Genomic DNA, 113211 nt, shown 5'->3' on the forward strand with positions numbered 1-113211 from the left:
TGCTGCGGCTTGGGCTGCATTTGCTGCTGCGGCTTGGGCTGCATTTGCTGCTGCGGCTTGGGCTGCATTTGCTGCTGCGGCTTGGGCTGCATTTGCTGCTGTTGTTGCGGCCGCTGCTGCTGCGGTTTCATCTGGTTCGGTCGATAGAAACCCGGCGGCGTGGTGTTCGGCATCTCCCCGGCGCGGGGCGGGTTCTGCACCCCAGGCTGCATCGGGGCCTGAGGGTGGTTCATCTGCGGCTTGGGCCCCAGCGCCTGCGGCGGCAGCGGGCGCAGGATGATCGGCGGCTGCATCACGACGACCCGCGGGGCGCGGTCGATCAGATAGGGCGCAAATACCCAGAGGATCGCGCCTTCGGGGGTGCGGATCTGGGCCCAGTTGCCCATCCGGGTTATCACCGACAAACGGGTTCCCGGGTGCAACCGCTGATAGGCGGTATAATGGGAGCCCGGACCGCTGCGCGCGTTCAGGAATATGCCGTCCTGAACATAGAGGAAACTGTCGGCCCGCACCGCACCGGCGCCGAGGGTGAGGGAGGCGGCAACCAGAAGGGGGGTAAGGATTTTGCGAACCATTTCGGATCTCCTGAAATCTGGCGACAGGTTATATCGGCCCTGCGGTCGAGTACATTCAAACTCTTTCACAAGAGGAAGTTAAGCGGCGCCTCTCTGTCGCAGCGACGGATCGGCCAGGCTTCGCCTATGGGCCGGGAGCCAAGCCGATTATCCCGCCCGATGCGCGGGCGGGACGCCGGGGAAAACTCGGTTCACCGGCTTGTGCGGCGGCGGCCGTCCTGCGGGGCTTGTCCTTGGGGCCGGCCCTGCTGCTGCGGTTTCTCTTGGTGCTGGGCGGCGACGGGCTGGGCCTTGGGGGCCTGCTCCATCAGATAGCTGCTGAACACAGGAGCAGCCCCTCGGTCGTCCTGATCTGCGCCCAGCTGCCTTCGCGTTTCACCACGGTGATCTTGGTGCCGGGCTTCAGCACCTGCATGGCCGCGTCATTCGATCCGGGACCGGATCGGGCATACAGGTTCACCCCTCTTTCACATAGCGAAAACTGTCGGCGCTGCGGCCAGGGTCAGCGGGGCGACAAAGGCACGGAACATCCGGACCTCCTTCGGGAGTGTTTCTTGCTCGATACATTTGATCGAAAGCCCCGGGGGGGGGGCGGTCCGTCGCGACTTTTTCCAACCTGAAGGCATGCCCGGGCGATCCCCGCCGGGGGCAAGATGCATTGTCCTGTCCCGTCGCGCGGTCTACATGGGATCAGACGCAAGCAAGACAGCAAGATTGGGCGAAGAGATGGCGACCAAACGCTCTATTTTCCAAGACGTGGGCGAGGGCAGCAGCCCGGCGACCCCGGCCGAGACCGGGGTGATCGATCGCGGCCGGCGCGGTGCGCGCAAGGGGAGCCGGGCCTGGCTGGCGGTGATCTTCGTCCTGGTGGTGGCGATGATCGCGGTGGGCGGGCTGACCCGTCTGACCGACAGCGGGCTCAGCATCACCGAATGGCGTCCGGTCACCGGGGCGATCCCGCCAATGACCGAGGTCGACTGGCAGGCCGAATTCGACAAGTACAAGCAGATCGACCAGTGGCGCATCGCCAACCAGTGGATGCAGCTGAGCGATTTCAAGGAAATCTATTGGTGGGAATGGAGCCACCGGCAATTGGGCCGGCTGATCGGGCTGGTCTGGGCGCTGGGGTTCTTCGGCTTTCTGATCGCCCGGCAGATCCCCCGGGGCTGGGCCGGCAAGCTGATCATCCCGGGCGCGCTTGGCGGGCTGCAGGGAGCGATCGGCTGGTGGATGGTCTCGTCCGGGGTGACCCAGGGCGAGGGGATGACGGCGGTGGCCTCCTATCGGCTCGCCACCCATCTGGGGCTCGCCTTCATCATCCTGGGCGTTCTGGCCTGGGATATCTTCCAGCTCGGGCGGGAGGAGCGTGACCTGATGCAGGCGCGGCGGCTGCGCGAGGCGAAGCTCTTCAGCCTGTCGACCGGCTGGCTGCATATCGCCTTCGTGCAGATCCTGCTGGGCGCGCTGGTCGCCGGGATCGACGCCGGGCGCTCCTATACCGACTGGCCGCTGATGGGTGGGCAGGTGCTGCCGCCCAAGCCCTTCATGATCGAGCCGCTGTGGCGCAACTTCTTCGAGAACCCGGCGCTGGTGCAGTTCATTCACCGCTGCTGGGGCTATTTCCTGTTCGTCTTCGGCATCGCGGTCTGGCTGAAAGGCCGTCGCTCCGCCCATGGCGCGACGCGCTTTGCCTTCAACGCGGCGATGGCGGCGTTGCTGGTTCAGGTCGGCCTTGGCATCATGACGGTGATCTATGCCGCGCCGCTGCATGCCGCGATCACCCACCAGCTTGTCGCGGTGCTGGTCTGGGTGCTGATCCTGCGGGCGCGGTTCCTGTCCGCCTATCCGCGTGTCCAATCCGTTCGGGGAGATGTGAAATGACCGCCTATGATGATCTGATGGCCTTCACCCGCGACACCGTCGCGCTGGGAGAGATCGCCGGCCGGCTCGGCTGGGATCAGGAGACGGTGATGCCGCGCGGCTCCGCCGATCAGCGGGGCGAGGAGATGGCGGCGATCGAATCCGTCCTCCATGCCCGCCGCACCGATCCGCGGGTGGGGGACTGGCTGGAGACGGCCGAGGCACCCGATGAGGTGGGCGCCGCGCAATTGCGCGAGATCCGCCGGGTCTATGACCGCACCATGAAGATCCCCGCCGCCCTCGCCACCAAGCTGGCGCAGGTCACCTCGGTCGCCCAGGGCAAATGGGCGGCGGCGCGGGCGGCCGAGGATATCGCCGCCTTCCTGCCGGTTCTGCAAGAGGTCGTCGCGCTGAAACGCGAGGAGGGCGCGGCGCTGGCCGCCGGCGGCTCTCTCTATGACGCCATGCTGGAGGATTATGAACCCGGCACCAGCGCGGCCGAGATCGCGGCGACGTTCGACGCCATGCGCCCGCGCCTGGTGGCGCTGCGGTCGGCCATCCTCGAGCAGCCGGCGCCGGCGGCGCTGAGCGGATATTACCCGGCCGAAACCCAGATGCGGATGACCCGCGAGCTGGCTGAGGTCTTCGGCTATGACATGACGCGGGGACGGATCGACAAGGCGGTGCACCCGTTCAGCTCCGGCTCGGGCAACGACGTGCGGATCACCACCCGCACCAACGAGGACGAGCCGTTCAACTGCATTTATTCCACCATCCACGAGACCGGGCACGCCTGTTACGAACAGAACGTCGATCAGGCCTATCTGCTGACGCCCCTGGGGCGCGGTGTGTCGATGGGGGTGCACGAAAGCCAGAGCCGGATTTTCGAGAACCAGCTCGGCCGGTCGCGCGCCTTCACTGGCTGGCTGTTCGGCCGGATGGTCGAGGCCTATGGCGATATCGGCGTCCCGGATGCCGCGGCCTTCTATGCCGCCGCCAACCGGGTGCATCCGGGCTTTATCCGCACCGAGGCGGATGAGGTGCAATATAACCTCCACATCATGCTGCGCTTCGATCTGGAACGCGCGCTGATGGCGAATGATCTCCAGGTCGGCGATCTTGAGGCGGCGTGGAACGATCGCTTCCTGGCCGATTTCGGCACCGCGGTCGACAAGCCCTCGAACGGGGTGCTGCAGGATGTGCATTGGTCGGTCGGGCTCTTCGGTTATTTCCCGACCTATGCGCTGGGGAACGTCTATGCCGGCTGCCTGCACGCGGCGCTGCGCCAGGCGCTGCCCGACCTCGACGCGCAACTGGCGGCGGGCGACACCTCCGGCGCCTCCGGCTGGCTCAAGGCCAACCTGCAACGCCACGGCGCCCGATACGCCCCGCGCGAGGTGATCACCCGCGCCACCGGCGCCGCACCGACCGAGGCGCCGCTGATGGAGTATCTCGAGACCAAATTCGGCGCGCTCTACGGGTTGTGAGCGGAGGCTGTGAGAGACGGGAAGGGCGGGTCAGTGACCCGCCTTTTTTGTTTGGGGAGAATGATGCGTAGTAAGCGAAAGTTGCAAAGCCACGAGAGAGGCTTTAGCCCTTTGAGACAGGATTGACAAAATTCTAAGCGCAGGTAGCCATGTTTGGAGACTTTGAGGAATGGTTCGCAATTCGCAACCAACATAAAGACGATGAGATTTGGCCAGGGAAGCTGAGTTTCAGTGAAACAGAGGGAATAACGCTAGAGGCGATCTGTTTCCGAGACCATCTATATGAATCTCCAAATTGCGAAACAGGAACGATTACCGGTTACTTAGACTATCAGCGTCCAACGACCATTGTTAACCCTTGGGTGCAGTCACAAGGCGGCGGCAGCATAGGTGTGGACACGCCTGTAATGCGAGCCAAATCACGCATAATGGCCGCCGCTGTACTCAAAAACATTCATCTGGAGGACATAAGCGAGAAGTGCTTTACTGCACTGCACATGAACATGCCTGCTTTCAGCGCGTGGTATGCGCCTCAACTTGTGAAGACAGACTTTGAGGTTGTCGAAGAAAAAGCACCGCCTAAAGTGTCGATCGATATTGACCGCTCCTCTTGCGAATACTTCACGCTTTACAACAAAATTAACGTAAAAATTCAAAGCTATGCGGGGACTAGCGAGGACGAATACACGACAAAGATTACGCAGCGAACGTCCCTGATCTTTGAGTTTCCGGATCCTATCGACTTTTCCGATGCTCAGCAGTGGATTTGGAAGGTAAACACGATGTTTTCATTCCTCCTCGGTCACAGAATGGCACAGAATCCGTATGGGCTTAAAACTACGCATACGAGGAAATGGAACGGTAGAGACGAGAACATCACAGCCGAGTTGGTGTTCCGTCCTGTTTTCAAGAGTACGACACATTACGTTAGTTGGTATGACGCGCTTTTCATGAGACAAAACTGTGTGCTCACTCCAGAAGAACTACTGAATGCAACATTCGAACAATCTGATGCTCTGTTCTACTTGATGAATATGGTGCTTCTGATGGAAAGGCCGGAGAAACTCTCTGCAAACGACTTCGGCGAGCTTCTTGGATGCGTTGAAGACTTCGACATCAAGGCCTTCGGTAATGGGTCATCAAGAGCGCTGAGGTCCGCAAGGGAATCATTGAAGAAGGTCATAAAACAACATGGAACTGATGATGATTTGCAAACGTTGCATGATCTAATATCAAAATCTCCAAACCGTCTTACGTTGGCGGAGCGCCTTGATCGCTTGCAGAAGATGTGGGAAGGATATGGTTTTGGAGGAGGGCCAAAGTCGGTTGAAATTACCAAGATCAGAAATAGCATCTCTCACGGAAGAGGCGTAGACTTATCCTCTGATGATTATAAAAAGATTTCTCGTTTTGGAAATTACCTTTGTGCGTTATCGCGCTTCCATATCTTTAGAATGCTTGGAATCCCTGGACAGGATATTGGTTCGGCTTTCCAACGAGTCTGGAACGTGTATGGAAAATATGCTCCTGAGAACAAAGGCAATCTGTAGCCATACCAAACCACAAAGGTAAGCAAGTCAAAGAAAATTGACATGCTGAACAAAATTCTTAGAGGCGTTGATGTCTATAAAATGCAACTCTTCTGGCCGTTCGCTTTAGGCTGGGAGTTGCCACCGCCTATGGCGAAAGATGCGGGAGTTCCATCCACTCCCTAACCCTCTCCCCAAACAAAAAAAGGCGGACCCAAAGGCCCGCCTCTTCCAATTCCCAAACCCCCGAACGGCTCAGCTTTCCGCCTCGCCCTCGTCCTCGTCGCCCTGATCGGCGATGCGGGCGACGCTGACGACTTCCTCGCCGCCGCCGGTATTGAACACCTTGACGCCGCCGGCGCTGCGCGAGCGGAAGGAGATGCCCTGGACCGGCACCCGGATCGACTGGCCGGTCGAGGTGGCCAGCATGATCTGGTCGTCCATCTCCACCGGGAAGGAGGCGACGATGGGGCCGCCGCGCATGGTCTTCTCCCAGGCGGTGACGCCCTGGCCGCCACGGCCGCGCACCGGATAGTCATGCGAGGCGCTGATCTTGCCGAGGCCGCCGGCGGTGATGGTCAGCAGTAGTTCCTGCGCCGCCAGCATCTCCTGATAACGGGCATCGCTCAGCACGCCTTCGCCCTCGGGGGCATCCTCGACCTCGGTCACCTCTTCCTCGGTGCTGTCGCTGCCCATCTCGGCGCGATAGCGTTTGAGGAAGTCGGTGCGTTCCCAGGACTCCGCCTCGAAATGGCGCAGCACCGACATCGACACCACCCGGTCATCGCCGTTCAGCCGGATGCCGCGCACCCCGGTGGAATCGCGGCCCTTGAAGATCCGCACATCGGTGGCCGAGAAGCGGATGGCACGGCCGGAATCGGTGACCAGCATCACGTCCTGATCCTCGTCACAGATGCGGGCGTCGACCAGCTGCACCGAATTGTCCTCGGGCAGCTTCATGGCGATCTTGCCGTTGCGCTTGACGTTGGTGAAGTCGGAAAGCGCGTTGCGCCGCACGTCGCCGGCAGAGGTGGCGAAGACCACCTGCAGATCGGCCCATTCCTCTTCCGGGCGATCGACCGGCATGATCGCGGCGATCGACACGCCCTGCGGGATCGGCAGGATGTTGATGATCGCCTTGCCCTTCGAGGTGCGCCCGCCGGCGGGCAGGCGCCAGCATTTCAGCTGATAGACCATGCCGTCGGTGGTGAAGAACAGGAGCGCGGTATGGGTATTGGCGACGAAGAGGGTGGTCACCACATCCTCGTCCTTGGTCGACATGCCGGACAGTCCTTTGCCGCCGCGCTTCTGGGCGCGGAAATCGGCCAGCGGCGTGCGCTTGATGTAACCGCCCGAAGTGACGGTGACGACCATATCCTCGCGCTCGATCAGATCCTCGTCTTCCATGTCGCCGGACCAGTCGACGATCTCGGTGCGACGCGGCACGGCGAAGAGATCCTTGATCTCCTTCAGCTCGTTGGCGATGATCTCGAGGATGCGATCCCGGCTGCCGAGGATTTCGAGGTAATCCTTGATCTTGGCGGCGAGGTCTTCGAGTTCATCGGTGACCTCCTTGACGCCAAGCTGGGTCAGCCGCTGCAGACGCAGGTCGAGAATGGCGCGAGCCTGGAGTTCCGACAGGTTATAGGTGCCGTCCTCGTTCATCGTATGGGTCGGATCGTCGATCAGCCGGATATAGCCGGCGATCTCATGCGCCGGCCAGCGCCGTTCCATCAGCCGTTGCCGCGCCTCGGCCGCATCGGCCGAGCTGCGGATGGTCGCGACCACCTCGTCGACGTTCGACACGGCGACGGCCAGACCGCACAGGATATGGCTGCGGTCGCGCGCCTTCCTCAGATCGAAGGCGGTGCGGCGCACCACGACCTCTTCCCGGAAGTCGAGGAAGGAGGTGAGGAAGCGGCGCAGGGTCAAGGTTTCCGGCCGGCCACCGTTCAGCGCCAGCATGTTGCAGCCAAAGGAGGTCTGCATCGGCGTGAAGCGATAGAGCTGGTTCAGCACCACGTCGGCGGTGGCGTCGCGCTTCAACTCGATCACCACGCGCACGCCGTTGCGGTCGGATTCATCCTGCACATGGGCCACGCCTTCGATCCGCTTCTCGCGGACCTGCTCGGCGATCTTCTCGATCATCGTGGCCTTGTTGACCTGATAGGGGATCTCTTCGACGATGATGGCGTAGCGGTCCTTGCGCAGTTCCTCGACCCGGGTCTTGGCGCGGATGACGACGCTGCCACGACCTTCAAGATAGGCCTTGCGCGCGCCGGAGCGGCCCAGCATCAGCGCGCCGGTGGGAAAGTCGGGGCCGGGGATATAGTTGATCAGTTGTTCGCTGGTCAGATCCGGTTCCTCGATCAGCGCGAGCGTCGCATCGACGACTTCGCCCAGGTTGTGCGGCGGGATATTGGTGGCCATGCCGACGGCGATACCGCCGGCGCCGTTGACCAGCATGTTCGGGAACCGCGCCGGCAGCACCGTGGGTTCGCGGTCCTTGCCGTCATAGTTGTCCTGGAAATCGACCGTCTCTTTTTCGATGTCGGCCAGCATGAAGGCGGCCGGCTTGTCCATCCGGACCTCGGTGTATCGCATGGCGGCGGGGCTGTCGCCGTCCATCGAACCGAAGTTGCCCTGACCATCGAGCAGCGGTAGCGACATCGAGAAGTCCTGCGCCATCCGCACCAGGGCGTCATAGATCGAGGCGTCGCCATGCGGGTGGTATTTCCCCATGGTGTCGCCCACGGGACGCGCCGACTTGCGATAGGGCCGGTCGTGGGTGTTGTTGGTCTCATGCATCGCAAAGAGGATGCGGCGGTGCACCGGCTTCAGCCCGTCGCGCAGATCGGGGATCGCGCGGCTGACGATGACCGACATGGCATAGTCCAGATAGGACGTGCGCATCTCGGACTCGATGGTAACGGTCGGCCCGACGTAGGTGGGACGTTCGGGCGGTATTTCGTCCGTGTTTTCAGGGGATTCCGGCGTATCGCTCAAAGCTCGTGCCCGTTTCTTGTGCAGGTTCTATATCTTGTGGGGACACCTTATCAGACCCGGCATATAGGGTGCAATGGCCCATTCTTAACGACTGTGGTCTCTGCCGGTTCTGTTTGCAATCCTTTATTTGTATTGGGAAATTTTGTTTTCTCGCCGCCCTGCGGCAACCGGCTGCGTCGTGAGGGGGCGAAAAAAACGCCGCCCATGGCGCCAGACTTGCCACATGTGTCGAAAGCTGGGCCGAGGGGCTTGGCGTGGGGCCGTCGCCTATGGTCTTCTCCTGCGGGTCGACGGCCGTCGTCCGATCCTCTGCGCCTGTGTCCCCCGGCGCGTTCCGGCCTCGGCTCCGGCTTGTGCGAGGATCGGGCAGCGCCTAGGCTCGGGCTCGGCAATCCCAGAACGGGCAGGAGATCATGCGAGACACCTATTTCGGCACCGACCGCGACAACGTGATGTCGGCGAGCGCCACCTTGAGGGAAAGCTTTTACGGGCTGGAGGGGAACGACACCTTCTATTTCTACGGTGTCGATGGTGTCGATCCGGATTACGACATGTCGGACCGGTTCTACGGCGGCGACGGGCGCGATGTGCTGCAGAACATCAAGCTTTATTTCGATGGCACCTCCGGGTTGAGCCAGCTTGCACAGCTCAGTTTTGACGGCGGCAAGGGGTATGACACGCTGGCGGTCACGATCTCTGCCCAAATGGCCGACTATACCGCCAGCAGCAGCGTGATGGATCTGACGACGATCGCGCCGCTGCTGCGCTCGGTTGAGCATCGGCAATACGATGTCGACCTCGCCGTGATGAGTGGCTCGGTCAATTCGCTGACCATCAAGGGCGGTGCCTTGGACGAGACGCTGCGCCTTCATCAGGAAGATCTGGGCACGATGGGCCCTGGGGGCGAGATCATCGTCAGCCTCGGCGGCGGCGCGGACCGGTTCGAATTTTCGGCCGAGATCGCTGTGATCTCCTCGCTGCAACTGGATACCGGCACCGGGGCCGATGTGGTGATCATGAACGCCTCGCCCACAACCTATCCCGATGACTTCCACGCGGTGATCCGGACCGGCGGCGGCGCCGATACCATCGTGTTGGAGGGGATGTATTCCGAAACCCTGAACGCGGGCGCCGGAGATGACGAGATCTTTGTGCTGACGGGCAGTTTCGCCGAGGCCCCGGATGTCATCCGCACCGGCGCCGGGCGGGACCGGGTCTATATCGAACTCGACAGCTATTCCACCGTCGCCCGGATCCGGGATTTCGCTGCCGGCCAGGACAAGATCGTCTTCGATGCCGATGAGTTCCGCGACACGACCGTCACCTTCGACCGCAAGGTCTGGAAGGCGGCCGAGACCGATATGCTCTACATGGATAACGCGGCCGGAAAGCTCTATTTCGGTGACAATCTCCTGGTGAATTTCGGCGCCGGGACCGAGCTTTCGGCCAAGAACTTCACCACCGACACCTGGGATGTCCTGGCGGATCTCTGAGGGCGATCAGGCCGAACAGCTCGCCCCGCCGAGAACACAGAATTTCGCGCAATGGGGGTGGTTCAGCGCCACCGGGCGTTCGGCCGCCTCCAGCGTTTCGCCCAGATCGAACTGCGGATCATAGGGCAGCAGCGTGCAGGCCACCACCGAGGGGCGCGCGGCGCCGCGGCGTTTGACCACCATGCGGGACGAGGCGCACATCATCGCATCGGGGGATTTCTTCAGGATGCCCCAGCAGGCTGTGGTGATCTCGGGCACCTCGACGTTCAGGTCCATTTCGGGGAAAAGCACGGTTTCGCCGGGATTGCGCGCGTCGATCGCATAGCCCCGCGCGGCAAAGAGCGCACCATAGCCGGCGCGCGCCTGGGCCTCGTCCTCGTGCCACAGGCTGCGGCCGGCCACCGTCATCCGGATACCCCGGGCGCTCAGCCAGTCCATGCCCTGCAGCGTGCGGCCGAAACTGCCAGCGCCGCGTTCGGCGTCGTGCTGCGCGGCGGTATAGTGATCAAGCGAGACGCGCAGCGTCAGCCGGTCGCCAAAGCGCGCCGCCAGATCGGCAAGCCCCGCCTTCACCTTCGGTCGCATCATCGGCTGCATGGCGTTGGTCAGGATCAGCACCTGGTGCCCATGCAGCAGCGCCGCCTCGGCCAGGGCGTTCATCTGCGGGTTCATGAAGGGCTCGCCGCCGGTAAAGCCGATCTCGCGCACCGGCCAGCCCCGGCCTTCGATCTGGTCGAGAAACCCCTCGACCTCCGCCCGGGTCAGATAGACCAGCGCGTCATTGCTGGGGCTGCTTTCGATATAGCAGTTGGCGCAGGTGATGTTGCACAGCGTGCCGGTGTTGAACCACAGCGTTTCGGGATGGCTCAGCGCGACGGTGGCGCGCGGCTCGCCCTTGGCGGTCAGCAGCGGATCGCGGAACTTTCCCTGATTGGCGGCGGCACTGTCTTTCATGGCGGTCTTTTCCATCACAACCGGCAAGTTTGTTCTAGCCTGCGAACCGAAGAAAGGTAAAGTCGCGCCGAAAAAAGGCCAGATCGGCGAAGCGCCTGTCACCTTGCTTGGCGAATATGCTAGGACGGGTCGACAGCGGGACCGAACGGCAGGAGGTATGGAATGATTGCGCGCGCGATACCGGTCGATCCCTTCGACCTGGTGATCTTCGGGGCCACCGGTGATCTGGCGCGGCGCAAGATCCTGCCGGCGCTGTTCAAACGGTTTTGCGCCGGGCAGATGCCTGCCGGTGCCCGGGTGATCGGATCGGCGCGCAGCGACCTGAGCCTGCAGGAATTCCGCAATCTGCTGACCGCAAGCGTCACCGAACATACTCCGCAGCATGTGCGCGAACCCGGCATGCTGAGCGGTTTTCTCGACTGTCTGGCCTATCAGCGGATCGACGCGCGCGGGCCCGAGGGCTGGACCGATCTGGCGGCGATGCTGGATCAGGACCGGGTTCGGGCATTTTACTTCTCGGTCGGACCCAGCTTGTTCGGCGAACTGGCCCAGCGGATTCGCGAATATGACATGGTCACCGACCAGACCCGGATCGTGGTGGAGAAGCCCTTCGGCCAGGATCTCGCCAGCGCCAGGGCGCTGAACGCCACGCTTGCCAGTCATTTCGACGAAAGTGTGATCTATCGGATCGACCATTATCTGGGCAAGGAGACGGTGCAGAACCTGATGGTGGTCCGCTTCGGCAATATGCTGTTCGAACCGCTGTGGAACAGCCAATATGTCGACCACATCCAGATCACCGTGGCCGAATCCGTCGGTGTCGGGGGCAGGGCGGAATATTATGACCGCGCCGGCGCGATGCGGGACATGGTGCAGAACCACCTGATGCAGCTTCTCTGTCTGATCGCGATGGAGCCGCCGGCGAAATACGATCCCGACGCGGTGCGCGACGAAAAGCTCAAGGTGATCCGGGCGCTCGATCCGGTGAAGCCGCATCATATCGTGCGTGGCCAGTATGTCGCCGATCCCGATCACCCGGAGCTTGGCCGCGGCTATCGCGATGAGGTCGGCAATCCGCGCAGCACCACCGAAAGCTATATCGCGCTCAGGACCCATATCAGCAATTGGCGGTGGGCCGGCACGCCGTTCTATCTGCGCACCGGCAAGCGGCTGGTGGCGCGGTCCTCGGTGATCAACGTGCGGTTCAAGGATGCGCCGCATTCGATCTTCGGGGCGGAGCCCGGACAGCATTCCAACGTGCTGTCGATCCGGCTGCAGCCGAACGAGGGGATCACCCTGCAGGTGACCATCAAGGAACCGGGGCCAGGGGGCATCCGGCTGACCGACGTGCCGCTGGACATGACCTTTGCCAAGGCGTTGGGGCCTGACGGGCGCGATCCGGCCGATGCCTATGAGCGGCTGATCATGGATGTCATCCGCGGCAACCAGACGCTGTTCATGCGCGGCGACGAGGTCGAGGCCGCCTGGGCCTGGACCGATCCGGTGATCGCCGGCTGGCAATCGCGTGGCGATGTGCCCAAACCCTATGTCATCGGCAGCACCGGGCCGGCCGATGCCGATCTGTTGATGAAACGCGACGAACGCAGGTGGCGGGGGATCAATCCATGAACTTCCTCGAATACCCCGATCGGGAGATGCTGGCGATCGACCTCGCCAACCAGTTGGCCGGGGCGCTGAAAGCGCATCTGATGACACATGAGACCGCCTCCTTCGCGGTCTGCGGCGGCACCTCTCCGGGGCTGATCTTCGACGCGCTTTGCGCCGCCGATCTGGAGTGGGAGCGGGTGCATGTCCTGCCCACCGACGAACGTTGGGTGGCGCCCGATCATCCCCGCTCGAATGCTCGGCTGATCCGCGAACGTCTGCTCACCGCGCGGGCCGGTGCCGCCAGCTTCCTGCCGCTGTGGGAGCCGGAGGAAAGCCCCGAGGCGGCCTTGCCGGCGATCGCCGCGCGGGTCTCGCCCGAGCTGCCGCTGTCGGTCATGCTGCTCGGGATGGGTGAGGATATGCATACCGCCTCGCTCTTTCCCGGCGCCGCCGGGCTGCGGGAGGCGCTTGCCGATGATGCGCCGCCGGTGGCGGTGCTGCGTCCCGAGACGGTGCCGGAGGCACGCATAAGCTTGACGGCGCCGGTTTTGGACGGGGCGCTGTCGAAACACATGGTCCTCTATGGCGAAGCCAAACGCGCCGCGCTAGAGAGGGCTCTGTCGCTGCCGCCGGAGGAAGCTCCGGTTCAGGCGGTTCTAAAGAACACCTCCGTCCACTGGTCGGTTTAAAAGTTGAAGATGAGGTATTAGAATGTGGGGGGACCTCAAGGCCCTTCGGCAGGCCACGCTGGATCGCAGCCTGGTCGAGCTTTTCGACGCTGAAACCGCGCGAGCTGAACGGTTTACCGCTCTGGGGTGCGATTTGCGGTTCGACTTTTCGAAAACGCATATTGATGACGAGATCTTGCGAGCGCTCACCGCGCTTTGCGATCAGGTCGCCTTGGCCGAGCGTCGCGAGGCGATGTTCGCCGGGGCCAGGATCAACGAAACCGAGGGCCGGGCGGTGCTGCATACGGCGCTGCGCAATTTCAGCGGCACGCCGGTGCCGGTCGGTGGCGCCGATGTGATGCCCGGGGTGCGCGACACGCTGGCCCGCATGGCGGCCTTCTCGCGCGAGGTGCGTGACGGGCGGTTGACCGGGGTCGGGGGGCACTTCACCGATGTGGTCAGCATTGGCATCGGTGGCTCGGATCTCGGCCCGGTGATGGCGACGCTGGCGCTGGCGCCCTATCATGACGGGCCGCGGCTGCATTACGTGTCGAACGTCGATGGGGCGCATATCGCCGATACGCTGAAGCATCTCGACCCGAAGCGGACGCTGATCAACGTCGCTTCAAAGACCTTCACCACGGTCGAGACGATGACCAATGCCCGCACCGCGCGGGATTGGATGCTGGCCGGCGGCGGTGATCCGGCGCGGCAGTTTTTCGCGATTTCGACCGAACCGGGGCGGGCGGCCGAATTCGGCATTCCGGCCGAGCGTGTCTTCGGCTTCTGCGATTGGGTCGGCGGGCGGTTCTCGCTCTGGGGGCCGATCGGCCTGCCGGTGATGCTGGCGGTGGGGCCGGATAATTTCCAGGCCTTCCTGCATGGCGGATACGAGATGGACTGCCATTTCCGCACCGCCCCCTGGGCCGAGAACCTGCCGGTGCTGTTGGCGCTGGTCGGGCTTTGGCACAGCCATGTCTGCGGTTATCCGAGCCGTGCGGTGCTGCCCTATGATCAGCGGCTGGCGCGGCTTCCGGCCTATCTGCAGCAGCTCGAAATGGAATCGAACGGCAAGTCGGTGGCGATGGACGGGACGCCGGCCGAAGGCCCCACCGGCGCCATCGTCTGGGGCGAGCCCGGAACCAATGGGCAACATGCCTTCTTCCAGCTTCTGCATCAGGGCACCCAGGTGGTGCCTTGCGAATTCATGGTCGCCGCGCGCGGTCACGAACCGCATCTGACGCAGCACCATCGGCTGTTGGTGGCCAATTGCCTGGCGCAATCGCAGGCGTTGATGGTCGGGCGCAGCCTGGATCAGGCGCGCGACAAGGCGGCGGCGGCGGGGTTCGTCGGCGAGGAGCTGGAGCGTCAGGCGCGTCACCGGGTGTTCCCGGGCAACCGCCCCTCGGTGACGCTGGCCTATCCGCAGCTCACCCCCGGGGTGCTGGGGCAGATCGTGGCGCTTTACGAACACCGGATCTTTGCCGAGGGGGTGATCCTTGGGATCAATTCCTTCGACCAGTTCGGGGTCGAGCTTGGCAAGGAAATCGCCACCTCGCTCGGCCCGGTGCTGGAGGGCGCATGCGGCGGCGCCGATCTGGACGGATCGACCGCCGCGTTGATCGCTTATCTGCGAGGCGAGGGGGGCTGATCGCCAGGGGCGGCCGGTTCGTCCGGCCGCTCGTTGCGCCGCTGGCGGCGCTCGTTGCAGAGCGCGGCCGTGCTCATGCGTCTGGGCGGGCGCCTTCGACCTTGACCAGATAGTCGCGCAGGGTCTCCGGCAGCACGTAGCGGTCGTGGCTTTCCGGCATCTGCAGCACGGCGATCACCTTCAGCGTGGCGCGCAGATCGCCCGACCAGATTTGCTGTTCCAGCACGATGGAGCTTTGCCGAAAGCTCTCGGCGCGGGAGGTGACGATATAGGATTCGTTCTCCAGCATTTCCTTGAGATAGCGGATGGTGGCGCTGTGCACCGCCACCCGCGGCCGGGGCAGACCCGCGAAGAGCGGGCGCCAGACCGTGAACATATGTTCCACCCGGGCCCGTTCGAACCAGTCCATATAGGCCTTGTTGTTGACGTGGTTCTGCTTGTCGAGTTCAGAGAACCGCACGCGGTCGGCGATCGCCAGCGGCTGCGGCGCGGTGAGGCCGTGGGCGATCTGCTCTTCGGCCGTCAGCGGGGTGAGATATCTGAGTTCCATGCGCCGCTGCCTACGCTGCGGCCGCGCCCTGGGCAAGCATCCGAAGCGGCTGGCATCGGCACGAGGCGCCGAACCTTTGGAAAAAACGCCGGCCGAGACCCGGAAAGCCCTCTGGGCTGCGACGAAAATGAGCAGATTTAGGTCTTCCGGAACGTCACTTATTGCCAAGGCATGGGTCAGTTTGGCAGGACTGCGATATGGGAGGAGACAGACAGATCGCGCAGGAGAGCCGCGATGGGTCGATTTCCTCGACATGACACACATCCGGGCGCTTTCGCCCGAAGGCATTAGGAGGAGTCTGCCATGCTGGGTCAGATGATGACCAAACCCCTGCTGATTTCGTCGCTGATCGAGCACGCGGCGCGCTATCACGGGGACACACCGATCGTTTCGGTGAACACCACGGGTGGCGGCGTCGAACATACCACCTGGGCCACGGTGGCGATGAATGCGCGCAAGATCGGCTCGGTGCTCAGCAATCTGGGGCTCGACCCGCAGGACCGGGTTGCCACCATCGCCTGGAACAACCGGCGGCACCTGGAAATCTATTACGGCGTGTCGGGGGCGGGCTTTGTCTGCCATACCATCAACCCGCGCCTCTTCCCCGAGCAGCTGGTCTATATCGTCAACCATGCCGAGGATAAGGTTCTTTTCATCGAAGAGACCTTCCTGCCGCTGGCGGTGAACCTGCGCGACCAGATGCCGACGCTGGAGCACATCGTGATGATGGGCCCGCGCAAGGAGGAACTGGCGGCGCAATACGACTGGCTGGAATTCTATGACGATTTCATCGCGCCGGGCGACATGCATTTCACCTGGCCCGAGTTCGACGAGCTGACCGCGTCGAGCCTGTGCTATACCTCGGGCACCACGGGCAACCCCAAGGGCGTGCTCTATTCGCACCGCTCGACCGTGCTGCACAGCTTCGCCTCGAACACCCGCGACGTCATCGGCTATTCCGCCGCCGATGTGGTGATGCCGGTGGTGCCGATGTTCCATGTCAACGCCTGGGGCGCGCCCTATGGCTGTGCGATGTCGGGCAGCGCCATGGTGATGCCGGGGCCGGATCTGCATGGTGAGGCGCTGGTGAATCTGATCGACAACCACAGCGTGACCTGCGCCATGGGCGTGCCGACGATCTGGCTGGGGCTCTTGGCCTATGCCAAGAAATCCGGTTCCCGCCTGGAAAGCCTGGAGCGGACGGTGATCGGCGGTTCCGCTTGCCCGCCCTCGATGATCACCGAGTTCCGTGAGCGCTATGGCGTCGACACCATCCACGCCTGGGGGATGACCGAGCTCAGCCCGCTGGGGTCGGCCAACCAGCCGCTGGCCAAGCACAAGTCGCTGCCGCCGGAAGAACAGCAGCGCCTGCGCCAAAACCAGGGTCGTCCGCCTTTCGGCATCGACCTGAAGGTCGTCGACGAGGACTATCACGATCTGCCGATGGATGGCGTGCTGCAGGGCGATCTGCTGGTGCAGGGGCACTGGGTGCTGAACAGCTATTTCCGCATGGACGACGCCCAGGTCCTGCACGATGGCTGGTTCGCCACCGGCGACGTCTCGACCCTCGATCCGAATGGCTACATGACCATCCGCGACCGGTCGAAGGACATCATCAAGTCGGGCGGCGAATGGATCAGCTCGGTCGAGCTGGAGAATATCGCCATCGGCCATCCCAAGCTTGCCAATGCCGCGGTGATCGGGGTGGAGCATCCGAAATGGGACGAACGCCCGGTGCTGATCGCGGTGCCGGCAGAGGGGGAAACCCCGACGGCCGAGGAGCTGCTGGCCTTCTATGAGGACAAGATCGCCAAATGGCAGATCCCCGATATGGTGATCTTCGCCGATGCGCTGCCGCTGAACGCCACCGGCAAGGTGCTCAAGCGGACGCTGCGCGATCAATACAAGAACGTGCTGATGGAAGCCGCTGAATAAGGCACCCTCTCAGGTGAATGTGCGGACGGCCCGGGGGAAACCCCGGCCCGTTTCGCGCCTCGGTCCTCGCCATCGGGGCCGGTCCGGCCGCCCCCTGCGGGGCTCAGGCGGTGACCGCCAGTTCTGTCATCATGCCGCTCGCCAGATGCCCCATCTGGTGACAATGCAGCATCCAGGGCGCGGGCTCGCCGGCGTCGAAGGCGATGGTGACACTGCCCATTGCCGGCACATGCACCGTGTCGCGCATCGCGCCCGCAAACCGGGTGCCGTTGACCTCGATCACCTGGAAGACATGGCCGTGCAGGTGCATCGGATGCGCCATCATCGACATGTTGTGGAACATCAGCTCGACCCGCTCGCCGCTTTTCGCCGCAACGGGCACGCGGGTGTCCCAGGTCTGACCGTCGATCGTCCAGACATAGGGCTGCATCGAGCCCGCCAGCATCACCATCTGCCCGTTCTGCACCGGGCGGTCGGGCAGGGGCGCCATGGCGCACAGTGCCAGCTCCTGCCGCATGTCACCGGAAACCGGCGGGTGGTCGGCCTCTGACAGCCCGGCGATGCGCGGCACCGCGGCGCCCTTCGGTGCCAATATGATCCCGGTGCGCTCCCGCGCGCCCTCGCGCAGGGCAAGGACCGGCAGCGCCGCGCCATCCGCCGGCAGGTCGATCTCGATATCAAGCCGTTGCGCCGGCGCTGCCGAAAAGCGCGCGCCCGCCAGCGGCGCCACCGGTTCGCCATCGACCGCGACAAGCCGCCCGGTGCCCGCGCCGAGGTCGATCCAGAAGGCCGTCATCGAGGCGCCGTTGATGACCCGCAGCCGCACCCGGCCGCCACGCTCGACCGCGATCACATCCGGGTCGTCGAGGGTGCGATCGTTGGCCAGATAGGCGTCGAAATCGAAATCGTTCAGGTCCATCGCCATGCCCGACATGTCGTGGGCGCCGCCCATCATCATGCCCGCCATGCCGCCGGACTTGCCGCCTGTCATCGGCGCGGCGTTCATCGGCATCGCGGAATGATCCATCTTGCTGTGATCCATCGCCGTGCCGCCGGTCACCTCGGCCAGAACCTCCGCGGGAGCGCGGAAGGCGAAGTCGTGCAGGAACATCACCACCTCCTGCCGGTCGGCGGTGATCTCCTCGGGCCGGCGCACGATCAGCGGCGCCGCCAGGAGGCCGATCTCCTGCTCGGGGATGTGGCTGTGCATCCAGAAGGTGCCGGGGCGCGCGGCGAAGTCATAGGCGCGCGTCTCGCCCGGTTTCAGCATCGGGTTGGTGTTCGGCACGCCGTCCTGGGCATTGGGCGGGATCTGGCCGTGCCAGTGCACGATGGTCTCGATGTCGAGCGCGTTGGTCAGATCGGTGCGGAAGCGCTGGCCGGGATCAAGCGTCAGGCCAAGGCCGCCTTGGGCGTTCAACAGTCCCATCACGGTGGCGGCGCGGCCGTTGACCTCGATCACCCGGGTGGTGGCGGTGAGGGCGAAGCCGTCGGTCGTGGCACGGGCGCGTGCGGGTAGCAGGAGAGAGGCGGCAGAGGCCGCCGAAGCGGCGAGAAAGCCGCGGCGCGAAAGTCGGGTCATGATGATCTCCGGAAAAAGGTGTCGACGTGGGGTCGGGGCGGAGATCAGGCGCGGGGCGGGTGCCCCTCTGGATGCGGCCAGAGCGAGGGGGCGTCGCTGTCGATGAGAACCACCGCGATCACCTGCATCCTGCCGAGACCCGTGGCGGCAATGGCGGGCGCGGTGAGCAGGCTCGCGCCCAGGCAATGCTGCCGGCAGCTCTCATCCTGCGGCATCGGTGTGGTGCCGTGCAGCGCATCGGGGCAGGGGTGGATCGCTGGGGCGGGGTCTTGCGCTGCGGGCATCGCGGCCGCCGGCAGGCCTATGCCTGCCGCGAAGACGGCGACAAGGAGACAGCGAAGAAGCGCGGCAAACCAGGACATGGGTGCACTCTAGTCCGATGATCCCTCCTTGTCAGATGACTTTCCCGGCATCGAATTGCAGCGTGACCCAGGCCAGCACGGCATAACGCCCGCCCTTGGCGAGCGTCACGATGGCGAGAAACCGCCAGAAGGGTTCCCGCAGCACTCCGGCCGCAAAGGTGAGCGGATCACCGATCAGCGGCAGCCAGGAGCCGAGCAGGCTCCAGTGCCCCCAGCGGCCATACCAGCCGGTCGCGCGATCGAGCTTGGCGCGAGAGATCGGAAACCAGCGCCGGTCGGCGTATTGGATCAGGAACCGCCCCAGCCCCCAGTTTATCGTGGCCCCAAGCACATTGCCCGCGGTGGCCACCGCCAGCAGCACCCAGACCGGATGGCCGGCGGCCAGGATCAACCCGACCAGCACCGCCTCGGACTGCGCCGGGATCAGCGTCGCCGCGACCAGCGCGGCGAGAAACAGGCCCAGAAGCGCCGTCACCTCAGCCGATCCCGAGCCAGGGCCGGAAGGTCAGGACGCAGCCAGCCGAGATCGCAGGGCTTGGCAAGAACAGGGATCATGCAGCCTCGAAAGATTTACCCGACCCCCGGAACCGCGGGGGCGCCTTGGGGCGTAGGGGCGCACAGGCTTGCGCCGGTCGCGGTCTATCCGGCACGAGCGCTGTGGCGCAACCCGGAAACGGGCGAACGGGTTGGAGGTTCGACGCCTGGCGTCTTGGCCGGCGATCATCACAAGGGCGCTCCCTCACCTCCGGGGGATATGCCGAGACACCTGCGCCCGCTGGGGCAGTCCCGCCGATGTCCGAATTTCGGACACCCCGGTATCGGCGTCTTTGCTATGAAGAAGGCCAGCAGCCAGCCAGGGTTGATTCGCACCGCGCTTTCGGGAGGACGGAGGCATCGGGACTGCGAAGCGCCTCTAGGTTTGCTCAGATGACCTGTCTTTTCGGGGAGGAGAAGATGGAGCACATGGTCCGCAAGGGGGACTGGGAGGATTTCATGGCCGTCGGTCGTGTGCCGGCCAATATCCGTCGTGAGGTCTTTGAAAGCTGGAAACGCTCGGCTCGGCGCCCGATCTCGAAACTGAAATGCGCGCCAACCCTCGATGCCGAGGCCTTGGCGACACAGCAGGCGATGGCACGCCGCCTGCGCCGCGGCGCGCAGACGGCGCTGCACCAGGCCGGGCGATTGCTGAACCGGAGCGGCGATATCTTCCTGCTCTGCGATGCCAGCGGCGTGGTGCTGGATGCGGTGGGCGACACCGGCACGCTGCTGCGGGCGCGCGAAAACCACCTGCATCTCGGCGGAAGATGGAGCGAGGAGGCGATCGGAACCAACGCCATCGGCACGGCGATCCAATTGGGCGTTCCGGTGGTGATCCGGCAGACCGAACATTTCTGCGAGGCGATCCAGCGCTGGAACTGCGCGGCGACGCCGATCAAGGAGCCGGGAACGGGGCGGCTGTTGGGGGTGGTCGACATCTCCTGGCCCGAAGACATTGCCCAGGCCAATGCCGCGGCGCTTTCCGCCGCGCTGGCGCTGCAGGTCGAGGCCGAGCTGACCCAGATGGTGGCGCGCGAACGCGAGGCGGTGATGGAGCAGCTGCATCTGCGCCGCTTGCGCCGCGGCAACGAGCCGATGCTGATCATGGACCGCAGCGGGACGGATATCTTCGCGACCGAGGATTTCGCCCGCTTCTGCGAGGATGACGAGACGCTGAGCTGGCTGCGCGGCCAGGTGCCCGAGTTGATCGACCAGACCCCTGACCGGATTGCCGAGGCGTTGTCGGATTGCCTGCAGGGCACCGACCTGGAGGTGATCGAGAAACAGGGGGAGGCGATCGGCGTCATGATCTCGTTGCGGCGAGGGTCGAGGGGGCCCGTCGATGCCACGGCTGAACTGGCGCAGATCGGCCGCGTCGGCGAGGTGACGGCGCGCCTTTGCGCCCAGGCGCAGAAGCTTGCCGGCACCATGATCCCGATCCTGATCGAGGGGGAGACCGGAACCGGCAAGACCTATCTGGCAGAGGCGATCCATCGTGCCAGCGGCCAATCCGAGGGGCCGTTCGAGCTGATCGACTGCGCCCGGCTGAGCGAGGCCGGGCTGCGCGAGGAGCTTGCCGATCCCCATCTGCGGGGAGCCGGCGGGGTTCTCTGCCTCAACAGCCCGGGCGCCGCCGTGCCGCCGGTGCAGAAGCTTTTGCTGACGGTGATCGAACAGGCGGCGATGCGGGGAACTCGGATCATCTCCCTGTCGATGCGGTCGCTCTATGACGAGATGCGCAAGGGCGCCTTCCGCAGCGATCTCTATTACCGTATCGCCGGGGTGCGCTTGCAGATACCGCCGCTGCGCGAACGCCCCGAGGAAATCCGCCCGCTGCTGCGGCAGCTGGTGCAGCGGCAGGCGGCCAAGGAAGAGGGGCGCGAGTTGCGCTTCACCTCGGGCGCGATGACGGCGCTCGAAGGCTATGCCTGGCCCGGCAACCTGCGCGAGATGTGCAATCTGATCACCGCGCTCGATGCGCTTTCCCCCACCGGGCTGATCGACGACCGCACCCTGCCGCCCGAATTCCGCCAGCGCCGCCGCAGCGGCGAGCCTGACACCCTGCGCGACATCGAACGGGCCGAGATTCTGGGTGCGATCGCGGTCGAGGAGGGCAACCTCTCCCGCGTGGCGCGGCGGCTGGGCATCGCGCGGTCGACGCTTTACCTCAAGCTTGACAGCTATGGCATCGCGCGGCCGCAAAAGGCCTGATCGCCAGCTGACGATCGAAACCGACCGCATCGGGCGCGAGACAGCTCTTGCGCCCGATGTCTTTTGTCGGTCGCCCATCGCGCGCCGGCCCGGCGATTTCGCGTCCGCAGCATGTCCGTCGGTCCGGACGGAAATCGGACATCTGCCCGGGTGATCCCCGGTCCATCCTGAACATCAGTCGCTCCGCGCTTTGGGGCGACCGGAACGAAGGGAGGAGTTTTTCGTGCCACTGGACAAGAGAAACAACCGATCCGTGCAGGTGCTTGGCATCGACGCGGGCGGCACCATGACCGACACGTTCTTTGTCGATGCTGACGGGGATTTCGTGGTCGGCAAGGCGCAATCGACGCCGGACAACGAGGCGCGCGGGCTGATCGAATCGAGCCGCGAGGGGCTGGATCATTGGGGCCTGTCGCTTGAGGAGGCGCTGGGGTCGATCCAGACCGGGGTCTATTCCGGCACCGCGATGCTCAACCGCGTGGTGCAGCGCAAGGGTCTGAAGACCGGGCTGATCGTCAACGCGGGGATGGAGGATTTCCACCGCATGGGCCGCGCCTGCCAGGCCTATCTGGGCATGGCCTATGAGGATCGCATCCACCTCAACACCCATTATTACGACGACCCGCTGGTACCGCGTCACCTGACCCGTGGCGTGATGGAACGGATCGACATGTTCGGCACCGTGGTCATCCCGCTGCGCGAGGAAACCGCGCGCACCGCCGCGCAGGAGCTGATCGCCCAGGATGTCGAGGGCATCGTGATCTCGCTGCTGCACAGCTACAAGAACCCCGGGCACGAACGCCGGGTGCGCGACATCGTGATCGAAGAGGTCGAGAAATCGGGCAAGCAGATCCCGGTCTTCGCCTCGACCGATTACTATCCGGTGCGCAAGGAAACCCACCGCACCAATACCACCGTGCTCGAGGCCTTCGCGGCCGAGCCGTCGCGCCAGACGCTCAAGAAGATCTCGACCGCCTTCAAGGACAACGGGTCGAAATTCGACTTCCGGGTGATGGCGACCCATGGCGGCACGATCTCGTGGAAGGCCAAGGAACTGGCGCGCACCATCGTGTCGGGTCCGATCGGCGGCGTGATCGGCGCCAAATATCTGGGCGAGGTGCTGGGATACAAGAACATCGCCTGTTCCGACATCGGCGGGACGTCGTTCGACGTGGCGCTGATCACCCAAGGGGAGCTGACCATCCAGAACGACCCGGACATGGCGCGCCTGGTGCTGTCGCTGCCGCTTGTTGGGCTCGACTCGGTCGGCGCCGGTGCCGGCAGCTTCATCCGCCTCGATCCCTATACCAAGGCGATCAAGCTGGGGCCGGATTCGGCGGGCTATCGGGTCGGCGTCTGCTGGGCCGAGAGCGGCATCGACACGGTGACGATCTCCGACTGCCACGTCATCCTGGGCTATCTGAACCCCGACAATTTCCTCGGCGGTCAGGTCAAGCTCGACCGTCAGCGCGCCTATGACGCGATGAAGGACCAGATCGCCGATCCGCTCGGCCTGACGGTGGAAGAGGCCGCCGCCGGGGTGATCGAACTCCTCGACAGCGACCTGCGCGACTATCTGCGCTCGATGATCTCGGGCAAGGGCTATTCGCCGTCCTCCTTCACCTGCTTCAGCTACGGCGGGGCCGGTCCGGTCCATACCTATGGCTATACCGAGGGGTTGGGCTTCGAGGATGTGATCGTACCGGCCTGGGCGGCGGGTTTCTCGGCCTTCGGCTGTGCGGCGGCGGATTTTGAATACCGCTATGACAAGTCGCTGGACGTGAACATTTCCGAGAAGGCCTCGGACGACGCCAAGGAGATCGAGGCGAAGACCCTGAATGAGGCCTGGCACGAACTGGCCGAGCGGGTGTTGGAAGAGTTCGAACTGAACGGCTATTCGCGCGACAAGGTGCGGCTGCAACCCGGCTATCGGATGCAATATCGCGGCCAGCTCAACGATCTGGAGATCGAAAGCCCGATCGCCTCGGCCAAGACCGCCGAAGACTGGGACAAGCTGGTCGAAGCCTTCAACGACACCTATGGCCGGGTCTACGCCGCCTCGGCGCGCTCGCCGGAACTCGGCTATTCGATCACCGGCGCGATCATGCGCGGCACGGTGCCGATCCCGAAACCCAAGATCCCCAAGGAAGAAGAAGGCAGCCCGGTGCCGCCGGAAGAGGCCAAGCTTGGCACCCGCAAGTTCTATCGCAAGGGCAAATGGGTCGACGCGCAGCTTTACCAGATGGAGCGGCTGAAGCCCGGCAACCGGGTGACCGGCCCCGCCGTCATCGAATCCGATGCCACCACCTTTGTCGTGCCGGGCGGGTTCGAAACCTGGCTCGACGGTCACCGGCTGTTCCACCTGAAAGAAGTGTAACGGCCCAGGGAGGAGAAAACCCATGAATATGCAAACCGAAATCCGCGGTATCGTCCGCGGTGGCCAGACGCTCAAGCAGCACCGCGACGAGATCATGGCCAAGACCAAGCGGACCGGCCATTATGCCGGTCTGACCGAGCGGGCGCTGCACAAGGAAAGCCCGATCCTTTACAACAAGCTGTTCTCGCGTCTGCGGGCCGGGGTGGTGGACGCGCGGGAGACCGCCAAGAAGATCGCCGCCAGCCCGATCGTGGAGCAGGAGGGCGAGCTGTGCTTCACCCTCTATAACGCCGCCGGTGACGCCATCCTGACCTCGACCGGGATCATCATCCACGTCGGCACCATGGGCGCGGCGATCAAATACATGATCGAGAACGACTGGGAGAGTAACCCGGGCATCAACGACCGGGATATCTTCTGCAACAATGACAGCCTGATCGGCAACGTGCACCCCTGTGACATCCACACCATCGTGCCGATCTTCCACAAGGGCGAGCTGATCGGCTGGGTCGGTGGCGTCACCCATGTGATCGACACCGGCGCGGTCGGCCCGGGCTCGATGACCACCGGGCAGGTGCAGCGCTTCGGCGACGGCTATTCGATCACCTGCCGCAAGATCGGCGAGAACGACGAGCTGAAGCGCGACTGGCTGCATGAAAGCCAGCGGGCGGTGCGCACCACGCGCTATTGGATGCTGGATGAACGCACCCGCGTCGCCGGCTGCCACATGATCCGCAAGCTGGTCGAAGAGGTGATCGCCGAGGAGGGGATCGAGGCCTATTGGAAATTCGCCTATGAATCGGTGGAACATGGCCGCATCGGCCTGCAGAACCGCATCAAGGCGATGACCATCCCGGGCAAGTACCGTCAGGTGGGATTCGTTGATGTGCCCTATGCCCACGAAGACGTGCGGGTGCCGTCGGACTTCGCCAAGGTCGACACCATCATGCACACGCCGTCCGAGATGACGATCCGCCCCGACGGCACCTGGCGGCTCGACTTCGAAGGGTCGAGCCGGTGGGGCTGGCATACCTACAACGCCCATTCGGTCAGCTTCACCTCAGGCATCTGGGTGATGATGACCCAGACGCTGATCCCGTCCGAGATGATCAACGACGGCGCCGCCTATGGGACCGAGTTCCGCCTGCCGAAGGGCACCTGGATGAACCCGGACGACCGGCGCGTGGCCTTCGCCTATAGCTGGCACTTCCTGGTCAGCTCCTGGACGGCGCTGTGGCGGGGTCTGTCGCGCAGCTACTTCGGCCGTGGCTATCTCGAAGAGGTCAACGCCGGCAATGCCAATACCTCGAACTGGCTGCAGGGCGGCGGGTTCAACCAGTATGACGAAATCCATGCGGTGAACTCGTTTGAATGCGCGGCCAACGGGGTCGGGGCCTCGGCCATCGCCGATGGCATCAGCCACGCGGCGGCGATCTGGAACCCCGAAGGCGACATGGGCGACATGGAAATCTGGGAGCTGGCGGAACCGCTGGTCTATCTCGGTCGTCAGATCAAGGCCAGCTCGGGCGGCGCCGGCAAGTATCGCGGCGGCTGCGGCTTCGAGAGCCTGCGGATGGTCTGGAACGCCAAGGACTGGACGATGTTCTTCATGGGCAACGGCCACATCAGCTCGGACTGGGGTCTGATGGGCGGCTATCCGGCGGCCTCGGGGTATCGCTTCGCGGCGCATGATACCGGGCTGAAGGAGAAGATCGCCAATGGCGACCCGATCCCCTTCGGCGGTGACACCGATCCGCAGAACCCGACCTTCGACGCCATGGTCAACGCCGCGGGGATCAAGCGCGACAAGCAGGCGATCACCACCGAGGAGATGTTCAAGGACTACGACCTCTACCTCAACTACATGCGGGGTGGTCCGGGCTTCGGCGATCCGCTGGATCGCGAGCCGCAGAGCGTGGCGAGCGATGTGAACGGCGGCTATCTGCTCGAACGCTTCGCCGAGACGGTCTATGGCGTCGCGCTGAGCAAGGGGGCCAACGGCCTCTTCTCCGCCGACGAGGCCGGGACCGAGGCGCTGCGCGCGAAGATCCGCAAGGATCGGCTCGCCAAGGCGCAGCCGACCCGCACCTGGATGGCGAAGGAGCGCGAGCGCATCCTCGCCAAGGACGCCGGGGTTCACGTCCAGCAGATGTTCGCCGCCAGCTTCAAGCTGGGGCCGGACTGGGCGAAGGGCTTCCGCGAGTTCTGGGAGCTGCCCGAGGACTGGCAGCTGATGGAGGCGGATCTGCCGATCCCGTCCTATGGCCGCGAATACTCGATGGACCTCTCCGATTTGCCCGACGTGAAAACCGTCAAATTCGTCGAAGAGTGATCCCGGGGGGCGCCGTGCCAGCCTCTCCCCCCAGGCGCGGCGCCCATAAATTTCAGGAGAAAACCAATGGCTTATACCAAAGCAAAGATCAAAGATCTAGTTGATGGCAAGATCGACCGCGACACGCTGCAAACGATGCTCTCGACGCCGAAGGACGCCGATCGTTTCGTCAAATACCTGGAAATCCTGCAAGAGCAGGTGCCGTGGGACGACAAGATCATCCTGCCGCTGGGGCCGAAGCTCTATATCGTGCAACGCCCCTCGGACAAGAAATGGGTGGTCAAATCCCAGGCCGGTCACGAGTTCTGCGACTGGCGGGAGAACTGGAAGCTCTACGCGGTGATGCGGGTGCGCGAGACGGCCGAGGAGATGGAAGAGCTTTATCCCCGGCTGATGGCGCCCAGTTCCGACTGGCAGGTGATCCGGGAATATTACTGCCCGCTCTCCGGCGACCTGCTGGATGTCGAGGCGCCGACGCCCTGGTATCCGGTGATCCATGACTTCGAACCGGATATCGACGCCTTCTATACCGAATGGCTGGGTCTGGCGATCCCCGAGCGCGCCGCCTGATCGCCCGCAACACCGCCGACGCCGCGCACCAGCCAGTGCGCGGCGTCTTTTATTGCCCGGGCAAGGGATCGGAGGCGGCGGATTTGGCAAGGCCATATTCCACGGCACGGTCCTGATTGGCAGGCCACGGCAGGCGATCTTGCGGAACACCGGGCGAACCCGAGTGGTGCGGTGGGGACGGCGGCGCATCTACGGCCCGGAGCGGGACGCGCCAGGGCCAGGACAGGTTATGGATGGGGGGCGGGGCTAACCACGGGGGTGACGCAGGGAAATGCAGCCATTGGCGCAGTTGCCGGCAGGGCTTGATTTGAAGGTAAAGCGATAGTTAAATGGTTCGAATGCACGCTTTTTTTGGAATATATGGAAAGTATTTTTTCTGAAATTGAAAGGAAATTAAGATGGCCAAGTCTGTCATCAAGTCGATGCGACCCGAATCTTTGTACTATGCCGACGTCTTTTCTTTTGCGACGAAGGGCCTCTTCTTCTTCGATGCCGATGACTGGGCCGCTGCCTTGCCGAGCAGGAAGTCGGCCAATGCGATCACGCTGACCACCGATTTTGTCTATAAGGTTCACGGTCTGCCGGACTATGAGGCCGAGTTCGGCTACAAGTTCCTCGGTGATTTCTCCAAATCCGGCGGCAACTGGACCGGCACCATCGACCGGGTGCAATTCCTGCGCGACGGTGAGGTCATGGGGGTGATCGCTCTCAACTCGGAGGTCGACATCTCGCGCGTGGTGAACGTTGGCGGGGCCGGGCTGATCTGGAATGAACTGACCGTGACCGGTCTGCGCGGCAAGCTGACCAATACGGACGACTATCTCAACGGATCGGTCGGCGACGACATCATCAACCTCGGGGCCGGCAACGATCAGATCAACGCCTCGCGCGGCAATGACATCGTGCGCGGCGGCGGCGGCCACGACCAGATCGACGGCTACGACGGGAATGACAGGCTTTTCGGTGGCGCCGGCAATGACAGGCTTTACGGCAAGGGCGGCGACGACCGTCTGTTCGGGCAGGCGGGCAACGACACCTTTGTGGCCGACGGTCAGGGCACCAATATCTGGACCGGCGGCAAGGGGGCCGACATGTTCCAGGTCTCCGGCCTCACCTGGGACAAGACCAGCCCGACAACCGTGACCGATTTCAACGCCCGGCAGGGAGACAAGCTTGACCTGATCGAGTTCTCGCCGCTGCTCTACAACGAGGCCGATGAGCTACGCTATATCGGCAAGAAGGAGTTCTCGGGCACCGAGGGTCTCGTGGAAATCCGCATGCAGGATGGCCTGGTCTCGATTGACAGCAATGGCGATGGCATCGCCGACTGGGGGCTGAGGCTCGACGGGCTAGGCAGTTTCAAGGCCTCCCAGACCCATTGGATCGCGGTGCCCGATTGGTGGGATTTCAGCTGACATCGCCTCGTCGCGACCAGGGCGGTCATGACCGGCTTGCCGCGACCTGGTGGAGATCGGAAGCAGGCGGGCCGGTCGTCTGGGCAGGCGGCCGGTCGGTTCAGTTCACCACAAGCTGGGAAGCCTGACGCAGGACGATCTGCGGCTTGCCCCGGTAGAGCTCCACCACGCCGGCGATCGAAACCCTTTGGCCCTCGATGGACCGCACATCAGGGAACAGGTTGGCGTGCTCGCGGAAAATCACCGCATAGAAGCTGTGCTTCGGGTAGCGGCCGCCCATGTTGATGAAGGTATTGCCCGACTTCTTGTCGTAATGCACCTGGCTTACGACACCCTCGATAAGGACGGCCTCGCCGATATGCTGGCTGGCCTCCGCGGGCGGGAGGGGATCGGCAGAGCCGGCTGCCGGCGCAAAGGCCGACAGGAGAAGGGCGAGGAGGAGGGTGGCGAGATGTTTCATCGGATGCTTGCTCCTTGACAAGCCTATCGGCCGGCGCATCGGCCGGCAAGCCGCGAGCGGTAGTCAACCGTGACCTCCCCGACGGGAGGAGCCTGCAACGATGCCCGTCGCGGCGACTGGAAGAACCGGTCGGCTTCTTGGCAGAGGCCCGGCTGCTGGCGGCGAGGAAGTCTGCGCGAACCACAAGCAGTCGCGCCGCACCCGGGAGGTTCGCGCAGCCAGATTTCAACGTCAATCCAAGGTCTTGCCGCGCTCTCTGCCATGCTCCACCCGACCAACAGGGTCGCGAAGCAACAGGATCGCGGCCGCGTGACGAATTGCCTATGGGCGAGAAGGGGTTAAACTGAGGCCGTCGCCCCCCTCGCGGGGGCGTGGATTGAAACCTCGCCGAGGTGCAGGCTGTTGATCAGCTCCGCGCGTCGCCCCCCTCGCGGGGGCGTGGATTGAAACTTCGACAGCGGGATGACATTGCGCCAGTGGTGATCCGTCGCCCCCCTCGCGGGGGCGTGGATTGAAACGATCTGCACAAGGCAGGACGAACGCAAGCTGATGTGTCGCCCCCCTCGCGGGGGCGTGGATTGAAACCAACCGCAGGGCAGAAGTGAATTCAGCATTGGCTGGTCGCCCCCCTCGCGGGGGCGTGGATTGAAACAGGGACAGTGCCATCATGGCGAGCGGCGCGTTGACGTCGCCCCCCTCGCGGGGGCGTGGATTGAAACCGCTATGACGCCGAGTACGTCCCGGCGGACGCATCTGTCGCCCCCCTCGCGGGGGCGTGGATTGAAACCAGCTCGGCAAGACGCCGGCGGCTGATGTCTGGCGCGTCGCCCCCCTCGCGGGGGCGTGGATTGAAACGGGGCAAGGAGGCGATGACGTTTCTGGAAGCGATGTCGCCCCCCTCGCGGGGGCGTGGATTGAAACCTCATTCGCCTTGATGTGCTTGGCCGCCTGCTCGGCGTCGCCCCCCTCGCGGGGGCGTGGATTGAAACCAACCTTGACCTCATGCGTCGCGATCATGATCAGGGTCGCCCCCCTCGCGGGAGCGTGGATTGAGGCGCCTGTGTTCATCGCCACTGATGATCCGTCACGGCCACGGTCGCGTCGCTGGAATGGGTCAGCGTCGGGGGCATCGTGGAGACAGTGGAAATTCCGGCCGGAGGCCCCGGGGGCGGGCTGCCCTGTGTTGTCTCGGCTCGCACGCCCGAGGCAGCCGATGCCGGCGTCCTGCAAGACGAGCGATCAGGCGATCGCGATCAGTGCGAATACCAGCCTGGGCGCCCTTCGGCGCGAGGGCCTGCCAGACATCTGGCACAGTCTTCGTTGCCGCAAGAGAGGGAGCTTTGCCAGAGATCCCTCATGCAAAGTGTCGCATGACATGATCCTGCGCCAGGCGCATCTCGGCGTAAGCGCATGACTTTCAAGTCGGAATTTTCGGAAGATGGAGCGGGTAACGGGAATCGAACCCGTAACTTAAGCTTGGGAAGCTCGCGTGATACCTTTTCACCATACCCGCGCTCTGGAGCGACTGGATAATCGCGGGCCGGAGGCGCGTCAAGGGGCGAAGCGGCGGTTTCGGGGCGAAAATTCGCGCGCTCCTCGGCCCCTCGCGGGGGCGCTTCACACGGGGCGATGCGCGTGGCGCGCCCCGCAGCGTCTTCTGCGCGAAAATACTCTGGCCGCAGGCGCGCTCAGTCGCGTCGGCGCCGTCTGCGCCCGCCCGCATTGGGGCTGGCGTTGAAGGTGACCTCGGGCAGGGCGACCAGCTTGGCCAGTTCTGGAAACGGATCGCTGAAATGCGGGATCGCATTGGCCGCCACGAAATGCTCCTGGAATTTCGGCGCGATGGCGGTTTCGACCTTGGTGATCTGGCGGACCAGCCGCTCGACCTCGGCCCGTGCGGCGATATTGCAAAGCGCGATGCGCGCCCCGGTGCCGGCGGCATTGCCGGCGCTGATCACCTTTTCCAGCGCCACGTCGGGGATCATCCCCAGCACCATGGCGTGTCTGGGCGAGATATGGGCGCCGAAGGCCCCGGCCAGAACCACCCGGTCGACCCGGTCGACCCGCATCTCGTCCATCAACAGTCGGGCGCCGGCGTAAAGCGCGGATTTCGCCAGCTGGATCGCCCGGATATCGCCCTGGGTCACGGTGATCCGCGGACCGCCGGCGGCACTGGCGTCATGGATGACATAGCTGTGCGTGCGCCCTTCGGGCAGGCAGCGCGCGCTGCCGGTCTGCTCGGCCGAGCCGATCAGGCCGGAGGCATCGAGGAGCCCCGCCATCCGCATCTCGGCCACCGCCTCGATGATGCCAGAGCCGCAGATGCCGGTGATCCCGGTGTCCGCCGTGGCGACGTCAAAGCCCGGCTCGTCCGACCACAGATCGCAGCCGATCACCCGGAACCGCGGCTCCTTCGTCACCGGGTCGATCTCCAGCCGTTCGATCGCGCCGGGGGCGGCCCGCTGGCCCGAGCTGATCTGGGCGCCTTCAAAGGCCGGACCGGTGGGAGAGGAACAGGCCAGCACCCGGGTGGTATTGCCCAGCAGCAGTTCCGCATTGGTTCCAACATCGACGATCAGTGCCAGATCCTCGGACTTCTGCGGCTCTTCCGCCAGCGCCACCGCGGCGCAATCGGCGCCGACATGGCCGGCGATGCAGGGCAGCACATAGACGCGGGCGCGGGCGTTCATCACATCAAGGTCAAGCTCCGCCGCCCCCAGTCTCAGGGCCTCGGCCGTGGCCAGGGCAAAGGGCGCCTGACCCAGTTCCACCGGGTCGATGCCAAGCAGCAGGTGGTGCATCACCGGGTTGCAGACAAAGACCGCCTCGACGATCAGCGCCGGGTCGATCCCGGCGTGATCGGCGATCTCGCGCGCCAGATCGTTCAGCGCGGCGCGCACCGCCGCGGTCATCTCCTCGGTGCCGCCGGGGTTCATCATCGCATAGGAGACCCGGCTCATCAGATCCTCGCCAAAGCGGATCTGCGGGTTCATGATCCCGGCCGAGCCCACTACGGCGCCGCTTTCCAGATCGGTCAGATGCGCGGCGATGGTGGTCGATCCCAGGTCCACCGCCAATCCGTAAAGCCCGCCCTCGTGCAGCCCGGGCCAGATCTCGATCAGCCGCGCCGGTCCGCCGCGATGGTCGCGCAAGAGCGCGACGCTGACCTGCCAATTTCCCTTGCGCAGGGCCGGTTGCAGCTTGCCCAGCAGGCTGAGGTCGGCCTCGACCGCCTCGATCCCCCATTGCTCACGCAGGGCGCGTTCCAATCGCTCCAGATCGCCGGTGGGGGAGTGCATGTCGGGCTGTTCCACCTCGACCAGAAACAGGCGGGTTGCCGGATCCATGGAGACCTGCCGCGCCGAGGCCTCCTTGCGCACCACCTGGCGGTGCACCTGGCTTTCGGGCGGCACGTCGATCACCACGTCGGCCTGGATGCAGGCCTGGCAGCCCAGCCGCCGTCCGGGCGCCAGTCCGCGCTTGTCCTGATACCGCTGCTCGACCGCGTTCCAGGGGCTGAGCGCGTCGGCGCCCACATGCACGCCATGCTTGGAAAATTCGCCGTAGGAGGGGGTGATCTGGCATTTGGAACAGATGCCGCGCCCGCCGCAGACGGACTCGAGATCGACGCCAAGCCGGCGCGCTGCGGTCAGAACCGGGGTGCCCGCCGGAAACCGTCCGCGCTTGCCGGCCGGGGTGAAGATAACAAGCGGATCCTCGGTCATGCGCCCTCTCTTTCCGGGCTCAGACTAGGGCGGGCGGGCCGGCGCGACTGTCGGGTTTGCGTCCCTTTTGCGCCGGCCTGCGACCTGTCAGCGTGCGCCGAGCCAGCCGCGCAGCACCAGCGTTGCCAGACAGAGCGCCGCCACCGGCCAGAGCGCGACGCCCGCCACCGCGCCCCAGAGCGCCAGTGCGGTCGCCGGCAGCAGCACCCAGCCGCCGGGCATGACACGGTCGCGCACCAGCCAGAGCCCGGCGAAATAAAGCGCAATTGCGGCGGCGACATATTGGCCGGCCTGATCGGCGGTGATCTCGGAATGATGGCTGATCACGTCGAATGCGGCGCCAAACCCCGCCGCGAGCAGGGCGCCGGCGAAGAAGACGATGACATGGCCATAGCCCCAGATCAGCGCGGTGGAGAGCCGGTTCGACACCAGATGCTCGGCCTCGAGGAAATAGAGCCACCAGAGGCTGAAGACGATGAGCAGGCTGGCGCCGGCGGCCGAGATCAGTGCCCAGTCGAACCCGTGGGAATAGAGCGGCTCCATCATGAAGGAGATCGACAGCAGGATCTCGCCCAGGATGATGATGTTCAGCAGGCCATAGCGTTCGATGATGTGGTGACGGTGCCAGGAGGTGGCCTTGTGCCGCTCGGCCAATGCCGGAACGGCGAGTTCGACCAGAAAGATCGCGATGCCGCCAGCGAAGAAGGCGGCGCCGCCCGGCGGGGTCGAGAAATAGAGCAGACACCAGAGCGCCTGGGCGAAGAGGATGCCCACCGCATAGCGCAGCGCGGTGCCGCGATAGTCGGGCGCGCTTTTCGCCACCCGCAGCCAGAGCCCGGCCATGCCCAGACGCATGATCACCCAGCCCCAGAGCCCATAGCCGAAATCCATCGTCTCGAAGATCCGTTCCGCCCCGGCGGCGAACAGCAGGAAACCCGCCATGATCACGAAGGTCAGCACCCGGCTGAGCGCATCATCGTTGTCGAAGGCCGAGGAATACCAGGTGTGGTTCAGCCAGACCCACCAGGTGGCGAAGAACAGGAACAGGAAGTTCGGCAGCATCTCGGCGCCGTGGTGGGCGCTGATCGCATGATGGAAGGCGGCGGTGATCGCGGCGATGGCGATGACGCTGATCAGGTCGAAGAACAGCTCCAACTGGGTGGCGGCACGGTGATGCTCATGCGGGTCGCGGGGCCGCAGCGGTCGGATCATCAGAAACAGGGACAAGGAAATACTCCATTCGCGTGGTCCCTTTGGTTTAGGGCGAATGACCGGGCGCGACAATCTGTCCGGTGACAGAGCGTCACATGCAGAGCAGGGTTGCAAGACGCGCGCGGATTGCCCGGGCAGGGCGGGCAGGGGGCGAATTGGCCTTTTCTCTCCCCCCCATCCATGCAATAGGGAAGCGCCAAACGATCCACCCCCTGGAGATGTCCGATGGAGATTCGTGAGGCCCTGACCTTCGATGACGTATTGCTTGTTCCGGCGGCTTCGTCGGTGTTGCCCTCGACGGCACACACGACGACGCGCGTAACAAGCCGTATCAGCATGAATATTCCGCTTCTGTCCAGTGCCATGGACACTGTGACCGAGGCGCGCATGGCGATCGCCATGGCGCAGGCCGGCGGCATCGGCGTGATCCACAAGAACCTCGACGCCCAGGCCCAGGCTGAAGAAGTCCGCCGCGTCAAGCGGTTTGAGAGCGGCATCGTCTATAACCCGATCACCCTGACCCCGAACCAGACCCTGGCCGATGCCAAGGCGCTGTGCGACCGCTACGGCTTCACCGGCTTCCCGGTGGTCGACGAGATGGGCCGCGTCGTCGGCATCGTCACCAACCGCGACATGCGCTTCGCCCGCGAGGATGCCACCCCCGTCCATGCGATGATGACGAGCGATAACCTTGCCATCCTGCGGGAACCGGCCGATCGCGCCGAGGCGATCAACCTGATGAAGGAGCGCCGGATCGAAAAGCTGCTGGTCACCAATGCCGAGGGCAGGCTGACCGGGCTTCTGACCTTGAAGGATACCGAGAAGGCGGTGCTGAACCCCACCGCCTGCAAGGACGATCTGGGCCGGCTGCGGGTGGCGGCAGCGACTTCGGTGGGCGATTCCGGCTATGAACGTTCGGGCGAGCTGATCGACGCCGGCGTCGACATTCTGGTGATCGACACCGCGCACGGCCATTCCGCCGGCGTGCTCGACGCGGTGACCCGCGCCAAGACGCTGTCGAACGACGTGCAGATCATCGCCGGCAACGTCGCCACCGCCGAGGCGACGCGGGCGCTGATCGACGCGGGCGCCGATGCGGTCAAGGTGGGCATCGGCCCGGGCTCGATCTGCACCACGCGGATGGTGGCGGGCGTCGGCGTGCCGCAGCTCACCGCGATCATGGATTGCGCCCGGGCCGCCGGTGACGTGCCGGTGATCGCCGATGGCGGCATCAAGTTCTCGGGCGATTTCGCCAAGGCGATCGCCGCCGGGGCCTCCTGCGCCATGATCGGCTCGATGATCGCCGGCACCGACGAGGCGCCGGGCGAGGTGGTGCTCTATCAGGGCCGCTCGTTCAAATCCTATCGCGGCATGGGCAGCCTCGGCGCCATGGCACGCGGCTCGGCCGATCGCTATTTCCAGAAGGATGCGGCCAGCGACAAGCTGGTGCCGGAAGGCATCGAAGGCCAGGTGCCCTATAAGGGCCCGGCGGCGACGGTGATCCACCAGCTGGTCGGCGGCCTGCGCGCCGCCATGGGCTATACCGGCAACGCCACCATCGAAGAGATGCGCAAGAACTGCAATTTCGTGCGGATCACCGGCGCGGGCCTGAGCGAAAGCCATGTCCACGACGTGCAGATCACCCGCGAAAGCCCGAACTACCGGATCGGGTGAGCGCAATGACACCGCCGATCGCCCGTTTCCGTGCCGGCCTGACCGAGATCCTCTGCCTGACCGACGGGCAGCTTGATCTCGGCACCGGGGTCTTTCCCGAGGCCGATCCGGAGCGGGTGGCGGCGGTGCTGCCCGAGGGGTTGAAGCCCGAGGTCAACGTGCACCTGCTGCGCCATGCCGACGGTACGCTCGATCTGGTCGATACCGGCTGCGGGCCGACCATCTATGCCGGTGCCGGCGGCCGGCTGCCGGGGCTGCTCGACGGTCTCGGCATTGCGCCGGCTGAGATCGACCGGGTGATCTTCACCCACCTGCATGGCGATCACGCCGCCGGCGCGCTGCACCCCGACGGCAGCCCGGTGTTCCCGGCGGCGCGGCTGGTGATGCATGCGGCCGAACAGGCCTTCTGGCAGGGCCGCGAGGATACCGCGGGGGGCCGTCTGCTGGCGGCCTGCAGCGATCAGGTGGAGGTGGTCGGAGACGGCGACACCCTGGGGCAGGGGATGACCACCTGGCATCTGCCGGGGCATACGCCCGGCCACATGGGGCTGCGGTTCGACGGTGGCCTGGTGCTTTTGGGCGATGTGATCCATTGTCCCGAGTTGCAATTCCCCGATCCCGACATCCACACCCGCTATGACATCGACCCGGCGCAGGGCGATGCCTCGCGCCGCATGGCGCTTGCCACCATCGCCGCCGAGGGGTTGGTGTTCAGTGCCAGCCATCTGACCGGGGCGCAGAAGTTCCTGCGGCTCGAGGTCGCGGGCGATGGATACCGGAGCGTTGCACCGTGACGCCTGCCGCCCGCCTCGCCGCGGCCATCGACATTCTTGACCAGATCACCGCCGGCACCCCGGCCGAACAGGCGCTGACCGGCTGGGCGCGGCACAGCCGCTTTGCCGGCTCGAAGGACCGCGCCGCGGTGCGCGATCACGTCTTCGACGTGTTGCGCGCGCGTCGCTCGCTCGCCGCCCTTGGCGGGGCCGCCACCGGGCGCGGGCTGGTGCTGGGGCTCTGCCGTCGCGACGGCATCGACCCCGCGACGATGTTCACCGGCGAGGGCCACGCGCCGGCGCCGCTTGCGGCCGAGGAGCTTGCCGCCGGTCATCCCCCGGCGCCGGGGGCGGAGGCGATGGATATCCCGGACTGGCTCTGGCCCGAGTTCACGGCCAGCCTGGGGGATCGGGCCGAGGCCGCCGCGCAGGTGCTGCAATCCCGCGCGCCGGTACATCTCAGGGTCAATCTGGCCAAGGTGTCGCGGCAGGAGGCCCTTGCGGCCCTGGCAGCGGACGGGGTGATCACCCAGCCCCATCCGGCCGCCGAGACCGCGCTCGAGGTCACCGAGGGCGCGCGGGCCATCCGCAATGCCGCCGCCTATCTCGACGGTCGGGTCGAATTGCAGGATGCCGCCAGCCAGGCGGTGGTCGAGGCCCTGCCGCTGCAAGAGGGCATGCGGGTGCTGGATTATTGCGCCGGCGGCGGCGGCAAGACGCTGGCGCTTGGCGCCCGGGCGCGGCTCGCCCTCTTTGCCCATGACGCCGCGCCGCGCCGGATGCGCGATCTGCCCGCCCGGGCCGAGCGCGCCGGGCTCAAAGTGAGCCTGCTGGAGGGCGACGAGGTCGACCGCAAGGCGCCCTATGATCTGGTGCTCTGCGACGTGCCCTGTTCCGGCAGCGGCTCCTGGCGGCGGGCGCCCGAGGGCAAATGGCTGCTGACGCCCGAAGGGCTCGATCAGCTCAATGTCACGCAGGATCAGATCCTCGACCGCGCTGCCGGCCTGGTGGCGCCGGGCGGCATGCTGGCCTATGCCACCTGTTCCCAGCTTGACCGCGAGAACGGCCAGCGGATCGACGCCTTTCTGGCGCGCCATCCCGGCTGGCGCTGCGCCTGGCGCCGCTCCTGGCCGGTCGAGGGCGGTACTGACGGGTTCTTCTCCGCCCACTTGACCCGCGAGTAATCTGTCTCATAATCGCCTTCAGGTGGAAAAGATCAGCGTTAAGACGGGTTTAACCCTTCTGCCGCGACAAAGAGGCCTCAATACCACCCGACTCCTGTCGCGCGATATCCGGGCGCGGGGTCTCAACCCCAGGGACGGAGCCTGCCGTGACCAGCCGCCCGATCAAGGTCAAGAACCTGTTTCATATTCCCGCGCCCGATGCGTCGCGCGTGGTCGGGGTGATGCTGCTGGCGCTCTGCCTGATCATCGGCGGGTTGACCTTGGCGCAACCGGGGCTGCCGCGGCTGGGGTCGCTGGCGGCAGGGGCGACGCTGATGGCGGTCAGCCTGGTGCTCTGGGCGCAACGGCGGGTGGCGCGCAATGCGCTCGATCTGGCCCATGAGCTGCTTGAGGGGTTCATCGAAAAGGACGCGGTGCCAAGTTTCGTCGCCGACGCCGAAGGCCGGGTCCGGGCGCGCAATCTCGCCGCCGAAACGCAATTTCCCGAGACCGATAGCGAGACATTGGCCGGCACCCTGCGGTCGATCTTCGCCAACCCCTCGGCGGTGCTCTACCGGCTGCAGACCCGGGCCGCCCAGGGTGGCGCCGCCAGCGAGGATCTGGTGACCCGGCGCGGTCATGTCCGCCTTGCCGTGCATCAGATGGGCGATCAGGGGTTCCTGTGGCGGGTCGATGACATGTCCGAGCGGCCGCATTCCGCCCGCGGGGCCGAGGCGATGCCGGTGCCGGTGATCACCCTGGGTCGGGCAGGTGCGGTGCTGTTCATGAACGAGGCCGCGCGCCTCCTGGTCGGCCAGAGGGTGAAGTCTCTCGACCGGCTGTTCCCGGCGCTGCCGGTGCGCAAGGGGCAGGTCAATGTGATCTCGACCACCGAGGGGCTGCGCGACGTTCTGGTGCTGGAATTCGACGGCGCCGCCGGGCGGGCGGAGCTGTTCCTGATGCCGACCGAGGGCAAGATCGGCGCCTCCCAGGCCTCGGGGTTCGACACGCTGCCGGTGCCGATGCTCAGGTTGGCACCCTCGGGGCGCATATTGGCTGCCAACCGCCAGGCGGTGGAACTTTTGGGCGCGCCGGTGGGGCCCGAGGCGATGATCGGCAGTTTCATGCAGGGGCTCGGCCGACCGATCGCCGACTGGCTGCGCGACACCGCCCGTGGCGCCGGCGCCCATCCCAGCGAATTCCTGCGGCTGTCTCGCAAGGATCGCGAGACCTTCGTCCAGGTCAGCCTGAGCCGCGTGGTCGAGGAGGGGGCGCCGGTGCTGATCGCGGTGATGAATGACGCGACCGAGCTGAAATCGCTCGAGGCGCAATTCGTCCAGAGCCAGAAGATGCAGGCGATCGGCCAGCTCGCCGGCGGTATCGCGCATGATTTCAACAACCTTCTCACCGCGATCTCCGGCCATTGCGACCTGCTGTTGCTGCGCCACGATCAGGGCGATCAGGACTTTGGCGATCTGATGCAGATCCGGCAGAACGCCAACCGCGCCGCATCGCTCGTCGGCCAGTTGCTGGCTTTTTCGCGCAAGCAGACCTTGCGCCCGCAGGTGGTGGATCTGCGCGACACGCTGTCCGACCTGACCCATCTGCTCAACCGCCTGGTGGGGGAAAAGGTCACGCTGACGCTGAGCCATGATCCGGTGTTGCGACCGATCCGGGCGGACAAGCGGCAGCTGGAGCAGGTGCTGATGAACCTTGTGGTCAACGCCCGTGATGCGATGCCCCAGGGCGGCGAGATCCGGATCGAGACCGAGGTGCTGAGCCTGGACGCGCCGCTGGAGCGCGATCGCGCCACCGTGCCGGCGGGCGATTATGTCACCGTCAAGGTGCGCGACGAAGGTGTCGGCATCCCGCGCGACAAGCTGCAGAAGATTTTCGAACCCTTCTATACCACCAAGCGCACCGGCGAGGGCACCGGGCTGGGGCTGTCGACCGCCTATGGCATCATCAAGCAGACCGGCGGCTATATCTTCGTCGATTCCGTCGAAGGGGCGGGCACCGAATTCACCCTCTATTTCCCGGCCTACGAACCCAACGACGAGGATCAGCCGGCCCCCGTCGCCGCCATCGCGGCAGAGCCCGCGCATCAGGGCGAGGGCGTTGTCCTGCTGGTCGAGGACGAGGCGCCGGTGCGTGCCTTCGCCTCGCGCGCGCTGAGATTGCGCGGCTATACCGTGCTGGAGGCCGAATCGGCCGAGGATGCGCTGAAGATGCTGGAAGACCCCGATCTGGCGGTGGATGTCTTCGTCACCGATGTGGTGATGCCTGGCCTCGATGGGCCCACCTGGGTGCGCCAGGCCCAGATCCAGCGCCCCGACGTGCGGGTGGTCTTCGTCTCGGGCTATGCCGAGGGCGCCTTCGAGGCGGACGCGCCGGAGGTGCCGAATTCGGTCTTCCTGCCCAAGCCCTTCTCGCTGACGCAACTGGCCGAGACGGTCTATCAGCAGATGCGCCAGCCGCCGGCGGGCCGATCAGCTCAGCCGATCGAGTCGTAAAGGTCGAATTCCTCGGCGCATTTGCGGCGCAGCTTGGCCTCTATCCCCTTGGAAAGGCTGAGCGGCATCTCGGGAGAGACGTTTTCGCGCGCGGTGTCGATCTTCATCGCCAGCCGGTCCTCGAGAAAGGCGTGCAGCCGGTCGGGCTCCTCATAGCGGAAGAGATGGGTCACCCGGGTGCCGTTGGGCCGGGGTTCGAGGAATTTGGCCTGGCTGCCGACGCGGGCAAAGCCGGGCGGTTCGCCCTTCACATAGGCCTCGACGAAATCGTCGAAGCTGAGATCGTGGGTGGAATTCTCCTTGCCCTGCATGAAGGGGCGGCGGCGGTATCGGTACCAGCTTCCCAACCAGCTGACCGGCTCGCGCATGACGGCGAGGGTGTCCATGTCGGCGTGGCAGACTTTTTCGAACATCGGCCGGAAGAAACGGTTATAGCGATAGACCGGCGCATGCTTCAATTCGGGCGGATCCGAGATGACGATATCGGCGCGGTCCCTCAGAGCGGTCTGATAGGCCGTGGTGCCCGTTTTCGGCACCGAGAGGAAAACCAGTCGTTCTTTATAGAAAACAAGCATTTAGACTTATACCTCCGGCGCCGATCGCGGCCAAGTCCGCCGTAAACGCAAATTTAACTAAAATCGTAAAATGCTGGGGGTGCAAGTTTATGATTGAAATGTTCTCCTTTTACCCCCATAAGGAACAAGAGGTGAACAAACACGCGATTGCCGCCCGGTGACGGGTGTGCCAAACATAGGGCGAATGGGACAATGGCGGATCTTTTGACGATGAGCAGCAAGAACGATAAATCCAGCGCCGACAAGCAGAAAGCTCTGGAAAGCGCGCTGGCCCAGATTGAACGGCAGTTCGGCAAGGGCTCGATCATGAAGCTGGGCGGCGACAACGCCCTGCCGGAGATCGAGGCGAGTTCGACCGGCTCTCTGGGGTTGGATATCGCGCTGGGGATCGGCGGGCTGCCGATGGGCCGGATCGTCGAGATCTACGGGCCGGAAAGCTCGGGCAAGACCACGTTGACGCTGCATTGCATCGCCGAGCAGCAAAAGCGTGGCGGCATCTGTGCCTTTGTCGATGCCGAACATGCGCTGGATCCGCTCTATGCCCGCAAGCTGGGCGTCAATCTGGACGAGCTGTTGATCTCGCAGCCCGATACCGGCGAACAGGGGCTGGAGATCACCGATACGCTGGTGCGCTCCGGGGCGGTCAATATGGTGGTGGTCGATTCGGTCGCCGCCTTGACCCCGAAGTCCGAGCTTGAGGGCGACATGGGCGATTCCAGCGTCGGCGTGCAGGCCCGGTTGATGAGCCAGGCGATGCGCAAGCTGACCGGGTCGATCTCGCGGTCCAACTGCATGGTGATCTTCATCAACCAGATCCGGATGAAGATCGGCGTGATGTTCGGCAGCCCGGAAACCACCACCGGCGGCAACGCCCTGAAATTCTACTCCTCGGTACGTCTCGATATCCGCCGCATCGGCTCGATCAAGGATCGCGACGAGGTGGTCGGCAACGCCACCCGGGTCAAGGTGGTCAAGAACAAGGTGGCGCCGCCCTTCAAGCAGGTGGAATTCGACATCATGTATGGCGAAGGCATCTCGAAGATGGGGGAATTGCTGGACCTGGGGGTGAAGGCCGGGGTCGTCAACAAATCCGGCGCCTGGTTCAGCTATGGCGACGAACGCATCGGCCAGGGGCGGGAGAACGCCAAGCAGTTCCTGCGCGAGCACGAGCCGATCGCGCTGGAGATCGAGGATAAGATCCGTGCCTCGCACGGGCTCGAATTCGATATGGTCGACCATTCGGAAGCCGGCGACGATATCCTCGAGGCGTGAGCGAGGCTCACCGCGCAAGGGATTGGGGCAGGGCCATCAGGCGCTGCCCTTTTTCTTTGGCCCGATCTTTGTGCCCCGCTGCCGCAGTTTCGGGCAAGCGGCAGTGGACAGGGCGGAACCAGGGGGATAAACCTGCGCGGAACCGCATAACTGACCGCCGAGAGCCCCCAAAATGTTCACCCTCAACGACATCCGGTCGACCTTTCTGGACTATTTCGCCAAACAGGGACATCAGATCGTCCCCTCCAGCCCGCTGGTGCCGCGCAACGACCCGACGCTGATGTTCACCAACGCGGGGATGGTTCAGTTCAAGAACCTGTTCACCGGGGTCGAACACCGCGACTACAAGCGTGCGACCTCGGCGCAGAAATGCGTGCGCGCCGGTGGCAAGCACAATGACCTCGACAACGTCGGCTATACCGCGCGTCACCATACCTTCTTTGAAATGATGGGGAATTTCTCCTTTGGCGACTATTTCAAGGAAGATGCCATTCCCTTCGCCTGGGAGCTGATCACCAAGGAATTGGGGATCGACAAGAACCGATTGCTGGTCACGGTCTATCATACCGATGACGAGGCCGCCGCGATCTGGAAGAAGGTTGCCGGCTTCTCCGATGACCGGATCATCCGGATCCCCACCAACGACAACTTCTGGATGATGGGGCCGACCGGCCCCTGCGGTCCCTGCACCGAGATCTTCTATGATCACGGCGATCACATCTGGGGTGGCCCTCCGGGCAGCCCGGAGGAGGATGGCGACCGTTTCGTCGAGATCTGGAACCTCGTCTTCATGCAATACGAGCAGTTCGAGGACGGCACCCGGCGCGAGCTGGCGGCGCAGTCGATCGACACCGGCATGGGGATCGAACGGGTCGCGGCGCTGCTCCAGGGCACCAACGACAACTATGCCACCGACCTGATGCGCAGCCTGATCCTGGCCAGCGCCGATGCCACCAGCACCGATCCCGACGGGGCGGGCCGCATCCATCACCGGGTGATCGCCGATCACCTGCGGTCGACCTCCTTCCTGATCGCCGACGGGGTGATGCCCAGCAATGACGGGCGCGGCTATGTGCTGCGGCGGATCATGCGCCGGGCGATGCGTCATGCGCACCTGCTGGGCGCCAAGGATCCGCTGATGTACCGCCTGGTGCCGGCGCTGGTCCGCCAGATGGGCGAGGCCTATCCGGAACTCGGCCGGGCGCAGGCGCTGATCGAAGAGACGCTGAAGCTGGAGGAAACCCGCTTCAAGCAGACCCTCGATCGCGGTCTGAAACTGCTCGACGACGAACTGGCGGGCCTGCCCGAGGATGCGGCGCTGCCGGGCGAGGCGGCGTTCAAGCTTTACGACACCTACGGCTTCCCGCTCGACCTGACGCAGGACGCGCTGCGCGAAAAGGGCCGCTCCGTCGATACCAGCGGCTTCGACAGCGCCATGGCGGAACAGAAGGCCAAGGCGCGTGCCGCCTGGGCCGGTTCCGGCGAGGCGGCGGATGCCACCATCTGGTACGATATCGCCGAGAACAAGGGCACGACCGAATTCCTCGGCTATGACACCGAGACCGCCGAGGGGCAGATCCTGGCGCTGATCAAGGATGGGGCCGAGGTGGCCGAGGCCAAGGCTGGCGACACCGTGCAGATCGCGCTGAACCAGACGCCCTTCTATGGCGAATCCGGTGGCCAGATCGGCGACACCGGCACCCTGCGCGCCGACAGCGGCGTGGCCAGGATCATCGACACCCGCAAGGCCGCCGGCGTCTTTATCCATTTCGCCGAGGTGGTCGAGGGCAAGCTGACCGTGGGCGAGGGCGCGTTGCTGGAGGTCGATCACGACCGCCGCGCCGCGATCCGCGCCAACCACTCCGCCACCCACCTGCTGCACGAGGCGCTGCGCCGCGCGCTTGGCGATCACGTGGCACAGCGCGGCTCGCTCAACGCGGCCGACCGGCTGCGCTTCGACTTCAGCCATGCCAAGGCGCTCAGCTCCGAGGAGATCGCCCAGGTCGAGGCGGAGGTGAACGACTACATCCGGCAGAACACCGCGGTGGAAACCCGGATCATGACGCCGGACGATGCCCGCGCGCTTGGGGCCCAGGCGCTGTTCGGCGAGAAATACGGCGACGAGGTCCGCGTGGTGTCGATGGGCGTGCAACCCGGCTCCGGCAAGGGGGCGGATCATGAGACCTATTCGCTGGAACTCTGCGGCGGCACCCATGTGAAACGGACCGGCGATATCGGCGAATTCATCTTGCTGGGGGACAGCGCCAGCAGCGCCGGCGTGCGCCGGATCGAGGCGCTGACCGGCCCGGGGGCCGAGGCCTATGTGGTGAAGATGCGTACCATCCTCGCCGATCTGCAGGCCGAGCTTAAGGCCACCCCCGACGAGATGGTCGAACGGGTACGCGCCGAGCAGCAACGGCTTAAGGAGCTGAGCAACGAGGTGGCGCAACTGCGTCGCGATCTGGCGATGGCCGGCAGTGGCAAGGCGGCGCCCGAGGTCAAGGAGATCGGCGGCGTCAAATTCGTCGCCCAGGCGCTGACCGGTGTCACCGGCAAGGATCTGCCGCCGCTGGTCGACGAACACAAGGCGCGGCTGGGCTCAGGCGTGGTGCTGCTGATCGCCGACACCGGCGGCAAGGTCGCCGTGGCGGTGGGGGTGACCCCGGATCTGACCGAAAGGGTGAAGGCTCCGGATCTGCTGCGCCCGGCGGTCGAAGCGCTTGGCGGCAAGGGTGGCGGTGGCCGGCCCGACATGGCGCAGGGCGGCGGCAGCGATTTCAGCAAGGCCGACGAGGCGATCGCCGCGGCGGAGAAAGCGTTGGAGGGATAACGCGATGGGCGCACTCTGGATCGCGCATGTGACGGTCACCGATGAGGAGGCCTATGGCAAATACGCCAAGCTCGCCGGGCCGGCGATTGCCAAGCATGGTGGTGAGTTCATCGCCCGGGGCGGCCGTTACGTGCAGCTCGAAGGTAAGGAACGGCCGCGCAACGTGGTCGCCAAATTCCCCAGCGTCGAGGCGGCGGTGGAGTGCTATCACTCCCCCGAGTATCAGGAGGCGCTGAGCCATGCGCGCGGCGCCTCGGAGCGCGAGCTGATGGTGGTCGAGACCAGCGAATAACGCTGTTTCCCTTCTTCCTTGCTGCGGCAGGGAAGCGGGCAATCGGTTCACCGATCTTTGACGAAAGAGAAAAGCGCGCGGGCCAGGGCCTGCGCGCTTTTTCGTGTCGGCTCAGATTTCTGCCGGGGCCTGGCCGGGCCTGCCGGGGTCAGCCAGCGCCAGTCGGGGCCAAGAAAAAGGCCGCCCCGGAGGGCGGCCTTTCGGATCAACCGATGGTCTTGGACATCCGCTTGCGTTCATGCGGATCGAGATAGCGCTTGCGCAGACGGATCGATTCCGGCGTGACCTCGACCAGTTCGTCGTCGTTGATATAGGCGATGGCCTCTTCCAGCGACAGCGTGATCGGGGTGGTCAGCTTGACCGCTTCGTCGGTGCCCGAAGCGCGGACGTTGGTCAGCTTCTTGCCCTTCAGCGGGTTCACTTCCAGATCGTTGTCGCGGCTGTGCTCGCCGATGATCATGCCCTGATAGACCTTGGCCTGGGCGCCCAGGAACAGCTTGCCGCGCTCTTCCAGGTTCCACAGCGCATAGGCCACCGCCTCGCCGTCTTCCATCGAGATCAGCACGCCCTGACGCCGGCCCGGGATCGGACCCTTGTAGGGGGCCCAGGAGTGGAACACGCGGTTCAGCACGCCGGTGCCGCGGGTATCGGTGAGGAATTCGCCGTGATAGCCGATCAGGCCGCGCGACGGAACATGGGCGATGATCCGGGTCTTGCCGGCGTTCTGCCGCATCTCGACCAGCTCGCCCTTGCGCGTGCCGGTCAGCTTTTCGATCACCGCGCCGGAATATTCGTCATCGACGTCGACGGTGACTTCTTCGATCGGCTCCAGCTTCTTGCCGTTCTCATCGTCGCGCATGATGACCTGCGGCCGGGAGATCGACAACTCGAACCCCTCGCGGCGCATGTTCTCGATCAGAACGCCCATCTGCAGTTCGCCACGGCCCGAAACCTCGAAGGCCTCACCACCCGGGGTGTCGGCGATCTTGATGGCGACGTTCGATTCCGCCTCTTTCATCAGCCGTTCGCGGATGACGCGGGATTGCACCTTCTTGCCTTCGCGGCCAGCCAGCGGGCTGTCGTTGATGCCGAAGGTGACGGTGATGGTCGGCGGGTCGATCGGCTGGGCGTCCAGCGGGGTATCGACGGCCAGCGCACAGATGGTGTCGGCGACGGTAGCCTTCGACATGCCGGCGAGGCTGACGATATCGCCGGCCATGCCTTCGTCGATGTCCTGTTGGCCGAGGCCGCGGAAGGCTTGCACCCGGGTCACCCGGAACTGTTCGATCTTCTGGCCGATGCGGGAAATCGCCTGCACCGTCTGGCCGACCTTGACCTTGCCGGTTTCGATGCGGCCGGTCAGAATGCGGCCGACGAAGGGGTCGGCCCCCAGCGTGGTGGCGAGCATCCGGAAATCATCGCCCTGCTGCTTGATCTGCTTCGGCGCCGGGACATGGTTGATGATCAGGCTGAACAGCGCGCTCAGATCCTTGCGCGGCCCGTCCAGCTCGGTGTCCGCCCAGCCGGAGCGGCCCGAGGCATACATATGCGGGAAGTCGAGCTGATCTTCGTTGGCGTCGAGCGAGGCAAAGAGATCGAAGACCTCGTTCAGCGCGCGATCGGGTTCGGCGTCGGGTTTGTCGACCTTGTTCAGCACTACGATGGGGCGCAGCCCCAGCGCCAGCGCCTTGGAGGTCACGAATTTGGTCTGCGGCATCGGGCCTTCGGCGGCGTCGACCAGCAGCACAACACCGTCGACCATCGACAGGATCCGCTCGACCTCACCACCAAAGTCGGCGTGGCCGGGGGTGTCGACGATATTGATGCGGGTACCTTTCCATTCGACCGAGGTCGGCTTGGCGAAGATGGTGATGCCGCGTTCGCGCTCCAGGTCGTTGCTGTCCATGGCGCGTTCTGCCACGGCCTGGTTTTCGCGGAAGGCGCCCGATTGTTTCAACAGCTCGTCCACCAGGGTGGTCTTGCCGTGGTCAACGTGCGCGATGATCGCGATATTGCGAAGGTCCATATGTCATGCCTCGAATGCGGGAATTGCTGCGCGCATAACGCGCTGCAGCGCAGAACGCCAGTGCAAAACGCGCGATCAGTGCCCTGCAGAGCCCGAGAACAGGTTGATGACCACGATCCCGGCGATGATCAGCCCCAGACCCAGCACCGCCGGCAGGTCCAGCCTCTGCCCGAAGACGACGAAACCGATCATCGCGATGAAGACGATGCCGAGGCCGGACCAGATCGCATAGACGATCCCCACCGGCATCACCCGCAGCACCTGCGACAGCAGATAGAAGCTGACCGTATAGGCCACCAGCACCAGGATCGAGGGCATCAGCCGGCTGAACTGCTGGCTGGCCTGCAGGGCAGAGGTGCCGATGGTCTCGGCCGCGACGGCAAGGATCAGGTACAGGTAATGGGCGGGCATGGGCAGGTCTCGGACAATGAAGCGCGGTGGGCGGCTTGGCCCAGTGGTGTCCTGTATACAGAGACCTTGCCGCGGGTAAAGCGCGGGCGGGTGCCGGCGGTGTCTCAGGTTGCGATATACCGGTCGCGGCGATGGTTGAAGGCGATCACCAGATTCAGCGCCACCGCCCCCAGCAGCGACCAAAGCACGGTTGTGCCGGGGAAGAGGAAGAGGCCGATGGCGAAGATCACCGCATCGACCATGAGCTGGACATAGCCGGCCTTGAAGCCGGTGGTGTCCTGCACCAGAAGCGCCACCACGCCGAGCCCGCCCAGCGAACCGTTGTGACGAAACATCGCCAGCAACCCCAGACCGGTGGCCGCGCCGAAGACCAGAGCCGCCAGCGGCTGCGACATCGGCCCCACCGTCCAGCCCAGCGGCAAAAGCTCGGTCGTCACCGACAGCAGCGTCACCGACAGCGCCGATTTCAGCGTAAACTCCAGGCCCAGCCGGCGATAGGCCAGCAGGTAGAATGGGATGTTGATGATGAAGAAGATCGTGCCGAAGGACCAGCCGGTCAGATAGGACAGGATCACCGCCACCCCGGCGGTCTGGCCGGTGATCAACCCGGCGCTGGTCAGCACATGGATGCCTATGCCGGAAAGGAATATCCCCAATCCCAGCCCTTGCACATCGTCCAAGGCACTGTGATCAAGCGATTTCTGAACGTTGGTCTGCATCGTCGTTCCCACATCCTGCTGCGGTTTACGGGTCTCTTCGCATATGCAGAAAATAGGACAGAAGTGCTGACCAGTCAATCGGGCGGCGTCCTTTTGCCGCCTCTGACGCGGGGACAGGACCGAAAATGCCCGAAACCTCGGCAGAGGCTCCGGGCACTGTCTTGTCAAAGCGGGATCGGCTTAGCCGGCCAGCGCCTTGTTCAGGTTCTGGTCGATCTTTTCCAGGAACCCCATGGTGGTGAGCCATTTCTGGTCCGGCCCCACCAGCAGCGCCAGATCCTTGGTCATGAAACCGGATTCGACGGTGGCGACGACGACCTTTTCCAGGGTTTCGGCGAAGGTCATCAGCGCGGCGTTGTTGTCCAGCTTGGCGCGGTGCTTCAGCCCGCCGGTCCAGGCGTAGATCGAGGCGATCGAGTTGGTCGAGGTTTCCTTGCCGGCCTGATGCTGGCGATAGTGGCGGGTGACGGTGCCATGCGCGGCCTCGGCCTCGACGATCTTGCCGTCCGGCGTCATCAGCTGCGAGGTCATCAGCCCGAGCGAGCCATAGCCCTGCGCCACGGTGTCGGACTGCACGTCGCCGTCATAGTTCTTGCAGGCCCAGACATAGCCGCCCGACCATTTCAGCGAACTTGCCACCATGTCGTCGATCAGCCGGTGTTCGTACCAGATGCCCTTTTCCTTGAAGGCCTCGGCGAATTCCTCCTCGAAGACCTGTTGGAACAGATCCTTGAAGCGGCCGTCATAGGCCTTGATGATGGTGTTCTTGGTCGAGAGATAGACCGGCCAGCCCAGGTTCAGCCCGTAGTTCAGCGAGGCGCGGGCGAAGTCGATGATCGACTGGTCGAGGTTGTACATCGCCATCGTCACGCCGGCAGAGGGGGCGTTATAGACATCGCGTTCGATGACGGTGCCATCCTCGCCCTCGAACTTGAGGGTGATCTTGCCTGGCCCGGGAAAGCGGAAGTCGGTGGCCTTGTACTGATCGCCGAAGGCGTGACGGCCGACCACGATCGGCTTGGTCCAGCCGGGCACCAGCCGCGGCACGTTGCGGCAGATGATCGGGGCGCGGAAGACGACGCCGCCCAGAATGTTGCGGATGGTGCCGTTCGGGCTCGGGTACATGCGCTTGAGGCCGAATTCCTCGACCCGCGCCTCATCCGGGGTGATGGTGGCGCATTTGACGCCGACGCCGACCTCTTTGATCTTCATGGCGGCGTCGACGGTGATCTGGTCGTCGGTGCGGTCACGCTCCATGATCCCCAGATCGTAATAGAGCAGATCGACGTCCAGATAGGGCAGGATCAGTTTTTTCTTGATAAAATCCCAGATGATCCGGGTCATTTCGTCGCCGTCGATATCGACGATCGGGTTGTTCACCTTGATCTTGGTCATCGGTGCGGTCCCTGTGCTTCGGTGGAGGAGGCTCCGGTAGGGGAGTCGGGCGCGGTTTACTCCAATTCCGCTCTGCGGAAAAGAATGTATACGGAGGTATACAAAAATGTCGCGCGCGCGCTCTGGTCTGCGTCCTGAATTCGGGCGCGTGGCGCCGGATCAGGCGGCGCGGCTGGCGAAAAACGCGGCAATCTTGGGGCGCAGCCAGGCCCAGAGCCCGGGGGCGCCGCGATGGATCGGTTTGCCCACGCGCAGGTCGAGCTGTTCGAGCGTGACGTTATAGTCGATCCAGCTCCCGCCATCGGTTTCCAGATTGAGAACCGGGGTCTGCACCCGGTCGATGGCCTTGGCGAATTGCGCATCCGGGCTTTCCGCCGCCTCGAACTCCTGCCAGAGCGCCAGGAAATCCGCGCCCTGATCCTCGGGCAGCATGCCGAACAGGCGGCGCGCGGCGGCGGCCTCCTTGATGGCCATGGCGGCATGATCGACGCTGCCGTGGATGGGCGCGTCGCCGGCGTCGATTTCGACGAGATCATGCAGCAACAGCATCCGGATCACCCGGTCGATACTGACGCCGGGGCCGGCCTGATCGGCCAGAACCAGCGTATAGAGCATGATGTGCCAGCTATGTTCGGCCGAGTTCTCGTGGCGCGTGCCGTCGATCAGCTTGCTTGCGCGCAGGACGGACTTGAGCTTGTCCGCCTCTTTCAAAAAAGCGATCTGCGCGTCGAGACGCGCAGTGTTTGGGTCGGTCATGGAATAATCCTTTCCCACCGCCCCGGTCCCGGCGGGGACCGGCGCAGCGCTGGTCCCCGGTCGCAGGTTATCGCGTGTTTTCGGTCAGCCGCCGTTTCACGTAATCGGAGACGTCGCCGATCATCGTGTCCATGTGCTGACCTTGGAAGAAGTGATCGGCCCCCTCGATTTCCCGATGGGTGATGGTGATCCCCTTCTGCTCGTGCAGCTTGTTCACCAAGGCCGTGGTATCGGCCGGCGGCGCCACCCGGTCGGCGGTGCCATTGATGATCAGCCCCGAGGACGGGCAGGGCGCCAGGAAGGAGAAGTCATACATATTCGCCGGCGGCGACACCGAGATGAAACCGGTGATCTCGGGCCGGCGCATCAGCAGTTGCATGCCGATCCAGGCGCCGAAGGAGAAGCCAGCGACCCAGCAATGCTTGGAGTTGTTGTTCATCGACTGCAGGTAATCGAGCGCCGATGCGGCATCCGACAACTCGCCGATTCCCTGGTCGTATTCGCCCTGGCTGCGCCCCACGCCGCGGAAATTGAACCGCAACACGGTGAAGCCCATGTTATAAAAGGCATAGTGCAGATTATAGACGACCTTGTTGTTCATCGTGCCGCCGAATTGCGGATGCGGATGCAGCACGATGGCGATCGGCGCGTCCTTTTCCTTCTGCGGGTGATAGCGGCCTTCCAGGCGGCCTTCGGGTCCGGCGAAAATCACCTCGGGCATATTTGGCGTCTGTCCTGTTTTGGTCGGAAGGCATCCGGGATATTCTTGACGAAATCGCTAGGATACCTTAGAACGTTTCTAAATGGCGCGGAGCGCGGTTTTGTGCTGCTAGGCGGAGATACGCATTGACAGGCGCAACGTCAAGAATCTCGCGAAAAAACGGGTGTGGAGGCGATCGGGAATGAAGCTGTCAACCAAAGGACGTTACGCGATGGTCGCTTTGGCCGATATCGCGTTGCAGCCCGAAGGGGCGCTGGTGACGCTGGGAGATATCGCGCAGCGACAGAAGATTTCGCTGCCCTATCTCGAGCAGCTCTTCGTCAAGCTGCGCCGCGCCGATCTGGTGGCCTCGGTGCGCGGTCCGGGTGGTGGCTATCGGCTGGCCCGACCGGCCGAGGATATCCGGGTGGTCGATGTGCTGGCGGCGGTCGACGAGACGGTCGATGCGATGCACAAGGGCGCCGGCGCCTCGGGCGGATCGTCGGGCAGCCGGGCGCAGTCGCTGACCAACAGGCTGTGGGAAAGCCTCAGCGCGCATGTCTATGTCTTCCTGCATCAGACCAGCCTGGCCGATGTGATCGGGAACGGGCTGGCGCCCTGTCCGGCGGTCCCGTCGATCTTCTCCGTCGTCGACGCGGAGTGATAGGGATGTCCGGCTCGACGCGCGTCTATCTGGATTACAACGCCACCGCGCCGATGCGGCCGGAGGCGAAGGCGGCGATGATCGCGGCGATGGAGGTGATCGGCAACCCGTCGAGCGTTCATGCCGAGGGGCGCGCCGCCAAGGCGCTGATCGAACGCGCGCGAGGCCAGATCGCCACGGCCTTCGGGGCGGATGGGGCCGATGTGATCTTCACCTCTGGCGCGACCGAGGCGGCGGCGCTGGCCTGCGCCGGCCGGGGTCTGCATGGCGCGGCGGTGGAACATGATGCGGTGCGGGCCTGGATCACCGAGGATCTCGCGGTTGACGCCCTGGGTCATGTCACAGTGACCGACCCGGGACACAGCGTGTTGCAGATGGCCAATTCGGAAACCGGCGTGCTGCAGACCCTGCCCGCGGGGCTGGCGGTCACCGACGCGACCCAGGCTTTTGGCAAGATCCCGGTCGCCTTCAATTGGCTGGGCGCCACCATGGCGATGGTCTCGGCCCACAAGCTGGGCGGGCCCAAGGGCATTGGCGCGCTGGTGATCAAGCGCGGCACCGATCTGGCTGCGCAGATCCGCGGTGGCGGTCAGGAGATGGGCCGCCGCTCGGGCACCGAGAACATCGTCGGGATCGCCGGTTTCGCCGCCGCGGCCGAGGCGGCGGCGCGCGATCTGGCCGATGGCATCTGGGAACGGGTCGAAAAACTTAGAGATATTCTAGAGTCATCTATTGCGGGCGCCGCCCCACAGACTATTTTCGTCGGGAAAGCGGCGGCGCGCCTGCCCAATACCTCGTGCCTCGCCACTCCGGGATGGAAGGGCGAAACGCAGGTGATGCAGATGGATCTGGCCGGCTTCGCGATCAGCGCGGGCAGCGCCTGTTCCAGCGGCAAGGCGCGCCCCAGCCAGACGCTCGGAGCGATGGGATATGATGCGGCCACGGCCGGCGGCGCGATCCGCGTTTCCATCGGCCCGGCGACGACAGAAGAAGATGTGCTGCGCTTCGCCGAGGCGTGGTGCGAAAAAGAAAGAAAACATCGCGCCCGTGCGGCGTGAGGTCAGGAGTGAAGCAGATGGTCGCCATGGATCATACCGAGGTCAAGGAAGGCGTCGATCAGGAAACGGTCGATGCGGTACGCGAGGTCGGCGGGGCCTATAAATACGGCTGGGAAACCGAGATCGAGACCGACTATGCCCCCAAGGGTCTGACCGAGGATATCGTTCGCCTGATCTCGGCCAAGAACGAAGAACCCGACTGGATGACCGACTGGCGGCTCAAGGCCTTTGCCCGCTGGCTGGAGATGAAGGAACCCGACTGGGCGATGGTCGACTATCCCGAGATCGACTTTCAGGATCAGTATTACTATGCCCGCCCGAAGAGCATGGAAGTGAAGCCGAAGTCGCTGGACGATGTCGACCCCAAGCTGCTGGCCACCTATGCCAAGCTGGGCATTCCTCTGAAGGAACAGATGATCCTCGCCGGTGTCGAGGGCGCCGAGGAGATGCCGACTGAGGGCCGCAAGGTCGCTGTCGATGCGGTGTTTGACTCGGTCTCCGTCGGCACCACCTTCCAGGCCGAGCTGAAGAAGGCCGGCGTCATCTTCTGCTCGATCTCCGAGGCGATCCGCGAACATCCCGAGCTGGTGAAGAAATACCTCGGCTCCGTGGTGCCGGTATCGGACAACTTCTATGCGACGCTGAACTCTGCCGTCTTCTCGGACGGCTCCTTCGTCTATGTGCCGCCCAACACGCGCTGTCCGATGGAGCTGAGCACCTATTTCCGCATCAACGCGGAAAACACCGGCCAGTTCGAACGCACGCTGATCATCGCTGACAAGGGGTCCTACGTCTCCTATCTGGAAGGCTGCACCGCGCCCAAGCGCGACAAGGCGCAGCTGCATGCCGCGGTGGTGGAGATCATCATCGAGGAAGACGCCGAGGTGAAATATTCCACCGTCCAGAACTGGTATCCGGGCGACGAGAACGGCAAGGGCGGTATCTATAACTTCGTGACCAAGCGCGCCGATTGCCGGGGCGACCGCGCCAAGGTGATGTGGACCCAGGTCGAAACCGGCTCTGCCGTGACCTGGAAATACCCCTCCTGCATCCTGCGCGGCGACGACAGCCAGGGCGAATTCTATTCGATCGCCATCACCAACAACCATCAGCAGGCCGACACCGGCACCAAGATGATCCACCTGGGCCAGCGGACCAAGTCGCGCATCGTGTCCAAGGGGATCAGCGCGGGCAAGGCGCAGAACACCTATCGCGGTCTGGTGTCGATGCATCCGAAGGCCAAGAACAGCCGCAATTACACCCAATGTGACAGCCTGTTGATCGGCGACAAATGCGGCGCCCATACGGTGCCCTATATCGAGGTGAAGAATAACTCCTCGCGCGTCGAGCACGAGGCGACCACCTCCAAGGTGGATGAGGATCAGCTGTTCTACTGCCGCTCGCGCGGGATGGACGAAGAGGAATCGGTGGCGCTGGTGGTCAACGGATTCTGCAAGGACGTGCTGCAGGCGTTGCCGATGGAATTCGCCATGGAGGCGCAGCAACTGGTTGCCATCAGCCTGGAAGGGTCGGTAGGCTAAGGCCCAGGTCGCCTGCCAATCGCCGCAACAAATGAGCTCGGTCATGAATGAAAGCAAAGTCAAGTTTTCGGGGGATTTCTCCGAACTCGAGTCCATCGTTGCTGCGCGGCGGAGGGGCTGTTTCACAACCGCGCAGGGACGGGTGTCTGTCGTGCGGTTTCTCGACAAGTCGCTGCTGTTTTCGGTGAAACTGCCCAGAGATGTGATCCAGAAGTGCTATCTGCGCGGCGAGATCTACGAGGTGCCGGAGCTGATGATCATGCAGCGTTTTTTCCCGCGTGGCGGGGTGATGCTGGATGTTGGCGCCAATGTCGGCAATCACGGGCTGTTCGCCGCGGCCTATCTGGGGGCCTCCTGTGTCGTTCCGATCGAACCCAATCCGGTGGCCTATAAGGTCCTGATCGAGAATGTGTTCATGAATCGGCTGGAGGGCCAGTTCGACCTGCGGCTGCTGGGATATGGGCTCACCGACGTGCATGCGCAGGGCGCGGGGATTTCCTTCCACGAAAGGAATGTCGGCAGCGGACGCATCGTTGAGGGGAGCGGCGAAATCGAGCTGCTGCGCGGCGATGACGTCTTCGCCGAAACCCAGGTCGATTTCATCAAGATCGATGTCGAGGGGATGGAGATCACGGTCCTGCAAGGGCTGGAAGAGACCATTGCACGGGCCAGGCCGCCGATGTTCGTCGAGGTCGAAAATAAGAATGCCGAAGCATTTGTCGAATTGATGGACAAATGGGGCTACAAGACCGTCGATCGATATCGCCGCTATCGGGTGAACGAGAATTTCATGGTGGTCCATGAAAGCCGGCTGTGAAATCCGGTATGGATCGCAGAGCACTGCAGGGTGCAGGGGAATGCTGATGGTATGGCCTGGCAGGCAGTGCAGGGCTGAGTGATCGTGATGGCGGCGCCCGCCCATATCGACCGTCCGATCCTGACCCTGCCGGCCCCCGAGGCCGAGGCGTTGCGCATGGCCTATGCGCAGGCCGGGGTCATTCTGGAATATGGTTCGGGCGGCTCGACCGTACTGGCAGCCGAGATGGCGGGCAAACATGTCACCTCGGTCGAAAGCGATCGGAAATGGGCGCGGATGATGAAGGGCTGGTTCGCCGCCAACCCGCCGGCCGAGGGCACGAGCGTCGATATCCATTGGAGCGATATCGGCAAGACCGAGGATTGGGGCCATCCCAAGGACGATAGCGAATGGCGCAAGTTCCCCGAGTATCCCCTTAAGATATGGCGGAAAAAGGAGTTTCGGCATCCCGATGTGGTGCTGGTCGATGGCCGCTTTCGCACCGGGTGCGCCCTGGCCACGGCCTTTTCGATCACCCGACCGGTGACGCTGCTGTTTGACGATTATACCAAGCGAAGCTGGTTCGCACGGGTAGAGGAATTTCTGGGATCGCCGACGATCATCGGCCGGATGGCCGCCTTCGAGGTGGTGCCGACGCCCATCCCACCCGACCGGCTGCTGCAGGTCATCAAGTACATGACCCGGCCCTGACGCCAGGCAAGACATAGGAACATCGCCCCGACGATCGGGGACAGAAGGATAAGAAAGAGGAAAAAATGCTGGAAATCAAAAACCTGCATGCGCGACTTGAAGAAGAAGGTAAGGAAATTCTCAAAGGCGTCGATCTGACGATCGAGCCCGGATCGGTGCATGCCATCATGGGCCCGAACGGGTCGGGCAAGTCGACGCTCTCCTATGTGCTTTCCGGTCGTGGCGGCTATGAGGTGACCGAGGGATCGGCGACGCTCGATGGTGTCGACCTGCTGGCAATGGAGCCTGAGCAGCGCGCCGCCGCCGGCCTGTTCCTGGCCTTCCAATATCCGGTCGAAATCCCCGGTGTCGGCAACATGACCTTTCTGCGCACCGCGGTGAACGCGCAGCGCAAGGCCCGCGGCGAAGAGGAGCTGAGCGCCAGCGATTTCCTCAAGATCGTGCGGGAACGCGCCAAGGCGCTGAAAATCGACGCCGACATGCTGAAGCGGCCGGTCAACGTCGGCTTCTCGGGCGGTGAGAAGAAGCGCAACGAGATCCTGCAGATGGCCATGCTGGAACCCAAGATGTGCATTCTGGACGAGACCGACTCTGGTCTTGACGTGGATGCGATGAAACTGGTGTCTGAGGGCGTGAACGCGTTGCGCGACGGCAAGCGCGGTTTCGTGGTTATCACGCATTATCAACGGCTTCTGGACCATATCAAACCTGATGTGGTGCATATCATGGCCAAGGGCCGGATCATCAAGACCGGTGGCCCCGAGCTGGCGCTTGAGGTCGAGACCAATGGCTATGCCGATATCCTGAGCGAGGTGATGTGATGACCGCGCTTCCCGACCCGAAGGCCCTGCAGGCGGTCGAGGCGCGGATTGCCGGGCTGACCCTGTCTGAGACCGGCTGTCTGGCCGCGCCCCGCAAGGCGGCGCTGGCCCGGCTGCGGCAGATGGGCTTGCCGCAGCGGCGTGACGAATACTGGAAATTCACCCGCCCCGACACGCTGACCCAGCCGGCGCCGGTGCCGGCCACCGTCTTCGTCAATGACGAAGGCCCGATGTTCGATGCGGTGGATCGGCTGAAGATCGTCTTTGTTGATGGCGTCTTCGATCCCGAGGCCTCCGACGATCTGGCGATGGACGGTGTGGTGATCGAGCGGATTGCGGATATCTGCGATAAGGATATCCATTGGGCCAAGGACTTGTATGGCGTTCTTGAAGCAAATGGTCAGGTTCCGGTGGCGCGTCCGCTGGCGGCGCTGAACAGTGCCTTCGCCACCGACGGGTTGGTGATCCATGTCACCGGCAGCCCTGAAAGGCCGATCAGCATCGTCTACAAGCACCGCTCGGAAACCTCCGACGTGATGCTGCATCACCTGATCCGGGTCGAAGCGGGGGCCGAGCTGACGCTGCTGGAAAACGGCCCGGCGGCGGCACGGTTCAACAAGTGTACGGAGGTCGATATCGCCGATGGTGGCAAGCTGCACCACGTCCGGGCCCAGGGCCGCGATCATGAGCGCCGCGCGGTGACCCATATGTTCGCCCGTCTTGGTGCCGATGCGGTCTACAAGTCCTTCACCCTGACGGTGAACGGGGTGATGACCCGGAACGAGCAGGTGGTGGAATTCACCGGCGACAACGCGGTGGCCCATGTCGCTGGCGCCTGTGTCGGTGATGGCGATTTCCACCATGACGACACCGTCTTCATCACCCATGACGCGGTCGGCTGCGAAAGCCGGCAGGTGTTCAAGAAGGTGCTGAAGAACGGCGCGGTCGGCGTGTTCCAGGGCAAGATCCTGGTCAAGCCCGGCGCGCAGAAGACCGACGGTTATCAGATCAGCCAGTCGCTTTTGCTGGATGGGGACAGCCAGTTCCTCGCCAAGCCCGAGCTTGAGATCTATGCCGACGATGTCGCCTGTTCGCATGGCTCCACCTCTGGCGCGATCGATGAGGAGGGGCTGTTCTATCTGCGCTCGCGCGGCGTGCCCGAACGTGAGGCGGTCAGCCTGCTGACCCTGGCCTTCCTGGCCGAGGCGTTGGACGAGATCGAGGATCCGCGCCTGTCCGAGGATCTGCTGCAGCGTCTGCGCGGCTGGCTGATGCGGCACGGCTGATGGCGGTGACCACGGATATCCTGGCCTCCTACCGGGGGCCGGGGCGGGTGGTTGCGCGCCTGCTGACCGCCGGTCAGCGCGAGGATCGCGCGCTGGCCATCCTGATGGCGGGCTGCGTGCTGGTCTTCGTCGCGCAATTGCCCCGACTGGCGCGCGAGGCGCATCTGACCGGACAGGAGTTGAACCCGATCCTGGGTGGCAGCCTGCTGGCCTGGGTGATCATCGCGCCCTTGCTGTTCTATATCCTCGCCGCCTTCAGCCATGTCATCGCGCGGCTCTTCGGCGGGCGGGGCGGCTGGTACGGGGCGCGGCTGGCGCTGTTCTGGGCGCTGCTCGCCTCGACGCCGCTGTTGCTGCTGCACGGGTTGGTGGCGGGGCTGATCGGCCCGGGACCGGGGCGCGACGCGGTGGGGCTGATCTGGCTGGCGGTTTTTCTGTGGTTCTGGCTCTCGGGCCTCTGGCAGGCGGAAAGGACCCGGCTGTGAACAAAAGCTATTGGGGCGATCTGGTTACCCTGTCGCTGACCGACCCGGCCGAGGCGGCGCGGCGGCTGATGGCGCTGGGTCTGCGGCGCGATGTGCTCTGGCTGGCGCTGGCGCTGACGGCGGTTCTGAACACGGTGATCTATACGCTGTCCGCCATGGTCTCCGGTTCGGCGGCATTCAATGCCCTGGGATCGCCATTTCTCTATCTGGGGATCATGGCGGCCAGCTTGCTGGCGACGCTGTTCTCCTTCTATCTGGCGGGGCGCGTGCTGGGCGGGCAAGGCCGGTTCGAGGATCTGCTGGTCGCGGTCACCTGGCTGCAGGTGCTGCGCATGGCGGTGCAGGTGATCGTTCTGGTCCTGGGCATCCTGTCGCCGGCGCTGGGGGTGGCGGCTGTCTTTGCCGCCATGTTCATCGGGCTTTATATCACCGTTCATTTCCTCAATCAGGTGTTCCACTTCAATTCTCTGGGCCGGGCCGCGGGGGCGATGCTGCTGTCGATCGTGGTCATGACGGTCCTGATGATCCTTCTCCTCGCCTTGATCGGGGGGATACTGCCGGGAGACTCTCTCAATGTATGACGTGCAGAAAATCCGCGCCGATTTCCCGATCCTCGCCCGCGAGGTGAATGGCAAGCCGCTGACCTATCTCGACAACGGCGCCTCGGCGCAGAAGCCGCAGGTGGTGATCGACGCGATCACCCGGGCCTATTCGATGGAATATGCCAACGTGCACCGGGGGCTGCATTTCCTGTCGAACCTCGCGACCGAGAAATACGAGGCGGTGCGCGGCATCGTCGCCCGGTTCCTGAATGCGGGGCATGAGGACGAGATCATCTTCAACTCCGGCACCACCGAGGGGATCAACATGGTCTCCTACGCCTGGGCGGCGCCGCGGCTGCAGGCGGGCGACGAGATCGTGCTGAGCGTGATGGAACACCACGCCAATATCGTGCCCTGGCATTTCCTGCGCGAACGGCAAGGCGTGGTGCTGAAATGGGTGGATACCGCGCCGGACGGATCGCTCGACCCGCAGGCGGTGATCGATGCCATCGGGCCAAAGACCAAACTGGTGGCGGTGACCCATTGTTCCAATGTGCTGGGCACGGTGGTGGATGTGAAGGCGATCACCCAAGGCGCCCACGCCAAGGGCGTGCCGGTGCTGGTCGACGGCAGCCAGGGCGCGGTGCATATGCCGGTCGACGTGCAGGACATCGGCTGCGATTTCTATGCCATCACCGGCCACAAGCTCTATGGTCCCTCGGGCTCCGGCGCGATCTATGTCAAGGCCGAGCGGATGGCGGAAATGCGCCCCTTCCTCGGCGGTGGCGACATGATCCGCGAAGTGACCAAGGATCATGTCATCTATGCCGACCCGCCGCTGAAGTTCGAGGCCGGCACGCCGGGCATCGTGCAGACCATCGGCCTTGGCGTGGCGCTGGAATACATGATGGGCCTCGGCATGGCGAATATCGCCGCGCATGAGGCGGGCTTGCGCGATTATGCCCAGGCGCAATTCGCCAAGCTGAACTGGCTCAAGGTGCAGGGGCAGGCGCCGGGCAAGGCGGCGATCTTCTCCTTCACCATGGAGGGGCCGGCGCATCCGCATGATATCTCGACCATCCTCGACAAGAAGGGGGTGGCGGTGCGCGCGGGACATCATTGCGCCGGGCCGCTGATGGAGCATCTGGGCGTCACCGCCACCTGTCGGGCCTCCTTCGGGCTTTACAACACGACGGAAGAGATCGACCGGCTGATCGAGGCGCTGGAACTGGCACGAGAGCTGTTCGCCTGACCGTTTCCTGACCGCTTTCGAGATTTGGAGCGGTCGGAAAGCGACATTCTGGTGTCGTTATTGGTAATTTCGCCGCAATGCGGCTAGGCTTCCCCTGACACAGCAGCAGGGGGAGCCGATGACCGTATTGACCGAAGCCGAGCAGATTTCCGATATCGCCTTTGGGTTCATGGGATCGAAGGCGCTGTTCGCGGCGCTGGGGGCAGGGGTTTTCACCCATCTCTCCGATGGTCCGCAAAGCTGCGCCGAACTGGCCGAGACCTGCCCGCTGGACGAGGCGCGCACCGAAACCCTGATGACCGCTTTGGCCGGGCTGGGGCTGGTCGAGGTGCAGGATGGCCGGTTCGCCAATTCGCCGGCCGCCGAAAGCTTTCTGGTCAAGGGGGCGAAATACGACTTCGGCGATTACCTGCGGCTGCAGGTGGGTCAGCAGATGTACGGGCTCTTGGACCAGATCGATGACGCGCTGCGGGACAGGCTGCCCGAGGAGGCGACCGCCTCCTATGCCGAGTGGTTTTCCGACCCGGAGGAGGCGCGGCTCTATTCCGCCAGCCAGCATTCGGGATCGCTGGGCCCGGCGCGGCAATTGGCGCGTCGGATCGACCTGTCGGGGGCGAAAACCCTGCTGGATGTCGGTGGCGGCACTGGCGCCTTTGCCATCACGCTTTGCAAGGCCTTCCCCGATCTCACCGCTACCATCGTCGATTTTCCCAATGTCGCCGAACTGGGGCGGGACTATGTTGCCAAGGCGGGGCTGTCGGACCGGATCACCTATGTCGAGGGCGACGCGCTGGACACCGACTGGCCGGGTGGACAGGATGTGGTGCTGATGTCCTATCTTTTCTCCGGCGTGCCGGGGGAAACACACGATGGGTTGATCGCGCAGGCGCGTCATCATTTGGCTCCGGGCGGCCGCTTCCTGCTGCATGACTTCGTGGTGCACGAGGACCGCACCGGCCCGAAGCTCGCCGCGCTCTGGCAGCTGCAGCACACCGCCTTCACCCCGCGCGCGCGGTCGCTGGACGAGGGTTGGCTGAAGACCGCACTGGCGAAAGCCGGGTTCACGGACATTGACGTCAGCGTGATGATCCCCGAGATGACCATGCTGGCAAGCGCCGAAAGACCAACATAAATCACCTGGAATCAAAGGCCTGCAAGAATCACCTTGAAGCAAGGCGTGCAAGGCGTCTCGGGCGCGAAATCATAACGGCTATGCAGTCAATCACAATGGAACTTGCATGCCAGAGTCCGATATTGAGCCCTCGAAAAGGTTAACGTGCCTTTAATCTGTGCACCGTCTGCAAGATGGTATCGAGGTGTTTTGCTATGTCCGCGACTTATACTGATCCAATCCCCGTGCATGGTGATATGCTCGCCTCAGTCGGATCCTACGGGCAGACGAGCAACCCTGGCCAGCCGGGATTCGCCATGGAGCTTTATGATGTCCAGGCGCTCGGCACGGCCTCGGACAGCTATCGGTTGGTCTGGTATCAGAACGTCAACACCACCGCGACCGAGTTCGGGAACGGCCAGATGTGGCGGCTGGAAGTCTATGATGCGGCCGCGGATCCGGACGGCGACCCCGCCACGGGGAACGGTGGCTGGTCGGCGGTCCCGGGCTATGAACAACTGATCCCGGAGCATGACATCGTCGGCGGGCTGGGGGCGGGCGACGAATATATCATGCTGCGCGGATCGTCGGGCTATCTGCTCTATGATCTGAACGGCAACCTGCCCCAGGATCCGAGCCATCTTACTTATTCCGCCGAAGACGAAAACGGTGATCCCGCTCAGGGCGACAACGATGGCAATCTCGATTTCGAGGATATGATCAACGCCGCCGTTGCCTGTTTCCTGCCGGGAACCCGGATCGCAACGCGCGATGGCCTGCGGCCGATCGAAAGCCTGCGTCCCGGTGATCTGGTGCTGACGCTGGACAATGGCCCGCAGCCGCTGACGAGGCTGATTTCCAGCCATGTCGAACTCTGCGCCGGTAAAGAGAATCTGGCGCCGATCGTGATGCCGAAGGGCAGCCTCGGGGCGGGCTTGCCGCTGCATGACCTGCGCTGTTCGCCGCAGCACCGGCTGCTGCATGCTGGAACGACGCGGCAATGTCTGGTCGCGGCCAAGGCGCAATTGGCGCGGCCGGGTGTGTCGTGCCAGCCCGCCATCGGCGACGTGTCGTATTTCAATCTGGTCTTCCCGCGGCATGAGATCGTCTTTGCCGAAGGGATGGCGGTGGAAAGCTTCTATCCCGGCGCCGAAGCGATGAAGCGGCTGCGGCCGGTCGATGTGCTGCTGTTGCGCGGGCTGTTCCCGCTGCCGCCCCGCCGGGCGCGGCATTTCGGGAAGTGCGCGGCCTGGGCTCGCCGGTTGGCGCAGCGCCCGACGGCCTTCAAACCCCTGGCGATGAGGGTTCCCGCCTGAGGAACCCTCGGCTTGGTCCAGCGGGCTTGACAGGGCGGGCGGTCTGAGGTCTTGATCGCCGTCATGATCCAGACTGTTCCCAGCCTTGTGACCTATTATCGCCGCCTGATCTGAGCGCGGCATCCCTTTCTCATGACATGCCGCCGCAGGGTGGCGTCGTGCATGGGCTCCTGCGGTGGTCAGGAGCCTTGATATGAAAATCGACTTCCCTCCCGAACCCACATCCTTCGGCCGGATCCGCGCCGCAGAGCCTGCCGATACGCCGGCGATCCTACGGATGGCGGGGCGGCTCGCGGCGCATCATGGCGATGACTGCGGTCTGACGGCTGACCATATCGCCCGCGATGTCTTTGCGCCGGAGCCGTTGATCTGTCTCCTTGTCGCCGAGGCGCAGACCGGGCTGATCGGCTATGCCGGGCTCTTCGGCATCGCGCAGTTTCACTTCGGTCGGCGCGGGCTTGAGCTGCATCATCTTTTCGTCGAGGCCGAGGGGCGCGGCCAGGGCGTCGGCCAGGCGCTGATCCGGGCCAGCCTGACGGCGGCGCAGGGGCAGGGCTGCAGCTATGTGATGGTGGGCACCGATCCCGACAATCTGGCGGCGCAGGCATTCTATACCGGGTTGGGGTTCGAACGGCGGGCGAGCTTTCCGCCACGGTTTGTCTATCGTCTGGAGGCCTGAGGCGGATGATGCTTTGATCGGCAGGCCCGCCGCGTGGTGGCGCTCCGGCCGGAACTCACCTGGCTTCTGGGCGTCTCGTCTCCGTCCATCGCTCCAGGCTGCGGCGAAACCAGCAAGAGGGTCTGCGATGTGGGGCCCCGGCGGGGCGGTGCTGATGATCGAGACCGATCGCGTCAAGATGACGGAATGGCGGCTCAAGGTCTGGGGCGACAGCACTGGCTGGCATCGCCCTGGCCTGGATTTCATTTTCAGTCGGCTGTTCAACGGGGTGCTCGACGTCAAGCTGGCCGATGGTGAGATCATGCAGGCTCGGATGCCGAAGGACATGCCGACCTTCCGCGGTCTGGCGCTGATCACGCGATCTGATTTGCTGCCAATGAGGCATAAGTTTGCACACTCGGCCGTTTCGATCCTGTCCATGAGGAAAAAATAATATATAAAACATATACTTAGTTGCGTATCGACTTTCAACACCGGCATAACCTTGCACACTGTGCACACAAGCATGCACAGATCGGATGTTTGGAGACATTGGCCATGGCCGTCATGAATGGCGGTTCAGCGGGACAAAGCCGCCATTGACCGGTTCGCATGGATGAATACTCGGGAGCAGCGATGTGGTAATCTGCCTGTGAAAGATCTGGTTGAGGGGAGATCACGGGGCAAATGCGACAACTGATATCCAACGGAAACCCCATGGAGACTATCGTAGGGTTCAGCCGCGCGGTCCGAGTGGGGAACTTTATCGCGGTCGGCGGCACTGCGCCGGTTGACGCCGATGGCCAGACCGTGGGCGTCGGGGATGTCTTCCAGCAAACAAAGCAGTGCTTTGAGATCATCAAGGCTGCGCTTGAGCAAGCCGGTTCCGGTTTGCAGGACATCGTGAGAACACGAGTCATCCTCACGGACATTGAAAACTGGAAAGACGCTATCGAGGCGCGAAAACTCTACTGTCTCGATGCGCGTCCTGTTGACACGATCATGGCAATCGACCGTTTCGTTAATCCCGAATGGCTTGTTGAGATCGAAGTCGACGCAGTGGTATCCGAATGACGCCCACCGAGTTTTGAAGGGCTCATTTGAGACTTCCGCCACAATGGGCACGAAAGTCATCTTCGTGATTCACGCCCATTCTGCGTAAAAGCCTGCGCCCCACAGTGCAGCGGCGCAAAATGCCCTTGACAGGGGGAGTGCACGAAAGCCACCGAAATGTGCAACATTATGCGTCATGGCATTTGCAGGAGAGTGGTGCACCCAATAGGATTCGAACCTATGGCCTCTGCCTTCGGAGGGCAGCGCTCTATCCAGCTGAGCTATGGGTGCCTGGTTCCCGGCGTATAGGACAAAGCGGCAGGGGCTGCAATCGCAAAAACGGCGGTCCGACACCCGAAGTCGTGCGCGTCTAGCCGATCGGTTTGGCGAAGATGAAATAGGCGCCCAGAGCGATGCAACTGAAGCCGAGCGCGTGATTCCAGGTCAGTTTTTCGCCCAGATAGCCCCAGGCGAACAGGCTGAAGACGATCAGGGTGATCACCTCTTGCATGGTTTTCAGCTCGGCCGCAGACCAGGTGCCATAGCCGATGCGGTTGGCCGGCACCGCCAGCCAATATTCGAAGAAGGCGAATCCCCAACTGATCAGCACCACCGACCAGAGCGGCAGGTTGTGGAACTTCAGGTGCCAATACCAGGCGGTGGTCATGAAGATGTTGGAGAGCGACAGCAGCAGCACCGGCGCGATGACCGGCCATAGGGAAGAGGACATCAACGGTTTTCCTGAGCTGGGCAGCGCGCCCGGTTGATCTGTTTCAGCGCCAAAGCGGTCAGGTCGTCAATGCCAAATCGGCGGCTATGCGGGCGGCCCACGACCTTTGCCCTTTCTCTCATGTCGCATGCTGTCGTCGCGGCGGTTCGGCACCCCTCCGCCGAGACGGCAGATAGTCTTGGGCGACTTGCCGCCAATCCCGGACGACGCTTCGCAGTGCCATTCATCACAAAATATTAACCATTCTTTAACCGAAGCGCGTTGCAGAAACGTGTGTGTAAATAAGGAGTTCAAGATGAAAGGTTTCATCGCAATATTGTCCCTGGCGACCTTGGGGCTGAGCCCGGCGGCGATGGCGCAGACCGCACCGAAGCAGACGCTTCCGGCCGCCTCGACACAGCGGGCGCCCGGACCTTTGGGCAAAACCGGGTTGAAGCAGGATCAGGCGGCGGGGATTGCGGCCGGGATCATCCTTCTCGGCATCGGGCTGAGCGACGACAACGACAGCAGCACGACGACGGCAACCAAGTAGGCCCATCACCAGTGCCCCGGGATGTGGGGGGACCGGGATCATTGATCGCCGGTCATCCCGGGCTTTTCCGCGCGGTTTCGGCTGCGGGGGCGTGAACGGAGGGAGGTTTACTCCCCCTGACCCATCCCATCGACCATCTCGCGCACCGTGCTGCGCAGCAGGGGCAGCAAGGCTTGCAGCGCCGGTGGGGTGGATCGGTCGCGTGCCCGGATCACCGAGATATCGCGCGAGATCGCCGGCTCGCCCAGCGGTCGCACCGCCACGGCGCGCCCATGCAGCGCCGCCTGCGAATAGGTCGGCAGGACCGCCAGCGCCTGACCCGCCTCAACCAGCGCCAAGAGGGTAAAGATCTGATGCGCCTCGAAGGCCGGGCGCAGCGGCAGCCGGGCGCTTTCAAAGCCGACATCCACCAGCAGACGAATGCCGCTTTGCCGGGTCAGCGTGGCGATCGGCTGATTTTCAAGATCGCGCCAGGTCAGCGCCTGACGTGCGCTCAGCGGATGCCCCTCGGGCAGGAAGGCCATCAGGCTGTCCTGCAGGATGCTGGTGGAATGCAGCCCGTCCTCGTTCGGCTGGAAGGTGCCCATTCCGATATCGGCGCCGCCCGACCGCACCATGTCGAGGATGCCGTCGGTGCCGACATCGGCGATCTGGATTTGCAGATGCGGGAATTGCCGCGCGGCACGACGGATGAACCGGGGCAGGGCCGTTGCCGCCAGCAGCGGCGGCGCCGCGATCCTGAGCCGCCCGGTGCGCAGATTGCTCAGGTCCTGTACCTGCGCCACGGCCCGTTCGATCGCGCCCAGCCCGCTGAGCGCCGAGGCCGCGAAGGCGCGCCCGGCCTCGGTCAGATCGACCCGCCGGGTGGTGCGGTCGAACAGCCGCGCGCCGACGACCTCCTCAAGATCGCGCACCGACTGCGACAGCGCCGGCTGGGTGGTGTTCATCCGTTCGGCCGCGCGGCTGAAATTGCCATGTTCGACCACGGCCTGAAAAAGCTCGATCTGACGGAGGGTGAGTTTCATAGGTGCACATATAATCTATGGCTTATCAAATTATAGAATCTTTCTTTCTTACCCTATGAAATTTTCTCTCCCATCCTGACCGTAGAACAGACAGGGACGGCCAGGTGGACGGCAAACCGGAGATGCAGACCGAAGCGAGGTGTTGGATCGGGGCCGCGATGCGGCGGCGCGAGGATATCGCGCTGACCACCGGCCGGGGCCGCTTTGTCGATGATATCCAGCCCGAAGGCTGTCTCTATCTCGAATTCTTCCGCAGCCCGGTGGCTTGCGGCACGATCACCGAGCTGATGCTCGACGATGCGCGCGAGGCCGAGGGGGTGGTCGCGGTCTTCGGCCGCGACGATCTGGAGATCTGCGGCGAGGCGGCCATCAACAGGCTGATCGAAGGGGCACCGGCGCAGATTCCCCTGTCAGTGCTGGCGGGCCCGCGGGTGTCGCATCTGGGCCAGCCGATCGCCGCGGTGGTGGCGACCTCGCGGTTGCTGGCGCGCGACGCGGCCGAGTTGATCCAGGCCGGGATCGAGGAGGAGGAGAGCACCGCCGATCCGATCCCCACCGTCCGCTGGCAGCAGGGCAAGGCCGAGGCGATCTTGTCAGCCGCGCCGCTGCGGGTGCCGGCGCGGATGGATCATGCCCTGGTCGCGCCGATGGCCTTGGAGCCGCGCGCGGCGCTGGCGCAATACGACGGCGCGCGGCTTGAGGTCTTCCTGTCGACCCAGACGCCGTTCCGGGCGCGCGACGACATCGCCCGGGTGCTGGGGCTCGACATGGACCGGGTGCATGTCACCGCCCCCGATGTGGGCGGCGCCTTTGGCGGCAAGGCCTCGATCTATCCCGAGGATCTGATGGTCTGTTTCGCCGCGCGCGCCCTGTCGGCGCCGGTCAAGTGGTCGGCGCAGCGCAGCGACGAATTCCTCGCCGCCACCCAGGGGCGCGGCGCCGCCACCGCCGCGAAACTGGCGCTGGACGACGAGGGCCGCATGTTGGCGCTGACGGCGGATCTGGAATTTCAGACCGGCGCCTGGATGCCCTATTCGGCCTATGCGCCGCCGCGCAACGCTGGCCGCATGTTGCCCGGCCCCTATCTGGTGCCGGATGTCGACATCCGCCTGTCGGTCCGCCCGACCGCCCAGGCGCCGGTCGGCATCTATCGTGGCGCCGGCCGGCCCGAGGCGGTGATGCTGATGGAGCGGCTGGCCGACAAGGCCGCCCGCGCGCTTGATCTCGATCCGCTGGAGCTGCGGCGTCGAAACCTGATCCCGGCCTCGGCGATGCCCTACAGGACACCCACCGGAGAGATCTATGATTCCGGCGATCTCGCCGGGCTGCTCGACCGGCTGGAGGAGGTGACGGATTACGCCGCGCTGCGCGCCCGCCAGGCCGAACGCCGCGCGGCGGGCGAGATCTGCGGCCTCGGCCTCGCGCTCTATATCGAACCCTGCGGCATGGGCTGGGAAACCGCCAAGGTCGAACTCTGCCCCGATGGCAGCTTTCGCGCCGATACCGGGTCTTCGGCGCAGGGGCAGGGGCGTGAAACCGCCGTCGCCCAGATCGTGGCCGAAACCCTGTTCACCACGCCCGACCGGGTGCAGGTGGGAGAAGGCGATACCGATCATCTGCCCAATGCCATCGGCGCGCTCGCCAGCCGGTCCACCGCCATCGGCGGCAGCGCCATGCTGCTGGCCTGCGGCAAGCTCTTGGTGACGCTGCGGCAGGCGGCGGCCGATCTGGCCGGGATCGAGTTGGAACAGGTCCAGCCCGGCGTCGGCGGGCTTCTGCTCGGCAACCGGCTGGTCGATTGGCCGCGGCTAGCCGCCGATCTGGCGCAAGCCGGGCGGCTGCCCGCCGCGGCGGAGGAGACCTATACCGCCAAGGGAGAGGCCTGGGCCAGCGGCGCCGTTCTGGCCGAGGTCGCCATCGACCCCGACACCGGCGTGCCCACGGTCGAAGGCATCACCTGGGTCGATGATGCCGGCCGCATCGTCAACCCGCTGCTGGTCGAAGGCCAGCTTCTGGGCGGCATGGCACAGGGGCTGGGGCACGCGCTGATGGAGCGGGTGGTCTATGACGCCGAGGGTCAGCTCCTGACCGGCTCGCTGATGGATTACGCGGTGCCACGCGCCAGCGACATGCCGCGCCAGATCCGGCTGGAAAAACGCTCCACGCCTTCCCCGGCGAACGAAATCGGCGCCAAGGGGGTGGGAGAGGCCGGCTGCATCGGCATCCCCCCCGCCGTCGTCAACGCCATTCAGGACGCGCTCGGGCCCCATTCGGGACGCGAGCTTCACCCGCCGCTGACCAGCGAACGCATCTGGCGGGCGCTGCATTCTCTCGAGGATTGATCATGAAATACACCCGCAAGGACGCCAAGACCCACGCCATGGCCACGATGAAGGGGATCTGGGCCGCCGCCCTGATGCCCTTCAAGGAGGATGGCGCCATCGACGAGGGTGGCTTTCGCGGCAATATGGAGCATTGGATCGAGGATCTCGGCATCGACGGTTTCTTCATCGCCGGCAAGCAGGGGGAATTCTTCTCGATGTCGGTCGATGAACGCAAGCGCTGCTTCGACATGGCGGTCGATGCCGCCGGCGGCCGGGCGCAGACGATCATGTCCTGTTCGGATCAGAACATGGATGTGGTGATTGATCTGGCCAAACATGCCCAGGCCTGCGGTGCCGATTACATCGTCGTGCATGCGCCGGTGCTGCATTTCCTCAAGGCGCAGGATGAAACCCTGATCCGCTATTACGAGACCATCGCCGAGAAGGTCGATATCGGCATGGCGCTGTGGTCGCATCCCGACAGCGGCTATCTGATGAGCCCGCAACTCTGCAACCGGCTGGCCGATATCGAAACCGTGGTGGCGATCAAATACTCCGTCCCGCGCGAGATGTATGTCGAACTGACCCGGCTGGCGTCCGACCGCATCAAGGTCTCCACCGCCTCCGAGGAGGAATGGCTCGACAACATCCTGGAACTGAGCTGGGATCTCTACCTGTGCTCGTCGCCGCCCTATCTGATCCAGACCGCCGTGGACCGGCGGATGCGCGACTATACCGACCTCGCCTTCGCCGGGAAGGCGGAACAGGCGCGACGGATCCGCGACAGCCTCGACCCGGTGCGGGCGGCGCTGAGAAACACCCGGCCGGCGGAAAAACCCCATGCGCATCAGAAATACTGGCAGGATCTGCTGGGCCAGACCGGTGGCCATGTTCGCCCGCCGATGCTGGAGCTGACCGAAGACGAGAAACGCGCGACACGGGCGGCCTTTGAGGGCTGCGGATTGAAAACCGCCTGAGGGCGGCACCCAAGGGGAGATAGGAAATGTCACGACTGGCCGCATTCAACTTCCAGAAATGGATCGACGAGCACAAGCACCTGCTGAAACCGCCGGTGGGCAACCAGCAGATCTGGAAGGATGCCGATCTGATGGTCACCGTGGTGGGCGGGCCGAACAAGCGCACCGATTACCATGACGATCCGGTCGAGGAATTCTTCTATCAGCTCAAGGGCGACATGCTGCTCAAGCTGCACGACACCGAGACCGGCGAATTCTATGACGTGCCGATCCGCGAGGGCGACATCTTCCTGCTGCCCGCCCATATGCGCCATTCGCCGCAGCGGCCGCAGGAGGGCTCGATCGGGTTGGTGATCGAACCGGCGCGGCCCGAAGGCGCACTGGACGCGATCGAATGGTATTGTTTCGACTGCAACGCCCTGGTGCATCGGTCGGAAACCGATCTGGAATCGATCGTCGACGATCTGCCGCCGATCTATGCCGCCTTCTATGCCGATGAGGCGGCGCGCACCTGCCCGAACTGCGGCGCGCTGCACCCGGGCAAGGAACCGCCCGAGGGCTGGGTCAAGCTTTGATCCCGGTCTCGCGGCGGCAGCGCCCCTGAAACTGCGGCGCGATCCCCGGTGGGAAGAAATATATGTCCAGGACCGAGGTTCGGCTTTACTCCTTCCCGGATACCGGGCCAAAAATACAAAAAAGACAGAACAACAATAGACAACAGAGAGGGAACACCATGAAACGCAACGGGACCAAATGGTCGCTTACCGGCCTGCTGGCCGGGATGGCGTTGGCCATCGCGGCACCGGCACGCGCCGAGGAGCCGGTGAAGATCGGCATGATCACCACCCTGTCCGGCGCTGCGGGTTATATCGGCGAGGATATCCGCGATGCCTTCCAGCTGGCGATGGATCAGGAAGGCGGCAAGCTGGGCGGCGTCCCGGTCGAGCTGCTGGTCGAGGACGACGGGTTCAAGCCCGGCAACGGCCGCCAGATCGCCGAAAAGTTCATGAATGACGAGAACGTCAAGATCCTGACCGGCATCATCTTCTCGAACATCGCCGGCGCCACGGTGCCCGATGTGGTCGACAATGACGCGATCTATATCAGCCCCAACGCAGCGCCCTCGAACATGGCGGGCAAGGACTGCAACGAGAATTACTTTGCCGTCGCCTGGCAGAACGACGCCCTGCACGAGGCGACCGGCGTCGCCGCCAAGAAGATGGGCTATAAGAATGCCTTCGTGCTGGCACCGAACTATCAGGCCGGCAAGGATGCCATCGCCGGCTTCAAGCACGGCTTCGGCGGCGAGATCGCCGGCGAGATCTATACCCAGCTTGGCCAGACCGACTATTCCGCCGAAATGGCCCAGATCCGCGCCGCCAATCCCGAGGTGGTGTTCCAGTTCCATCCGGGCGGCATGGGTATCGCCTTCATGCGCCAGTATCAGCAGGCCGGGCTGCTGGGCCAGATCCCGATGGTCCTGTCCGAGCCGGCCACCGATGGGGTGATCCTGAAGGCCGTGGGCGAGGCCGCCATCGGCATCAAGGGCACCGCGCATTGGAACTGGGATTTCGACAATGAGGCGAACAAGACCTTCGTCGCCGCCTGGCGCGCCAAATACGGCGATCGCCCGATCACCTATTACGCCAGCCAAAGCTATGACACTGCGCTGCTGATCGCCTCGGCGCTGAAGCAGACCGGTGGGGTCGATGATCTTGACGCCCTGCGCGAGGCGCTGCGCAAGGCCGATTTCCATTCGGTGCGCGGCAAGTTCAAGTTCGGCCCGAACCAGCATCCGATCCAGAACTGGTACATGGTGGATATCGAGATGGGCGAATTCGGCTATCCGATGACCGTCACCAAGGATCTGCTGATCGAGGATTACGGCGACAGCTATTCCGCGCTCTGCAAGATGTGATCTTCCCAACCAGTTCGGATCCCGTCGCGGTCCGGACCGGACCCCCGCGCCTCTGCGCGGGGGTCAGACGTGCAGAGATTGCTGGCAGGGACTGCTGAATGACGCTCATCATCGAACAACTTCTGAACGGGCTGCAGTATGGCGTGATGCTGTTTCTGCTGGCTGCGGGGCTCACCCTGATCTTCGGCATCATGGGGGTGATCAACCTGGCGCACGGATCGCTCTATATGGTGGGTGCCTTCGCCGGCACCTGGGTCGCGACCGAGACGGGCAGCTTCTGGGCCGGGATACCGGCCGCGCTGGTCGCCGCCATGCTGACCGGCTTCGTGATCGAGGCGGCGGTGGTGCGACGGCTCTATTCCCGCGATCACCTCGATCAGGTGCTGGCGACCTTCGCGCTGATCCTGATCTTCAACCAGATCATCGTTCTGATCTTCGGGCGTGCCCCGATCTATACCGCGCTGCCCGAGGCGTTTTCCAATTCCATCGAACTGATCCCGGGGCTGTCCTATCCGCCCTACCGGTTGCTGATCATCGTGGTGGGGCTCTTGGTGGCGGTCGGGCTCTGGGCGCTGATCAGCTATACCCGCATCGGCATGCTGGTGCGCGCCGGATCGACCAACCGCGACATGGTGCGCGCGCTCGGCGTCGACATCCGGCTGCTCTATACCTTTGTCTTCGGGCTGGGGGCGATGCTCGCAGGGCTGGCGGGCTTCATGACCGGGCCGCTGCTGGCGGTGCAGGTCGGTATGGGGGAACAGATCCTGCTGTCGACCTTCGTGGTGGTGGTGATCGGCGGTGTCGGCTCGATCAAGGGCGCCTTCGTCGCCGGCATCGGGCTGGGGGTGATCGACACCTGCCTGCGGGCCTTCCTGCCCGGGCTGCTGCGCGGTCTGATGCCAATTTCCGAGGCCGATGCGCTGGGGCTCGGCATTTCCTCGATGGGCATCTATCTGCTGATGGCGATTGTCCTGCTGGTCCGGCCCAAGGGCCTCTTCTCGGTGGGAGGGTGACGGCATGAGGCGTTTCATCCTGCCCGGGCTTCTGCTGCTGGCCTTCCTGCTGTTGCCGGTGCTGGCCGACATGCTGGGCCAGTCGGCACTGCGCACCATGGGCGCGCGGATCATGATCTATGCCATCGCCGCCGCCAGTCTGAACCTGATCCTCGGCTATGGCGGCATGGTCTCCTTCGGACACGCGGCCTTTTTCGGCATCGGCAACTATGTCGTCGGTATCCTCTATCACCATCACGCCAGCGGCGAGCCGCTCTGGGGCATCATCCCGGGATCGGACCAGATGCTGGTGACGCTCCCCGCCGCCATGCTGGTCGCCGGGATCATGGCCGCGATCATCGGGGCGCTGTCGCTCAGAACCTCGGGCGTGCAGTTCATCATGATCACGCTGGCCTTCGCGCAGATGATCTTCTTCCTCTTCGTCTCGCTCAAGACCTATGGCGGCGAGGACGGCATCATCGTGCGCCGCACCAACGAGGTGCCCTTTCTCAACATGAAGGACAAGACGACGGTCTATTACTTCATCTATGGGGTGGCGGTGCTCTATTTCCTGCTGCTCTGGCGGGTGATCAATTCCTCCTTCGGGACCATGCTGTCGGGTATCCGGCAGAACGAACGGCGGATGGCGGCGATGGGCATCTCGACCTATCGCTACAAGCTCTATGGTTTCGTCCTGGCGGGGATGAGCGCCGGACTGGCCGGCGGGCTGATGGCCAATCTGCTGCGCTTCGCCAGCCCCGACACCATGCATTGGACCAAATCGGGCGAGCTGATGATCATGGTGATCCTGGGCGGCGTCGGTACCTTCCTGGGGCCGATCCTGGGCTCAGTCGCCTTCCTGACGCTGGAGAATTACCTCGCCGCCTGGACCGAACATTGGCCGCTGATCCTTGGCCTCGTGCTGCTGGTGGTGGTGCTGGGCACCCAGGGTGGCATCAAGGCGCTGATCGACCGCATCTTCGGGGGGCGCATATGACTTCGATCCTCAATGTCGAAAACCTGGTCAAACGCTTCGGCGGGCTGATCGCGACCGACCATGTCTCGCTCGAGGTGAAGACCGGCGAGATCCACGCGCTGATCGGCCCGAACGGCGCCGGCAAGTCGACGCTGATCAATCAGCTCTGTGGCGAGCTGACCTCCGACAGCGGCCATATTCAGCTTGGCGGCCGCGACATCAGCCACGACAGCCCGGAAGACCGCGTGCATCTGGGGCTGGGGCGCACCTTCCAGATCACCAGCCTGCTCGAGGATTTCACCGTCCGCCAGAACGTCGGCATCGCGGTGCAGGCGCGCGACGGCGGCAATCTGCGGATCTGGGACCGCGTCACCAAGCGGCGCGCGCTCTGGGACGAGGCCGACGCGCGGATCGCCGACAGCGGCCTTGCCAGCCGGGCAGACACATTGGTGGCCGATCTGTCCCATGGCGAGAAGAAGCAGCTTGAACTGGTGATGGCGCTGGCCGGAAAGCCGCGGCTGCTGCTGCTCGATGAACCGATGGCTGGCCTGGGACATGCCGAAAGTCAGGAGATGATCGGCCTGCTCGACAGCCTGCGCGGCCATGTCTCCATGCTGCTGGTCGAACATGATATGGACGCGGTCTTTGCCCTGGCCGACCGGATTTCAGTGCTGGTCTACGGCCAGATCCTGATGACCGGCACGGCGGATCAGATCCGCAACGATCCGCGCGTGCGCGAAGCCTATCTGGGCGGGGAGGACGAGCTGTGCTGACGGTCACCAATCTGCAGGCCGGCTATGGTCAGAGCCAGGTGCTGTTCGACGTCTCGCTTGAAGTCAGGGATGGCGAACTGGTCACCCTGATGGGGCGCAACGGCATGGGCAAGACCACGACGATACGCACCATCATGGGGTTGCTCGCCCCCAAGGGCGGCACTGTCACCTTCGCCGGCCAGACCATCACCGGGGCGACGCCGGAACGGGTGGCGCGGCTGGGCGCGGGGCTGGTGCCCGAGGGACGGCAGATCTTCCGCACTCTCACGGTGCGCGAAAACCTGATCGCCACCGCCGCCAATCGCGGCAAGCGCCCCAACCCCTGGACGCTGGAGCGGGTCTATGAGCTGTTTCCGCGGATGCGCGAACGCGCCGATCAGTCGGCCGGCACCCTGTCGGGGGGCGAACAGCAGATGCTGGCGGTGGGCCGGGCGTTGATGACCAATCCGCGCCTGCTGATCCTCGACGAGGCGACGGAAGGGTTGGCGCCGGTGATCCGGGCCGAGATCTGGCGGGTGGTCGAATTGCTCAAGGCCGAGGGCCAGTCGATCCTGCTGATCGACAAGAACCTGGCGGTGCTGAAACGGCTGGCGGATCGCCATTATATCCTGGAAAAAGGGCGCACGGTCTGGAGCGGCGACGGTGCCGATCTCGACCGCGATCATGAGGAGGTACAGGGCTATGTCGGGCTTTGAGCTGCCGCTTTCGGCAGAGCTTTCGGGGGCGGCGCTGGACCGCGCCTATAACGCGCGCGCCACGGTCAGCATCGAGACCTTCGAGGCGATCACCCACCAGTATCGCGCCGTCTCGGACCGCGCGGCCGAAACCGTACCGGGCACGCTCGGCATCGTCTATGACGATTGCGGCGAGGCGCTGGATGTCTTCGCCGGCGGCCAGGGCGACGACCTGCGCCCGGCGGTGATCTTCATCCACGGCGGCTATTGGCGGGCGCTGTCGCGGCTCGACTCGCGGATGATGGCGCCGATGCTGGCCGGGCAGGGCATCGCCAGCGTGGTGCCCGACTATACGCTCGCCCCCAAGGCCAGCCTGCGCGAGATCGTGCGCCAGATGCGCGCCGCCTTCGCCTGGGTGTGGCGAAACGCCGCCAACCACGGCATCGACCGCAACCGCATCTATGTCACCGGCAGCTCTGCCGGCGGCCATCTGGCCGGTACGCTGCTGTCGGCGGGCTGGCAGGCGGCGTTCGATCTGCCGGCGGATGCCGTCGCCGGCGGGCTGCCGATCAGCGGGCTGTTCGATCTCGATCCGATCGCGCGCACCTTTCCGCAGGAATGGCTCGGGCTCGGCGCCGAGGATATCGCCGATCTCAGCCCGATCCGCACCATCGGCAAGCCGCATGCGCCGATGATCGCCGCCTATGCCCAACACGAGGCCTCGGGCTTTTCGCTGAACTCGCGCGCCTATGCGGCGGCCTGGGCGGCGGCGGGCGGCATGGCCGAGGTGCTGGAGATCGCCGACCGCAACCATTTCGACGTGCTCCTGGATTATTGCGACCCGGAGAGCGCGCTGTCGCAGGCGCTGCTGCGGCTGATCGCCAACGGGCGCTGATCAGCCGTTCAGGCGGTCAACCGTTCAACCGGTCGCGGATCGCGTCGAGCGTCCGGAGCAGAACCTCGTGCGCCCCGCCGTCGCGCAGCCCCTCGGTCATCTGCAGGCTGATGCTGCCCTTGGTCGCCAGCGAGTCCCGCTTGCGCGCCAGCGCCCCGGGCTTGCGCGTCATCGCCGCCAGGAATCCCGAAAAGAGCTGGGTGGTATAGAATTCCGCCTCCGCGTGCTCCCCGGTCTCGTCCCCCAGCCATTCCGCCCCGGTGGCCATCAGGTCGAGCAGGCCGGAGACCATGGCGCAGATGGCGAAATGCATGTTCAGCGCGCGTTCGTCCGGCACCTGGAACACGGTGTTTTCCGGCTCGAACAGCCGGTCGAGCACATCGGTCGACGGATAGGCCGGCAGCGGGCAGCCGCCCTGTTCCAGAAACCCGAGCGGGATGGTGATGGTGATATCCTCGGCCGGGGCGCACAGCGTCCTGAGCTTTGCCAGCGACACGCCCGCCATCACCGAGATGATGTGCTGGCCGGGACGAAACCTGAGATCTTGCAGAACCTCGGCGGCCAGATGAGGGCGCAGGCAGAGAAACACCACCTCGGAGCGGTCGATCACCTGCTGGTTCTGCGCCACCATCACCCCATGACCGGATTCGAGCGTCGCCGCGATATCGGCATTGCGGTCCGAGACGGTGATGTCATGGCCGGTGCCGGCCAGGAAGCGGACCATTGGCGCGGCGATCTGCCCGGTGCCGAGAAAGCCGATCCGATACATGCGGTCCTGTCTCCTTGTCCTGTCGCGCGGGGGATGGGCCGTCGGGCCTGCCTGCCTCTGCCGAGGGTTGAATCTCGGGGACACTAGCACCGCGAAACCTATTGGCGGAACCTGGATTTCTCGATGGCAAAGCAGGGTTACGCTCCTTGCATAGCAGGCCGCGAGCCCCTGGGGGGAGCCGCCCGATCGGCCGGCTGCTGCGCCTGCTATAGCCAAATCTTATCAGGGTGGTCGGCAAACGAAATGGCCTTGCGCCGGGGGCGGACGTAACCAGACCGCAAGACATTCCTGCCGGGAGGGCCCCCATGTCACAGAAGAAAACCGCGCTGGTGATCAGCGCACATGCCGCCGATTTCGTCTGGCGCTGCGGTGGCGCCATCGCGCTGCACCAGCAAATGGGCTATGAGGTGACCGTCGCCTGCCTGTCCTTCGGGGAGCGGGGCGAAAGCGCCAAGCTCTGGAAGCAGGAAGGCATGACCCTGGACAAGGTCAAGGCCGCCCGCAAGGAAGAGGCCGAGAATGCCGCCGCTGCGCTCGGCGTCAGCGATATCCGTTTCCTCGATCTGGGGGATTATCCGCTGAAGCTGGATGACGATGCCAAATATCGCATGGTCGACATCATTCGCGAAGTGCAGCCCAAGTGGATGATGAGCCATTCGAAATGGGATCCCTATAACACGGATCACATGTACACCACGCAGTTCGCGCTGGAATGCCGGATGATCGCCCAGGCCTGGGGCCACAATCCCGGGCAGAAGGTTCTGGGGGCGCCGCAGCTCTATCTGTTCGAGCCGCATCAGACCGAACAGATGGAATGGAAGCCGAACGTCTTCCTCGACATCACGCCGGTGTGGGACAAGAAGCGCGCCGCCATCGAGTGCATGCAGGGGCAGGAGCACCTGTGGAAATATTACACCAATGTGGCCGAGAACCGCGGCAACCATTTCCGCCGCAACTCCGGCGGTCAGGCCGGCGGCCGCGATTGCCGCTATGCCGAGGGGTTCCAGGCGATCTTCCCGCAAACCGTGGACGAACTGGCATGAGCCCGGTCGGCGTCGGCACCAAGGGCGTGGTGGTGCAGAACATCGACCGCGCCGATCCGGCGGTGGTCGCGGGGCTGGGGGCCTGCGGTGTCGCCACCGTGCACGAGGCGCAGGGTCGCAAGGGCCTGCTCGCCAGCTATATGCGGCCGATCCAGTCGGGCACTCGGCTGGCGGCCTCGGCCGTCACCATCTCGGCGCCGCCGGGCGACAACTGGATGGTGCATGTGTCGATCGAGCAGTGCCAGGCGGGCGATATCCTGGTGCTGGCGCCGACCAGCCCCTGCGAGGACGGCTATTTCGGCGATCTTCTGGCCACCTCGGCGCAGGCGCGCGGGGTCAAGGGGCTGATCATCGACGCCGGCGTCCGCGACCTGCGCGATCTGCGCGAGATGGAGTTCCCGGTCTGGTCGAAGGCGGTCTTCGCCCAAGGCACGGTGAAAGAGACATTGGGATCGGTCAACGTGCCCCTGATCTGCGCCGGCATGCTGATCAACCCGGGCGATGTGATCGTCGCCGATGACGACGGCGTCTGCGTCGTGCGTCGCGACGAGGCGGAGGCGGTGCTCGAGAAGGCCCGCGCCCGTGAGGCTGCCGAGACCGCCAAGCGCGCGAGGCTGGCGGCGGGCGAACTGGGGCTCGACATCTATGGCATGCGGGAGCGGCTGGCCGAGAAGGGCCTGAAGTACATCTGATCCCGCGCGGGGGCGGGAGGGGGCCAGCCCCCTCTTGGCCTGCGGCCAATTCACCCCCGCCGTATTTCAAACGAGAAGAAGCAGGGGGTGGAGATGAGTGACGGTATTCGCTGCATGTGGATGCGGGGGGGCACCTCGAAGGGCGGGTATTTCCTGGCCGAGGATTTGCCCGGCGAGGGGGCGGCGCGTGATGCGGCGCTGCTCGAGATCATGGGCAGCCCCGATCCGCGTCAGATCGACGGCATGGGCGGCGGCGATCCGCTGACCTCGAAGGTGGCGGTGGTCAAGCGATCCGAGCGCGACGGCGTCGATGTCGACTATCTGTTCTTGCAGGTCTTCGTCGATCGCGCGCTGGTTTCGGACGCGCAGAATTGCGGCAATATCCTGGCCGGCATCGGCCCCTTCGCCATCGAGCGCGGGCTGGTTGCGGCGCAGGACGGCGAAACGCCGGTGACGATCTTCATGGAGAACACCGGCCAGGTCGCGGTGGCCCGGGTGGCGACGCCGGGCGGCCTGGTGAGCTATCGCGGTGCGGCACGGATCGACGGGGTGCCCGGCACCTCGGCCGCGGTGCCGATCGCCTTTCGCGATACCGCCGGATCGAGCTGCGGCGCGCTGTTGCCGACCGGCAATGCGGTGGATGTGATCGAGGGCGTCGAGGTCACCATGATCGACAACGGCATGCCCTGCGTGGTGATGCGGGCCGAGGACATGGGGATCACCGGCGTGGAGAGCCCGGAGGAGCTGGAGGCCAACGAGGGCCTGCGCGCCCGGCTGGAGGCGATCCGCCTGGCCTGTGGTCCGTTGATGAATCTGGGCGATGTTGCCGACAAGTCGGTGCCGAAGATGACCATGGTCAGCGCGCCCCGCGACGGCGGCGCGATCTCGACCCGCACCTTCATCCCGCACCGCTGCCACAAGGCGATCGGTGTTCTGGGCGCGGTCAGCGTCGCCACCGCCTGTCTGATCGAGGGCACCCCCGCCCATGGGCTGGCGGAGACCGGCACGGGGGCCGAGCTGTCGCTGGCGGTCGAGCATCCGACCGGTGAAATGACCGTGGTGGCGAGGCTCGACGCGCAAGGCCTGGTGGCCGAGGCGGCGATTTTGCGCACTGCGCGCAAGCTGATGGACGGGCTGGTGTTTCCGCGGTGATCTGCTCACGGCCTTGTGCCCTTTGCCTCGGCCCCGAAACGGGGCTAAGGCGGAGGGAAAGCTGATGAGGAGAACCGTCATGAAGATCTGGGGCCGCGAGAATTCCACCAATGTCCGCAAGGTGCGCTGGTGCGCCGAGGAGCTTGGGCTTGAGTACGAGCTGATCCCGGCCGGCGGCGCCTTTGGCGTGGTCGGTACTCCGGAGTATCTGGCGAAGAACCCCAACGGCCTGGTGCCCTGTCTGGAAGACGATGGGCTGGTTCTGTGGGAATCGAACGCCATCGTCCGTTACCTTGCCCGCCGCTATGGGGCGGAGCCCTTTGCGCCCGCCGATCCGCGGCTCTGGGCGGTGGGCGACAAATGGATGGACTGGGCGTCGCTGTCCTTTGCCGGACCGTTTCGCGATCTGTTCTGGAACCTGGTGCGCTGCGCCCCGGACCGGCGCGACATGGCGGCGCTCGACGCTGGCGCGGCAGGCTGCGCGCGGCTGATGGCGATGGCCGATCAGGCGTTGAGGGAAGCGCCCTGGCTGTCGGGGGCGGAGTTCGGTATCGGGGATATCCCGCTGGGGCCGATCGCCTATGGCTGGTTCTCGCTGCCGATCGACCGGCCAGAGCTGCCAGCGCTGGAAGACTGGTACGCCCGGCTTCAGGCCAGACCCGCCTTTCGCAAGGCGGTGATGACGCCTTTGACCTGAGCGCGCCGCCGTTCACCGAAACATCCATTTTATGGGCCCGGGATCGGGCCAGACCCGGCCGGCGTCGGGCCGGCCCGCTTTCGCCTTGAGACTCGGGCGTGACCGTGAAAGCATGACGTCACTTTCCGGCAGGGGCGACGATGGCGAAACCCGAGGACAGCGGCGAGGGGGCGGGCGCCCGGGAGGAGAAGAGGAATACCTCTCTCCGGCTGGAGGGGCGAACGCTCAAGGCGCTGAAACTCCGGGCGGTCGAGGAGGGGACCAGCGTGCAGAAGATCGTGGAGCGGCTGATCGAGGACTATCTCAGTACAGGCGGTAAGGGGCGGGCATGATGCGCAAGATCGGGGAGAGTTTCCTGTTGTCGGGACGCTTGCGGGCAAAGGCGCTTGGCAAGGATATCGGCACGCTGCGGCTGTTGGCCGAGCCGGAGGGGCCGACCATCGACTTTGCCCTGCTCGACTGTTTCGACCGTCCCCTGGGCAAGTCTGGCCGGGCGCTGATCGAGGCGGATGGCAAGCTGGTCCTGCTCAGCTCCGACGAGGCGGGATGCCACCAGCCGGCGGCGCGCGGCGGCAATTTCGTCACCGATCTGCCCGCCGGGCCGCTGCGCGAGGCGCTGGCCGATCTGTCGCCCCTGCGCAGCCTGCTGGCGCTGGGGCGCGGGCGGATGGTGGCGCGGCGGGTGTCGCTTGTCGATGAGGAGGAGAAGACCCAAGCGCGCGCCTGGCTGCGGCGGCTGGAGCCCGAGGGCGGCGGCGATGTGGTCACCCTGGTTGAGCTGCAATATCTGCGCGGCTATGACAGCGCCTTCGATCAGCTGCGCCGCAGGCTGCGGGGGGCGGCACCGCATATCCCGCTTGCGGATCTGGCCAGCCAGCTTTTCCCGCAGGTCCCGATCTATGATCCGAAGCCGCAGGTTCCCTTTGCTCCGGACGAGCCGGCCGCCCGCGCCGCCGCCGCGCTGATCGGCGCCCATATCGCCGTGGCACGGCAGAACGAGGGCGGGGTGATCGCCGATATCGATACCGAATTCCTGCATGATTACCGTGTCAGCCTGCGCAAGGTCCGCTCGGTGCTGAGCCTGTTCAAGGGCGTCTATGACCTGGCGCTGAACGACGAGCTGAAGCGCGCCTTTTCCGATCTGATGGCGCCGACCGGGCGGCTGCGCGATCTTGATGTCTATCTGCTGGAGCGGGAGCTTTATTTCGATCTGCTGCCGCCGGCGCTGCATCCCGGGCTGGCCGCCATGTTCGCGCTGTTCACCGACGAGCGGCAGGGCGAGCAGGCGAAGCTGGCAGGCCGGTTCAGAACGCAGGCCTATGCTGATCAGATCATCCGCCTACAACGGGTCTTTGCCGATCCCGAGACGCTGGCGCCGGGGCCGATGGCCGACCGGCCGGTATTGGGCTATGCCAAGGGGCTGATCTGGAAGCGCTATCGCAAGGTCTGCAAACTGGCCGGCGCGATCACCGAGACGACGCCGGATCATCAGGTGCATGAGCTGAGGATCACCTGCAAGAAGCTGCGTTATCTGATGGAGTTCTTTGCCCCGCTGTTTCCGGGCAAGGAGATGGCGGCACTGATCAAGCCGTTGAAACGGATGCAGGACGCGCTTGGTCTATTCAATGATTACGGCGTCCAGCAGCAAAGCCTGCGCAGTTTTCTCGAGGCCCCCGGAGCGGCCAAGCGCGACCATGCGCTGGAGATGGCCCAAAGCGTTGGCGCTTTGATCGCCGTGCTGCATCGCCGGCAGTTGGAGCAGCGCGCGCGCCTGACCGAGGGTTTTGCGAGTTTCGACAGCGATCAGGTCCGGGCGCGTTTCGCCAAACTGTTTCATGACGGGGGGGAGACGGCATGAGGATCATCGCCTGTTACAGCAACAAGGGCGGCGTCGGAAAGACGGCGACGGCGGTGAACCTGGCCTATGCGGCTGCGACAAGCGGGCTCAGGACATTGCTCTGCGATCTCGACCCGCAGGGGGCCTCGGGGTTCTATTTTCGCGTCAAGCCGTCGAAACGGCTGAAGGATGACAGTTTCTTCAAGGACGAGGATCGCTTTGCCGACGCGATCCGCGGCAGCGATTTCGACAATCTCGACATCCTGCCGGCCAATATGTCCTATCGCGATTTCGACATCTTCCTGTCCCGGATGAAGAACAGCCACTCGCGTCTGAAAAAGACGCTGCGGGCGGTGGACGAGGAATATGACCTGATCCTGCTGGATTGCCCGCCGAATATCTCGGCGCTGTCCGAGAATGTCTTCAAGGCGGCCGATCGCATCGTGGTGCCGGTGATCCCGACCACCCTGTCGGAACGCACCTTTGAACAGCTTCTGACCTTTTTCGGCGATCACGACCTGGATCGCGGCAAGCTTTTGGCCTTTTTCTCGATGGTGCAGGCGCGCAAGACGCTGCATCACGACACGATGGAGAAAATGCGCGGCATTTATCCCGAGATTTTTCTCGCCACTGTCATCCCATTTTCATCTGAGATCGAAAAGATGGGTCTGCATCGTGCACCGGTCGCGGCCTATGCCAGCGGCCGCGCTGTGGCGCGCGCCTATGCCACGCTTTGGGGCGAGGTCGGCGCGCGGCTCTGACCCTCTTGGAAAGGATGATTTTGGGAGAATTCGTCGAGATAGAGCGCAAGTTTCTGGTGCTGCGCCTGCCCGATCTCAGCCAGGCGCGGCGGGCGGATATCGCCCAAGGCTATCTGACCCGGAATTCCGATTCGGTCGAATTGCGGCTCAGGGCCGAGGATGACCGCCGCATCCTCACCCTGAAATCGGGCTCGGGCATGACCCGCAAGGAACGCGAGATCGCCCTGAGCCCGGAGCAGTTCGACACGCTCTGGCCCGAGACCGAGGGGCGCCGGCTGGAAAAGGAGCGCTGGACCGGCCCGTTACCCGGCGGCCTTTGCTATGAGCTTGACATCTTTCGCGGCTTTCTAGCCCCCCTGCGGGTGGTCGAGGTGGAATTCGACAGTCTCGCCGCCGCCAGGGCCTTTTGCCCGCCCGGCTGGTTCGGCCGCGAGGTGACCGAGGATCGCCGCTATGGCAATCGCGCGATGGTCACCGATGGCGTGCCGGAGGAGGGTTAAGCGATGTCGGTAAAGACCGGAAAGCTCAGGAAGCAATATGGCGCGCTGCCCTTCATTCAGATCGGCGGCAAGCTGAGGATCGTGCTGATCACCAGCCGGACCCACCAGAACTGGATCTTTCCCAAGGGCAATCGCATACCCGGCCGCTCAGGCGCCGACAGCGCCCTGCAAGAGGCGCGGGAAGAGGCCGGCCTGATCGGCCGGCGCTGGGGCCGGATGAAGCTGCGCGGCATCGTCGATCACCCCGATGGCAAGATCGACCTGACGCTTTATCCGATGCGGGTGGAGCGCATCCGCTCCAACTGGGCTGAGGCGCATCAGCGCCGCCGGGTGCTGGTCTCGGTGCGCGAGGGGGAACAATTGCTGACCTTCAAGGCCAGTCGCCGGATGTTGCGGCAATGGGCGGCGCATTTCCGCACCACCCCGGGCTCTGGCAGCGCTGGGATCAGTCATAGCCCGTCATCTCAAGATAGCCGCCGCCGCGCCGGCTTCCGGTGACGGTGACCGGCCCTTCCCAATAGGCGAACCGCGTGCCCATCCAGGCACCCGGGTTCAGCGCGGCAATCGTCACATTGAGATCACGGTCGGGCAGGGTGAGGTGCCAGCGCACCGGCACCTTGTGACCGCTGGCCTCGCTCCACTCCAGCGGTTCCGCCCGCAACGCCCCGGGGCTGAGCGGTGTCGGCCTCCCATCCGCCGCGATCCAGGTGCCCGAGGTGAAATCGCCGCGCGCCCCGCGCAGCCGGAACCCCATCAGCCGGGCGCCGTCGTCGAAAGAGAGCGAGAACCAATCCCAACCGCTCTGATCCGCCGCCAGCGGTTGCGATGACCATTCGCGGTCGAGCCAGCCTTGCCCGGTGACCGCGACCGGGCCGGAGGGCAGGCTGAGCGTCCCCTCGATCCGGTAATGCGGTTGCGAGTAGTAATAGCTCGCCTGCCCATCGGCGGATTTCACCGAATACCCCCGATCGCCCTGCAGCACGATCGGGCCGTCGGCCACAAGCCGCAGGTCATAGGAAAACTCCGCTCCCCGGGCGGTGAGCGTCAGGTTCGACAGATCATCGTCGCCCGCCATCCGCCAATCGTCGATCCAGGCCTCGAACGGGCCGGTCTTGACCCCGGCGGTGCCGATGCCGCCACGCGCCAGCCGTTCGGCGAAATGGTGGTCTGTGGCTGAGGTGGCGGCGGCATGGCCCATCCAGATCTGCGGGCTCTGCCACCCCTCGGCCTCACCCGGCGCCAGGGCCGATCGGAACAGTGTCCATTGGATGCCATAGGGTGTGCCGTCCGGCCCGGTCAGATTGGCGGTCAGATACCACCATTCGATGCGGTAATCCGGATGCGGCCCGTGATCGCGGGGAAAGACCAGCGGCACCCCGCGTTCCGGCCTGGCGAAACCTTCACCCGCGGTGCTGCCGAGCCCGGCATAGCCTTGCGCCCAGAGCGGTGCGGCGATCAGCGTGGCCAGCAGGGCGAGGAGGATCCTAACGGGCATTGGCAAAGACCTTCAGCAAATCCGACGGTGGCAGCCGATAAAGCCGTCGGGCGGGCAGGGCCGCCGCCAGCCCGGCGGCGAGGAGCGCCAGCGCGAGGAGCCGCAGCCAGTCGAGCGGGAAGAGGGACATCGGCAGCTCCCAGCCGAAGGCCTGCACGTTGATCACCTTCAACAGCACCCAGGCCAGCGCCAGCCCCAGCGGGAGCGCCAGAAGGGCCGTCAGCAGCGCCAGCGCCAGGCTGCGTCCGACCTCGAGCCGCGCCAGCTCGGCCCGGGTCAGCCCCAGCGCCCAGACCGGCGCGATCTGCGGCAGCCGCGGCGACCAGAGCGTCAAGAGGCTGGTCAGGATCGCGAAGCCGGCCACCCCCAGCGTCAAAAGGTTCAGCGCCCCGGTCACCACGAAGGTCTTGTCGAAGACGGCGAGCGAACGGGCCTTGAGCCCGGCGTTGTCGATCAGCGCGGCGGCGGGCAGGTCGAACTGCGCCTGCAGATCGCGCATCAGATCGGCGACCGGCAGGGCAGCGGCACGGATGCCGAAGCGGCGGTTCGGCACCGCGCGCGCATGGGTGAGCAGCGCCGGGATCGACACGATGACCTGACCCGAGGGGTTGCCATAATCGGAATAGACGCCCGCCACCGGCAGCACCCAGTCGGGGGCGATCCGCACCTCGGTCCCGGGCCAGAGGCCGGCGCGGCGGGCCAACTGTTCGTTGACGAAGGCAGCCTCGCCCGCCAGCACCCGATCCCAGCCGCCGGCGCTTTGCCGGATCAACGGCCAGTGGTCGCGATAGCTGATGTCGTCGACCACGCCATAGACCTCCGCCGGCGCGCCGGCGATCTGGAACTCCGCCTCGCGCAGCGGCAGCACCGCGGCAACCCGGGGGATGAGCCATTCGGCGATCTCCGCCCCCTGGGCATCGTCCCGCGCGGTGATATAGAGATCCGCCACCAGCCGCTGATCCAGCCAGCCGACGAAGGTGAGCCGGAAGCTTTTCACCATGGTGCCGACGCCGATATTGGCGGCGAGCGCCAGCAGCAGCGCCATCAAGGCCAGGCTGATCCCCGGCAATTGCGCCCGCATGTCAGCCCAGAGCCATTCGCCCACCACGCCGCGCGCCAGTCTGCGGCCGAGATTGAGGATCAGCCCGAGCGCCGGCGGCAATAGAAGCGCCGCGCCCAGCATCAACCCGGCCAGCAGGGCAAAGCCGCCGATCAGCCCCGGGATCAGCCAGAGCGCCAGCAGCCCGGCGCCGATCAACCCGATCCCGGCCAGCGCTTGGACCCGCGCGGCGCGGTGGGCGCGTTCAGCCCAGGCTTGCAGGCCCGGCGCGGCGAGGATCGGCATATGCGCGGCCCGCCACAGCGATCCGGCCCCGGTCACCAGCGTGCCCGCCAGCGCCATGCCAAGCCCGCCCAACACCCAGACCGGCCGCAGGCTGAGCCCGCCGGCGACCGGCGCGCCATAGAGCCCGCGCAGGGTGGCCGCGACATCGGGCAGAAGCGCGGCCGCCACCAGATAGCCCAGCACCAGCCCGATGCCGCCGCCGATCAGCGCCAGCGCCACAAGCTCGGCCAACATCAACGCGGTGAGGCTGCGCATCGGCAGCCCCAGCGCCCGCAGGGTGCGGATCATCGCCCGACGCTGTTCGAAGGCGAGCCCGACGGTGCCATGCACGATGAACAGCCCGACCGCGAAGGACAGCAGCCCGAAGGCGGTGAGGTTCAGGTGAAAACTGTCGGTCAGCCGCGCGGTATCGGCGCCCTCGCGCCCCGGCAGCCGTTGCAGGTCGGGCGCCAGCCGGTCGAGCGGTTGCAGCCCCATCGGCTGACCGGGCAGGATCAGCAGCCGGTCGATCTGCCCCTCGCGGTGCAGCAGCCGTTCGGCGACGCCGATATCGGTCAGCACCATGCCCGGCGGCACCTCGGCGCTCGCCTGGATCATCGGCAGGCCGGGGATGCCGCGCAACGCCTCTGCCAGATCGGGCGGCGCCAGCAACAGGCCGCCCTGGGCGATCATCTGCGGTAGGGCGCCAGAGTCTTCCGTCAGCGCGGCGAAGGCGGGCATTGGCGGATGGCTCAGCGGATCGAGGCCGACGATGCGCAGCCGCTGATCGCCAAGCGTTGCACGGCCTTCGAGGATGGGGGTGAGTTGCCAACCGGCCCGGCGGAGGGCGACATAGCGGGACAGCGCGATCGGCCCGCCCGGCGCCTCCAGCCGGTCGAGCGCCGCGACGCCAAGCTGGGCGGTGGCGCGCGCATAGCTCGCCCGCGCCTCGGCATTGATCGCCTGCACCGCCGACCAGAGCGCGGTGGCCAGCGCCAGACCGGCCAGCAGGGTTGTGAGCTGCAGCGGATGGCGGCGCCAGTGCGACCAAAGCGCTTGAAGGGCCGCGCGCCTCATGCCACCCGCCCGGCAGACAGGTGAAGATGCCGGTCGGCCCGCGCCGCGATGGTCTGCGAATGGGTGACCAGAAACAACGCCGTGCCAGAGGCGCGCACCAGATCCAGCATCAGATCCATCACCACCGCGCTTGCGGTTTCATCAAGGTTGCCGGTGGGCTCGTCCGCCAGCAGCAGTGCCGGCCGCGCCGCGAGCGCCCGGCCGATGGCGACGCGCTGTTGCTGGCCGCCGGAAAGCTGTTCGGGATAGCGCGCGGTCAGATCGGCCAGGCCCAGGCGGTCAGTCAACTCGGCCAGCCAGCCGCGATCCAGACGGTCGGCGAGGCGGGCGTGGAACGACAGATTCTGTGCCACGCTCAGCGAGGGGATCAGGTTGAACTGCTGGAACACCAATGCCACCCGCTCGCGCCGCAGCCTTGCCCGGCCGGTATCGTCGAGCCCCGACAGTGCCGTGCCCTCAAGCCGGATCTCGCCACTGTCGAAGCTGTCGAGCGCGCCTGCCAGATGCAAGAGCGTGCTCTTGCCGCTGCCGCTTTCGCCGGTCAGTGCCAGGGTTTCGCCGGCGGCGAGGGTCAGCGAGACGCCGCGCAGCACCGGGCGTGTGGCGCCGGGGTAAGTCTTGGTGACAGTGTCGATTTCAAGCAGCATGGCAACCTCGCATCCCATCATTCTCAATCGGGGTTTGCGCCCGGGCTGTCCAGTCCCCGCCGGCGGAATGCTGCCTTGAGTGGGCAGTGGGGAATTGACCTGGGGGCAAGGACAGCGTCATGGTCGGCGCCATGAAACACATGTATTTGAAAGCCCCGATCCTCGCCACGCTCACCGCTCTCTCCGGCGGTGCCTGGGCACAGAGTCAGGACAATGGCAGCCCGGCCGAAGCGCTGTGCCGCACCGAAGCCGAACGGTTGAGCGGTTATCACCCGCCGCGGCTGAGCGCCGATGTCGGCGGCGTTCACATGGAACTGCATGGCTCGGCCGCCGTCGGCGTCTCGAAAAGCTGGGGCGGGACAGCGCGGTCCGCGCCGCCCTTTGCCGGAGAAGCCAACCGTGAGCGACGCGATGCGATGAAGCAAAAGAAGTACCAGAAGTATTTCGACGATTGCATTCAGCGCAACGCGCAAGAGCCCAGGAAATAGATAAGGAAGTCAATGATATTTGAAATAAACCTCACCCAAAAGGTGAGGATGTTCAAGTGGCGGATGAGAGATTAAAGAAATCCTCATGTAAAACATGAACAAATAGGTATTTTATTTTAAAACAATTACATACGGTCGCATCCTAAAGTATCGGGGACAACAGCCGCGCGATCGGGGCCGCATAGCGGATCGGCAGAGATTGCCCGGCGACGCCCTCGGTCATCTCGACCGCCTTGTCGAAATCCTCTCGCAGCATGCGGTCGACCTGCGCGGCGATCTCCGCGTCAAAGAACAGCGCCATCACCTCGAAGTTCAGCAGGAACGAGCGGTTGTCGAGATTGGTGGACCCAACCGCCGCAAGCTGATCGTCCACCACGAAGACCTTCTGGTGCATGAAGCCATCCATATAGCGGAACACCCGCACCCCGGATTCCCGCACCGTATCGAAATAGGCCCAGGCCGCCAGCCAGGGCATCCAGTGATCCACCTTGTCCGGCACCAGGATGCGGACATCGACGCCACGCAGGGCGGCATGGCGCAGCGCAGTCAGGATGTCGGTGTCGGGCACGAAATAGGGCGAAGCGATCCAGAACCGTTCCTTTGCCGCAGCGAGGGCGGAGAAGAACAGCAGATTGCCGGTCTCGCTTTCGTCGCCGGGGCCGGTGGCGACGATCAGCGCGGTGGCATCGGCTTGGTCCAGCGGCGCCTCCCAGCTCAGTTCGGCCAGTGGCAGCTCCCCGGTCACCCAGTGCCAATCCTCGACAAAGATCAGCTGGAGCTGCGAGACCACCGGGCCGCGCAGCCGGATATGGGTGTCGCGCCAATGGCCGTAATAGGGATCGAGCCCGATATATTCCTCGCCCACGTTGAGCCCTCCGGTGAAACCCGTCTCCCCGTCGACGATCACCACCTTGCGGTGGTTGCGAAAGTTGATCTGGAACCGGAAGGCCGGGGCGCGGCGCCGCTTGCGGCGGGCCACCTCGACCCCGGCCGCCCGCAGCTTGCGGAAATAGCGCCCGGGCAGGCCGAAGCTGCCGACGGCATCGGTCATCACCCGAACCTCGACCCCGCGCGCGGCGGCGGCGATCAGCCTCTCGCGCAGGGCGCGCCCCAGCGCGTCGTTGCGGATGATATAGAACTGCACCAGCACATAATGCTGCGCCGCGTCGATCGCCGCGAATATCGCCTGAAAGGCATCCGATCCGTCGATCAGCAGATCCGCCCCGTTGCCCCTGAGCGCCGGCATATTGGCGCAATACTCGAACGGCTCCAGCGACAGCCGGGTGCGATCGGGATCCGGCGCATGGCGCACCCGCGCCTTGCCGATCGCCTCCACCACCAGCCGCGCCTCGCGGCGCGAGATGATATAGCCGCGCAGCCGGTGATGCCCCAGCACCATATAGGCCGGCACCGCGGCGAAGGGCATCGCCAGCAGGAAGACGACCCAGCCGACCGCCCCCTGCGCCGTGCGCGCGGTGACCGCGGCGCGATAGGCGAAGACGAAGGACAGGATATAGAAGGCGGCAACCGCAAGGCTGCCCAGCATGACCCACATGGCGCGACGCTCCGGCGGCGGGGCAGGCGGCTCCGCCCCGGACAAAGATCAGGACTTGCGCATCCGGTCGAAAGCGGCCTTGAGCTTCAGGCCCAGATCCTTCGCCGCCTCACCCACCTCGGCGGCGGATTTGTCGAGCTCGGTCTTGCTGACGAAACTGTCCCATTTGGCCTGCAGCTCCTGCCACTCCTGCTCGGCCTCCTTGCTGCCGAGATGAAGCTGCAGCTTCAGCTCGTCACGGGCGTTCTTCATCTTTTTGGCGAAATCGTCTAGATCGCTCATCTTGTGGTTCCTCTCTCGTCCCGGCGATGGCCGGCCCCCTGGGCGATCGTGCAATCAATCCGCGCCAAAGGCAATCCGTGACTGCCCCAGGCCCCCCATCGGGGTGGATCGACCGGAAAACCGCCGTTATAGGAAGGACATGACCCAGACCCAAGCCCAGCCCCGGCCGTTGACCCCGCTTCGCCTGCTCCGCGCCCTGATCCGCGCCGCCAAGCGGTTCAACGACAAAGGCGGCTGGGTGATGAGCAGCCATGTCGCCATGTCGATGATGATGGCGCTGTTCCCCTTCGTGCTGTTCATCGTGGCGCTCGCCGGCGCGCTGTCGAGCGACATGCCGACGGATGATCTGTTCAACCTGCTGCTCGGCTCCTGGCCCAAGGAGATTTCCCAGCCGATCGAACGGGAATTGCGCGCCGTGCTCGACGGGTCGCATTCCAGCCTGATGACGGTGGGCGGCGTGCTGGCGGCCTATTTCGCCTCGAACGGGGTCGAGGCGGTGCGTCTCGCCCTGGCGCGGGCCTATCACGACACCGATCCGCGCCCGTTTTGGCAGACCCGGCTGATCAGCCTCGGCCTGGTGATCGCCGGGGCGGCGCTGGTGATCGCCGGGGTGGCGGTCGATCTGGTGATACCGATCTATACCAACATGCTGAATGCCGCCGTGCCGGGGCAGGTGACCTCATGGTTCACCGGGGTGGGCGTCAGCTGGTTGTTTGTCGCGGCGATGCCGGTGCTCGGCGTCTTCGCCTTCCACCTGCTGTTGCCGCCGCGCCGGCACAGGCTGCGCAAGCTGCTGCCGGGCATCCTGCTGACGGTGGTGGTCGCTGGGCTGGCGGGATGGGGATTCTCGATCTACGTGTCGCGCTTTGCCAGCTATTCGGCGACTTACGCGGGGCTTGCGGGCGCCATGTCGGCGCTGATCTTCCTCTATTTCAACGCCGCCATCCTGATCTTCGGCGCGGAATTCAACGGTGCGCTGATGGAGGATGAGGCCGCCGCCACGGACCCCGGCGCGCCGCAATCGGCCTGACCTGCCGCGCCGCCGCCCCGGTTTCGCCCTGACCCGGGCGCAATGCCGGCGCAGGCTGACCCAAGCCGAAAGCAGGAGCCCCGACACCATGCTGCGCAGCGGTCTCGACCGATCCCTCGCCGATCTCCGCCACGCGCGGCTTTTCGCGTTGATCCACCAGCAGGCGCGGGCCGATTACATCGCGCGCCGGTTGGCCACGCTGCGCTCGGCGCAGGGCGCCGCGCCCGAGCAAACCGCATTGCTCGCCCGCGCTGAGCACTCTTTCGACCGCCCCTCGCGCCGCTGAACTCAGCCGCGAAAGCCGGTGGCGATGACGAATTTCTCGGAACTGTCGGCGCGCGAGGCGGGCGGCTTCACATTGGCCACCTTATCGAACTTCTGCTTCAGGAGCTTCTGCAGCTCGCCCTCGGCGCCACCGGCCAGAACCTTGGCGACAAAGGTGCCCCCCTCGTCCAGCACATCAAAGGCCAGATGCGCCGCGGTTTCGCAAAGCGCGATGATGCGCAAATGGTCGGTCTGCTTGTGACCGGAGGCGGAGGCGGCCATATCCGACATCACCACGTCGGCGCGGCCGCCCAGCCACTCCTTGATTTGCAGATCGGCACCATCCGACATGAAATCGAGCTGATGGATCTCGGCGCCGGGCAGGGGTTCGACCTCCTGCAGGTCGATGCCGATGATCCGGCCCACCGCCTTGCCCTTCTTCTCGCCCAAGGCGTTGATGCGGGGCACCGCCACCTGCAGCCAGCCGCCCGGGGCGCAGCCCAGATCGACGACGCGGGCGCCCGGCACCAGAAAGCGGAACTTGTCGTCCAGCTCCATGATCTTGAAGGCGGCGCGGCCGCGAAACCCCTCGGCCTGGGCACGTTTCACGTAAGGATCGTTCAGCTGTCGCTGCAGCCAGCGCGTCGAGGACAGCTTGCGCCCTCGCGCGGTTTTCACCTTCACCGTAAGATCGCGTTGCCCGCGCCCGGATGTGTTCTTCGCCATGATCTCATTTCTCCGTCGCTGCCCCGATAGCCTCATTAGCGGCTCCCGGCAAGCCGGGCGCCGATCGGGGCGCTGTCGCCGCCCTGGCCTCGGCCGCTCGCCCCGGGGATATTGGCCTCTAGATCAAAGCGGCAATCCGCGCCCGGGCCTTCGATCTGGTTCAAATATCCTCGGGGGTGAGCGGCCCTTGCGGCCGCGAGGGGGCAGACAGCCCCCTTTCCCCGGACCCCGCGTCAGAACGGCCCGTCTTCCAGCACGCCGTCGGCGCTCATCTGCGCATAGAGCAGCCCCTCGCGCAGGCCGCGATCGGCCACCGACAGCCGGTCGGTCGGCCAGCAGCGCAACAGCGCCTGCAGGATCGCCGCACCGGACATGATCAACGCCTGGCGGTCCTCACCGATCCGCGGATCGCAGCGCCGCCCGGTGGGGCCGAGCTCAAGATAGTTGCGGATCACCTTGTCGATCTGGTCCGAGGTCATCCGCAGCCCGTCGACCTTGGTCCGGTCATAGCGCTTGAGCCCCAGATGCGAGGCCGCCACCGTGGTCACCGTGCCCGAGGTGCCGACGATCTGGAAATGCTCGCGCGATTGCATCGCGTGATAGGGGGTGAACTCGGCGAGGTTTTCCTCGAAATACCAGCTCATCAGCGCGAAGCGGGCGGCGTCGTCCTCGACATCGGCGAATTGGTCGCGCAGCGTCGCCACCCCCAGGGGCACCGAGATCCAGTCGACCACCTTGGCCGCGGGAAACGGGCTTTCCGGCGGGTGAAAGCCCGCGTGCAGCCGCATGATCGCCGCCGGCCGATCGCGCCGCGGCACCGAGGAGAGGTCGATCCACACCAGTTCGGTCGAGCCGCCGCCGATATCCACCACCAGAAGCTGTTCGGTCTTGGTCGAGACCAGCGGCGCGCAGGAGATCACGGCGAGCCGGGCTTCCTCCTCGGGCATGATGATCTCCAGGCTCAGCCCGGTCTCGCGCTTGACCTGACGAATGAATTCGCGCGCGTTCTTGGCGCGCCGGCACGCCTCGGTCGCGACCAGCCGCATCCGGCGCACCTTGTTGCGCTTGATCTTCTGCTGACAGATGCGCAACGCCTGGATGGTGCGCGCCATCGAGGCGCGCGACAGTCGACCGGTCCGTTCCAGCCCGGAACCGAGCTGGACCGATTTCGAGAAACTGTCGACCACATGGAACCCGCTGCCCTTGGGCTGGGCAATGAGCATGCGACAACTGTTCGTACCCAGATCCAGCGCGGCATAGAGCGCATCCGGATCGGGCGGGGTCGGCGCGGGGCTTTCGACCGCTTTGGGGAACGCGCCCGCACCAATGGGACGCTTGGGCGTCATAGGAACACGCCCTCCGATTTTCGAGTTAACTTAGAGTTATGTCGTCCATCCCGCCGGCGCAAGGGATCCCGCACGGCAGGCCCCGGCTTTGGTCGCACATGGCGCCGTTTTCGTCGAAAACCGGCTGCGGACCTGTCGGGCGCTGCCGTAAGCATGGAACAGGCAGCAGGGGAATCAGGCGAGATGCCCGAGGTAACGGTTCTGTATTGGCGCGATATTCCCGCCCAGGTGATCGTCGGGCGCGGGCGGCGCGGCATCAAACGGGTCCTGGCGGACCGGTTCGAGCAGGCGATTGACCGCGCCGCGATGAGGGCGGGGGTGGCGGCGAGCGACGCCTATCTCGCCGAATGGCGCAAGACAGAACCGGTCAGCCGCGACGGTGACCCCGAAGCCCTGGCCGAGGAGGCGGCGCTTCGGCTGGAGACGGCCTATGGCGCCGACCGGCTGAAGGCGCTGATCGACAACGACGGCTGGGCATGAGCCACACTTTATGGGAGGCCGCGATGGCTTTGTTGAGCTTCAGGAAACGTGACGTGGCGCCGGCGACACCGGTGAACCGCGAGGTCGAGGCCTTCCTTGAGGGCTATTCGATCGAGGTGATGCCGCGCACCGCCGCCAAGATCGCAGATTTCCGCGATCTGCTGCCGGCCGGCGCCCGCGTCTATATCGCCCATATCGACGGCACCCCGATCGAGGAGATGGTCGCCACCGCCCGCCGGCTCAGGACCGAGGGCTATGCGCCGATGCCGCATGTCCCGGCCCGGCTCATCGCCGATCGTGCCGCGCTGGAAAACTGGATCGCCATGTATCAGGGCGAGGCCGGGGTTGATCAGGCGCTGCTGCTCGCCGGGGGGCTGGCCGAGGCGCGGGGGAGGTTCGACAATTCCATGCAGTTGCTGGAGACCGGGCTGTTCGACAAGGCCGGGTTCAAGCGGCTGCATGTGGCCGGTCATCCGGAAGGCAACCGCGATATCGACCGCTCCGGAGGCGATGCCAACGTGATGGCGGCGCTGCGCTGGAAGCAGGCGTTCAGCGAGCGGACCGACGCGCGAATGGCCCTGGTGACGCAATTCTGTTTCGAGGCGGCGCCGATCATCGCCTGGGCCGATGGGCTGCAGGCGGCCGGCATCGACTTGCCCATTCATATCGGCATCGCCGGGCCTGCCAGGTTGCAGACGCTGATCAAATTCGCCGTCGCCTGCGGTATCGGCCCGTCGCTGAAGGTCTTGCAGAAACGCGCCATGGACGTGTCGAAACTGCTGCTGCCCTATGAGCCCGCCGATGTGGTTGCCGAGCTGGCCGCGCATAAGGCCGCGCATCCCGATTTCGGGGTCGAGGCGGTGCATTTCTTCCCCCTTGGCGGCATCCAGAGCACTGCCGCCTGGGCCACCGAAAACGGTGGCCGTGCCGCCACTCCCGCCAACCAGAGCTGAAGGGCCCGCGCCATGACCCGCACCATCGTCGAAAGCAAGACCAGGACGGCCATCATCGGCTTTGATCAGCCGTTCTGCGTGATCGGCGAAAGGATCAACCCGACCGGCCGCAAGATCCTCGCCGCCGAACTGGAGGCTGGCGATTTCTCCACCGTCGAACGCGACGCGCTGGCCCAGGTCGCCGCCGGGGCCAATGTACTCGATATCAACGCGGGCGTCGTCTATAACTCCAACCCCAACCCGAACGAGACCGAACCGCCCTTGATGACCAGGATCATCGAACTGGTGCAGGGGCTGGTCGACATGCCGCTTTGCATCGACAGCTCGGTGCCGGCGGCGCTCGAGGCCGGGCTGGCGGCGGCCGAGGGGCGGCCGCTGTTGAATTCGGTGACCGGCGAGGAGGAGCGGCTCGAGCTGGTGCTGCCGCTGGTCAAGAAATACAACGTGCCGGTGGTGGCGATTTCGAACGACGACAGCGGGATTTCCGAGGATCCGGATGTGCGCTTCGCCGTGGCGAAGAAGATCGTCGAGCGGGCCGCCGATTTCGGCATTCCCGCGCATGACATCGTGGTCGACCCGTTGGTGATGCCGATCGGCGCCATGGCGACGGCCGGCCAGCAGGTCTTTGCCCTGGTGCGGCGGCTGCGGCAGGAGCTGGGGGTGAACACCACCTGCGGCGCCTCGAACATCTCCTTCGGGCTGCCGAACCGGCACGGGATCAACAACGCCTTTCTGCCGATGGCGATCGGGGCGGGGATGACCAGCGCCATCATGAACCCCTGCGCGTTGCCGGTCGGCGCCAAGGCGATTGCCGCGAAACGCGCCGAGGTCGCCGCCGCCGGCATCCTTTTGCCCGACGAGATGGACGACGAGAGCTTCTGCGCCCTCTTCGGTCTGGGCTCGACCCGATACCGTCCGGGGCGCGAGATGGAGGCGATCCGCGCCGCCAATCTGCTCGGTAATCACGACGCCCACGGCAGCGCCTGGATCCGCTTCAACAAACCGCCCGAGGCCGAGGGCGCGGAAGGCGGCCGGCGAGGCCGCGCCGGGGGCAGGCGGCGGCGGGGCTAACCGTTCTTCCGCCATGCCGAACCGCCCCTGCGGTTTTCCTGCCGCGCTTGGCCTGGGAAAACCGGCATCGGCGGGAAATCGCTTGACCAGGGCATCTCTCCTCGGCTCGGCTGGCGCCATGAAAATGCTGCCCAATCCGTTTCGTGGCGAGGCTGAGGCCTTGGCCGCGCTCACCGATATCCCGATGCCCTCGACCGAGGCCGCCCGACCGATGGGGCTGATCGCGCGCTGTCCCGTCTATGCGGCGACGCCGCTGGCTCCGGTGCCCGATCTGGCCGCCCGGCTGGACGTGGCCGAGGTCTGGATCAAGGACGAACGCGCCCGCATGGGGCTGGGCAGTTTCAAGGCCTTGGGAGCGGCCTATGTGATCGCCTGCGATGCCGAGGCGGGCGAGGCTGCGGGGCAGACCTATGTCACCGCCAGCGCCGGCAACCATGGCATGTCGGTGGCCGCCGGCGCCCGCGCGCCAAAGGCGCGGGCGGTGGTCTATATCGCCGAGACGGTGCCGGAGCGTTTCGCCCCACGGCTGCGCGATCAGGGGGCCGAGGTGCTGCGCGAAGGCGCGACCTATGAGGCCAGCATGGAGGCGGCCGCGCGGGCGGCAGAGCGGCACGGCTGGCGGCTTCTCTCCGACAGTTCCTGGCCCGGCTATGTCACCCGGCCGCATCGGCTGATGGAAGGCTATCTGGTGCTGATCGAGGAGGTGGCGCGCCAGATACCCGCCCCGCCAACGCATATCTTTCTGCAGGCGGGTGTTGGCGGCTTGGCCGGTGCCGTGGCGGCCCTGGCGCGGGTGCATTGGGGCGATGGCCCCGACATCACCGTGGTCGAGCCTGACCAGGCGCCGGCGCTGGCGGCCTCGATCGCCGCCGGGCGGCCTGTCATCGCCTCGGGTGGGGTCTCGGCCATGGGGCGGCTCGATTGCAAGGAGCCGTCGCTGATCGCGCTCAAGGGGCTGGCGCGGGACGCGAACGGCTTTCTCACCATCACCGAGACCGAGGGGCAGGCCGGTGCCGCGCTGGCGGCCGAGGTCGACCTGCCCAGCACCCCGTCGGGCGCCGCCGGCCTGTCCGGGGCGCTGGCAATGGCCAAGGCCGGGGCGCTGGCGGCCGACGCGCGCCTCCTCCTCATCCTGAGCGAGGGGCCTGAGTGAGCTTTCCGGTTTCGGAATATCAGGGCCGGCTGCAACGGGCGCAGCGCCGCATGGGGGCGGCGGATCTCGATGCGCTGCTGCTGACGACCGAGGCCGATATCCGGTACTTCACCGGCTTTCTCACCCGCTTCTGGGAAAGCCCGTCACGGCCCTGGTTCCTGATCCTGCCGGCCGCCGGCAGCCCGGTGGCGGTGATCCCCTCGATCGGGGTGGCGCTGATGACGCGCACCTGGATCGCCGATATCCGCAGCTGGCCCTCGCCGGCGCCGGGCGATGACGGCGTCAGCCTCTTGGCCGAGACGCTGACCGAACTGTTGGGGCCGAAGGCGCGGGTCGGGGTTCCGATGGGGCCGGAAAGCCATCTGCGCATGCCCCTGGCCGATTGGGACCGGCTGCGCGCGCTCAGCGGACTGACCTTTACCCATGGCGCCCGCATCCTCGCCGATCTGCGCGCGATCAAGTCCGAGGCCGAGATTTCGCTGATCCGCGCCGCCTGCGCCGTGGCCGACCGCGCCTTTGCCCGCGTCCCCGAGGTGGCGCGCGCCGGAGTGGCCCTGAGCCAGGTGTTTCGCGATTTCCAGCGGCTCTGCCTTGAGGAGGGCGCGGATTTCGTGCCCTATCTGGCCGGCGCCGCCGGGCCGGGCGGCTATGAGGATGTGATCTCTCCGGCCGGTCCTGAGCCGCTTTGCCGGGGCGATGTCCTGATGCTCGACACCGGGCTGACGCAAGCAGGGTATTTCTGCGATTTCGACCGGAATTTCTCGGTCGCCCCGCCGTCCGAGGCGGTGCGCGCGACCCATGCCGCGCTGGTCGAGGCGGTGCAGGAGGCGGCGGCGGCCGCGCGGCCGGGACAGACCGCGGCGGGGCTGCATCGGCTGCTGACCCGGGCGCTTGGCCGACATGGCGCGCCGGGGGCCGGGCGGCTGGGCCATGGGCTCGGCATGCAGTTGACCGAAGGGTTATCTCTGCTCCCCGCGGATCACACCGAATTGCGCGCCGGCATGGTGCTGACGCTGGAGCCGGTGATCGAACTCGCCCCCGGGCGGATCATGGTGCATGAGGAGAACATCGTGATCCGCGAGGGAGGAGCGGAATTCCTGTCGCGCCCGGCGTCGCCCGACATCCCCGTGCTCGCCGGATAGCAGACCGATCCGTTTGCCATTCCGACCGCGAGCCGATCTTGTTAGGGTGCGACACCAGCAATAGCGAAGAACCGGGGGGAACATCCATATGGACGACGGGACGCTGCGTCTCGATCAGGTTGATCTCAGCCTCTCGATCGACACCGGGGCCTATGACGCCGCACTGCTGGAGTTGCAGTTGCAACTCGCCATGGTGCAGCAGGCCTATCTGCATCTGCCCACCAAGGCGGTGATCGTCTTCGAGGGCTGGGATGCCGCCGGCAAGGGCGGCACCATCCGCCGGCTGTCACAGGCCTTCGATCCGCGCAGTTTCAAGGTCTGGCCGATCGGGGCGCCGCGCAACTATTACCTCGAACGCCATTACCTGCTGCGCTTCATGGAACGTCTGCCGCCCTCGGGGGCGATTTCGGTCTTCGACCGGTCCTGGTATGGCCGCGTGCTGGTCGAGCGGGTCGAGAAGCTGACACCGGAAGAGCGCTGGCGCGCCGCATACGAGGAGATCGTCGGCTTTGAAAAGGTTCTGGTCGCCGATGACACCCGGGTGGTGAAACTGTTCTTCCATATCTCGCAGGACGAACAGATGCGCCGCTTCGAGGAGCGGTTGCGCGACCCGCTGAAGCGCTGGAAGCTGAGTTACGAAGATTTCCGCAACCGCGGCCATTGGGCCGAGCACGAGGCGGCGGCGAACGAGATGTTCCAGCGTACCTCGTGGGACGGGGCGCCCTGGCATGTGATCCCGGCCAATCACAAGAAATACGCCCGCATCGCGGCGATGCGCATTATCTTGAAGCAGCTTTCCGAAGGGATTGATCTGAGCCCGGCGCCGGTGGACGAGAGGTTGCTGAAGATCGCCGAGCAGGAGCTGATGCTGGATGCCGATCTGATCACCGGATTGCGCGCGCAGCTCAGCGGCGGAAGCTGATCGGCAGCGCGAACAGGAAGGTCGGCCCCGGCAACGTCTTCGGCGCCGGGGGGAAAGGCGCGGCGCTACGGACCGCATCGAGCGCCGCGGCATCGAGCGCCGCATCGCCCGAGGACCGCTGGATTGCCACCCCCTGCAAGGCGCCGTCGCGGTTGACGCGCACGTTCAGCACCACCCGCCCGTTGCGCTTGGCGGCAGCCGGGAACTGCTTGAAATGCTCGACCCGGGCGCGGATCTGCCCCCCAAAGTCGACCATCAGGCTGCGCCGTTCGCTGGCTGAAAGGGTCGCGGTCTGCGCGGTGTCGCGCTCGCCCGCCTGCGCCCGACCGCCGCTGCCGGCAGCGCGCTGCGCCTCTGCCGCGGCAGAGGCCGGGCGGCTCTGCTCGGCCGGCCGCGCCGGGCCGGCGTCAGGCGGTGGCGGCGGCGCCTGCGGGGTGGGTGGATTGGCGGGCTCGGGCGCCTCCGGTGCCTTCTGTGCTTGCCGGATCGGCGCGGGCTCCGGGTCTGCTCGGGGCGCGGGCGCAACCTCGTCGCTCGCCGGTTGTGGCAGCGCCGGGGCGGTTGAATCCGGTGCGACCTGCGCCGGCAGCGGCAACGGCTCCGGCGGCTGATCGGCACGGGCGGGGACAGGGGCGGCGGGATAGGGCAAAATCTGCGGGCGCGTCTCGGCCAGCGGCGTTTCGGGTGCGGCGAGCCCGTCCACGGGATCAGCCCTCGGGGCGGTGACGCTCCCGGTCACATCCGGCGGCATCTCCCAGCTTTGGACCAGGCTGGCAAGCTGCGGCGCCGCCGCCTCGATCGAGATCAGATTGTCGCCCCCCGATCCGCTGGACTGGCTGCCGCCCTTCGACCCGGTCCAGATCGCGAATCCCGCGATGTGCAGCCCCAGGGCGAGCGCCGCGAACAGCGGGATTTGCGCGGCCATTCTCATGCCGCCCCCAAGGGGAGCTGAAGCTGAGAAGAAAGGGTTTGGCGCATTCTGCTGGGCCTGCGATGGAGAAACCGGATAGGCCGTTGTCTACGACGCCGGGCCGCGAGAGGTAAAGTCCGCGCCCCCGCGATAACGAAAAAGCCCCCGCGAAGCGGGGGCCAAACGGGTCAGCGTCAGGAAAGGAACGGGGCTCAGGCGCCCCAGTTGCGGACTTCGCCGCAATCCATATGCACGAAGTTCGACCGGCTATAGCGACCGACACCGCCGGCCTGGCAGGCCTGCGCCGCACGCGAGATCTGGCTGACATTGCGCGACCCCAGCCGCACGTCGGCAGCCTGGCCGCGCATGTGCAGGGAGTTCTTGGCCACTCCGCGCGACCGGGACCGCAGCATGGCGTTGGTCTGCGGGCTGCGATAGCCGGAAAGCAACATGTAGGGTTCGGAAACATCCAGAAGGTTATGCGCGGCGGCCAGGATGTCGAGGGTGCGCGTATCGATCGGCTTGACCTGATCAACGCGCCAGTCGCGCATGAAGAAGTTGATCTCTTTGACCGCATCACCGATGTAATCGCCGTCGATCCAGTAGATCATGTCCAGCTTTTCGCCGGTGCGGCCGGAATACATCCTGATCCTGCGGATATCTCCGCCGCCGCGCAGAAAGCCCGCCGCCTTGGAGTATGTCGGGGCCGCCGCTACCGCGGTTGCCGCGAATGCACCCAATAGGGCGCGCCGGGTGAAACCCGTGCCTTTATGCTCTGCCATGTTTAACGCTGTCCCGTACGATAGTCCTGCCGTTGCGCGATGTTACGCGCGGTTCAAATCCATCCCCAGATGCACCATATGAATGACACAGACGGAATCATGAGCCAAGCACGGATTGTTTCATCTTTGTCATAGCCGCGATTTTCGGCGAAATTTTGCGCAAATTCCCCCTTCTCAAAAGGGGAGCACCCTGGCAATCGTCCGATTCTCGGCAGGGGGAGCGACCCGGCTGCACCAGGCAAAGACCCATTTCGCGGCCTGACTGAAATGTGAATGGACATTGCGCTCGCCCCCCTCAAGGCTCATAAAAACCGAATTGATGCAAACTGTTGTCGGCAGTCGGTGCATCACGAAACTTGTTAGAACCACGTTACCCAGAGGTTTGATAATGATGCCCTCCTTCCGCCTTTCGCTGCGCGAGACCCTGTTGGCGACGATCTGCTCAATCGGGATGGCGGGGCTGAGCGGAGTGCTGCCGGCGCAGGCACAGGTGACCGCCTTCAAGCAGTCCGTCGCGGCCGCTGCCGCCGGAGACGAGGCGGTGGCCGCCTTTTATCGCGATCGCGATTACCAGCCGCTCTGGACCGCGCCGGGAGAGGAGGCGCAGCAGCGCCGCGCCGCGCTGCTGGATGTGCTGTCGCGCGCCGCGGTGCAGGGCCTGCCCGATTCCCGCTATCACGTCGACCGGCTCAAGGCGCAGATGGCCGAGGTGAAGACCACCCGCGATCTCGGCGAGGTCGAGGTCGCGCTGAGCCGCGCCTTCGTCACCTATGCCAAGGATGTGCAGACCGGGCTGCTGACGCCCTCGAAGATCGACGACGGCATCAAGCGCGTGGTGCCGCTGCACGACCGCGAGAGCTATCTGAACGAATTCGCGTTGAACGACAGCCCGCAGGCCTATCTGCGTGGGCTGCCGCCGATGACGGCGGAATATCGTGGGCTGATGAAGGAAAAGCTGCGGCTGGAATATGTCATGGCCCATGGCGGCTGGGGGCCGCGGGTCAATTCGCAGAGGATCGAACCGGGCGACACTGGCGCGGCGGTGATCGCGCTGCGCAACCGTCTGGTGGCGATGGGCTATCTCGCTCCCAGTCCGACCGGCGAATATGGCCCGGCGCTGCAAGAGGCGGTGCAGCGGTTCCAGATGGCCCACGGGCTTGAGCCGGACGGTGTCGCTGGCGCCGGCACCCTGGCCGAGGTCAATGTCCCGGTCGAGGACCGGCTGAAATCCATCATCGTGGCGATGGAGCGTGAACGTTGGCTGAACCACGAACGCGGCGATCGGCACATTCTGGTCAATCAGACCGATTTCACCGCCAAGATCATTGATCATGGCCGGGTGACCTTCCAGACCCGCTCTGTCATCGGCATGAACGCCAATGACCGTCGCAGCCCGGAATTCTCGGACGAGATGGAACATTTGGTCATCAACCCGAGCTGGTATGTGCCGCGCTCGATCGTGGTGAACGAATATCTGCCGAAACTGCGCAACAACCCCGGCGCCGCCGGACATCTCGAGATCACCGACAGCCGTGGTCGCGAGATCAGCCGGACCGATGCCGATTTCTCGCAATATTCGGCGCGCTCCTTCCCCTTCGCCATGCGCCAGCCGCCGGGGGAGAGCAACGCGCTGGGGCGGGTCAAGTTCATGTTCCCGAACCCGTACAATATCTATCTGCACGACACGCCGCAGAAGAACCTGTTCGGCCGCGAGGTGCGGGCCTTCTCGCACGGCTGTATCCGGCTGGCCGATCCCTTTGACTTCGCCTATGCGCTGCTGGCGCCGCAGGTCGATGATCCCAAGGCCTATTTCAAGTCGATCCTCGACACCGGCAAGGAAACCAAGGTGATGCTGAAGACGCCGGTTCCGGTGCATCTGATCTATCGCACCGCCTTCACCGACGGTCGTGGCCGGGCAGAATTCCGCCGTGATATCTATGGCCGCGACGCCAAGATCTGGGATGCGCTGCAACAGGCAGGGGTGACTCTGGGCGCGGTTCAGGGGTAAGCACTGGTCCAAGCAAGACGCAGGACCGGATATGACCAGCTTTACCATCCAAGAGATCGCCCAGGCCCTGGGGTTCGAAACCCGGGGCGATGCCTCGTTGCGGATCAGCCGCGCGGCCGAGCCGGCCAGCGCCGGGCCGGATGATCTGGCGCTCGCCATGTCGCCCCGCTATGGCGAAGATCTGACAAAGGGCCAGGCGCGGGCCGCCATGGTCTGGCCGGATGCCGACTGGCAGGCATTCGGGCTGAAGGCCGCGATCCTGGCGCCGCGTCCGCGCATGGCGATGTCGGGGCTGACCCGGATGATGGACAAGGGGCAGGGCTTCCCCTCCGGCATCCATCCCTCGGCGGTGATCGATCCCACGGCCGAGCTGGGCGAGGGCGTGTCAGTCGGGCCGCTGGCGGTGATCGCGGCCGGCGCCAAGATCGGCGCGGGGTCGGTGATCGGGCCGCATTGCTATATCGGCTGGGATGTCGAGATCGGCGAGAACGCCTTTCTGCGCGAAATGGTCAGCATCGGCGCAAGGGTCAGGATCGGCGCCCGCTTCATGGCCCAGCCCGGCGCGCGGATCGGCAACGACGGGTTTTCCTATGTCACGCCCGAGGTGTCAGGCGCCGAGAACGTGCGCAAGACCATGGGAGACCAGGGCGGCGCCAAGGCGCAATCCTGGGTACGCATCCATTCGCTGGGCGCCGTGCGCATCGGCGACGATGTCGAGATCGGCGCCAATGCCACCATCGACAACGGCACCATCCGCGACACCGAGATCGGCGATGGCTGCAAGCTCGATAACCTGGTCCATGTCGGCCACAACGTCCGCACCGGCCACGATTGCCTGTTTGCCGGCCAGACCGGCATCTCGGGCTCGGTGGTGATCGGTAACAACGTGGTGCTCGGCGGACAGACCGGCGTGGTGGACAATATCTTCATCGGCGACGGGGTGATCGCCGCCGGCGGCACCAAGATCCTGTCGAACGCCCCGGCCGGGCGGGTGCTGATGGGCTATCCCGGCGTCAAGATGGAGACCCAGACCGAAATCTACAAGGCACAGCGCCGTCTGCCGCGTCTGTTGAAGGACATCGCCGCGCTGAAAAAGGCTGTTTCCAAACTGGGTTCGACCGAGTAAATCAGCCGCAGCACAGCAGAACCGAGAGGTCCAATGAGCATCCGCGACAAGGTTATCGCCATCATCGCCGAACAGGCCGTTCTGGACCCCTCCGACGTGTCGGAAGACAGCACGTTGGAGGATCTGGGCATCGACAGCCTCGGTCTGGTGGAAAGCATCTTCGCGATTGAAGAGGAATTCGACATCTCGATCCCCTTCAATGCCAACGAACCCAGCCAGAGCGATTTCGACATCTCCAGTGTCGCTGCCATCATCGCCGGGATCGAAAAACTGATCGCCGAGCAATCCTGATGCGCGGCATGGGGAGGTGACGCAATGAAGCGTGTCGTTATTACCGGCGCGGGAACCATCAATTCGCTCGGCCATTCGGTTGCCGCGACGCTGGAGGCCATGCGCGAGGGCCGCTGCGGTATCGGACCGCTCGAGTTCCGCGATGTCGAGCGTCTGGCGATCCAGATCGGCGGCCAGGTGCGCGGGTTCGAGACCGAGGGGCGGTTCAACCGCCAGCAGATTTCGCTCTATGACCGTTTCACCCAGTTCACCCTGACCGCGGCGGAAGAGGCGATCACCCAGGCCGGGCTGGAATTCCATGGCGAGCTTGCCGCGCGTTCGGGCGTGGTGCTGGGAACCGCCGGTGGTGGGGTGTCGACCTGGGATGACAACTATCGCTCGGTCTATGAGGACGGCAAGAACCGGGTGCATCCCTTCGTGGTGCCGAAGCTGATGAACAACGCGGCCGCCAGCCACGTGTCGATGCAATATAACCTCAAGGGGCCGAGCTTTACCGTCTCGACCGCCTGCGCCTCGTCGAACCACGCGATGGGCCTGGCCTTTCAACTCGTCCGTTCCGGCGCCGCGCCGGTGATGGTGACCGGCGGGTCGGAAAGCATGCTCTGCTTTGGCGGCGTCAAGGCCTGGGAAGGGTTGCGGGTGATGTCCAAGGACGCCTGTCGCCCGTTCAGCGCCAATCGCAATGGCATGGTCCAGGGCGAGGGCGCCGGCATCTTCGTCTTCGAGGAATACGAACACGCCCGCCGACGCGGCGCCGAGATCCTGGCCGAAGTGGTGGGCTCTGCCATGACCTCGGATGCTTCCGACATCGTGATGCCATCGAAACAGGGGGCGGCGCGGGCGATGGCCGGCGCGCTGGCCGATGCCGGCCTCGACGGTGATGCCGTCGGCTATATCAATGCCCATGGCACCGGAACGGCGGCCAATGACAAGACCGAATGCGCTGCTGTCGCCGACGTCTTCGGGCCGCACGCCGATGAGCTGATGATCTCCTCGACCAAGTCGATGCACGGCCATCTGATCGGCGGCACCGGCGCGGTCGAACTTCTGGCCTGCATCATGGCGCTGCGCGACGGGGTGATCGCCCCCACCATCGGCTACGAGGAACCGGATCCGGAATGCGCGCTCGACGTGGTGCCGAACGAGGCGCGCGAGGCCAAGGTCGATGTGGCGCTGTCGAACGCCTTCGCCTTCGGTGGCTTGAACGCGGTGCTGGCGCTGCGCCGGATCTGACCGATCCCCCCCCGGCGCGCATTTTTCCGTCAAGACCCCTTACACGACAAAAGAAAACCGCCGGCCCTTTCGGGTCGGCGGTTTCTCGTGCGGAGCGGCGCTAGCGCTTACTCCTTGACGACATCGACCTTGTCGAAACCGGAGGTGAAGCCCGCCAGCGACAGCTTCAGGGTCACCACCTTGTCCGGCGCCGGAGCCGGACGCAGCGACAGGATCGCCGCCTTGCCGTTCTTCATCGCGTTGATGTCGGCTTCGGTCAGGCCGATCTGCGCGACGCAGCCATAGGGGTTGCAGAACGAATAGTTGTACCGCTTGCCCGGAGCCCCGTCGATCGACAGGGTGAGCTGCGCCGGCAGCAGGGTCTCGAGCGGCACGACCACCGTGGCGCCGGCAATCGCCTGGCCCTTGCCCTCGATCCGGAACAGGGAGAATTCCGCCATCGGATTGCCGCCGCCGTTGGGATCATGCAGGATCTGCAGCAGCGAACAGGGATCCTTGTCGCCTTCGGTCTTGATACAGGCCAGATCCCAGTCGCCGATCTTTTCCTTGGAATAGCGCTGACCGAGTTGCGGGCTGCCGTCTGAGGGCTGCCCCATGTCCAGAAGTTTGTCGGCGCTTCCGGATTGCTCGGCGGCAGGCGCCTTGGTCTCACTGTCCTGCGCCAGCACCGGTGCGCTCAACGCGACCAGGGCCAGGACCGAGAGAGAGGTGAGGGTTTTCAACATGAAAATCTCTTCTTTGTGCTGTGGCTGCCTGCGCCTGCTCTAGCACGCTGTCCCGACGCTGTCAGGGGCAATCACCGCGCGCGCGCGGAAATGTTCCCAAGCCCGATATCGGCAGCCCGAGATCAGCCGCGCGCAAGATTGCAAAAGCGGCCGGGCGGGGCGGATGAAAAAAGGGGGCCGCTACAGCCCCCTTTCAAAACGATTGTGTCTCCCCGTCGGACCGGCCGACTTAGTTATGCCCCGACGTTACGAAAGGGTTACGTTCCGGTCAACATCTAAGCTGGGTTTCGCTGCCCGTACCGCGGGCAATGCCCGAATTTTATGCAGGCCCCAGGCGCGTGAAAGCGCCGTGCCCATCAGGGCACGGCCAGTCTGTCAGAGAGGAAGCCGCCCGACGCTCCACTTGCCGCCGCCGGACAGAGGCACTATCCCGAGGAAGTGTTAACGTTTTGTATGTGTCCCGGGGTCTGTCCCGGGCAGGGGGCGCGATGGACGGCAAGGTATTCCTCGGTGGCGGGGGTGAGAATTACAGCGTGAAACAGGGGCTGGCGCTGAAATACGCCAACCGCCATGGGCTGATCGCCGGGGCCACCGGCACCGGCAAGACCGTCACGCTGCAGATCCTGGCCGAAGGGTTTTCCGCCGCCGGCGTCCCGGTGGTGCTGTCCGACGTCAAGGGCGATCTGGCGGGGCTGGCCAAGGCGGGGCGGCCAGATCAGAAGCTGCACCAATCCTTCATCGACCGCGCGGCGGCGATCGGTTTCGACGATTACGCCTATGCCGCCTGTCCCGTCACCTTCTGGGATGTCTACGGGGAGCAGGGCCATCCGCTCAGAACCACCGTGGCCGAGATGGGGCCGCTCCTGCTGTCGCGGCTGCTCGACCTCTCCGAGGCGCAGGAGGGTATCCTCAACATCGCCTTCCGCCTCTCGGATGAGGAGGGGTTGCCGCTGCTCGACCTCAAGGATCTGCAGGCGCTGCTGACCTGGATCGGCGAGAACCGCGAAAAGCTGTCGCTGCGCTATGGCAATGTCTCGGTCGCCTCGGTCGGCGCCATCCAGCGCCGCCTGCTGGTGATCGAAAACCAGGGCGCGACGCAGTTCTTCGGCGAACCGGCGCTGGAGCTGGCCGATCTGATGCGCACCGATGCGCGAGGTCACGGCATGGTCAATATCCTCGCCGCCGACAAGCTGATGGCGGCGCCCGGGCTCTATGCCACCTGCCTGCTCTGGCTGCTCTCCGAACTCTTCGAGGAGTTGCCCGAGGTCGGTGATCCCGAGAAACCCAAGCTGGTCTTCTTCTTCGACGAGGCGCATCTGCTGTTCGATGGCGCCCCCAAGGCCTTGGTCGACAAGGTGGAACAGGTGGCCCGGCTGATCCGCTCCAAGGGCGTCGGCGTCTATTTCGTCACCCAGCAGCCGGCCGACGTCCCCGAAGACATCCTGGCCCAGCTCGGCAACCGGGTGCAGCATGCGCTGCGCGCCTTCACCGCCCGCGACCGGCGCAACCTCAAGGCCGCCGCCGAGACCTATCGCGACAATCCCCGCTTTTCGACCGAGGAGGCGATCCGTGACGTCGGCACCGGCGAGGCGGTCACCTCGATGCTCGGCCCCAAGGGCGCCCCGGGCGTGGTCGAACGCACGCTGATCCGGCCGCCGTCGTCGCAGCTCGGCCCGATCACCGAGGCGGAGCGCCGCGCGATCATCGCCGCCTCTGGTCTCGCCGGCAAATACGATACCGCCGTCGATCGCCGCTCGGCCTATGAAATCCTGCAGCAGCGTGCCGGGGCCGCCGCGACCGAGGCCGCCTTGGCCGAGGAAAAGGCTGAAACCGCCGCCGCGGCGGAGCGCGAATTCAACGCCGCGCGCCGCTATAGCGGTGCCCGCGTCAGCCGCTCCAGCGCCCGGGTGCAAAGCAGCCGCTCTGGCGACAGCTTCGGCTCGGCACTGTCCCAGGCGGTGATCAAGGAACTGAAAGGCACCACCGGCCGCCGCATCGTGCGCGGCATCCTCGGCAGCTTCTTCAAGGGCCGCTGACCAGCAAAACGGCGCCCGGGTGTTCCGGGCGCCGCCTGATGTCTTTTCTAGCTGCAAATTGCCCCGCCAGAGGGACGCCCGCAGGGCGGCGCGCTACTTCTCGGGGATCAGCCCCCTTGGACTGAACCGCAGCACCAGCAGCAACACCACCCCCATGGTCAACAGCCGCATATGCGCGGCACTGTTCAGCAGATGGGTCTTCAACCCGCTGCCATCGGCCATGCCGGCGGTGATCACTTGCATCAACCAGAGCCCCAAGGGCTCCACCTGGACCCAGAGGAACCAGATCAGCATCGCGCCGAGGATCGAGCCGAAGTTGTTGCCGGAGCCGCCCACGATCACCATCACCCAGACCAGGAAGGTGAACCGCAGCGGCTGGTAGGTGCCGGGGGTCAACTGCCCGTCAAGCGTGGTCATCATCGCCCCTGCCATACCGCAGACCGCCGAGCCGAGGATGAAGATCTGCAGGTGCCGGCGGGTGACGTTCTTGCCCATCGCCTCGGCTGCGATCTCATTGTCGCGAATGGCCCGCATCATCCGGCCCCAGGGCGATTTCAGCGCCATCTGGCTCAGCCAGAGAAGCACCACCAGCACCACCAGGAACAGCAGCGAATAGCCAAGCTTGACGTAGAGCGTCGAGGCGGTCACCGGGTCGAGCCCGAGGTTGGCCGCGCCCTGCACGAAGCCTGGATCGTTCTGCAGGTTGATCTCATAGGGCAGGGGCCGCGGCAGGCCGACGATGTTCTTCACCCCACGGGCCAGCCAGTCTTCGTTCTTCATCACGGCGATGATGATTTCGGCGATGCCCATGGTGGCGATCGCCAGATAATCCGAGCGAAGCCCCAGGGCGGTCTTGCCGATGATCCAGGCCGCCCCGGCGGCCAGAACCCCGCCCGCCGGCCAGGCCAGCATCACCGGCAGGCCGAGGCCGCCGATATTGCCGGCACCGGCGGGATTGTTGCTCTCGACCACCTCGACACCGCCGTCGAAGACCCAGCGATAGACAAAGAAGCCGATCACCAGAATGGCCAGCACGGCAAAGCCGCGATTGCGTCCCTTCGGCATGTGCTTGTAGGCGGCGACGGCGGCGGCGACGGTCAGCGCCCCCAGCACCAGCCCGGCCAGGATGCGCCAGGCGCCACCCAGACCCCAGGCGCCCGCAACCGGCGGTTCCGACACCAGCACCACGGCGAGGCCGCCAAGCGCGACAAAGCCCATGATGCCGACGTTGAACAGCCCGGCGAAGCCCCATTGCAGGTTCACCCCCAAGGCCATGATCGCCGAGACCAGCCCCATGTTGAGGATCAGCAGTGCGGTGCTCCAGCTCTGCAGGAAGCCGGTGATCACGATCAACGCGCCCACCAGCAGGAAGAGCAGGGTATTCTTCACGCTCTCGCTCATACCATTTTCCCCCGGAAAAGGCCGGTCGGCCGGAACAGCAGGACGATCAGAAGGATGACGAAGCTGACCGCGAATTTGTAATCGGTGCTCAGAAGTTGGACCAGACCGTCAGGCGCCCAGCTTTCCGGCAACAGATAGGTCAGCACCTTCTTCCAGGCATAGGTGACGGTCACCTCGGAAAAGGCGATGACGAAACCGCCGGCGATGGCGCCGATCGGATTGCCGATACCGCCGACGATGGCCGAGGCGAAGATCGGCAGCAGCAACTGGAAGTAGACGAAGGGCTTGAAGCTCTTGTCGAGCCCATAAAGCGTGCCCGCCACGGTCGCCAGCGCTGCGACGATGATCCAGGTATAGGTGACGACACGTTCCGGGTTGATCCCCGACAGCAGCGCCAGATCCTCATTGTCGGAATAGGCGCGCATCGACTTGCCGGTGCGGGTCTTGTTCAGGAACCAGAACAGCAGCGCCACGGCGATCACCGCCACCACCACGGTGATGCCCTGGGTGGTCTTGATCGACAGGCCTTCCTGCAGGCCGGTCATGGCCTTGAAGTCGCGGGCCGAGATGATGAAACGCGCGCCATCGGCAAAGTTCTGGTCGTCGGGTCCGATGACCAGGCGCACCAGCCCCTCCATGATGAACATCACCCCGGTCGAGACGATGACCAGGATCATCGGCTTGGCCTTCTGTTCGCGGTAAAAGCGATAGACCACCCGATCGGTCAGCAGCAGCAAGGCGACGCAGCCCAGGATGCCGAGCGGCAGCGCCAAGAGCGCCGTCGGCAGCGGCCCCAGGGTGATGCCCTTGGCCTGCATCCACCAGGTCACAAGAATGGTGATCATGGTGCCGAAGGCCATGGTATCGCCATGGGCGAAGTTCGAGAACCGCAGGATGCCATAGATCAGCGTCACCCCCAGCGCGCCGAGCGCCAGTTGCGAGCCATAGGCGAGGCCGGGGATGAGGACGAAATTCGCCAGCGCGACGATTGCATTGAGAAAATCCATCGCTCAGCCCCCCAGGAACGCTTGCCGGACTTCGGGATCGGCCAGAAGCTGTTTCCCGGTGCCGGTATAGGCATTGCTGCCCTGCACCAGGACATAGCCGTGATCAGCGATCTCCAGCGCCTGACGGGCGTTCTGTTCCACCATCAGGATCGGAATGCCGGTGCGGGCGACCTCGATGATGCGGTCGAACAGCTCGTCCATCACGATCGGGCTGACCCCGGCGGTGGGTTCGTCCAGCATCAGCACCTTGGGCCGGGTCATCAGCGCCCGGCCAACCGCCACCTGCTGACGCTGACCGCCCGACAGTTCGCCCGCGGCCTGCTTGCGCTTGTCCTTCAGGATCGGGAACAGGTCATAGACCTGGGCCATGGTGTCGCGGAAATCGTCACGGCGGATGAAGGCGCCCATTTCCAGGTTCTCCTCCACCGTCATCGAGGTGAAGATATTGTTGGTCTGCGGCACGAACCCCATGCCCTTGACCACCCGGTCCTGCGGGTTGAGATCGGTGATGTCCTCGCCATCGAGCCGGACCGAGCCCTTGTGCAGATCCAGCATGCCGAAGATCGCCTTCATCGCGGTGGACTTGCCGGCGCCGTTCGGCCCGACGATCACCGCGATCTCGCCGCGGTTCACCGCGATGGTGCAATCATGCAGGATATCGGGCCCCTTGCCATAGCCGCCGGTCATGCTGTCGCCGATCAGAAAGGCGCTGCCGGTATCCATTGCGTGCTCGGTGCCGGGATGAGAGCCAAGCTCTCCGATCCCATGCAGGTTGACGATGCTCTGGTCGTTGTTGCCGCGGTCGTCGTAGGTGCTGCCGCTCATCGGCGTCCCCGCGTACTTTGTCGTCTGGTCATGTTTATCCCCATCGGAACGCTATTGTGTCGTTCTCTTGTCTGTTCTTATCCCCCCGGGACGACGTCCCGGGATGGCGCCCGCACCGATCAGGCGCCGATCATCTCCTTGTTCTTCAGCCCGGTGCCCAGATAGGCCTCGATCACATGCTCGTTGGCCTTGATCTCGGCCAGCGTGCCCTGCGCCAACACCTTGCCCTCGGCCATGCAGATCACCGGATCGCAAAGGCGTTCGATGAAATCCATGTCATGCTCGATCACCACAAAGGTATAGCCGCGCTCCTGATTGAGGCGCTTGATCGCATCGGCGATGGTATAGAGCAGCGTCCGGTTCACCCCGGCGCCGACCTCGTCCAGAAAGACGATCTTGGCGTCGACCATCATGGTACGGCCGAGTTCAAGGAGCTTCTTCTGCCCGCCCGAGATCTCGCCGGCCTTGAGGTCAGCGATATGGCCGATGGTGAGGAAGTCCAGCACCTCATCGGCCTTGGCCCTGAGCGCGCGTTCCTCATCGGCGATGCGTTTGCGGCCGAACCAGGTGTTCCACAGCGTCTCGCCCGACTGGCCTCCGGGCACCATCATCAGGTTTTCCCGGCAGGTCATCGAGGAGAATTCATGTGCGATCTGGAAGGTCCGCAACAGACCCTTGTGGAACAGATCATGCGGCGGCAGCCCGGTGATATCCTCGCCCTGCATGGTGACCCGCCCCGAGGTGGGCGCCAGCACGCCGGCGATGACATTGAAGAGGGTGGTCTTGCCGGCGCCGTTCGGTCCGATCAACCCGGTGATCGACCCTTCGGCAATGGTCAAACTGGCGCCATCCACAGCGTGGAATCCGCCAAAGTGCTTGTGTACGTCTTCTACGACGATCATGTTTTTCCCCGTCTCGCCGCTGTTCTTTTGGCGCGGCTTGTTGGTTGGATCAGCCCGGCTGCACGCACCCGGGCTGATCTTAATTCAGATCGGTGATCCGATCAGCGGAACTTGACCGTGACTTCCTTGCCGTCCTTGAAGGTGATCTCGCGATAGTTGCCGGCGCTTTCGCCCGGGCCGATCAGCTCCACCGCGGTGGCGCCGACATAGTCGATGTCACCGCCCTTGCTCAGGATCTCGATCGCCTTGGC

Annotated in this window: 104 protein-coding genes, 2 tRNA genes and 1 CRISPR repeat array (1 of these 107 only partly in view); of the genes, 68 read left to right on the forward strand and 38 right to left on the reverse strand. The window is 64.9% G+C overall.

Annotated features, from left to right (window positions below):
• Positions 1 to 575 (reverse strand): SH3 domain-containing protein (locus ACN0V4_RS10275; protein ID WP_417675704.1); only part of this gene is annotated, 575 nt, incomplete at its 3' end.
• A gap of 307 nt (positions 576 to 882) precedes the next feature.
• A complete protein-coding gene (locus ACN0V4_RS10280; protein WP_417675706.1) occupies positions 883 to 1035 on the reverse strand; it encodes an SH3 domain-containing protein in 153 nt (50 codons plus the stop codon).
• 266 nt (positions 1036 to 1301) lie between these two features.
• Here ACN0V4_RS10280 and ctaA point away from each other — a divergent pair, with 266 nt between their 5' ends.
• The 3 genes from ctaA (at position 1302) to ACN0V4_RS10295 (ending at position 5472) form a co-directional block, all read left to right on the forward strand.
• Complete coding sequence (gene ctaA / locus ACN0V4_RS10285) at positions 1302 to 2456, forward strand: heme A synthase (RefSeq protein ID WP_417675708.1); 1155 nt, start codon at positions 1302 to 1304, stop codon at positions 2454 to 2456.
• On the forward strand, positions 2453 to 3922 hold the full coding sequence (locus ACN0V4_RS10290; protein WP_417675710.1) for a carboxypeptidase M32: 1470 nt from the start codon (positions 2453 to 2455) through the stop codon (positions 3920 to 3922). Before ctaA ends, ACN0V4_RS10290 begins: the two co-directional genes overlap by 4 nt.
• A 149-nt stretch (positions 3923 to 4071) precedes the next feature.
• Positions 4072 to 5472, forward strand: a complete 1401-nt coding sequence (locus ACN0V4_RS10295; RefSeq protein WP_417675712.1) for a hypothetical protein — start codon at positions 4072 to 4074, stop codon at positions 5470 to 5472.
• A 234-nt stretch (positions 5473 to 5706) separates the two neighbouring features.
• Here the strand turns inward: ACN0V4_RS10295 and gyrA are convergent, their stop codons facing one another.
• A complete protein-coding gene (gyrA, locus tag ACN0V4_RS10300; RefSeq protein WP_417675714.1) occupies positions 5707 to 8457 on the reverse strand; it encodes a DNA gyrase subunit A in 2751 nt (916 codons plus the stop codon).
• A 413-nt stretch (positions 8458 to 8870) separates the two neighbouring features.
• On the opposite strand from gyrA, the gene ACN0V4_RS10305 reads away from it, so the two are divergent.
• A complete protein-coding gene (locus ACN0V4_RS10305; RefSeq protein ID WP_417675716.1) occupies positions 8871 to 9950 on the forward strand; it encodes a hypothetical protein in 1080 nt (359 codons plus the stop codon).
• A 6-nt stretch (positions 9951 to 9956) separates the two neighbouring features.
• On the opposite strand, the gene ACN0V4_RS10310 is transcribed toward ACN0V4_RS10305, so the two are convergent.
• Positions 9957 to 10904: a radical SAM protein gene (locus ACN0V4_RS10310; RefSeq protein WP_417675718.1), complete on the reverse strand. Its 948-nt coding sequence runs from the start codon at positions 10902 to 10904 to the stop codon at positions 9957 to 9959.
• Between the two features lie 162 nt (positions 10905 to 11066).
• Here ACN0V4_RS10310 and zwf point away from each other — a divergent pair, with 162 nt between their 5' ends.
• Genes zwf through pgi form a run of 3 tightly spaced genes read left to right on the forward strand, consistent with a single transcriptional unit; the run spans position 11067 to position 14831 of the window.
• The gene (zwf, locus tag ACN0V4_RS10315; protein WP_417675722.1) at positions 11067 to 12533 is read left to right on the forward strand and encodes a glucose-6-phosphate dehydrogenase; all 1467 of its coding nucleotides are present in this window, start codon (positions 11067 to 11069) and stop codon (positions 12531 to 12533) included.
• Complete coding sequence (gene pgl / locus ACN0V4_RS10320) at positions 12530 to 13201, forward strand: 6-phosphogluconolactonase (RefSeq protein WP_417675724.1); 672 nt, start codon at positions 12530 to 12532, stop codon at positions 13199 to 13201. The genes zwf and pgl overlap by 4 nt, the downstream gene beginning before the upstream one ends.
• Before the next feature lie 22 nt (positions 13202 to 13223).
• On the forward strand, positions 13224 to 14831 hold the full coding sequence (gene pgi / locus ACN0V4_RS10325) for a glucose-6-phosphate isomerase (protein ID WP_417675726.1): 1608 nt from the start codon (positions 13224 to 13226) through the stop codon (positions 14829 to 14831).
• A gap of 73 nt (positions 14832 to 14904) precedes the next feature.
• On the opposite strand, the gene ACN0V4_RS10330 is transcribed toward pgi, so the two are convergent.
• A complete protein-coding gene (locus ACN0V4_RS10330) occupies positions 14905 to 15381 on the reverse strand; it encodes an acyl-CoA thioesterase (protein ID WP_417675728.1) in 477 nt (158 codons plus the stop codon).
• Positions 15382 to 15684: 303 nt separating this feature from the next.
• Between ACN0V4_RS10330 and ACN0V4_RS10335 the strand changes: the two genes are divergently transcribed.
• Complete coding sequence (locus tag ACN0V4_RS10335) at positions 15685 to 17316, forward strand: long-chain-fatty-acid--CoA ligase (RefSeq protein WP_417675730.1); 1632 nt, start codon at positions 15685 to 15687, stop codon at positions 17314 to 17316.
• 103 nt (positions 17317 to 17419) lie between these two features.
• On the opposite strand, the gene ACN0V4_RS10340 is transcribed toward ACN0V4_RS10335, so the two are convergent.
• The 3 genes from ACN0V4_RS10340 to ACN0V4_RS10350 form a co-directional block, all read right to left on the reverse strand.
• Positions 17420 to 18898, reverse strand: a complete 1479-nt coding sequence (locus tag ACN0V4_RS10340; RefSeq protein WP_417675732.1) for a multicopper oxidase family protein — start codon at positions 18896 to 18898, stop codon at positions 17420 to 17422.
• 44 nt (positions 18899 to 18942) lie between these two features.
• Positions 18943 to 19182: a hypothetical protein gene (locus ACN0V4_RS10345; protein WP_417675734.1), complete on the reverse strand. Its 240-nt coding sequence runs from the start codon at positions 19180 to 19182 to the stop codon at positions 18943 to 18945.
• A gap of 109 nt (positions 19183 to 19291) precedes the next feature.
• Entirely contained in the window at positions 19292 to 19735 is a 444-nt protein-coding gene (locus ACN0V4_RS10350; protein ID WP_417675736.1) for a YqaA family protein, read from the reverse strand.
• 452 nt (positions 19736 to 20187) lie between these two features.
• On the opposite strand from ACN0V4_RS10350, the gene ACN0V4_RS10355 reads away from it, so the two are divergent.
• The 5 genes from ACN0V4_RS10355 (at position 20188) to ACN0V4_RS10375 (ending at position 28702) form a co-directional block, all read left to right on the forward strand.
• Positions 20188 to 22008 carry a sigma-54-dependent Fis family transcriptional regulator gene (locus ACN0V4_RS10355; RefSeq protein ID WP_417675738.1) on the forward strand — a complete coding sequence of 607 codons (1821 nt, stop codon included), beginning with the start codon at positions 20188 to 20190 and terminating at the stop codon, positions 22006 to 22008.
• Positions 22009 to 22231: 223 nt separating this feature from the next.
• On the forward strand, positions 22232 to 24385 hold the full coding sequence (locus tag ACN0V4_RS10360) for a hydantoinase/oxoprolinase family protein (RefSeq protein ID WP_417675740.1): 2154 nt from the start codon (positions 22232 to 22234) through the stop codon (positions 24383 to 24385).
• 22 nt (positions 24386 to 24407) lie between these two features.
• Positions 24408 to 26717 (forward strand): hydantoinase B/oxoprolinase family protein, encoded by a 2310-nt coding sequence (locus ACN0V4_RS10365; protein ID WP_417675742.1) that lies wholly within the window; start codon positions 24408 to 24410, stop codon positions 26715 to 26717.
• Positions 26718 to 26783: 66 nt separating this feature from the next.
• A complete protein-coding gene (locus ACN0V4_RS10370) occupies positions 26784 to 27287 on the forward strand; it encodes an acetone carboxylase subunit gamma (protein WP_417675744.1) in 504 nt (167 codons plus the stop codon).
• A 398-nt stretch (positions 27288 to 27685) separates the two neighbouring features.
• Positions 27686 to 28702, forward strand: coding sequence for a calcium-binding protein (locus tag ACN0V4_RS10375; RefSeq protein ID WP_417675746.1), 1017 nt, complete (start codon positions 27686 to 27688; stop codon positions 28700 to 28702).
• A gap of 100 nt (positions 28703 to 28802) precedes the next feature.
• Here the strand turns inward: ACN0V4_RS10375 and ACN0V4_RS10380 are convergent, their stop codons facing one another.
• The 4 genes from ACN0V4_RS10380 to ACN0V4_RS10395 all read right to left on the reverse strand — a co-directional run bounded on the left by ACN0V4_RS10380 (position 28803) and on the right by ACN0V4_RS10395 (position 34114).
• Positions 28803 to 29162 carry a nucleotide-binding protein gene (locus tag ACN0V4_RS10380; protein ID WP_417675748.1) on the reverse strand — a complete coding sequence of 120 codons (360 nt, stop codon included), beginning with the start codon at positions 29160 to 29162 and terminating at the stop codon, positions 28803 to 28805.
• Positions 29163 to 29513: 351 nt separating this feature from the next.
• A CRISPR array of direct repeats spans positions 29514 to 30218; the repeat unit is 32 nt; unit sequence GTCGCCCCCCTCGCGGGGGCGTGGATTGAAAC.
• A gap of 383 nt (positions 30219 to 30601) precedes the next feature.
• A tRNA-Gly gene (locus ACN0V4_RS10385) sits at positions 30602 to 30675 on the reverse strand.
• A 175-nt stretch (positions 30676 to 30850) separates the two neighbouring features.
• Positions 30851 to 32887 carry an ASKHA domain-containing protein gene (locus tag ACN0V4_RS10390; RefSeq protein ID WP_417675750.1) on the reverse strand — a complete coding sequence of 679 codons (2037 nt, stop codon included), beginning with the start codon at positions 32885 to 32887 and terminating at the stop codon, positions 30851 to 30853.
• An 87-nt stretch (positions 32888 to 32974) separates the two neighbouring features.
• Positions 32975 to 34114 (reverse strand): low temperature requirement protein A, encoded by a 1140-nt coding sequence (locus ACN0V4_RS10395; protein ID WP_417675752.1) that lies wholly within the window; start codon positions 34112 to 34114, stop codon positions 32975 to 32977.
• Between the two features lie 210 nt (positions 34115 to 34324).
• On the opposite strand from ACN0V4_RS10395, the gene guaB reads away from it, so the two are divergent.
• The 4 genes from guaB (at position 34325) to ACN0V4_RS10415 (ending at position 40222) form a co-directional block, all read left to right on the forward strand.
• The gene (gene guaB, locus ACN0V4_RS10400) at positions 34325 to 35773 is read left to right on the forward strand and encodes an IMP dehydrogenase (RefSeq protein WP_417675754.1); all 1449 of its coding nucleotides are present in this window, start codon (positions 34325 to 34327) and stop codon (positions 35771 to 35773) included.
• A gap of 5 nt (positions 35774 to 35778) precedes the next feature.
• The gene (locus tag ACN0V4_RS10405; protein ID WP_417675756.1) at positions 35779 to 36567 is read left to right on the forward strand and encodes an MBL fold metallo-hydrolase; all 789 of its coding nucleotides are present in this window, start codon (positions 35779 to 35781) and stop codon (positions 36565 to 36567) included.
• Positions 36564 to 37730 carry an RsmB/NOP family class I SAM-dependent RNA methyltransferase gene (locus ACN0V4_RS10410; protein WP_417675758.1) on the forward strand — a complete coding sequence of 389 codons (1167 nt, stop codon included), beginning with the start codon at positions 36564 to 36566 and terminating at the stop codon, positions 37728 to 37730. Before ACN0V4_RS10405 ends, ACN0V4_RS10410 begins: the two co-directional genes overlap by 4 nt.
• Before the next feature lie 221 nt (positions 37731 to 37951).
• The gene (locus ACN0V4_RS10415) at positions 37952 to 40222 is read left to right on the forward strand and encodes an ATP-binding protein (RefSeq protein WP_417676386.1); all 2271 of its coding nucleotides are present in this window, start codon (positions 37952 to 37954) and stop codon (positions 40220 to 40222) included.
• Here ACN0V4_RS10415 and ACN0V4_RS10420 read toward each other — a convergent pair.
• Positions 40204 to 40797 carry a gamma-glutamyl kinase gene (locus ACN0V4_RS10420; RefSeq protein ID WP_417675760.1) on the reverse strand — a complete coding sequence of 198 codons (594 nt, stop codon included), beginning with the start codon at positions 40795 to 40797 and terminating at the stop codon, positions 40204 to 40206. The genes ACN0V4_RS10415 and ACN0V4_RS10420 overlap by 19 nt on opposite strands.
• 192 nt (positions 40798 to 40989) lie before the next feature.
• Here ACN0V4_RS10420 and recA point away from each other — a divergent pair, with 192 nt between their 5' ends.
• The 3 genes from recA to ACN0V4_RS10435 all read left to right on the forward strand — a co-directional run bounded on the left by recA (position 40990) and on the right by ACN0V4_RS10435 (position 45191).
• On the forward strand, positions 40990 to 42069 hold the full coding sequence (gene recA / locus ACN0V4_RS10425) for a recombinase RecA (protein WP_417675762.1): 1080 nt from the start codon (positions 40990 to 40992) through the stop codon (positions 42067 to 42069).
• A gap of 172 nt (positions 42070 to 42241) precedes the next feature.
• Positions 42242 to 44899, forward strand: a complete 2658-nt coding sequence (gene alaS, locus ACN0V4_RS10430; protein WP_417675764.1) for an alanine--tRNA ligase — start codon at positions 42242 to 42244, stop codon at positions 44897 to 44899.
• A gap of 4 nt (positions 44900 to 44903) precedes the next feature.
• Positions 44904 to 45191, forward strand: a complete 288-nt coding sequence (locus tag ACN0V4_RS10435) for a DUF1330 domain-containing protein (RefSeq protein ID WP_417675766.1) — start codon at positions 44904 to 44906, stop codon at positions 45189 to 45191.
• A 205-nt stretch (positions 45192 to 45396) separates the two neighbouring features.
• On the opposite strand, the gene typA is transcribed toward ACN0V4_RS10435, so the two are convergent.
• The 6 genes from typA to ACN0V4_RS10465 all read right to left on the reverse strand — a co-directional run bounded on the left by typA (position 45397) and on the right by ACN0V4_RS10465 (position 51219).
• Positions 45397 to 47217, reverse strand: a complete 1821-nt coding sequence (gene typA, locus ACN0V4_RS10440) for a translational GTPase TypA (protein WP_417675768.1) — start codon at positions 47215 to 47217, stop codon at positions 45397 to 45399.
• A 75-nt stretch (positions 47218 to 47292) separates the two neighbouring features.
• Positions 47293 to 47628 carry a DMT family transporter gene (locus tag ACN0V4_RS10445; protein WP_417675770.1) on the reverse strand — a complete coding sequence of 112 codons (336 nt, stop codon included), beginning with the start codon at positions 47626 to 47628 and terminating at the stop codon, positions 47293 to 47295.
• Positions 47629 to 47732: 104 nt separating this feature from the next.
• The gene (locus tag ACN0V4_RS10450) at positions 47733 to 48347 is read right to left on the reverse strand and encodes a YitT family protein (RefSeq protein ID WP_417675772.1); all 615 of its coding nucleotides are present in this window, start codon (positions 48345 to 48347) and stop codon (positions 47733 to 47735) included.
• A 180-nt stretch (positions 48348 to 48527) separates the two neighbouring features.
• On the reverse strand, positions 48528 to 49742 hold the full coding sequence (locus ACN0V4_RS10455) for an NADP-dependent isocitrate dehydrogenase (RefSeq protein ID WP_417675774.1): 1215 nt from the start codon (positions 49740 to 49742) through the stop codon (positions 48528 to 48530).
• A 159-nt stretch (positions 49743 to 49901) separates the two neighbouring features.
• The gene (locus ACN0V4_RS10460) at positions 49902 to 50498 is read right to left on the reverse strand and encodes an HD domain-containing protein (RefSeq protein WP_417675776.1); all 597 of its coding nucleotides are present in this window, start codon (positions 50496 to 50498) and stop codon (positions 49902 to 49904) included.
• Positions 50499 to 50565: 67 nt separating this feature from the next.
• A complete protein-coding gene (locus tag ACN0V4_RS10465; protein ID WP_417675778.1) occupies positions 50566 to 51219 on the reverse strand; it encodes an alpha/beta hydrolase in 654 nt (217 codons plus the stop codon).
• A 181-nt stretch (positions 51220 to 51400) separates the two neighbouring features.
• On the opposite strand from ACN0V4_RS10465, the gene ACN0V4_RS10470 reads away from it, so the two are divergent.
• From ACN0V4_RS10470 to ACN0V4_RS10540, 15 genes are all read left to right on the forward strand, one after another.
• On the forward strand, positions 51401 to 51862 hold the full coding sequence (locus tag ACN0V4_RS10470) for an Rrf2 family transcriptional regulator (RefSeq protein WP_028094238.1): 462 nt from the start codon (positions 51401 to 51403) through the stop codon (positions 51860 to 51862).
• A 5-nt stretch (positions 51863 to 51867) separates the two neighbouring features.
• Positions 51868 to 52920, forward strand: coding sequence for a cysteine desulfurase family protein (locus tag ACN0V4_RS10475; protein WP_417675780.1), 1053 nt, complete (start codon positions 51868 to 51870; stop codon positions 52918 to 52920).
• A 17-nt stretch (positions 52921 to 52937) separates the two neighbouring features.
• Positions 52938 to 54461, forward strand: a complete 1524-nt coding sequence (sufB, locus tag ACN0V4_RS10480) for a Fe-S cluster assembly protein SufB (protein WP_417675782.1) — start codon at positions 52938 to 52940, stop codon at positions 54459 to 54461.
• Between the two features lie 151 nt (positions 54462 to 54612).
• The gene (locus ACN0V4_RS10485; RefSeq protein ID WP_417675784.1) at positions 54613 to 55278 is read left to right on the forward strand and encodes an FkbM family methyltransferase; all 666 of its coding nucleotides are present in this window, start codon (positions 54613 to 54615) and stop codon (positions 55276 to 55278) included.
• A gap of 87 nt (positions 55279 to 55365) precedes the next feature.
• Positions 55366 to 55968 (forward strand): hypothetical protein, encoded by a 603-nt coding sequence (locus ACN0V4_RS10490; RefSeq protein WP_417675786.1) that lies wholly within the window; start codon positions 55366 to 55368, stop codon positions 55966 to 55968.
• A 65-nt stretch (positions 55969 to 56033) separates the two neighbouring features.
• Positions 56034 to 56789 carry a Fe-S cluster assembly ATPase SufC gene (gene sufC / locus ACN0V4_RS10495; protein ID WP_417675788.1) on the forward strand — a complete coding sequence of 252 codons (756 nt, stop codon included), beginning with the start codon at positions 56034 to 56036 and terminating at the stop codon, positions 56787 to 56789.
• A complete protein-coding gene (gene sufD, locus ACN0V4_RS10500) occupies positions 56789 to 58075 on the forward strand; it encodes a Fe-S cluster assembly protein SufD (protein ID WP_417675790.1) in 1287 nt (428 codons plus the stop codon). Before sufC ends, sufD begins: the two co-directional genes overlap by 1 nt.
• Positions 58075 to 58560, forward strand: coding sequence for a YIP1 family protein (locus ACN0V4_RS10505; RefSeq protein WP_417675792.1), 486 nt, complete (start codon positions 58075 to 58077; stop codon positions 58558 to 58560). Before sufD ends, ACN0V4_RS10505 begins: the two co-directional genes overlap by 1 nt.
• Positions 58557 to 59141: a Yip1 family protein gene (locus tag ACN0V4_RS10510; protein ID WP_417675794.1), complete on the forward strand. Its 585-nt coding sequence runs from the start codon at positions 58557 to 58559 to the stop codon at positions 59139 to 59141. The genes ACN0V4_RS10505 and ACN0V4_RS10510 overlap by 4 nt, the downstream gene beginning before the upstream one ends.
• Positions 59134 to 60354, forward strand: coding sequence for a cysteine desulfurase (locus tag ACN0V4_RS10515; RefSeq protein WP_417675796.1), 1221 nt, complete (start codon positions 59134 to 59136; stop codon positions 60352 to 60354). Before ACN0V4_RS10510 ends, ACN0V4_RS10515 begins: the two co-directional genes overlap by 8 nt.
• 118 nt (positions 60355 to 60472) lie before the next feature.
• Complete coding sequence (locus tag ACN0V4_RS10520) at positions 60473 to 61486, forward strand: methyltransferase (protein ID WP_417675798.1); 1014 nt, start codon at positions 60473 to 60475, stop codon at positions 61484 to 61486.
• A 296-nt stretch (positions 61487 to 61782) separates the two neighbouring features.
• Complete coding sequence (locus ACN0V4_RS10525; protein WP_417675800.1) at positions 61783 to 62781, forward strand: Hint domain-containing protein; 999 nt, start codon at positions 61783 to 61785, stop codon at positions 62779 to 62781.
• 193 nt (positions 62782 to 62974) lie between these two features.
• Entirely contained in the window at positions 62975 to 63460 is a 486-nt protein-coding gene (locus tag ACN0V4_RS10530; protein ID WP_417675802.1) for a GNAT family N-acetyltransferase, read from the forward strand.
• A 154-nt stretch (positions 63461 to 63614) separates the two neighbouring features.
• Positions 63615 to 63893, forward strand: coding sequence for a hypothetical protein (locus ACN0V4_RS10535; protein ID WP_417675804.1), 279 nt, complete (start codon positions 63615 to 63617; stop codon positions 63891 to 63893).
• A 263-nt stretch (positions 63894 to 64156) separates the two neighbouring features.
• The gene (locus ACN0V4_RS10540) at positions 64157 to 64513 is read left to right on the forward strand and encodes a Rid family hydrolase (protein WP_417675806.1); all 357 of its coding nucleotides are present in this window, start codon (positions 64157 to 64159) and stop codon (positions 64511 to 64513) included.
• 193 nt (positions 64514 to 64706) lie between these two features.
• Here ACN0V4_RS10540 and ACN0V4_RS10545 read toward each other — a convergent pair.
• Both ACN0V4_RS10545 and ACN0V4_RS10550 read right to left on the reverse strand, forming a co-directional pair.
• Positions 64707 to 64783 (reverse strand) — tRNA-Arg (locus tag ACN0V4_RS10545).
• 79 nt (positions 64784 to 64862) lie between these two features.
• Positions 64863 to 65222 (reverse strand): DMT family protein, encoded by a 360-nt coding sequence (locus tag ACN0V4_RS10550; protein WP_417675808.1) that lies wholly within the window; start codon positions 65220 to 65222, stop codon positions 64863 to 64865.
• A 295-nt stretch (positions 65223 to 65517) separates the two neighbouring features.
• Between ACN0V4_RS10550 and ACN0V4_RS10555 the strand changes: the two genes are divergently transcribed.
• Positions 65518 to 65754, forward strand: a complete 237-nt coding sequence (locus ACN0V4_RS10555; protein WP_417675810.1) for a hypothetical protein — start codon at positions 65518 to 65520, stop codon at positions 65752 to 65754.
• A gap of 107 nt (positions 65755 to 65861) precedes the next feature.
• Here the strand turns inward: ACN0V4_RS10555 and ACN0V4_RS10560 are convergent, their stop codons facing one another.
• Positions 65862 to 66779, reverse strand: a complete 918-nt coding sequence (locus ACN0V4_RS10560; RefSeq protein ID WP_417675812.1) for a LysR family transcriptional regulator — start codon at positions 66777 to 66779, stop codon at positions 65862 to 65864.
• Between the two features lie 104 nt (positions 66780 to 66883).
• Between ACN0V4_RS10560 and ACN0V4_RS10565 the strand changes: the two genes are divergently transcribed.
• From ACN0V4_RS10565 to ACN0V4_RS10605, 9 genes are all read left to right on the forward strand, one after another.
• Entirely contained in the window at positions 66884 to 69121 is a 2238-nt protein-coding gene (locus ACN0V4_RS10565; RefSeq protein WP_417675814.1) for a xanthine dehydrogenase family protein molybdopterin-binding subunit, read from the forward strand.
• Between the two features lie 2 nt (positions 69122 to 69123).
• Positions 69124 to 70080, forward strand: a complete 957-nt coding sequence (locus ACN0V4_RS10570; protein ID WP_417675816.1) for a dihydrodipicolinate synthase family protein — start codon at positions 69124 to 69126, stop codon at positions 70078 to 70080.
• 26 nt (positions 70081 to 70106) lie between these two features.
• Positions 70107 to 70655: a 3-hydroxyanthranilate 3,4-dioxygenase gene (locus tag ACN0V4_RS10575; protein ID WP_417675818.1), complete on the forward strand. Its 549-nt coding sequence runs from the start codon at positions 70107 to 70109 to the stop codon at positions 70653 to 70655.
• A gap of 158 nt (positions 70656 to 70813) precedes the next feature.
• On the forward strand, positions 70814 to 71998 hold the full coding sequence (locus tag ACN0V4_RS10580; RefSeq protein WP_417675820.1) for an ABC transporter substrate-binding protein: 1185 nt from the start codon (positions 70814 to 70816) through the stop codon (positions 71996 to 71998).
• A gap of 98 nt (positions 71999 to 72096) precedes the next feature.
• The gene (locus tag ACN0V4_RS10585) at positions 72097 to 73011 is read left to right on the forward strand and encodes a branched-chain amino acid ABC transporter permease (protein ID WP_417675822.1); all 915 of its coding nucleotides are present in this window, start codon (positions 72097 to 72099) and stop codon (positions 73009 to 73011) included.
• A gap of 4 nt (positions 73012 to 73015) precedes the next feature.
• Positions 73016 to 73987 carry a branched-chain amino acid ABC transporter permease gene (locus tag ACN0V4_RS10590; RefSeq protein ID WP_417675824.1) on the forward strand — a complete coding sequence of 324 codons (972 nt, stop codon included), beginning with the start codon at positions 73016 to 73018 and terminating at the stop codon, positions 73985 to 73987.
• A complete protein-coding gene (locus ACN0V4_RS10595) occupies positions 73984 to 74739 on the forward strand; it encodes an ABC transporter ATP-binding protein (protein WP_417675826.1) in 756 nt (251 codons plus the stop codon). Before ACN0V4_RS10590 ends, ACN0V4_RS10595 begins: the two co-directional genes overlap by 4 nt.
• Positions 74733 to 75434, forward strand: a complete 702-nt coding sequence (locus ACN0V4_RS10600) for an ABC transporter ATP-binding protein (RefSeq protein WP_417675828.1) — start codon at positions 74733 to 74735, stop codon at positions 75432 to 75434. Before ACN0V4_RS10595 ends, ACN0V4_RS10600 begins: the two co-directional genes overlap by 7 nt.
• Positions 75421 to 76308, forward strand: a complete 888-nt coding sequence (locus ACN0V4_RS10605; protein WP_417675830.1) for an alpha/beta hydrolase — start codon at positions 75421 to 75423, stop codon at positions 76306 to 76308. Before ACN0V4_RS10600 ends, ACN0V4_RS10605 begins: the two co-directional genes overlap by 14 nt.
• Positions 76309 to 76324: 16 nt before the next feature.
• Here ACN0V4_RS10605 and ACN0V4_RS10610 read toward each other — a convergent pair whose 3' ends face one another.
• Entirely contained in the window at positions 76325 to 77077 is a 753-nt protein-coding gene (locus tag ACN0V4_RS10610) for an NAD(P)-binding domain-containing protein (RefSeq protein WP_417675832.1), read from the reverse strand.
• Between the two features lie 305 nt (positions 77078 to 77382).
• On the opposite strand from ACN0V4_RS10610, the gene ACN0V4_RS10615 reads away from it, so the two are divergent.
• From ACN0V4_RS10615 to ACN0V4_RS10655, 9 genes are all read left to right on the forward strand, one after another.
• Positions 77383 to 78120 carry a PIG-L deacetylase family protein gene (locus ACN0V4_RS10615; protein ID WP_417675834.1) on the forward strand — a complete coding sequence of 246 codons (738 nt, stop codon included), beginning with the start codon at positions 77383 to 77385 and terminating at the stop codon, positions 78118 to 78120.
• Positions 78117 to 78812, forward strand: a complete 696-nt coding sequence (locus ACN0V4_RS10620; protein WP_417675836.1) for a 4-carboxy-4-hydroxy-2-oxoadipate aldolase/oxaloacetate decarboxylase — start codon at positions 78117 to 78119, stop codon at positions 78810 to 78812. The genes ACN0V4_RS10615 and ACN0V4_RS10620 overlap by 4 nt, the downstream gene beginning before the upstream one ends.
• A 93-nt stretch (positions 78813 to 78905) precedes the next feature.
• Entirely contained in the window at positions 78906 to 79964 is a 1059-nt protein-coding gene (locus tag ACN0V4_RS10625; RefSeq protein ID WP_417675838.1) for a 4-oxalomesaconate tautomerase, read from the forward strand.
• Between the two features lie 79 nt (positions 79965 to 80043).
• Positions 80044 to 80661, forward strand: coding sequence for a glutathione S-transferase family protein (locus ACN0V4_RS10630; RefSeq protein WP_417675840.1), 618 nt, complete (start codon positions 80044 to 80046; stop codon positions 80659 to 80661).
• Between the two features lie 140 nt (positions 80662 to 80801).
• Entirely contained in the window at positions 80802 to 80993 is a 192-nt protein-coding gene (locus ACN0V4_RS10635) for a hypothetical protein (RefSeq protein WP_417675842.1), read from the forward strand.
• Entirely contained in the window at positions 80990 to 82519 is a 1530-nt protein-coding gene (locus ACN0V4_RS10640; protein WP_417675844.1) for a CHAD domain-containing protein, read from the forward strand. Before ACN0V4_RS10635 ends, ACN0V4_RS10640 begins: the two co-directional genes overlap by 4 nt.
• Positions 82516 to 83259 (forward strand): ParA family protein, encoded by a 744-nt coding sequence (locus tag ACN0V4_RS10645; protein ID WP_417675846.1) that lies wholly within the window; start codon positions 82516 to 82518, stop codon positions 83257 to 83259. Before ACN0V4_RS10640 ends, ACN0V4_RS10645 begins: the two co-directional genes overlap by 4 nt.
• Before the next feature lie 20 nt (positions 83260 to 83279).
• Positions 83280 to 83759 carry a CYTH domain-containing protein gene (locus ACN0V4_RS10650; protein ID WP_417675848.1) on the forward strand — a complete coding sequence of 160 codons (480 nt, stop codon included), beginning with the start codon at positions 83280 to 83282 and terminating at the stop codon, positions 83757 to 83759.
• A 3-nt stretch (positions 83760 to 83762) separates the two neighbouring features.
• Positions 83763 to 84257: an NUDIX hydrolase gene (locus ACN0V4_RS10655; RefSeq protein WP_417675850.1), complete on the forward strand. Its 495-nt coding sequence runs from the start codon at positions 83763 to 83765 to the stop codon at positions 84255 to 84257.
• Here ACN0V4_RS10655 and ACN0V4_RS10660 read toward each other — a convergent pair.
• The 3 genes from ACN0V4_RS10660 to ACN0V4_RS10670 are packed head-to-tail and all read right to left on the reverse strand — an operon-like array spanning position 84205 to position 88302.
• Positions 84205 to 85254 carry a lipocalin-like domain-containing protein gene (locus ACN0V4_RS10660; protein ID WP_417675852.1) on the reverse strand — a complete coding sequence of 350 codons (1050 nt, stop codon included), beginning with the start codon at positions 85252 to 85254 and terminating at the stop codon, positions 84205 to 84207. The two genes, ACN0V4_RS10655 and ACN0V4_RS10660, sit on opposite strands and share 53 nt — an antisense overlap.
• Positions 85244 to 87655, reverse strand: coding sequence for an FtsX-like permease family protein (locus ACN0V4_RS10665; protein WP_417675854.1), 2412 nt, complete (start codon positions 87653 to 87655; stop codon positions 85244 to 85246). Before ACN0V4_RS10665 ends, ACN0V4_RS10660 begins: the two co-directional genes overlap by 11 nt.
• Positions 87652 to 88302, reverse strand: coding sequence for an ABC transporter ATP-binding protein (locus ACN0V4_RS10670; RefSeq protein ID WP_417675856.1), 651 nt, complete (start codon positions 88300 to 88302; stop codon positions 87652 to 87654). Before ACN0V4_RS10670 ends, ACN0V4_RS10665 begins: the two co-directional genes overlap by 4 nt.
• Positions 88303 to 88421: 119 nt before the next feature.
• Between ACN0V4_RS10670 and ACN0V4_RS10675 the strand changes: the two genes are divergently transcribed.
• A complete protein-coding gene (locus ACN0V4_RS10675) occupies positions 88422 to 88790 on the forward strand; it encodes a hypothetical protein (RefSeq protein ID WP_417675858.1) in 369 nt (122 codons plus the stop codon).
• Positions 88791 to 88932: 142 nt separating this feature from the next.
• On the opposite strand, the gene cls is transcribed toward ACN0V4_RS10675, so the two are convergent.
• Together cls and ACN0V4_RS10685 are read right to left on the reverse strand one after the other, a co-directional pair.
• Positions 88933 to 90345: a cardiolipin synthase gene (gene cls, locus ACN0V4_RS10680; protein WP_417675860.1), complete on the reverse strand. Its 1413-nt coding sequence runs from the start codon at positions 90343 to 90345 to the stop codon at positions 88933 to 88935.
• A 48-nt stretch (positions 90346 to 90393) separates the two neighbouring features.
• Positions 90394 to 90627, reverse strand: a complete 234-nt coding sequence (locus ACN0V4_RS10685) for a hypothetical protein (RefSeq protein WP_417675861.1) — start codon at positions 90625 to 90627, stop codon at positions 90394 to 90396.
• Between the two features lie 139 nt (positions 90628 to 90766).
• Here ACN0V4_RS10685 and ACN0V4_RS10690 point away from each other — a divergent pair, with 139 nt between their 5' ends.
• Complete coding sequence (locus ACN0V4_RS10690) at positions 90767 to 91657, forward strand: YihY/virulence factor BrkB family protein (protein ID WP_417675863.1); 891 nt, start codon at positions 90767 to 90769, stop codon at positions 91655 to 91657.
• An 88-nt stretch (positions 91658 to 91745) separates the two neighbouring features.
• Positions 91746 to 91943, forward strand: coding sequence for a hypothetical protein (locus ACN0V4_RS10695; protein ID WP_417675865.1), 198 nt, complete (start codon positions 91746 to 91748; stop codon positions 91941 to 91943).
• A 2-nt stretch (positions 91944 to 91945) separates the two neighbouring features.
• On the opposite strand, the gene ACN0V4_RS10700 is transcribed toward ACN0V4_RS10695, so the two are convergent.
• A complete protein-coding gene (locus ACN0V4_RS10700) occupies positions 91946 to 92647 on the reverse strand; it encodes an RlmE family RNA methyltransferase (protein ID WP_417675867.1) in 702 nt (233 codons plus the stop codon).
• Between the two features lie 233 nt (positions 92648 to 92880).
• A complete protein-coding gene (locus ACN0V4_RS10705; RefSeq protein WP_417675869.1) occupies positions 92881 to 93993 on the reverse strand; it encodes a Ppx/GppA phosphatase family protein in 1113 nt (370 codons plus the stop codon).
• Between the two features lie 183 nt (positions 93994 to 94176).
• Here ACN0V4_RS10705 and ACN0V4_RS10710 point away from each other — a divergent pair, with 183 nt between their 5' ends.
• The 6 genes from ACN0V4_RS10710 to ACN0V4_RS10735 all read left to right on the forward strand — a co-directional run bounded on the left by ACN0V4_RS10710 (position 94177) and on the right by ACN0V4_RS10735 (position 99714).
• Positions 94177 to 94473 (forward strand): virulence factor, encoded by a 297-nt coding sequence (locus tag ACN0V4_RS10710; protein WP_417675871.1) that lies wholly within the window; start codon positions 94177 to 94179, stop codon positions 94471 to 94473.
• Between the two features lie 23 nt (positions 94474 to 94496).
• The gene (locus ACN0V4_RS10715; protein WP_417675873.1) at positions 94497 to 95426 is read left to right on the forward strand and encodes a methylenetetrahydrofolate reductase; all 930 of its coding nucleotides are present in this window, start codon (positions 94497 to 94499) and stop codon (positions 95424 to 95426) included.
• A gap of 12 nt (positions 95427 to 95438) precedes the next feature.
• Positions 95439 to 96497 carry a dihydropteroate synthase gene (locus tag ACN0V4_RS10720; RefSeq protein WP_417675875.1) on the forward strand — a complete coding sequence of 353 codons (1059 nt, stop codon included), beginning with the start codon at positions 95439 to 95441 and terminating at the stop codon, positions 96495 to 96497.
• A 118-nt stretch (positions 96498 to 96615) separates the two neighbouring features.
• Entirely contained in the window at positions 96616 to 97650 is a 1035-nt protein-coding gene (locus tag ACN0V4_RS10725; protein WP_417675877.1) for a pyridoxal-phosphate dependent enzyme, read from the forward strand.
• On the forward strand, positions 97647 to 98792 hold the full coding sequence (locus ACN0V4_RS10730; protein WP_417675879.1) for a M24 family metallopeptidase: 1146 nt from the start codon (positions 97647 to 97649) through the stop codon (positions 98790 to 98792). Before ACN0V4_RS10725 ends, ACN0V4_RS10730 begins: the two co-directional genes overlap by 4 nt.
• 88 nt (positions 98793 to 98880) lie before the next feature.
• Positions 98881 to 99714: a polyphosphate kinase 2 family protein gene (locus ACN0V4_RS10735; RefSeq protein ID WP_417675881.1), complete on the forward strand. Its 834-nt coding sequence runs from the start codon at positions 98881 to 98883 to the stop codon at positions 99712 to 99714.
• Here ACN0V4_RS10735 and ACN0V4_RS10740 read toward each other — a convergent pair.
• Positions 99698 to 100639, reverse strand: a complete 942-nt coding sequence (locus ACN0V4_RS10740; RefSeq protein WP_417675883.1) for a TonB family protein — start codon at positions 100637 to 100639, stop codon at positions 99698 to 99700. The genes ACN0V4_RS10735 and ACN0V4_RS10740 overlap by 17 nt on opposite strands.
• Positions 100640 to 100836: 197 nt before the next feature.
• Positions 100837 to 101406: a YcbK family protein gene (locus ACN0V4_RS10745; RefSeq protein WP_417675885.1), complete on the reverse strand. Its 570-nt coding sequence runs from the start codon at positions 101404 to 101406 to the stop codon at positions 100837 to 100839.
• Positions 101407 to 101794: 388 nt separating this feature from the next.
• Between ACN0V4_RS10745 and ACN0V4_RS10750 the strand changes: the two genes are divergently transcribed.
• Genes ACN0V4_RS10750 through ACN0V4_RS10765 form a run of 4 tightly spaced genes read left to right on the forward strand, consistent with a single transcriptional unit; the run spans position 101795 to position 106064 of the window.
• Positions 101795 to 103414, forward strand: a complete 1620-nt coding sequence (locus tag ACN0V4_RS10750) for a L,D-transpeptidase family protein (protein ID WP_417675887.1) — start codon at positions 101795 to 101797, stop codon at positions 103412 to 103414.
• Between the two features lie 31 nt (positions 103415 to 103445).
• A complete protein-coding gene (gene lpxD, locus ACN0V4_RS10755; protein WP_417675889.1) occupies positions 103446 to 104540 on the forward strand; it encodes a UDP-3-O-(3-hydroxymyristoyl)glucosamine N-acyltransferase in 1095 nt (364 codons plus the stop codon).
• Positions 104541 to 104573: 33 nt separating this feature from the next.
• Complete coding sequence (locus tag ACN0V4_RS10760) at positions 104574 to 104831, forward strand: acyl carrier protein (protein ID WP_417675891.1); 258 nt, start codon at positions 104574 to 104576, stop codon at positions 104829 to 104831.
• A 24-nt stretch (positions 104832 to 104855) separates the two neighbouring features.
• On the forward strand, positions 104856 to 106064 hold the full coding sequence (locus tag ACN0V4_RS10765) for a beta-ketoacyl-[acyl-carrier-protein] synthase family protein (protein ID WP_417675893.1): 1209 nt from the start codon (positions 104856 to 104858) through the stop codon (positions 106062 to 106064).
• A gap of 107 nt (positions 106065 to 106171) precedes the next feature.
• Here ACN0V4_RS10765 and ACN0V4_RS10770 read toward each other — a convergent pair whose 3' ends face one another.
• Positions 106172 to 106789, reverse strand: a complete 618-nt coding sequence (locus tag ACN0V4_RS10770) for an invasion associated locus B family protein (protein WP_417675895.1) — start codon at positions 106787 to 106789, stop codon at positions 106172 to 106174.
• A gap of 488 nt (positions 106790 to 107277) precedes the next feature.
• Here ACN0V4_RS10770 and ACN0V4_RS10775 point away from each other — a divergent pair, with 488 nt between their 5' ends.
• The gene (locus tag ACN0V4_RS10775) at positions 107278 to 108825 is read left to right on the forward strand and encodes a helicase HerA-like domain-containing protein (protein ID WP_417675897.1); all 1548 of its coding nucleotides are present in this window, start codon (positions 107278 to 107280) and stop codon (positions 108823 to 108825) included.
• Positions 108826 to 108918: 93 nt separating this feature from the next.
• Here ACN0V4_RS10775 and ACN0V4_RS10780 read toward each other — a convergent pair whose 3' ends face one another.
• The 5 genes from ACN0V4_RS10780 to ACN0V4_RS10800 form a co-directional block, all read right to left on the reverse strand.
• Entirely contained in the window at positions 108919 to 110226 is a 1308-nt protein-coding gene (locus ACN0V4_RS10780; protein ID WP_417675899.1) for a branched-chain amino acid ABC transporter permease, read from the reverse strand.
• Positions 110223 to 111233: a branched-chain amino acid ABC transporter permease gene (locus ACN0V4_RS10785; protein ID WP_417675901.1), complete on the reverse strand. Its 1011-nt coding sequence runs from the start codon at positions 111231 to 111233 to the stop codon at positions 110223 to 110225. The genes ACN0V4_RS10780 and ACN0V4_RS10785 overlap by 4 nt, the downstream gene beginning before the upstream one ends.
• A gap of 3 nt (positions 111234 to 111236) precedes the next feature.
• Positions 111237 to 112058 carry an ABC transporter ATP-binding protein gene (locus ACN0V4_RS10790; RefSeq protein ID WP_417675903.1) on the reverse strand — a complete coding sequence of 274 codons (822 nt, stop codon included), beginning with the start codon at positions 112056 to 112058 and terminating at the stop codon, positions 111237 to 111239.
• A gap of 119 nt (positions 112059 to 112177) precedes the next feature.
• Positions 112178 to 112960 carry an ABC transporter ATP-binding protein gene (locus ACN0V4_RS10795; protein WP_417675905.1) on the reverse strand — a complete coding sequence of 261 codons (783 nt, stop codon included), beginning with the start codon at positions 112958 to 112960 and terminating at the stop codon, positions 112178 to 112180.
• Positions 112961 to 113061: 101 nt separating this feature from the next.
• Positions 113062 to 113211, reverse strand: partial view of an ABC transporter substrate-binding protein gene (locus tag ACN0V4_RS10800; RefSeq protein WP_417675907.1) — the 3' portion only. 1032 nt of this gene lie beyond the right edge of the window; the window shows 150 of its 1182 coding nt (coding positions 1033–1182); its start codon lies off the right edge, out of view; the stop codon is at positions 113062 to 113064.

This window comes from Pseudodonghicola sp. (assembly GCF_048268305.1).
Lineage (GTDB): Bacteria > Pseudomonadota > Alphaproteobacteria > Rhodobacterales > Rhodobacteraceae > Pseudodonghicola.

Excerpts from the sequence above, each read along its gene's own strand:
- ACN0V4_RS10605 (WP_417675830.1), top strand. The coding sequence starts at position 75,421 with ATGTCGGGCTTTGAGCTGCCGCTTTCGGCAGAGCTTTCGGGGGCGGCG.
- ACN0V4_RS10790 (WP_417675903.1), bottom strand. The coding sequence starts at position 112,058 with ATGAGCGGCAGCACCTACGACGACCGCGGCAACAACGACCAGAGCATC.
- alaS (WP_417675764.1), top strand. The coding sequence starts at position 42,242 with ATGTTCACCCTCAACGACATCCGGTCGACCTTTCTGGACTATTTCGCC.
- ACN0V4_RS10505 (WP_417675792.1), top strand. The coding sequence starts at position 58,075 with ATGGCGGTGACCACGGATATCCTGGCCTCCTACCGGGGGCCGGGGCGG.
- ACN0V4_RS10580 (WP_417675820.1), top strand. The coding sequence starts at position 70,814 with ATGAAACGCAACGGGACCAAATGGTCGCTTACCGGCCTGCTGGCCGGG.
- ACN0V4_RS10630 (WP_417675840.1), top strand. The coding sequence starts at position 80,044 with ATGAAGATCTGGGGCCGCGAGAATTCCACCAATGTCCGCAAGGTGCGC.
- ACN0V4_RS10715 (WP_417675873.1), top strand. The coding sequence starts at position 94,497 with ATGGCTTTGTTGAGCTTCAGGAAACGTGACGTGGCGCCGGCGACACCG.
- pgi (WP_417675726.1), top strand. The coding sequence starts at position 13,224 with ATGTGGGGGGACCTCAAGGCCCTTCGGCAGGCCACGCTGGATCGCAGC.
- sufD (WP_417675790.1), top strand. The coding sequence starts at position 56,789 with ATGACCGCGCTTCCCGACCCGAAGGCCCTGCAGGCGGTCGAGGCGCGG.
- ACN0V4_RS10695 (WP_417675865.1), top strand. The coding sequence starts at position 91,746 with ATGCTGCGCAGCGGTCTCGACCGATCCCTCGCCGATCTCCGCCACGCG.
- ACN0V4_RS10570 (WP_417675816.1), top strand. The coding sequence starts at position 69,124 with ATGAAATACACCCGCAAGGACGCCAAGACCCACGCCATGGCCACGATG.
- ACN0V4_RS10675 (WP_417675858.1), top strand. The coding sequence starts at position 88,422 with ATGGTCGGCGCCATGAAACACATGTATTTGAAAGCCCCGATCCTCGCC.
- ACN0V4_RS10655 (WP_417675850.1), top strand. The coding sequence starts at position 83,763 with ATGTCGGTAAAGACCGGAAAGCTCAGGAAGCAATATGGCGCGCTGCCC.
- ACN0V4_RS10460 (WP_417675776.1), bottom strand. The coding sequence starts at position 50,498 with ATGACCGACCCAAACACTGCGCGTCTCGACGCGCAGATCGCTTTTTTG.
- ctaA (WP_417675708.1), top strand. The coding sequence starts at position 1,302 with ATGGCGACCAAACGCTCTATTTTCCAAGACGTGGGCGAGGGCAGCAGC.
- ACN0V4_RS10290 (WP_417675710.1), top strand. The coding sequence starts at position 2,453 with ATGACCGCCTATGATGATCTGATGGCCTTCACCCGCGACACCGTCGCG.
- ACN0V4_RS10615 (WP_417675834.1), top strand. The coding sequence starts at position 77,383 with ATGTCACAGAAGAAAACCGCGCTGGTGATCAGCGCACATGCCGCCGAT.
- ACN0V4_RS10735 (WP_417675881.1), top strand. The coding sequence starts at position 98,881 with ATGGACGACGGGACGCTGCGTCTCGATCAGGTTGATCTCAGCCTCTCG.
- ACN0V4_RS10610 (WP_417675832.1), bottom strand. The coding sequence starts at position 77,077 with ATGTATCGGATCGGCTTTCTCGGCACCGGGCAGATCGCCGCGCCAATG.
- ACN0V4_RS10490 (WP_417675786.1), top strand. The coding sequence starts at position 55,366 with ATGGCGGCGCCCGCCCATATCGACCGTCCGATCCTGACCCTGCCGGCC.
- recA (WP_417675762.1), top strand. The coding sequence starts at position 40,990 with ATGGCGGATCTTTTGACGATGAGCAGCAAGAACGATAAATCCAGCGCC.
- ACN0V4_RS10455 (WP_417675774.1), bottom strand. The coding sequence starts at position 49,742 with ATGACCAAGATCAAGGTGAACAACCCGATCGTCGATATCGACGGCGAC.
- ACN0V4_RS10515 (WP_417675796.1), top strand. The coding sequence starts at position 59,134 with ATGTATGACGTGCAGAAAATCCGCGCCGATTTCCCGATCCTCGCCCGC.
- ACN0V4_RS10355 (WP_417675738.1), top strand. The coding sequence starts at position 20,188 with ATGACCTGTCTTTTCGGGGAGGAGAAGATGGAGCACATGGTCCGCAAG.
- ACN0V4_RS10475 (WP_417675780.1), top strand. The coding sequence starts at position 51,868 with ATGTCCGGCTCGACGCGCGTCTATCTGGATTACAACGCCACCGCGCCG.
- ACN0V4_RS10420 (WP_417675760.1), bottom strand. The coding sequence starts at position 40,797 with ATGCTTGTTTTCTATAAAGAACGACTGGTTTTCCTCTCGGTGCCGAAA.
- ACN0V4_RS10750 (WP_417675887.1), top strand. The coding sequence starts at position 101,795 with ATGATGCCCTCCTTCCGCCTTTCGCTGCGCGAGACCCTGTTGGCGACG.
- ACN0V4_RS10405 (WP_417675756.1), top strand. The coding sequence starts at position 35,779 with ATGACACCGCCGATCGCCCGTTTCCGTGCCGGCCTGACCGAGATCCTC.
- ACN0V4_RS10780 (WP_417675899.1), bottom strand. The coding sequence starts at position 110,226 with ATGAGCGAGAGCGTGAAGAATACCCTGCTCTTCCTGCTGGTGGGCGCG.
- ACN0V4_RS10525 (WP_417675800.1), top strand. The coding sequence starts at position 61,783 with ATGGAGCTTTATGATGTCCAGGCGCTCGGCACGGCCTCGGACAGCTAT.
- ACN0V4_RS10375 (WP_417675746.1), top strand. The coding sequence starts at position 27,686 with ATGGCCAAGTCTGTCATCAAGTCGATGCGACCCGAATCTTTGTACTAT.
- guaB (WP_417675754.1), top strand. The coding sequence starts at position 34,325 with ATGGAGATTCGTGAGGCCCTGACCTTCGATGACGTATTGCTTGTTCCG.
- ACN0V4_RS10725 (WP_417675877.1), top strand. The coding sequence starts at position 96,616 with ATGAAAATGCTGCCCAATCCGTTTCGTGGCGAGGCTGAGGCCTTGGCC.
- sufB (WP_417675782.1), top strand. The coding sequence starts at position 52,938 with ATGGTCGCCATGGATCATACCGAGGTCAAGGAAGGCGTCGATCAGGAA.
- ACN0V4_RS10575 (WP_417675818.1), top strand. The coding sequence starts at position 70,107 with ATGTCACGACTGGCCGCATTCAACTTCCAGAAATGGATCGACGAGCAC.
- zwf (WP_417675722.1), top strand. The coding sequence starts at position 11,067 with ATGATTGCGCGCGCGATACCGGTCGATCCCTTCGACCTGGTGATCTTC.
- sufC (WP_417675788.1), top strand. The coding sequence starts at position 56,034 with ATGCTGGAAATCAAAAACCTGCATGCGCGACTTGAAGAAGAAGGTAAG.
- ACN0V4_RS10795 (WP_417675905.1), bottom strand. The coding sequence starts at position 112,960 with ATGATCGTCGTAGAAGACGTACACAAGCACTTTGGCGGATTCCACGCT.
- ACN0V4_RS10665 (WP_417675854.1), bottom strand. The coding sequence starts at position 87,655 with ATGAGGCGCGCGGCCCTTCAAGCGCTTTGGTCGCACTGGCGCCGCCAT.
- ACN0V4_RS10310 (WP_417675718.1), bottom strand. The coding sequence starts at position 10,904 with ATGAAAGACAGTGCCGCCGCCAATCAGGGAAAGTTCCGCGATCCGCTG.
- ACN0V4_RS10705 (WP_417675869.1), bottom strand. The coding sequence starts at position 93,993 with ATGACGCCCAAGCGTCCCATTGGTGCGGGCGCGTTCCCCAAAGCGGTC.
- ACN0V4_RS10645 (WP_417675846.1), top strand. The coding sequence starts at position 82,516 with ATGAGGATCATCGCCTGTTACAGCAACAAGGGCGGCGTCGGAAAGACG.
- ACN0V4_RS10620 (WP_417675836.1), top strand. The coding sequence starts at position 78,117 with ATGAGCCCGGTCGGCGTCGGCACCAAGGGCGTGGTGGTGCAGAACATC.
- ACN0V4_RS10305 (WP_417675716.1), top strand. The coding sequence starts at position 8,871 with ATGCGAGACACCTATTTCGGCACCGACCGCGACAACGTGATGTCGGCG.
- ACN0V4_RS10295 (WP_417675712.1), top strand. The coding sequence starts at position 4,072 with ATGTTTGGAGACTTTGAGGAATGGTTCGCAATTCGCAACCAACATAAA.
- ACN0V4_RS10785 (WP_417675901.1), bottom strand. The coding sequence starts at position 111,233 with ATGGATTTTCTCAATGCAATCGTCGCGCTGGCGAATTTCGTCCTCATC.
- ACN0V4_RS10745 (WP_417675885.1), bottom strand. The coding sequence starts at position 101,406 with ATGGCAGAGCATAAAGGCACGGGTTTCACCCGGCGCGCCCTATTGGGT.
- ACN0V4_RS10335 (WP_417675730.1), top strand. The coding sequence starts at position 15,685 with ATGCTGGGTCAGATGATGACCAAACCCCTGCTGATTTCGTCGCTGATC.
- ACN0V4_RS10435 (WP_417675766.1), top strand. The coding sequence starts at position 44,904 with ATGGGCGCACTCTGGATCGCGCATGTGACGGTCACCGATGAGGAGGCC.
- ACN0V4_RS10540 (WP_417675806.1), top strand. The coding sequence starts at position 64,157 with ATGGAGACTATCGTAGGGTTCAGCCGCGCGGTCCGAGTGGGGAACTTT.
- ACN0V4_RS10560 (WP_417675812.1), bottom strand. The coding sequence starts at position 66,779 with ATGAAACTCACCCTCCGTCAGATCGAGCTTTTTCAGGCCGTGGTCGAA.
- ACN0V4_RS10660 (WP_417675852.1), bottom strand. The coding sequence starts at position 85,254 with ATGCCCGTTAGGATCCTCCTCGCCCTGCTGGCCACGCTGATCGCCGCA.
- ACN0V4_RS10365 (WP_417675742.1), top strand. The coding sequence starts at position 24,408 with ATGAATATGCAAACCGAAATCCGCGGTATCGTCCGCGGTGGCCAGACG.
- ACN0V4_RS10470 (WP_028094238.1), top strand. The coding sequence starts at position 51,401 with ATGAAGCTGTCAACCAAAGGACGTTACGCGATGGTCGCTTTGGCCGAT.
- ACN0V4_RS10670 (WP_417675856.1), bottom strand. The coding sequence starts at position 88,302 with ATGCTGCTTGAAATCGACACTGTCACCAAGACTTACCCCGGCGCCACA.
- ACN0V4_RS10700 (WP_417675867.1), bottom strand. The coding sequence starts at position 92,647 with ATGGCGAAGAACACATCCGGGCGCGGGCAACGCGATCTTACGGTGAAG.
- ACN0V4_RS10550 (WP_417675808.1), bottom strand. The coding sequence starts at position 65,222 with ATGTCCTCTTCCCTATGGCCGGTCATCGCGCCGGTGCTGCTGCTGTCG.
- ACN0V4_RS10390 (WP_417675750.1), bottom strand. The coding sequence starts at position 32,887 with ATGACCGAGGATCCGCTTGTTATCTTCACCCCGGCCGGCAAGCGCGGA.
- ACN0V4_RS10340 (WP_417675732.1), bottom strand. The coding sequence starts at position 18,898 with ATGACCCGACTTTCGCGCCGCGGCTTTCTCGCCGCTTCGGCGGCCTCT.
- ACN0V4_RS10520 (WP_417675798.1), top strand. The coding sequence starts at position 60,473 with ATGACCGTATTGACCGAAGCCGAGCAGATTTCCGATATCGCCTTTGGG.
- ACN0V4_RS10685 (WP_417675861.1), bottom strand. The coding sequence starts at position 90,627 with ATGAGCGATCTAGACGATTTCGCCAAAAAGATGAAGAACGCCCGTGAC.
- pgl (WP_417675724.1), top strand. The coding sequence starts at position 12,530 with ATGAACTTCCTCGAATACCCCGATCGGGAGATGCTGGCGATCGACCTC.
- ACN0V4_RS10720 (WP_417675875.1), top strand. The coding sequence starts at position 95,439 with ATGACCCGCACCATCGTCGAAAGCAAGACCAGGACGGCCATCATCGGC.
- ACN0V4_RS10760 (WP_417675891.1), top strand. The coding sequence starts at position 104,574 with ATGAGCATCCGCGACAAGGTTATCGCCATCATCGCCGAACAGGCCGTT.
- ACN0V4_RS10770 (WP_417675895.1), bottom strand. The coding sequence starts at position 106,789 with ATGTTGAAAACCCTCACCTCTCTCTCGGTCCTGGCCCTGGTCGCGTTG.
- ACN0V4_RS10530 (WP_417675802.1), top strand. The coding sequence starts at position 62,975 with ATGAAAATCGACTTCCCTCCCGAACCCACATCCTTCGGCCGGATCCGC.
- typA (WP_417675768.1), bottom strand. The coding sequence starts at position 47,217 with ATGGACCTTCGCAATATCGCGATCATCGCGCACGTTGACCACGGCAAG.
- ACN0V4_RS10710 (WP_417675871.1), top strand. The coding sequence starts at position 94,177 with ATGCCCGAGGTAACGGTTCTGTATTGGCGCGATATTCCCGCCCAGGTG.
- ACN0V4_RS10640 (WP_417675844.1), top strand. The coding sequence starts at position 80,990 with ATGATGCGCAAGATCGGGGAGAGTTTCCTGTTGTCGGGACGCTTGCGG.
- ACN0V4_RS10555 (WP_417675810.1), top strand. The coding sequence starts at position 65,518 with ATGAAAGGTTTCATCGCAATATTGTCCCTGGCGACCTTGGGGCTGAGC.
- ACN0V4_RS10380 (WP_417675748.1), bottom strand. The coding sequence starts at position 29,162 with ATGAAACATCTCGCCACCCTCCTCCTCGCCCTTCTCCTGTCGGCCTTT.
- ACN0V4_RS10625 (WP_417675838.1), top strand. The coding sequence starts at position 78,906 with ATGAGTGACGGTATTCGCTGCATGTGGATGCGGGGGGGCACCTCGAAG.
- ACN0V4_RS10415 (WP_417676386.1), top strand. The coding sequence starts at position 37,952 with ATGCTGCTGGCGCTCTGCCTGATCATCGGCGGGTTGACCTTGGCGCAA.
- ACN0V4_RS10595 (WP_417675826.1), top strand. The coding sequence starts at position 73,984 with ATGACTTCGATCCTCAATGTCGAAAACCTGGTCAAACGCTTCGGCGGG.
- ACN0V4_RS10765 (WP_417675893.1), top strand. The coding sequence starts at position 104,856 with ATGAAGCGTGTCGTTATTACCGGCGCGGGAACCATCAATTCGCTCGGC.
- ACN0V4_RS10445 (WP_417675770.1), bottom strand. The coding sequence starts at position 47,628 with ATGCCCGCCCATTACCTGTACCTGATCCTTGCCGTCGCGGCCGAGACC.
- ACN0V4_RS10465 (WP_417675778.1), bottom strand. The coding sequence starts at position 51,219 with ATGCCCGAGGTGATTTTCGCCGGACCCGAAGGCCGCCTGGAAGGCCGC.
- ACN0V4_RS10690 (WP_417675863.1), top strand. The coding sequence starts at position 90,767 with ATGACCCAGACCCAAGCCCAGCCCCGGCCGTTGACCCCGCTTCGCCTG.
- ACN0V4_RS10370 (WP_417675744.1), top strand. The coding sequence starts at position 26,784 with ATGGCTTATACCAAAGCAAAGATCAAAGATCTAGTTGATGGCAAGATC.
- ACN0V4_RS10590 (WP_417675824.1), top strand. The coding sequence starts at position 73,016 with ATGAGGCGTTTCATCCTGCCCGGGCTTCTGCTGCTGGCCTTCCTGCTG.
- ACN0V4_RS10740 (WP_417675883.1), bottom strand. The coding sequence starts at position 100,639 with ATGGCCGCGCAAATCCCGCTGTTCGCGGCGCTCGCCCTGGGGCTGCAC.
- cls (WP_417675860.1), bottom strand. The coding sequence starts at position 90,345 with ATGTGGGTCATGCTGGGCAGCCTTGCGGTTGCCGCCTTCTATATCCTG.
- ACN0V4_RS10775 (WP_417675897.1), top strand. The coding sequence starts at position 107,278 with ATGGACGGCAAGGTATTCCTCGGTGGCGGGGGTGAGAATTACAGCGTG.
- ACN0V4_RS10450 (WP_417675772.1), bottom strand. The coding sequence starts at position 48,347 with ATGCAGACCAACGTTCAGAAATCGCTTGATCACAGTGCCTTGGACGAT.
- ACN0V4_RS10535 (WP_417675804.1), top strand. The coding sequence starts at position 63,615 with ATGATCGAGACCGATCGCGTCAAGATGACGGAATGGCGGCTCAAGGTC.
- ACN0V4_RS10345 (WP_417675734.1), bottom strand. The coding sequence starts at position 19,182 with ATGCCCGCAGCGCAAGACCCCGCCCCAGCGATCCACCCCTGCCCCGAT.
- ACN0V4_RS10585 (WP_417675822.1), top strand. The coding sequence starts at position 72,097 with ATGACGCTCATCATCGAACAACTTCTGAACGGGCTGCAGTATGGCGTG.
- lpxD (WP_417675889.1), top strand. The coding sequence starts at position 103,446 with ATGACCAGCTTTACCATCCAAGAGATCGCCCAGGCCCTGGGGTTCGAA.
- ACN0V4_RS10635 (WP_417675842.1), top strand. The coding sequence starts at position 80,802 with ATGGCGAAACCCGAGGACAGCGGCGAGGGGGCGGGCGCCCGGGAGGAG.
- ACN0V4_RS10330 (WP_417675728.1), bottom strand. The coding sequence starts at position 15,381 with ATGGAACTCAGATATCTCACCCCGCTGACGGCCGAAGAGCAGATCGCC.